This window comes from Micromonospora sp. NPDC005237 (assembly GCF_040607775.1).
GTDB lineage: Bacteria > Actinomycetota > Actinomycetes > Mycobacteriales > Micromonosporaceae > Micromonospora.
In genome coordinates this window covers 144,838-260,180 of the sequence record NZ_JBEXHJ010000008.1, presented here as the reverse complement: position 1 = coordinate 260,180, position 115,343 = coordinate 144,838, and the positions used below count along the sequence as shown (strand labels likewise).

The following is a 115,343-nucleotide window of genomic DNA, read 5'->3' as shown; positions in this document are numbered from 1 at the left end:
TCGCGGCCGCCGTGCGGCGCGGCTGGGCGGTCGACGGCGCCGACGGCTTCGTCTACACGATCGACTGGGACGACCGGCCGGTGGTCCGCTCCCGGATGCACTGGGTGCTGGCCGAGGCCATCGGCGCGGCGATCACCCTGCACCGCCGCACCGGGGACGCGGTCTACGCCGACTGGTACCGGGTCTTCTGGGCGTACGCGCGCCGCTACCTGATCGACGGCACCGGCTGGCGGCACGAGCTGGACGAGCGGAACCTGCCCGCCGACACGGTCTGGCACGGCCGGCCGGACGTCTACCACGCGTACCAGGCGGTGCTGCTGTCCCGCTCGGCCGGCGGGCTCGGTGGTCCCGGCCCGCTCGCCCCCGGCGCGGTGACCGCATGATCGTGGTGGCGGGCGAGGCCCTCATCGACCTGGTGGTCACCGCCGAGGGGCAGCGGGCGGTGCCAGGTGGGTCCCCGGCGAACGTGGCGGTCACCCTGGCGCGGCTCGACGAGCCGGTGCGGCTGCTGGCCCGGCTCGGCCCCGACGAGTACGGCCGGCAGATCGCCGAGCACCTGGCGGCCAACCGGGTGGACCTGCGGTGGGCGGTCCGCGCCGCCGAGCCCACCTCGGTGGCGGTGGCCACCCTGAACACCACCGGGCAGGCCAGCTACGAGTTCCGGCTCTACGGCGCGGCGGACTGGCAGTGGACCCCGCAGGAGCTGCCCGACCTGGCCGGATCGTCGGCGACGGCCCTGCACACCGGGTCGCTGGCGCTCGCGCTCGCGCCCGGCGCGCAGGTGCTGGAGGGCCTGCTCTCCCGCGAACGCGACCGTGACGGGTTGACCATCTCGATCGACCTCAACCTCCGCCCGAGCATCGTCACGGACCGGGCCGCGGAGCAGGAGAGGACACGCCGCCAGATCCGCCTCGCGCACCTGGTCAAGGCCAGCGACGAGGATCTGACCTGGCTCTACCCGGACCGCTCGGTAAGCGACGTGCTTGCCGAATGGCGCGAGGCCGGGGTGTCCTGTGCGGTGGTCACCCGGGGCGGCGAGGGCGCGTGGTTGCTCGCCCCGAACGGTTCACTGCACGAACAACCGGCGGTACGCACCACAGTGGTCGACACCGTCGGCGCCGGCGACTCGTTCACCGGTGGCCTGCTGGCCGCGCTGGCCGACATCGACGCGCTCGGTGACCGGCCGGCCGACCGGCTCGCCGCGGTGACCGAGTCGCAGTGGACGACGGTGCTAAGCCAGGCGGCCACGGTGGCCGCGCTGACCTGCGCCCGCCGAGGTGCCAGCCCTCCGACCCGAGCAGAAGTCGAAGCCCTCCTGACCACGGCAACCTGACCCGCTGCCCTGCCCGGGGCGATCATGGACTTGTGGTGGGCGTTTACCACCACTTCGCGGCATACGCGAGGCACCACAAGTCCATGATCGCCCCGGGGGTGGGTTGGTTAGGAGAGGCCTCGGTGTAGGAGGCGGGTGGGGAGGACCGTCGTCGACGGCGGGGAGTCGTCGCCGGCTATGCGTTCGAACAGGCGCTCCGTCGCCACGCGGGCCAGCTCCCGCGTGTCGTACCCGACGACCGTCAACGGCCGGGGCATCAGGTGGGCCAGCTCGAAGTCGTCGAAGCCGACCAACGCCGCGTCGCTGCCCCGGCGGTGCAGCTCGGCGAGGGCGCCGACGGTGAGCCGGTTGTTGCCGCAGAAGAACGCGGTGGGCGGGTCGGGGAGGTCGAGCAGCGCGGCGACCGCCCGGCCGGCGTCCTCGGGAGCGATCAGGCGGTCGCGGACCAGCGAGTCGTCCGGCTCGACTCCGGCCGCCGCCAGCGCGGCCCGCGCGCCGACCAGCCGCTCACGCATGGTGGGGACGCTCGGCGCGCCGAGCAGGAGACCCACCCGCCGGTGCCCCTCGTCGAGCAGTGCGCCGACCCCGGCCCGGCCGCCACCTCGGTTGTCCAGCAGCACGGCGTCCGCGACCAGTCCCTGCGGCGGCCGGTCCAGGAAGACCACCGGCATGCCCAGCTCGACCTCGCGGCGCAGGAACGAGTGGTCGGGACCGGCCGGCACCACCAGCAGCCCGTCGACCCGACGCTGGGTGAAGTCCTGGAGGACGGCGCGTTCCCGCTCCGGGTCCTCCTCCGAGGAAGCGGTGATCAACATGGTGCCGTGCGCGGCGGCGATCTCGGCGGCGACGCTCGCGATGGTGGCGTAGAACGGGTTGGCGATCTCCTCGATCAGCAGCCCGACGGTGGCGTTGAGCTGCCGCGAGCGCAGGTTGCGCGCGATGTCGTTGCGCCGGAAACCCAGCTCGGCGATGGCGGCCAGCACACGGCCGAGCAGCTCCTGCCCCACCGGCTCGTCGTTGACCACCCGGGAGACCGTCTTCAGGCTGACCCCGGCGTGCCGGGCGACATCGACCATGGTCGGGCGTCGGCGGGCGGCCGACCTGGTCGGAGTCTGGGTCACGGGGTGGTCCTCCACGGCGGGCGCGGGTCAGCGGTCGAGAGCGGCGAGCGCGTCGACCGCCTTTCGGGCGGCGATCAGCACCGGATCCCAGACCGGCGCGTACGGCGGAGCGTAGCCGAGGTCGAGCGCGGTCATGTCATCCACCGTCATGCCGTTCCACAGTGCCACGGCCAACGTGTCGATCCGTTTGGCCGCCTCGGACCAGCCGACGATCTGCGCGCCGAGCAGCCGGCCGCTGGGTCGCTCGGCGATCAGCTTGACGGTCATCATCCGCGCGCCGGGGTAGTAGCCGGCCCGGTTGGTCGACTCGGCGACCACCGAGACGAACTCGAAGCCGGCCGCCTCGGCCTCGGACTCGCGCAGGCCCGTGCGACCCACCTCCAGGTCGCAGACCTTGGTCACCGCCGTGCCGATCACGCCCGGGAAGGTCGCGTACCCGCCGCCGATGTTGATGCCGGCCGCCCGGCCCTGCTTGTTGGCGTGCGTGCCCAGCGGCACGTGCACCGGCATTCCGCTGACCCGGTGCAGCGTCTCGACGGCGTCGCCCGCGGCCCAGACCCCGGGCAGCCCCGGCACCCGCATCCGGCGGTCCACCCGGATGCCACCCGTCGGCCCGATCGGAAAGCCGGCAGCCGTGGCGAGCGCGGTGTTCGCGCGTACGCCCAGACCCAGGACGACCACGTCGGTCGGCATCGGCCCCTCGGCCGTGACCACCGCGGACACCCGGCCGTCCCGCTGCTCCAGGCCGGTCACCCGCAGGCTGGTGCGGATCGTGACGCCGAGGCCGCGCATGGCCTCGGCGACGAGTTCGGCCATGTCGCCGTCGACCGTCGCCATGGGCTGTTCGCTCGCCTCGATCAGGGTCACCGCGAGGCCCCGCTCGATCAGCGCCTCGGCCATCTCGACGCCGATGTACCCGCCACCGATCACCACGGCCCGGCGCGGCCGCGGCTCGGCGTCCAGCCAGGCGCGCAGGGCCGCACCGTCGTCGAGGGTCTGCATCCCGAACACGCCGCCCGCGTCGGTGTCCGCCCACGGTGGCTGCACCGGCACCGCGCCCGCGGCGTACACCAGGTCGTCGAAGCGCTCGCGGACCTCGCCGCCGCCCTCCAGGTCCCGGGCGACCACCTCGCGCCGTTCGAGGTCGATGGCCGTCACCTCGTGCCGCATCCGCACGTCCATGGCGAACTGCGTGCGGAACGTCTCGGGCGTCCGCGTGATCAGCTCCTCCGGGCCGGACACCACCCCGCTGATCCAGTACGGGATGCCGCACGACGAGTAGGAGGTGAAGTGACCGCGCTCGAAGACCACGATCTCCAGGTCGTCACGACCGCGGCGGCGTCGCGCCTGGGATGCCGCCGACATGCCGGCGGCATCCCCGCCGATGACGATCAGTCGTTGCGCCACGGGATCATCCTGTCACGGGCGTGTTCAGCCGCGGGTCTGTCGCGCCACGTCCTGCACCACGTCGACGAGCCGTCCGGTACGGGCGTACACGGCACGCTGCCGGGCCGCGCCGGTGCCGTGGCGGCGCAGCCCGCCCAACAGGTCGGACACCTCCGCCCAGTCGCCGTGCTGCTCCAACGCCGGCCGCACCCGCTCCACGAACCGGTCCAGCAGCTCCCAGGCCGGGCGCAGCTCGCCGGTGGTGACGTCGACGCCGTCGCCCTCCAGGCCGTCGTGGGCGGCCCTCCAGTGCGCGCCGACCAGCAGGTGGTGGTCCGTGCGCAGGGCCGGCCGGCCCGCCTCGACGTCGGCCATGGCGGTGGCCACGAGTGCCCGGACCAGCGCGGCGACCAGCACCGCATCGTCCACCGTCGGGCAGACGTCGCCGATCCGCAGCTCCACGGTCGGGTACTTCGCCGACAGCCGGGCGTACCAGTAGAGCATCCCCTCGTCGAGCATCACCCCGCTGGAGATCAACTGACGGATCAGCCGCTGGTAGTGCTCGTGCGACTCCAACCAGGGCGTCGGCGCCACCGACGGCCAGCGCTCCCACTCCACCGAGCGCCAGCTCGCGTAGCCGGTGTCCTCGCCGCCGGCGAACGGCGAGTTGGTGGTGATGGCGTGCAGCATCGGCAGCCACGGCCGGACGTGGTTGAGCACCTGCACGCCGGTCTCCGGATCGGGGACGCCCACGTGCACGTGCATGCCGTTGTTGCCGGGGCCGGGAACGAGCAGCCGGAAACGTTCGATCATCCGGTCGAAGCGGGGCTTGTCGACCACCGGCGGCACCGGGCCGTCCACCGGGCCGGTGCCGATGGCCAGCAGTCGTACGCCGGCCCGCTCGGCCGCGTCGGCGAGGGCCTTACGCAGTACGCCGAGGGAGTGCCGGATCGAGGACAGCTCAAGGCCGGGTGGACTGCCGATCTCGATCTGGCTGGTCTGGAACTCGCGCTCCACCTGACCGCGCAGTTCCGCCGGCACCTGCTCCAGCACCAGGTCCACTGCGGGCACCGCGGCTCCGGTGTGCGGGTCGACGAGCAGAAACTCCTCCTCGACACCCACGGTGAGCACATCGGTCCCCGCGGTCGTCCCGCCGGGTGCCTCCGCCAGCTGGCCCGTCATCGCGACACCACCGTCCGTTTCTGCCTCTCGCGGGTCCGTCCGCGTCGGTCGGCCGCTTGGTTACCCACAGTGGCAACGCCCGGAAACGTGGGACGGCGCGCTGCCCGCGCGTGTCGGCCACAACTGGCGCGTGGTGCCGCGCGGATCAGCCGGTCGGGGCGATCTCGATTCGGCCGGGCGGCGTGACAGCCGGTCCTATGCTGAGCCCGTGCCGGTGCCGCTGGGTTTCCTCTGGGTCGCGTGGATGTCCGCGTTCGCCCAGCTCACCATGCTGGCGGACCGCCCGGCCGACCTGCTGGCGGGGGCCGCCCTGACCGCCCTGGTCCTGTTCGCCGCGCTGCTCGCCGCGCACGTGCCCGCCCACGCGGGGGCAACGGGCGTCGCACGACGCTGGGCCGGGCTACGCGCCCGCGCCCGAGGTCGCCGGGTTCCCCGCCAGATCGACCCGGACGCCGCCGGACGACCTCGCCCCCGCGCACCCGGACGCCCCTTCGCCGCGTAGCGCCACACCGCCGCGCGGCCGATCCCACCGTCACCGGTCCTTCGCGCCGGCGGCCACCGCCGGGGGAGGACCCACCGGAATCGGACCGAGGGGTTTCCCATGCTCGCTTTCGCACCACTGCACGACGTTGTCGGCGCCGCCGGCACCGCGTTGTCCTGGCTCACCGATCTGCTCGAACCGTTGGCCGATGGCACGGCGACCGTCGTCGCCATCGTGCTGCTCACCATCGCCGTCCGGTTGCTCATCGCACCGCTGACCGTCGCGCAGGTCCGCGGGGAACGGCGCCGCGCGGCGCTCGCCCCCCGGGTGCGCGATCTCCAGCAGCGGTACGCCGACGACCCGGCGACCCTCCAGCGCGAGGTGTTCGCGCTGTACCGCTCGGCCGGCGCGAACCCGGTCGCCGGCTGCCTGCCGTTGCTGCTCCAGGCGCCGTTCCTGCTGGTGCTGTACCGGCTGTTCGCCACCGACGAGGGCGGCACGGGGCTGCTGGACGAACGGCTGGCCGGGGTGCCGTTGGGCCATCACGTGAGCGACGGGTTGGCCGGGGCGGCCGGGCCGCTCTTCGTCGTCCTGCTTGTCGCGCTGCTGGTGCTGGCCTGGTGGTCGTCGCGGCGGGCACGCCGGGCGTCGGCGGCGGTCGGCACGGTGGCCGGTACGCCCACCGAGGGGCCGGGCGCCGCCACGCTCGGCCGGCTGCTGCCCCTGCTGCCGTTCACGACCGTGCTGGTGGCGCTGGTGCTGCCGCTCGCGGCAGTGATCTACCTGGTGACGACGACCGCCTGGTCGGCGCTGGAGCAGGCGGTGCTGCGCCGTCCCCAGGCCGCCCCGTCGCCCGCCGACAACTCCCACCGCTGACGGCCGGGGAGGGCCCTGGTGACCGCCGGGGCCCTCCCGTTGCTCGGCACCCCTGGACAGAAACAGTTAACTGTCTTAATAATTAGCGGCAACGTTGACGTCCATGGATGCCCAGTCGGGCGCGGAGGGCCGCATGAAGCCTGCCAGATCCCTTGTCCTGTCCCTGGTCACCGCGCTCGCCGCGACGCTCGGCGCGGTCTGGGTCGCGCTGCCCGCGCTCGCGGCCGGCGCCACCGCCAGCTTCGTCAAGACCGCCGAGTGGGGCTCCGGCTGGGAGGGGAAGTACACCATCACCAACGGCGGAGGCTCGACCATCAATGGGTGGAGCCTCGCCTTCGACCTGCCGGCCGGCACCACCCTGGGCAGCTACTGGGACGCTCTGCTCACCTCCGCCGGGCAGCGGCACACCTTCACCAACCGGTCCTGGAACGGCACCATCGCCCCGGGCGCCTCGGTCTCCTTCGGCTTCCTGGCCAGCGGCTCCGGCTCGCCGAGCGGCTGCCAGCTGAACGGGGCGCCCTGCGGCGGCGGCACCCCACCGACCACGCCTCCGCCGACCACGGCGCCGCCGACCACCCCGCCGCCGACCACCGCACCCCCGACCACCGCACCCCCGACGACCCCACCGCCCACCGGCGGGCTGCCGAAGCACCTGCTCACCGGCTACTGGCACAACTTCGACAACCCCGCCGTCGAGCTGCGGCTGCGCGACGTCCCCATCGAGTACGACCTGGTCGCCGTCGCCTTCGCCGAGGCGACCACGACGCCCGGCGCGCTCACCTTCGGCATCGACCCCGGGCTCGCCGCCGCGCTGGGCGGGTACACCGACGCGGACTTCACCGCCGATGTGCGTACCCTGCACAGCCGCGGCCAACGGGTCATCCTCTCCGTCGGCGGCGAGGCCGGGCGGGTCACGGTCAACGACGCCGCCTCGGCCACCGTCTTCGCCGACACGGCCGCCGCGCTGATCGCCCGCTACGGCTTCGACGGGATCGACATCGACCTGGAGAACGGGCTCAACCCGACGTACATGGCGCAGGCGCTGCGCGCGCTGCGGGCCAAGGTCGGGTCGGGTCTGATCATCGCGATGGCGCCGCAGACCATCGACATGCAGAACCCGGCCGGCGGCTACTTCAAGCTGGCGCTCGACATCAAGGACATCCTCACAGTCGTCAACACCCAGTTCTACAACTCCGGGGCGATGCTCGGCTGCGACCAGAACGCCGCGTACGCCCAGGGCACTGTGAACTTCATCGTCGCGCTGGCCTGCATCCAACTGGAGGCCGGGTTGCGCCCCGACCAGGTCGGCCTCGGCCTGCCCGCCGGACCGGGCGCGGCCGGTGGCGGCATCGTCGCGCCCAGCGTGGTCAACGCCGCGCTGGACTGTCTGGCCCGGGGCACCAACTGCGGCAGCTTCCGGCCGCCGCGCACCTACCCCGGCATCCGAGGAGCGATGACCTGGTCGGTGAACTGGGACGTCAGCAACGGCAACGGTTTTGCCCGCACGGTGGCCCCGCACCTGGACACCCTGCCCTGAGCGGCGCCGACGCCCGTACCGGCGTCGGCGCACCACCTGCGCGGCCCGCACACCACCCGGCCGCGCAGGGCATCGGCACCACCCGCCCGCACGACCGAGCGCCGCTCGACGACGGGCGACATCCCCCACCACACCGGTCCCTGGAGGCCACCGTGAAACTCCGATCCCCCCGCGTGGCGACGTTCGCCGTCGCGCTGGCCGCCGCACTGGTGGCGGTCACCGTCGTGGCACCGCCGGCCGCGTCGGCCGCCACCGCCGCCTTCGCCCGCACCAGCAGCTGGAGCAGCGGGTACGAGGCGAAGTTCACCGTCACCAACAACACGTCCACGGCGATCACCTCCTGGGACGTGCAGTTCGACCTGCCGGCCGGCAGCACGGTCGGGTCGGCCTGGGACGCCCTGGTGACCAGCTCGGGTCAGCACGTGACCGCCCGCAACCAGTCCTGGAACGGCGCGTTGGCCGCCGGCGCGAGCACGTCGTTCGGCTTCATCGTCGCCGGCACCGGTGACCCCACCAACTGCACGGTCAACGGCGCGTCCTGCTCGGGCGGCCCCACCACCCCACCGGGAGCCCCCGGCACGCCCGGCGGCCTGCGGGTCACCGGCGCCACCGCCTCGGCGGTCTCGCTGGCCTGGAACGCGGTCGGTGGCACGGTGACCGGCTACCGGGTGTACGAGGGCTCGACGGTGCGCGCCACCGTCACCGGCACCTCGACGACCGTCTCCGGCCTGGCCGCCTGCTCGGCGCACAGCTACACGGTCGCCGCGTACAACTCGGCGGGGGAGTCGGCGCGGTCGGCGGCGGTCGCCGCGAGCACCACCGGCTGCACCGGTGGCGGCGGTTCGATGGCCGTCGCGCCCTACCTCTACCCGGGCTGGGGTGACCCGCCCGCCCCGGCGACCGTCATGTCGGCGACCGGCGTGAAGTGGTTCACCATCGCGTTCGTGCTCTCCGGTGGCGGCTGCACCCCGGCCTGGGACGGCAGCGGCCCGCTCACCGGCGGCGCGCACGCCAGCACCATCGCGGCCATCCGGGCGGCCGGCGGCGACGTGATCCCGTCCATCGGCGGCTGGAGCGGCAACAAGCTCGGCCCGAACTGCTCCTCGGCCAGCGCCCTGGCCGGCGCGTACCAGCAGGTGATCAACGCGTTCGGGCTCAAGGCGATCGACATCGACATCGAGAACAGCGACGAGTTCGAGAACGAGGTCGTACAGGACCGGATCCTCGGCGCGCTGAAGATCGTCAAACAGAACAACCCGGGCCTGAAGACGATCATCACGTTCGGCACGTCGACCACCGGCCCGTCGTACTACGGCACCCGCCTGATCAACCAGGCCGCCGCGCTGGGCGCCAACATCGACACCTTCACCATCATGCCGTTCGACTTCGGCGGCGGAGCCAACATGTACCAGAGCACTGTCAACGCGGCCGAGGGGCTGAAGAACACGCTGAAGACGGCCTTCGGCTGGTCCGACGCGACGGCGTACGCCCACATGGGCATCTCCGGGATGAACGGGCTCTCCGACCAGCAGGAGCTGACCTCGCCGGCCACCTGGACCCAGATCCGGGACTGGGCGAAGGCGCGCGGGCTGAGCCGGTTCACGTTCTGGTCGGTCAACCGGGACCGGCCGTGCCCGGGCGGGGGAGTCGTCTCCAACTGCTCCGGCATCGCGCAGAACACGTGGGAGTTCACGTCGATCAGCGCGCAGTTCAACTGAGCGCGACGCGGATCAGCGACCGGCGGTCACCGACCGCCGGTCGTCGCGCTCCCGGCGCCGGCGGACCTTACGGATCACCCAGCTGACCAGCATGACGGCGAAGACCGCGATGATCGCGTAATTGAACCAGTCGCTGTACCGCCCGACGTCCTGCCAGCGGCTGCCCAGCGCGTAGCCGGCGCCGACGATGAGCGCGTTCCACACCCCGCTGCCGATCGTGGTGAGCAGGACGAACTCACCGAGCGGCATCCGGTTGGCCCCGGCCGGGACGGAGACCAGGCTGCGGACCACCGGCACCACCCGGCCGATCAGCACCGCCCACCGGCCGTGCCGCTCGAACCAGCGGTCGGCCTTCTCCAGGTCGTCGCGGTCCACCAGCGGGATGCGGTCCAGCCAGCGCTTGAGCCGCTCCTCGCCCAGTGCCGCGCCGAGCCAGTAGAGCACCAGCGCGCCGACGAGCGAGCCGACCGTCGCGGCCAGCACCACGAGCACGACGTTGAACCGACCCTCGTGGGCCAGGAAACCGGCCATGGCCAGCACGATCTCGCTCGGGATCGGCGGGACGATGCTCTCCAACGCGACCAGCAGCGCCACGCCGACCGGGCCCGTCGCCTCGATCACCGAGGCCACCCACCCGGTCAGGCCGGTGAACTCGGACGGGTCACCAGTCTGGGCGTACGCCATTGGTCGTCCTTCCGATCCGGCTACCGGGGATCGGAAGGTCATACCCAGCGACCGGCGGCACACACCTGCGCGTGAGCCCTGCCACGCCGGCCGGGTCAGCCCTCCGGGTGCAGCGCGGTGTCGGCCGGGCCCTGCCGCCAACCGGTGAACACCACGGTGAGGCCGGCGCGCGTCGGCGCGCAGCAGAACGGGCCGGCCATCGCTTCGGCCGCCGGGTCCAACGGAGCGAGGCGGACCAGTCGCCAGGCCGCATCCGCGACCCGGGCCCGTACGGTCAGCGCGTCGCCGGCCCGGCTGACCCGTACGGTCACCTCCTGGCCGGTCCACCCCGGGACCGGGGACACCGACCAGTCGGAGAACTCCCGGGTCGCCACCGCGCCGAGCTGGGACTCGCCGTCGCTGACCTCGACGCCCGCCTTGACCCACGTCCCCTCGTCGACCCGGACCAGCACACCGGCCTGGTCGAACTGCGCCGAGAAGTCGAGGATGAAGCTCACCTCCATGGCGGCGCCGACCGGCAGCGGCGCCAGCAGGGCGGGGCCGTTGTCGTGGACAAAGCCGTAGCTGGTCCGCCGCCAGAAGTCCGTCTCCGCCCCGGCCTCGACGACCAGCTCGCCGGCCGGGCCCTCCTCGGCGCGGACCGGCGGGTGCAGCCAGGCGCCCCGGGCCCAGTCCAGCGGTTCGCTCGGCGGTACGAGGTCGATCTCCATGACCGGCACGGTAACCAACCGCGCTCGACCCCGCCGCCCGGGTTGGCCGACCGGGTTTGCCGTGGTGATCGACCGGAGATGTTCCTCCGGCATGGGTGACCGTTGGTATTCCGAAGCCGTCGTCTACTGCCTCGACATCGACACGTACGCCGACTCGGACGGCGACGGGGTCGGTGACATCCGTGGGCTGATCGGAAGGCTGGACTATCTGGCCCGGCTCGGCGTGACCTGCCTGTGGCTGCATCCGATCCACCCGTCGCCCAACCGCGACGACGGCTACGACGTCACCGACTTCTACAACGTGGACCCGCGCTTCGGCACCCTTGGTGACTTCGCCGAGCTGCTGCACCAGGCGCAGAACCGGGGCATCCGCGTGATCATCGACCTGGTGGTCAACCACACCTCCGACGAGCACCCGTGGTTCCAGTCCGCCCGCTCGTCGCCGGATTCGCCGTACCGCGACTGGTTCGTCTGGTCCGACACCGAGCCGGACGACCGGCACCAGGGCATGGTCTTCCCCGGTGAGCAGAAGGAGACCTGGAGCTACGACCGGACCGCCAAGGCGTGGTTCTACCACCGGTTCTACAAGTTCCAGCCGGACCTCAACTTCGCCAACCCGCAGGTCCGGGCCGAGGTCAAGAAGATCATGTCGTTCTGGCTCCAGCTCGGGGTCTCCGGCTTCCGGATGGACGCCGTGCCGTTCATCATCGAGCTGACCGAGCCGGGCAACCCGAACTCGCCGAAGGACTTCGAGTTCCTCACCGAGATGCGCCAGCATGTGCAGTGGCGGCGCGGCGACGCCGTCCTGCTGGCCGAGGCGAACGTCGAACCCGACCAACTGCCGACGTTCTTCGGCGACACCAGCGGCTCCGGCAACCGCATCCACATGCTCTTCGACTTCATGCTCAACGGCCGACTCATGCTCGCCCTGGCCCGGCAGGACCCGGAGTCGCTGATCGAGGCGTTGCGCGACACCCCGAAGCTGCCCGTCGGTGGGCAGTGGGCCACCTTCCTGCGCAACCACGACGAGATCGACCTGTCCCGGTTGACGACCGAACAGCGCAACCAGGTGTACGAGCAGTTCGGCCCGGACGAGAACATGCGCATCTACGACCGGGGCATCCGTCGCCGGCTCGCCCCGATGCTCGGCAACGACCGGCGGCGCATCGAGCTGGCGTACGCCCTGCAGTTCTCGATGCGCGGCACGCCGGTGCTGCGCTACGGCGAGGAGATCGGGATGGGCGAGGACCTGTCGCTGCCCGGTCGGGAGGCGATCCGTACCCCGATGCAGTGGTCGTACCAGCCGAACGCCGGCTTCTCCACCGCGGACCCGGAGAAGCTGGTCCGCCCGGTCATCGACAAGGGTGAGTTCGGCTACCAGAACGTCAACGTCACCGCCCAGCGCAGCGACTCGAAGTCGCTGCTCGCCTGGTTCGAGCGCATGATCCGTACGCTGCGGGAGGCCCCGGAGATCGGCTCCGGCTCGACCACCCACATCGACGTGGCGATGCCGGCCGGGGTGCTGGCGCACCGTGCGGACGGGCCGACCGGGACGATGGTCTTCGTGCACAACCTGGGCACCGATGACGTCGAGGTGGACCTGAGCAGCCTCGAACCGGAGGCCGACCTGCCGATCGACGTGCTCGCCGACCGTGGCTACGGCGAGTTGGGCAAGCTCGGCGCGGTGAAGGTCTCCGGGCACGGATACCGGTGGATTCGCCTATGCCGGGGTCGGGGGTTCTGACGTTAAGCTCCTCCGATCGACCCCACGTTACCGGGAGGTAATCATGTCGGAGGAGCCCCGCGTCGCCATCGTCACCGGAGCCGCGCGCGGTATCGGCGCGGCCACCGCCCGGCGGTTGGCCGCCGACGGGATGGCCGTCGCCGTGGTCGACATCGACGAGGCCGCCACCAAGGAGACGGTGGACGCCATCGTCGGCGCGGGCGGCCGTGCGCTCGGCGTGGGCGCCGACGTGTCCGACCGGGACCAGGTCGAGGCCGCCGTCGAGCGGGTCGCCGCCGAGTTGGGCGCGCCCACCGTGCTGGTCAACAACGCCGGTGTGCTTCGCGACAACCTGCTGTTCAAGATGACCAACGCCGACTGGGACACGGTCATGGGTGTGCACCTGCGCGGTGCGTTCCTGTTCAGCCAGGCCACCCAGAAGCACATGGTGGACCGCAAGTGGGGGCGGATCGTCAACATCTCCAGCACGTCCGCCCTGGGCAACCGGGGCCAGGCGAACTACGCCGCCGCCAAGGCGGGACTACAGGGCTTCACCAAGACGCTCGCCATCGAGCTGGGGCCGTTCGGGGTGACCGTCAACGCGGTCGCGCCGGGCTTCATCGTCACCGACATGACCGCGGCCACCGCCGCCCGGATGAAGGTCGACTTCGAGGACCTTCAGAAGCACGCCGCCGCCGAGATCCCGGTCCGCCGCCCGGGGCGCCCGGAGGACGTCGCGCACACCATCTCGTTCCTGACCAGTGAGGGGGCCGGCTTCGTCTCCGGCCAGGTCATCTACGTCGCCGGCGGCCCCCGGGCCTGACCCGCGCGCCCTCGTCACGCGGCCCGGCCGGTCAGGCCGGTCAGGCCGGGTCGCGGCGGGTGCGCCAGAGCCAGAACAGGCCGAGCACCGGCAGCACCAGCGGGATGTAGCCGTACCCGCTGCCGAACTGCGACCACACCGTCTCGTCGGGGAACAGGTCCTTGTCGACCACGCTGAGGATGCCGACGGCGACGACCCCGACCAACTCCGCCGAGCAGCAGGCCAGCGCCACCCGTCGGCCGGTGTGCCCGGCCCGGGCCAGACCCACCGCGGCCACGATGTAGATGAGCGCGGCCAGGGCGGAGAGCAGGTACGCCACCGGCGCCTCGTCGAACTTGGTGGCGATCTGCAGACCCGCCCGGCTGGTCGCCGCGATGGCGAAGAGCAGGTAGACCGCGATCAGCAACCGGCCTGGACCGGCGTTCGTGGCGCGTCGGGCCGGTCGTGTCTCAACCACCGAGGACCTCCCAGGTCTGCTGCAACCGGACCACCACGACCGGCGCGACCAGGCAGACCGCGCAGACGATCGCCGACCCCCAGCGGGTCGGTTCCATCCGGGCCAGCACCCAGGCCAGCGGCGGCAGGCAGACCAGCGTGGCCAGGTAGCCGTAGAACGCGCCGGGCTCGCCCGGCCGGTCCCCGCCACCGACCGCGACCAGGGCCAGCACCCCCAACGCGAGCAGCGCCACCTCCAGTACGGCCAGACCGGTGAACTGCACCCGGTCCGGTGGCCGGTGGCGTACCGCCGCGACCAGCGCCCATACGGCGACGAGCAGCGACAGCACGATCGACGCCGTCGCGAGGAGCCCGTCCACCGGCGAGTCGGCGGCCGCGCTCGTCATCGGCCCCACCTGGTCGTTGCCTCGGTCACCGGCACAGCCTACTAACCGTCGTAGTACCCGGGTCACGCTGCCTGGCCGCCGCGCCGGCAGCGAGTCGCCGACCGAGGTGCACGCGGCCCCTGTAGAGCTGCCCCACGAATGGGGCGCCGTCCGCGGTTGGCGGCCCGTGACCGACCGCTTTGGAGCGCGTCGTTCATTGGTCACAGGGGCGTTGGGCTGCTGTGGTTGGCGACCCGCCGCCGGTGAGCCGGGTGGGGCGACTAGCGTGGATCACGTCCGTGGCGTCGTCACGGTGCGGGGGAAACAGCGGAGGTACACGTGCTGCGGTTCGGCTTGTTCGGCACCGGTCACTGGGCGATCGAGACGCACGGTAAGGCGCTGCACGCACACCCGGACGCGGAACTGGTCGGCGTGTGGGGGCGTAACCCCGAGCGGGCGTCCGCGCTGGCCGAGCGGTACGGGGTGCCCGCCTACGCCGAGGTCGACGCGCTGATCGAACAGTGCGAAGCGATCGCTGTCGCGCTGCCGCCGGACATTCAGGCCGACATCGCGGTCCGTGCCGCCACCGCCGGCCGTCACCTGCTGCTGGACAAGCCACTGGCGCTCTCCGTCGAGGACGCCGACCGGGTGGTCGCCGCCGCCGAGGCGTCCGGGGTCGCCTCGGTCGTGTTCTTCACCCAGCGGTTCCAGCCCAACGTCACCGCGTTCCTCGCCGCGACCGCCGCCGCCGGAGGCTGGCAGCACGGCCGCACCACCGCCTTCGCGTCGATCTTCCAGGAGGGCAGCCCGTACGGCGGCTCCCTGTGGCGTCGCGAGCACGGCGCGCTCTGGGACATCGCCCCGCACGCGCTCTCCATCCTCCTGCCGGTGCTGGGGCGGGTGACCCAGGTGGCGGCGATGGACGGGCTGAGCGGGATGGTGCACCTGCTGCTCACCCACGAGGGCGGCGCCACCAGCAGCGCCTCGCTGTCCCTGGATGCCCCGCGTGAGGCGATGGCCCGGGAGTTCGTGTTCTACGGCGAGAACGGGATCGAGACCGTCCCGGTCGGCGAGAACGACGCTGCCACGGCGTTCGGTGTCGCGATCGACCAGCTCGTCGAGCAGGTGCGCACCGGCACCCGCGACCACCGCTGCGACGTCCGCTTCGGCCGCGAGGTCGTCGCGATCCTCGCCGCCGCCGAAACCGCCCGCGCCGAATCCCGCACCATCCCCCTCCAGTAACCCCACCCACCCCACCCAGCGCGCCCCCACCCACCCCACACCCTCGTGATCAAGAGGTTTGCGTCACGACACGCCGTGCCGCGTGACCCAAACCTCTTGATCACCGCGGCAAGCCGGCGGGGGGCCGGGCCGGGACAGGGCGGGGGCGGGGGGAAACGGGTGGGGGGTTGGGGTGGGGGTCGGTAGGGTGGTGGGCATGTTCACGCATGCCCTGATCGAGGGGGTCGGTACGTCGGCCGCCTGGGGTGCCCTGCTGGTGTCCCGTCCGCGCGTCCGGGCGTCCGGCCCTGACGGGCTGGGACGTGACCTGCCGCTGATCGGTCCACTTCGCGGTGCGCTGGGGCTGTCGCCCCGCCGCCGCTGATCCTTCGCCACGGCACGAGGCTGTCGCCTCGTCATCGCGTACCCGCGCATCGTCCAGGGCCGTCCGAGTCCCGATCCACTCGGACAGGTCCGGCAATTCCGGCTGCCTGTCCAGCCCGTCGCCGAGCGGCGACAGACAGGACGACGACCCGTGGCGCCTCGCCCGTTTCGATCAACCGAACGCGACCGGACCCGTCGCGTACTCAGCCAGAACTTTCTCGTCGACCGTGCGGCCGTCCAGCGGGTCATCCGCGCCGCCGACCCCGATCCGGCCGGGCTCCTGCTGGAGGTCGGCGCCGGCCGGGGGCAGCTCACCCGTCCGCTCGCGGCCCGGTGTGGGCGGCTGACGGCGTACGAGGTGGACCCGGCCGCCCGCCGCGCGTTGGCCGCCGTCTGCGCGGAGCTGTCCAACGTGGAGCACCGGCAGGCCGACTTCCTGGCCGCCGAGCCGCCACCGGAGCCGTTCGCGGTGGTCGGCAACATCCCGTGGTCGCTGACCTCCGCCGTGGTGCGGTGGTGCCTGGCCACGCCCCGGTTGCGGTCCGCGACCCTGCTCACCCAACTGGAGTACGCCCGCCGGCGCAGTGGCGACTACGGCCGGTGGACCCGGCTCACCGTCTCGACCTGGCCGGAGTTCGGGTGGCGGCTGGCGGGGCGGGTGCCGCGTACCGCGTTCCGGCCGGTGCCGGCGGTCGACGCCGGGATCCTGCGCATCGAACGGCGGCCGGAGCCGCTGCTGCCGGTGGCGGCTCTGCCGGCGTACCGAAGGCTCGTGGGGTGGGGTTTCGAGGGCGTCGGCGGCTCGCTCGCCGCGACCCTGCGCCGGCACCACCCGCCGGCCCGGGTCGCGGCCGCCCTGCGCGCGACGCGGATCGCGTCGGACACCCCCGTGGGGTACGTCTGGCCGGAGCAGTGGCTGGTGCTGTTCCGGCTGCTGCAGGCGCGGTGACCGGCCGGTCAGGCGAGGGTGATCAGCGCCTCGCTCAGCTCGGCCGGCGACTCGAACTGTTCGGCCGGCAACGCCTGCAACATCTGCAACAGGGCCGTGCTGGCCCCGTTCTCCTGCCCCCAACGGACGAGGTCCTCGCGGGAGACCGGGTAGTCGAGCCCGGCCAGGTACTCCTGCAACTGCACGCCGGTGACGGTCATGCCGGTCGGCTACCCGCTCGCCGCCCCCGTACACGCGCACGGCGTGTCGGTGGGGCGACGCGCCGACGGTTTGCCGGCGCGACCGCCGGGTAGCCGCTGCCATGCTGGTTCAGCGGCTCGGCGCGCCGAGCGACTTCGACCCATTGCTGGAGCGCGTCCGGGACGCCCGGGTGGTGATGATCGGCGAGTCCACCCACGGCAGCTACGACTACTACCGGCTGCGCGAGCAGCTCACCCGTCGGCTGATCGCGGAGTGCGGCTTCTCGTTCGTGGCCGTGGAGGGCGACTGGCCGGACTGCGACCGGGTGCACCGCTCGGTCACCGCCGCGCCGGGCGGGGCCCACGATCCACAGTTGGCGCTGGAGGGCTTCGAGCGGTGGCCGACCTGGATGTGGGCGAACGCCGAGGTGGCGCGCTTCTGCCGCTGGCTGCGAGCGTGGAACCTGGAGCGGCCGGAGGACGGGCGGGCGGGCTTCCACGGGCTCGACGTCTACAGCCTCTGGGAGTCGATGCAGGCGATCTTCGACTACCTGGGGGAGGAGGACCCGACCTCGTTGGAGGCGGCGCAGGACGCGTACCGGTGCTTCGAGCCGTACGGCAAGCGGGTCGAGGAGTACGGCGCGGCCAGCCGCTTCGTCTCCGCCCGCTGCGAGGAGGAGGTCGTCCGGCTGCTGGCGCGTACCCGGGAACAGGCCATGTCGGACGGCCCGGACCGCTTCTCGGCCTGGCAGAACGCGGAGGTGGTGGCCGGCGCGGAGCGTTACTACCGGGCGATGGTGGCCGGCGGCCCGGACTCGTGGAACATCCGTGACACCCACATGCAGGACACCCTGGACCGGCTGCTGCAACGCTACGGCCCGGACGCCCGCGGGATCGTCTGGGCGCACAACACGCACGTGGGCGACGCGCGGGCCACCGACATGGCCGCGGACGGCATGGTCAACATTGGTCAGTTGGCCCGCGAGCGGCACGGCGACGACGCGGTGGCGTTGGTCGGGTTCGGCACCTACCGGGGCACGGTGATCGCCGCTCCCCGGTGGGGTTCGCCCGCCGAGGCGATGGTGGTGCCGCCGGCGCGGGAGGGTTCGGTGGAGCGGCGGTTGCACGAGCTGATGCCGGAGCGGGCGGTGCTCGTCTTCGGCGGCGACGACCAGCCGGGCTGGGTCACCGAACCCGTGGATCACCGGGCGATCGGGGTGGTCTACGACCCGTCCTTCGAGTCCTGGGGCAACTACGTGCCGACCCGGCTGGGCGAACGCTACGACGCCTTCATCTGGTGCGACGAGACGACGGCCCTGCACCCGCTGGCGGTCCCCGCCGTGCCCGGTGAGATGGAGACGTACCCGGCCGGCGTGTGAGCAGTGCCGAAAGGTGCGGCGCCCGAGCGGGCGCCGCACCTTTCGTGGTCGGGACGGATCAGACCCGGGTGGGGGTCTGGGTCGTCAGGTGGGTACGGAGCCCCTCGCCCTCGATGTCGACGTTCGGCAGGGCGCGGGAGAGCCAGCGGGGCAGCCACCAGGCGCGGTCACCGAGCAGGGACATCACGGCCGGGACGATGGTCATGCGGACCACGAAGGCGTCGATGGCCACGCCGATGGCCAGCGCGAAGCCCATCGACTTGATCACCGGGTCGTCGAGGAAGACGAAGCCCCCGAACACCGAGATCATGATCAACGCGGCGGCGGTGACCACGCGGGCGCCGTGCCCCATGCCGCTGATCGTGGCCTGGCGGGCGGTCTCGCCGTGCACGAAGTCCTCGCGCATCCGGGACACCAGGAACACCTCGTAGTCCATCGCGAGCCCGAACAGGATGCCGATGAGCAGGATCGGCAGGAAGCTGATCAGCGGACCGGGCGTGTCCAGGCCCACCAGGTCGGCGAGGTGCCCCTGCTGGAACACCGCCACCGTGATGCCGAACGTGGCGGCGACGGTGAGCAGGAAGCCCAGCGCGGCCTTGACCGGCACCAGCAGCGAACGGAACACCAGCATCAGCAGCAGGACCGAGAGCCCGACCACCAGCAGCAGGTAGACCGGCAGCGCGTCGGAGAGCTTCTCGGAGACGTCGATGCCGATCGCGGTGACGCCGGTGAGCAGCACGTCCGCGTCGCGGATCCCGCTCACCGAGTCACGGATGTCGTGCACCACCGTCTCGGTGGCCTCGTCGGTCGGGCCGGTCTTCGGCACCACGCCGAGCAGCGCCGTCCGGCCGTCCGGGCTGAGTTGGGCGGGCGCCACCGCGAGGACGTTCTCGGTGCGCTGGAGCAGCGCGGTGACCTGCGGTACGGCGGCCGAGGTGGCCTGCGGCGAGTCACCGGCGACGACGACCGCCAGTCGACCGGTGAAGCCCGCGCCGAAGCCCTCGGTGATCAGGTCGTTCGACACCCGGGCCGGCGAGCCGACGGCCGCCGTCGAGGCGTCCGGCAGCGCCAGCCGCATGTCCGGCGTGGGCAGCGCGAGCAGCCCCAGGCCGAGCAGGCCGACCAGGATGACAGGTACGCGGAACCGGGTGACGAACCGCGCCCAGCGGAAGCCGAAGCGGGACCGGTCCTCGGTGGCCGCGTTCGTCTCGTTGGCCGCTCCGCTGGCGGTGGCGGCCGTCTCGTCGGTGGGGACGGCGCGCAGCCGGCGGGGGAGAACCCGGCGTCCGGCGAAGCCGAGCAGCGCCGGCTGGAGGGTGATGGCGACGAGCACGGCCACGGTGACGGTGCCGGCGGCGGCGAGACCCATCACGGTGAGGAACGGGATGTCCACCACGGCCAGTCCGGCGAGCGCGATGACGACGGTGGCGCCCGCGAAGACAACGGCGGAGCCGGCGGTGCCCACGGCCCGGCCGACGGCCTCGTCCGGGGGCAGACCGTCGAGCAGGTTCTGCCGGTGCCGGGAGGTGATGAACAGCGAGTAGTCGATGCCGACGGCGAGGCCGAGCATCAGCGCCAGGATCGGCGCCGTGCTGGTCAACTGGACGACGCCACTCAGCGCGAACAGCCCGGCCATGCCGGCGCCCACGCCGATCAGCGCGTTGAGCATGGTCATCCCGGCGGCCACCAGCGAGCCGAAGGTGATGATCAGGACGATCGCGGCAACCACGACGCCGAGCGCCTCGGTCGAGCCGATCTCCGGCTCCCCGCCCAGCACCTCGCCGCCCGGGGCGACCTGCCAACCCTGTGCCTTCGCCGCCGCGCCGACCTGCTCGTACGCGGCCTTCTGGTCGTCGGTCACCTCGTCCGCGCCGGTGGCGAACTGGACCTGGACCAGCGCGTACCGGCCGTCGGGCGAGACCGCGCCGACCTGGAGCGGGTTGACCGCGCCGACCACGCCGGGCAGCGTCCCGGCCTGCTGGACCAGCTCCTGCACCACGGCCTGGCCCTGTGGGGTGCCGAGTTGGCCGTCTCCGGGTGCCTTGACCGCGATGGTGCCGGTCGCGCCGCTGGCCGCCGGGAACTGCTCGGCGAGCAGGTCGAGAGCGCGCTGGCTCTCGGTGCCGGGCATGGTGAAGTTGCTCGCCGTCGGGCCGCGCAGGGTCGCCGCGGCCAGACCGGCGCCGACGAGTACGACGAGCCAGAGCGCGACGACGAGCCGTCGCCGGCGAAACGCGCCCCGGCCGAGCCGGTAGAGCAGGGTGGCCATCAGGAGTCCTTGTCCTCGGTCGTGGGTGGATGGGTCAGGGGTGCGTCGACGGGTTCGACGGCCCGCCGGACGAGGGCGAGCAGGGCGGCGCGCAGTTCGTCGTCGGGGATGTCGGCGAACTCGGCGCACGCCTCGGAGATGCCGGCCAGCAGCACCAGCGCGGCGATCCGGGCGCCCGGACGATCGGAGTGCCCGGCCAACGCGTCGCGCAGCCGGTCGGAGATCTCCTGGATGTGCGCGAACGCCGGCTGGCACAGCAGCTCGGGGAATTCACCGCGCAGCACCGCGATCTCCCGCCGGAACCGGACCGCGAGGTCGACGAAGCCCGCCGCGGCGACCTCCTGGGCGGCCGCGCCGGTCCGGCCGGTGAGCTGGTCGTCGAGGTCGCGCAGCACGCCGATCGCGGGTGCCATCAGCTCGGCGAGCAGGGCTTCCTTGTTGGCGAAGTGGTAGAGCACGGTGGCCTTGGAGCAGCCGACCTCGCGGGCGATGTCCTGCAACGAGGTGCCCCGGTAGCCGGTCACCGCGAACCGTCGCGCCGCCGCGGCGAGGATCTCGCCGTGCGTCTCGGACACCGCTCTGGCCATCACCGGTCCACCTCCGTGAACCAGCATGCCTGACCGATCGGTCAGACCCTGACCGATCGGTCAGAAGAACGTGGTGGCCTTCCCCACACCGGGGTCTGGTTTAGCCGGCGCGCTCGGCGTCGTACCTGGTCCGCGCCTCGGCGATGGCCCGGCGGTGCCGTTCGGCCCAACTGGTCAGCGCCACCAGCGACTCGTACAGCTCCAGCGCCATCGGCGTGGCCGTGTACTCCACCTTCGGCGGAACGGTCGGATAGACCGTGCGGTGCAGCAGGCCGTCGCGCTCCAGGTTGCGCAGGGTCAGGGTGAGCATCCGGCGGCTGATGCCCTCGATGTGCCGCTCCAGCTCGGTGAAGCGCACCGGGCCGTTCGACGCGGCCACCAGGATGCCGATGCTCCACTTGCCGCCGACCCGGTCCAGCACCTCGCGGACGGTGCACGCCCGAGCCTGCCCGGGGGTGAACGGCACGTTCCCGGCGGCGCAGGTGAACTCCGCCTCGACCTGCGCGGACACATCGCTGTTCCTCTGGGACATCACAGTGCCTCCTTCCGCTCCGGCTCATGGTCACAGACGATGACCTCGGTAACAAACCGTGCACCAAGGAGGCATCCGATGGACCGTACCGTCCCGGCCCGCTGGCCGGCCCTGCTCGTGCTCTGCGCCGGCAGCCTGATGATCATCCTGGACGGCAGTGTCGTGTCGGTGGCCCTGCCCTCCGTGCAACGCGACCTGGGCTTCACCGCCGCCGGACTGGCCTGGGTGGTCAACGCCTACCTGGTGGCGTTCGGCGGGCTGCTGCTGCTCGCCGGCCGCCTCGGCGACCTGCTCGGCCGGCGTCGGGTCTTCCTGGCCGGCGTCGTGCTGTTCACCCTGGCCTCGCTGGCCTGCGCGACGGCCACCGGACCGGCCCTGCTCGTCGGCGCGCGGTTCGGCCAGGGCGTCGGCGGCGCGCTCGCCATGGCGGTCAGCCTCGGGATGATCGTCCGGCTCTATCCCGAGTCGGTCGAGCGGGCCCGCGCCATCGCCGTCTTCAGCTTCACCGGGGCGGCCGGCGCCACGATCGGCACGGTCGCCGGCGGGGTGCTCACCGAGCTGGCCGGTTGGCGTTCGATCTTCCTGGTGAACCTGCCGATCGGGGCGGCGATCCTGCTCGCCGCCGTCCGCCAACTCCCCGCCGAACGGGGCATCGGCCTGCGGGCCGGCCTCGACGTGCCCGGCGCCCTGCTGGCCACCGCCGGCCTGATGGCCGCCGTGCTGGGCATCGTGGGGACCGGTGAGCACGGCTGGACCAGCCCGCGGACCCTCGGTGCGGCGGTGCTCGCGGCGCTGCTGCTCGGCGGCTTCGCCGTACGCCAACGGGTGGCGGCCACCCCGCTGCTGCCGGCGCGGGTGCTGCGCGTGCCGGGCCTGGTCGCGGCCAACGCGGTGCAGTTCCTCATGGTCGCCGCGTACTTCGGCTTCCAGTTCCTGCTCGCCGTCGAGCTGCAACTCGTGCTCGGGCTGGACGCGGCGGCCACCGGCTGGGCCTTCCTGCCCACCCCGGTGGTGATCGCGGTGGTGTCGCTCGGCCTGGCCGGTCGGCTGATCGGCCGGTGGGGCGCCCGGAGCGTGCTGCTGGTCGGGTTGAGCCTCGCGACCGTCGGCTTCCTGCTGCTCGCCCGGTTGCCCGCCGACGGCCGCTACCTCGCCGACGTACTCCCCGCGCTGGTGGTCTTCGGAGTGGCCGGCGGCCTGACCCTGCCGGCCGTCACCACGCTGGCCATGGTCGGCGCGACCGACGCCGACGCCGGGCTGGCGTCCGGGTTGGCCAACACCACCCAGCAGGTCGGCGGGGCGGTCGGCCTGGCCGCGCTGGCGACCCTTGCCGCGGCCCACAGCGACGGCCTACGGGCCGCCGGTCGGGCCGAGGAGGTGGCGCTGGCCGGTGGCTACCGGGTCGCGTACGCCGTGGCCGCCGCTCTGGTGCTCGCCGCGTTGCTGGTGGCGCTGGGCACGCTGCCCCGCCGCCCGGCCGGCCAGCGGCCCGACGTCGAAGCGCCGGTCGACGACGGCGGGCAGCGGAATCGTTCGGTGTCCAAGCGCCGCGTCCGGTTGACCGACGACGCCGGGGCCGGGAGGGTGATCGGGTGAGTGAGGCTGACGAGACCCGCGACGGCGTGGCCCTGACCAACCTGGACCAGCCGCTGTCCGACCGGGACGACGCGACCAAGCGCGACCTGGTCGACTACCTCGACGCGGTCCGGGAGCCGATCATCGGGCAGCTGCGGGACCGTCCGCTGTCGGTGATCCGGGTCCGCCCCGGCCAGCCGCCGTTCATGCAGAAGAACCTGCCCCGCTACACCCCGGAGTGGGTCCGCCGGGTGCCGGTCTGGGCCGAGGCGTCGCACCGGGAGATCTCGTACGCCCTCTGCGACGACCGGCGCACCCTGCTCTGGTTCGCCAACCAGCGGGCCGTCGAGTACCACCCGACGCTGGCCACGGCGGCCGACCTGCACCGACCGACGCACCTGGTGCTCGACCTGGACCCGCCCGAGGGCGACGGGTTCCGCGCGGCCGTGGCCGCTGCCCTGCTGGTCCGCCAGGCGCTCGCCGACGCCGGCCTCGCCGGGGCCGTCAAGACCAGCGGCGCCAAGGGCGTGCACGTCTTCGTCCCGGTGACGGGTGACCCCACCGCCGAGGAGTTGGCCGCCGCCACCCGGGCGCTCGCCGTCCGCGCCGAGCGGCTGGACCCGGCGCTCGCCACGACGGCGTACATCATTCAAGACCGGGGCGGGAAGGTCTTCGTGGACGCCACCCGAGCCGGCGGGGCGACGGTCGTGGCCGCGTACAGCCCGCGACTGCGGCCCGGGATGCCGGTCTCCTTCCCGGTCGACTGGTCCGACCTGACCGAGGTGACACCGGCGGACTTCACCATCCGGACGGTGCCGCCACTGGTCGCCGGGACCGACCCGTGGGTCGCGCTGATGCCGGCGCCGCAGTCGCTCCCCGCCGACCTCGTCGCGGAGGGCCGGACCATCCCGGTGGCCCGGGTGCAGGCCATGCACGAGGGCAAGCGCCGGGCCCGCGCCCGCCGCGAGACCGGCTGACGGTACGCGTGGTTTCCTTGATCGAGAACGATCATCGGAGGCGCGCGGTCCTCGACGGTCCCTGTCGTCGGGGGTCTGTGGCACGATTTTCCAGGTGACCAGCCGATCCGCCGAGAGCCAGCGCCTGAGCGATCTCGCGCGGCTGCGCCGCGTCCGCGACCGCATCGACCGGGAGTACGCGCAGCCGTTGGACGTCGAGGCGCTCGCCCGGGGCGTCCACATGTCGGCCGGGCACCTCAGTCGCGAGTTCCGGCTCGCCTACGGCGAATCTCCGTACAGCTATCTCATGACCCGGCGCGTGGAGCGCGCCATGGCGCTGCTGCGTCGCGGCGACCTCAGCGTCACCGATGTCTGTTTCGCGGTCGGCTGCTCGTCGCTCGGCACCTTCAGCACCCGCTTCACCGAGCTGGTCGGTGTGCCGCCCAGCACCTACCGGCGGGAGGCGGCGCTCGCGACGGCCGGGCTGCCGTCGTGCACGGCGAAGCAGGTGACCAGACCGGTCAGGAATCGAGAAGCGCAGGTCACGCCGCCACCCCTAGCGTGACTGCCACGGGTCGGGTCGGCGCGGCGAGCCGCGTCGGGCGTGACCCCGGGGCCCCGCCCGCCCGAGAAGATGGAGACATCATGAGCAAGGCCACGGACCCGCCCGCGGCGCACGTCGCCGACCGGCACGACCTAATCCGGGTGCAGGGCGCGCGCGTGAACAACCTCAAGGACGTCACGGTCGAGCTTCCGAAGCGTCGACTGACGGTGTTCACCGGGGTCTCCGGCTCCGGCAAGAGCTCGCTGGTGTTCGGCACCATCGCGGCCGAGTCGCAGCGGATGATCAACGAGACCTACAGCGCCTTCGTGCAGGGCTTCATGCCGACGCTGACCCGGCCCGAGGTCGACGTGCTGGACGGGCTGACCACCGCGATCATCGTCGACCAGGAGCGGATGGGCGCGAACGCCCGCTCCACGGTCGGCACCGCCACCGACGCCAACGCGATGCTGCGCATCCTCTTCAGCCGGCTCGGGCAGCCGCACATCGGCTCGCCGAACGCGTTCTCCTTCAACGTCCCCTCGGTCCGGGCGACCGGCGCGATCACGGTGGAGCGCGGCGCGGGCCGGACGAAGACCGAGAAGGCGACCTTCAACCGTCTCGGCGGCATGTGTCCGCGCTGCGAGGGCATGGGCGCGGTCACCGACTTCGACCTGTCGGCGCTGTACGACGACAGCAGGTCGCTCAACGAGGGCGCGATCACGATCCCCGGCTACAGCATGGAGGGCTGGTACGGCCGGATCTTCCGCGGCTGCGGCTACTTCGACCCGGACAAGCCGATCCGCAAATACACGAAGAAGGAGTTGCAGGACCTGCTCCACCGGGAGCCGACCAAGATCAAGGTCGACGGCATCAACCTGACGTACGTCGGCCTCATCCCGCAGATCCAGAAGTCGTTCCTCGCCAAGGACATCGACACGCTGCAACCGCACATCCGCGCCTTCGTCGACCGTGCGGTGACGTTCACGACCTGCCCCGACTGCGGCGGCACCCGGCTCAGCGCGGAGGCCCGGTCGTCGAAGATCGAGGGGAAGAACATCGCCGGCGTCTGCGCGATGCAGATCAGCGACCTGGCGGCCTGGGTCCGGGGCATCAGGGAGCCGTCGGTGGCGCCGCTGCTCACCGGGCTGCAACATCTCCTCGACTCGTTCGAGGAGATCGGGTTGGGCTACCTGTCGCTCGACCGGCCCTCGGGCACGCTCTCCGGTGGCGAGGCGCAGCGCACCAAGATGATCCGCCACCTCGGGTCGTCGCTCACCGACGTCACGTACGTCTTCGACGAGCCGACGATCGGGCTGCACCCGCACGACATCGCGCGGATGAACGGCCTGCTGCTGCGCCTGCGGGACAAGGGCAACACCGTCCTGGTGGTGGAGCACAAGCCGGAGGCGATCGCCATCGCCGACCACGTCGTCGATCTCGGGCCGGGCGCCGGCACCGCCGGAGGCGAGGTGGTGTTCGAGGGCACCGTCGACGGGCTGCGCGCCAGCGACACGCTGACCGGCCGGCACCTGGACGACCGGGCCCGCCTGAAGACATCCGTACGGACGCCGTCGGGTGTGCTGGAGGTGCGGGGCGCGAACACCCACAACCTGCGCGACGTCGACGTCGACATCCCGCTCGGCGTGCTCGTGGTGGTGACCGGTGTGGCCGGTTCGGGAAAGAGTTCGCTGATCCACGGCTCGGTGTCCGACCGCGACGGGGTGGTGTCGGTCGACCAGAGCGCGATCCGCGGCTCGCGCCGGAGCAACCCGGCGACGTACACGGGCCTGCTCGACCCGATCCGCAAGGCGTTCGCGAAGGCCAACGGTGTGAAGCCGGCCCTGTTCAGCGCCAACTCCGAGGGGGCCTGCCCCGGCTGCAACGGCGCCGGCGTCATCTACACCGACCTGGGGATGATGGCCGGTGTCGCCGCCACCTGCGAGGAGTGCGAGGGGAGGCGGTTCCAGGCGTCGGTCCTGGAGTACCGGTTCGGCGGCCGTGACATCAGCGAGGTGCTCGCCATGTCGGTGCGCGAGGCCGAGGCGTTCTTCTCCGCGGGTGAGGCGCGTACGCCCGCCGCGCACGCCATCCTCGACCGGCTCGTCGACGTCGGGCTCGGCTACCTCAGCCTCGGCCAGCCGCTGACCACCCTGTCCGGCGGCGAGCGGCAGCGGCTCAAGCTGGCCACCCGGATGGCCGAGAAGGGCGGCGTGTACGTCCTCGACGAGCCGACCACCGGCCTGCACCTCGCCGACGTCGAGCAACTGCTCGGCCTGCTGGACCGACTCGTCGACTCCGGCAAGTCGGTGATCGTCGTCGAGCATCACCAGGCGGTCATGGCGCACGCCGACTGGATCATCGACCTCGGCCCGGGCGCCGGCCACGACGGCGGCCGGATCGTCTTCGAGGGCACCCCGGCCGATCTCGCCGCCGCCCGCTCCACCCTCACCGGCGAGCACCTGGCGGCGTACGTCGGCACCTGATCATGTGCCGTCCGCCGTCGCCCGATTGTCTACCCGGCCGTCGGTTGGGCGGCGGCGGGCCGCCGTGGCGGCGAGAACCCCGCAGGCGCCGTTCTTGATCCACCGCGCGTCGCCGGTGGGGGTTCGACGCGAGCCGGCGCCGGGGCGTGGGGTCCGGGGCTCGGCCCCGGAGCAGAAATGACAAGCGCCCCAGGTCCGCGCTTCTCAGCGGACATGGAGCGCGAAAGCTTGTGCCCCCGGCAGGATTCGAACCTGCGCCCCCGCCTCCGGAGGGCGGTGCTCTATCCCCTGAGCTACGGGGGCTCAACGACTGGAGAAGACTAGCAAACCTCCTGGGCGTACGCCGAATCGGTATCGGGTGAGCCGGTCGTGTCGGTGACCGGCCCACCCGGTGCTCAGGCCGCGATCGCCCGCCCGCAACTGGGCAGCGGGTGCAGGACGATCCGTCGGGGCAGCCGGCGCGGCCACTCGTTGCGCGGCCAGGACCCGTCCACGATCAGGTGCACCGTGCGCTGCTCCTCGCCGCTGAGCCGCAGCACGAAGTCGCGGGGGAGCGGCGGGTCGACAGTCGGTGTGGTGATCATGAAGCGCACCCGGCCCCGGGACGACACGGCGGAGATCACGTCGGCCGCCGGCATCGTGCCCCGCAGCCGCACCCGGCCGATCCAGTAGACCTCGGCCAGGTGTTCCTGGGCCGTCCGGGTGATCGCCGGGTACTCGCTGCGTACCCAGCGCTCGACCGCGCTGACGCAGAGCCCGCAGGCCCGCTCGCGCGGTTCCCGCGGACCCAACCCCCAGGCCCGCAGGTACGCCCCGACCGCTCCCGCGTCCAGCGGGAGGTCGAACCGGCGCTGGATGAGCGTGGTGAGGCTCTGCCGCGTCCACAGCTCCTCGTCCAGGCCGAACTCGTCGGGGTGAACGCCCCGGAGTGTGTCGATCAGTTCGAGTTCCTGTTCGCGGCTGAGCGTTCCCGGCTCGCCCTGCCGCTGTCCGCGACGGACGGCTGCCACCGCCCCGTCACCGCCGATGGTGTGGCGTCGGCACCAACTGGTGACCGAGCGCCGTGCGTCTCTGAGTGCAACCCCCACGTCTTGGGCAACGAGCACGAATCACAACTGGTCACGATATGTGCGGAGAAAACTCTCTAAGCAACGTAATCGCCTGTCTGACGCAAAACGCCCACAAGGGGCGAGTGTGGGTCGACAGGGGTGCGGGAGCTGCGGGTACGGCCGGCGGGCGCGGCGCCGGTCGCCTTCGACTCGTCGCGTCCGACGCCAGGTCGCCGATGTGGCGGTGTCCGAACGCCTGGATACCGCCACCTCGCCGACCTGGTGTGGATCATGCGGGTCGAGAGGCGGGTGCCCGCCGTGCCCAGGACGGGGCGGTCCGGTGCCGGACATGACGCGGGCCCGCGTCCCGCCGATGAGTGGCGGGAACGCGGGCCCGGTGTGCCCGTGCGGAGGATCAGCCCTTGGCCTGCGCCTGGAGCTGCCGGAGGTTGTTCAGCTCGGACTGCTGGGTGGCCTTCATGGTCTGGGCCACGCGTACCACCTCGGCGTTGTCGGTCTCCGCGAGCGCCGCGTCGATCATGTGGATCCCGCCGAGGTGGTGGTTGTACATCAGGGCCAGGAACTGCCGGTCCACCTCGATGCCCTTGGCGTCGCGCAACGAGGCCATCTGCTGCGGGGTGGCCATGCCCGGCATCAGCCCGTCCTTGACCGCGGCCCCGTCGGACATCCACGACATCGGCGGCTGCGACCCGGTCGGGCTCAGCTGCCACTCGCGCAGCCAGGTCTGCATGGCGCCGATCTCGCCCTGCTGGCCGGTGGCGATGTCGACGGCGATCTGGCGGACCTCGGGCAGCGTCGCCGAGCGGTACGCGATCAGACTCATCTCCACGGCCTGGGCGTGGTGGGTGGTCATGTCCCGCGCGAAGCCCGCCTCGACCGAGGCGTCACCGGGCCGGGTGAGCCGGGGGGTGAGCAGACCTCCGGCGTACCCGAGCAGCAGCCCCACCACCAGCAGGGCAGCCAGCGCGAGCACTCCGTAGCGCCGCGCCGGGGCCCGGCCGTCCTCGTCCGGGACGGCCTCAACCTCGTCGTACTCGTTGTCGGTGGTGGCGGGGGCTGTCATCGACGTCCTTACTGGGTGGGCGGCTGCTGCTGAAGGTCACGCGGGGTGGTGCCGGTGGCGGTCACGCCCTGGTTGCACAGCGCCGTGGGGCCCTCGACGGAGGCGTTCACCCGTAGGTCCTTGATGAAGTCGTCGATCCGCTTGTCGTCGGCGTTGTCGACCTTGAGCTGGTAACCCCACGCCTGGAGCGAGATCGGCTTGTCCAGGCCCTCGTACGGGCTCATCAGCGTCTTCTCGACGCCGCGTACCTTGCCGGCGAGCTTGTCGACCTGGTCCTTCGGGAGGTCCGGCCGGTAGGTGATCCACACCGCGCCGTGCTCCAGGCTGTGCACCGCGTGCTCACTGGCGATCGGGGCGTCGTACACGTCGCCCATGCAGTTCTGCCAGGCGGCATTGTGCACGCCGCCCACGGGCGGCGAGTACTTGTAGGTCAGCGGGCCGGACTTGTGCGCCTCGTATTTCAGGCTGTCCGGGTCTGACTTGCGGTAGTTGACGATGCCGTCGATGGCGTTGGCCTTCTTGTCCCACGGCTTGGAGCCCTGGAACGACGCCCACGCGCCGTAGCCGATGATGCCGGCGGCCAGCACGCCCACGGCCACGAAGAGCGCGATCGGGCCCCAGGCCCGGCCCTGGCTCACCTTGACCGGGGTGACCGGCTTGCGGGGGCCCTTGCCGCCTGCCCGTGGCGTGCCAGCCGGCTTGCCGGTGCCGGCCTTGGCGCCGGACGCCGGCCGGCCCGCGGCCGGCTTCTTGCCGGTGCTGACCACGGTCGGGCGGCGCTCAGGGCCGCCCGGGGTGCTGATGCTCATCGTGCCTCGTCAGGTCGGTCGGTCAGGGGAGTGGCGGGCCGGATGACGCGCAGGGTTGCCGCCGAGTGCCCGAGTCTACCCCCGATAACATGGTTGGGTGACTCCTGCAGAACTCGCCTCGGTCGTCCTCACCGCCGCCCACGCCGTCTTCACCGACCGTGGTCTGGATCACGCCGCGCTGCCGGAGCGCACGGTGGTGGAGCGACCGCGCAACCCCGAGCACGGCGACTACGCCTCCACGCTCGCTCTGCAGTTGAGCAAGAAGGTGGGCGTCCCGCCGCGCGAGCTGGCCACCGCCCTGGCCGACGAGCTGGGCCGGGCGCCGGGGATCAAGTCGGTGGAGATCGCCGGGCCGGGCTTTCTGAACATCCGGCTGGACGCCGCCGCCGCCGGCCAGCTCGCCCGCCTGATCGTCGAGGCCGGAGCGGAGTACGGCCGCAGCGACCGGCTCGCCGGCGAGAAGATCAACCTGGAGTTCGTCTCGGCCAACCCGACCGGCCCGGTGCACATCGGCGGGGTCCGCTGGGCGGCCGTCGGCGACGCCCTGAGCCGGCTGCTGCGGGCCACCGGCGCCGAGGTGGGCACGGAGTACTACTTCAACGACGCCGGCTCCCAGATCGACCGGTTCGCCCGCTCGCTGCTCGCCGCCGCCAAGGGCGAGCCCGCGCCGGAGGACGGCTACGGCGGCGCGTACATCGCCGAGATCGCCGCCGAGGTGCAGGCCCGCCGGCCCGAGGTGCTCGGCCTGGACGACGCCGCCGCCCAGGAGGTCTTCCGGCTCGAGGGCGTCGCGCTGATGTTCGACGAGATTCGCTCCTCGCTGCGCGACTTCGGGGTGGAGTTCGACACCTACTTCAACGAGAAGGACCTGCACGACCGGGGCGAGCTGGATCTCGCGCTGGCCCGGCTGCGCGAGCAGGGCCGGGTCTACGAGTCCGAGGGCGCGACCTGGCTGCGCACCACCGACTTCGGTGACGACAAGGACCGGGTGCTGCGCAAGTCCAACGGCGAGTGGACGTACTTCGCCGCGGACTGCGCCTACTACCTGGACAAGCGGGAGCGCGGCTTCGAGCGGGTCGTGATCATGTTGGGCGCCGACCACCACGGCTACATCGGCCGGATGAAGGCGATGGCGGCGTGCTTCGGCGACGACCCGGAGCGCAACCTGGAGATCCTCATCGGCCAGCTGGTCAACCTGCTGCGCGACGGCGCCCCGATGCGGATGAGCAAGCGGGCCGGCACCGTGATCACCCTGGAGGATCTGGTCGACGCGATCGGCGTGGACGCCTCCCGGTACGCGCTGGCCCGCTACTCCAGCGACTCGCCCATCGACATCGACATCGAGCTGTGGACTCGGGCGAGCCGCGACAACCCGGTCTACTACGTGCAGTACGTCGCCGCCCGGACGGCGGGCGTGGCCCGCAACGCCGCCGAGGTGGGGCTGGTTCCGGGTGACGCCGACGCGTTCCGCCCCGAGCTGCTCGACCACGAGAAGGAGAACGAGCTACTCAAGGCGCTCGCCGAGTTCCCGGCGGTGGTGGCCACCGCGGCGGAGCTGCGCGAGCCGCACCGGGTGGCCCGCTACCTGGAGGAGAGCGTCGCGGCGTCCTTCCACCGGTTCTACGACAACTGCCGGGTGCTGCCGATGGGCGACGAGGAGGTCACCGACCTGCACCGCGCCCGGCTCTGGCTCAACAACGCCACCCGCACCGTGATCGCCAACGGCCTGCACCTGCTCGGCGTCTCCGCACCCGAGAGGATGTGACATGAGGGCTCATGAGGCTGGTGCGCTGCACGCGGACATCAGCAAGCAGGGGCCGGCCTGGCTGCGTACCCCGGCCGACGTCAACGCCCTCGTGCCGGCGCTGTGGCCGCGCAGCGTGACGCGCGGCGCGGACGGCGCGGTCGCCGTCGCGGGCCTGAGCGTCCGCGACATCGCGGCCGAGTTCGGCACCCCGGTGTACGTCCTCGACGAGGCCGACCTGCGCTCGCGCTGCCGCGACTTCCGGGCGGCCTTCCCGACCGAGGACGTCTTCTACGCGGGCAAGGCGTTCCTCTGCCGCGCGGTGGTCCGGATGATCGCCGAGGAGGGGCTGCACCTCGACGTCTGCACGGGCGGCGAGCTGGCCACCGCGCTCTCGGCGGGGATGCCGCCGGAGCGGATCGGCTTCCACGGCAACAACAAGTCGGCGGCCGAGCTGTCCCGGGCGCTGGACGCCGGGGTGGGGCGGATCATCGTCGACTCGTTCACCGAGATCGACCGGCTGACCGAACTGGCCCGCGAGCGTGGGGTGCGGCCCCGGGTGCTGGTCCGGGTCACGGTCGGCGTCGAGGCGCACACCCACGAGTTCATCGCCACCGCCCACGAGGACCAGAAGTTCGGCTTCTCGCTGGCCGGCGGCGCCGCCGCCAACGCCGCCTTCAAGATCCTCGACGAGGACGTGCTGGAGCTGCGCGGTCTGCACTCGCACATCGGCTCGCAGATCTTCGACGCCAGCGGCTTCGAGGTCTCGGCCCGCCGGGTGCTCGCCCTGCAGGCGCAGATCCGTGACGCGCGCGGGGTGGAGCTGCCCGAGCTGGACCTGGGCGGTGGGTTCGGCATCGCGTACACGACCCAGGACGACCCGGCCACCCCACAGGACCTGGCCAAGCGGCTGCGCAAGATCGTCGACTCGGAGTGCGCGGCGGAGAACCTGGCCGTGCCGCACCTGTCGATCGAGCCGGGACGGGCCATCGTCGGGCCGGCCGTGTTCACCCTCTACGAGGTCGGCACGGTCAAGGACCTCGACGGCATCCGCACGTACGTCAGCGTCGACGGCGGGATGAGCGACAACATCCGCACCGCGCTCTACGACGCGTCCTATTCGGCGACGCTGGCCTCCCGGGCGTCGAGCGCCCAGCCGTTGCTCGCCCGCGTGGTGGGAAAGCACTGTGAGTCCGGGGACATCGTGGTGAAGGATGAATTCCTGCCCGCCGACGTGCAGCCCGGAGATCTTGTCGCAGTGCCCGGCACCGGCGCCTACTGCCGGAGCATGGCCAGCAACTACAACCACGTACCCCGACCGCCGGTCGTGGCGGTGCGTGACGGCCAGGCGCGTCTGATCGTCCGGCGGGAGACCGAAGACGATCTGCTGGCATTGGATGTGGGATGACGTCACCTGTGCGCTTGGCACTGCTCGGCTGCGGCACGGTCGGCCAGGAGGTGGTCCGGCTGCTGCACGAGCAGTCGGCCGACCTGGCCGCCCGCATCGGCGCTCCACTGGAGATCGCCGGTATCGCCGTCCGCCGGCTCGGCCGCGACCGCGGTGACCTGCCGGTCGACGAGGCCCTGTTCACCACCGACGCGCTCGGCCTGATCAAACGGGACGACGTCGACGTGGTGATCGAGGTGGTCGGCGGCATCGAGCCGGCCCGGGGCTGGCTGGTCGAGGCGCTGCGTGCCGGCAAGAGCGTGGTCACCGCCAACAAGGCGCTGCTCGCCGAGGACGGGGTGGCCCTGCACGAGGCGGCGGCCGAGGGCGGTGGCGACCTCTACTACGAGGCGTCGGTCGCCGGCGCGATCCCGCTGCTGCGCCCGCTGCGCGAGTCGCTGCACGGTGATCGGATCAACCGGGTCACCGGCATCGTCAACGGCACCACCAACTTCATCCTCTCCGCGATGGACGCGACCGGCGCCGGGTTCGCGGAGGCCCTGGAGCAGGCCACCGCCCTGGGGTACGCGGAGGCCGACCCGACCGCCGACGTCGAGGGCTTCGACGCGGCGGCGAAGGCGGCCATCCTCGCCTCGCTGGCGTTCCACACCCGGGTCGGCGCTGCCGACGTGCACCGCGAGGGCATCACCGACGTGACCGCCGCGGACATGGCCAGCGCCCAGGCGATGGGCTGCACGATCAAGCTGCTCTGCATCGCGGCGCGGGGCGTCGACGCGGCCGGTCAGGAGACGGTCAGTGTCCGCGTCCACCCGGCGATGATTCCGCGCAGTCACCCGCTGGCCAGCGTCGGCGACGCGTTCAACGCGGTCTTCGTCGAGGCGGACGCGGCCGGGCAGCTGATGTTCTACGGCCGGGGCGCGGGTGGCGCGCCGACCGCCAGCGCCGTGCTCGGCGACGTGGTGGCGGTGTCCCGCAACCGGCTCGCCGGGGTGCGCGCGGCCAGCGAGAGCGCGTACGCGGCCCTGGCGGTGCGGCCGATGGGCGAGGCGCTGACCCGCTACCACGTGAGCCTGGACGTGGCCGACCGTCCCGGTGTGCTGGCCGCGGTGGCGGGCGTCTTCGCCCGGCACGACGTGTCGATCGCGACCGTACGACAGGGCTCGGCGGGCGGGGCGCCCGGCCGGGACGGCGACGCCGAGCTGGTCATCGTCACCCACGTGGCGCCGGACGCCGCGCTCGCCGCGACAGTGGCCGAGCTGCGCGGCCTGGACATCGTCCGGTCGGTGACGAGTGTGCTGCGGGTCGAGGGCGGCGCCTGAGTCGTTGAGCCACCGGGGCGGCTCGCCCGTCCCGCCAGGTGGGTAACCCGGGGTGTGCCATCGATGGCTGCGGCAGGGTGGTCCAGGGTGGCCTGATGCTCGGGTCGGTGCAGGGGTAGAGGCGAGGAGAGCGACATGTGGCGGGGTCTGATCGAGGCGTACCGGGATCGGCTGCCGGTCACCGCGGCCACGCCGGTCGTCACGTTGCACGAGGGGAACACCCCGCTGCTGCCGGCGCCCGTGCTCTCGGCCCGGCTCGGCTGCGACGTCTACCTGAAGGTGGAGGGCGCCAACCCGACCGGCTCCTTCAAGGACCGGGGGATGACCCTCGCGGTCTCCAAGGCGGTCGAGGCCGGCAACAAGGCGATCATCTGCGCCTCCACCGGCAACACCAGCGCCTCCGCCGCGGCGTACGCGGCACGGGCCGGGCTGACCTGCGCGGTGCTGGTGCCGCAGGGCAAGATCGCGCTGGGCAAGCTGGCCCAGGCGCTGGTGCACGGGGCGAAGCTGCTCCAGGTCAGCGGCAACTTCGACGACTGCCTCGCGCTCGCCGCCAAGCTGGCCCAGGATCACCCGGTCGCGCTTGTCAACTCGGTCAACATCGACCGGCTGCACGGCCAGAAGACCGCCGCCTTCGAGATCGTCGAGGCACTCGGCGACGCCCCCGACATCCATTGCCTGCCCGTCGGTAACGCCGGCAACATCTCCGCGTACTGGATGGGATATTCGGAGGAGCACGCCGCCGGCGCCACCACGCGGGCGCCGAAGATGTACGGCTTCCAGGCGTCCGGTGCGGCGCCGATCGTGACCGGCCAGGTGGTGCCGGAGCCGTCGACAATCGCCACCGCCATCCGGATCGGCAACCCGGCGAGCTGGACCAAGGCGCTCGACGCCCGGGACGCCTCCGGTGGCCTGATCGCGGCGGTGACCGACCGGGAGATCCTCTCCGCGTACCGGCTGCTCGCCCGCGAGGTGGGGGTCTTCGTCGAGCTGGGCAGCGCGGCCAGCGTGGCAGGCCTGCTCCAGCAGGGCGCGGCGGGCGCGGTTCCGGCCGGCTCGACGGTGGTCTGCACGGTGACCGGTCACGGCCTGAAGGATCCGGAGTGGGCGATCTCCACCGCGCCCGCCCCGGTGACCATCGGCAACGATCCGCTGGCCGCGGCCCGCGCCCTCGACCTGGCCTGAGAGCGGTACAACCCACCGGCGGTGGGCCGCCCCTGGGGGCGGCGGGGGTACAGGTGATCGAGTCCGGCACACTTTCACCTATCCCCGCCCGCATTCTCTTTCAGGAGTGAGCCAGGCCGATGTCGCTGCTCGCCAGATTCAGCCTCGCCAACCGAGGGCTGGTCGCCCTCATCGCGGTGGTGATTACGGCGTTCGGAGCGTTCGCCGTGCCGTCGCTGAAGCAGCAACTGCTGCCGTCGCTCGAGTTCCCGGCCGCGTTCATCGTGGCGCCCTACCCCGGTGCCGGTCCCGAGATCGTCGAGTCGCAGGTGACCGAGCCGATCGAGAACGCCCTGCAGGGCCTCCCCGGGCTGGACAAGGTCACCTCCACGTCCCGCGAGGGGTCGGCCACGATCCAGGTGCAGTACGAGTTCGGCACCGACCTGGACGACGTGGTCAACAAGATGCAGACCGCGCTGAGCCGGATCGACGCCCAGCTGCCGGAGAGCGTCGACCCGCAGGTCATCGCGGGGAGCACCGACGACCTGCCGGCGGTGGTGCTGGCCGCGGCCGGCGGCGCCGACGAGCGGGCGCTCGCCGAGAAGCTGCGCGCGACGGTGGTGCCGGAGCTGGAGGGCATCGAGGGAGTCCGCACGGTCGAGGTGACCGGGACCCGCGACGACGTCGTGGTGGTCACCCCGGATTTCGCGAAGCTGGCCGCGGCGAAGGTCCAGCCGACCGCGATCGGCGCCGCGTTGAAGACCAACGGCGTGTCGGTGCCCGCCGGTGCGGTGACCGACGGCGGCCTGGCCCTTCCGGTGCAGGTCGGGACGCCGGTCGCGACTTTGGACGACCTGCGCGGCATCATCATCGCGCCCGGCGCGGCCCCGGTCCGTCTCGGTGACGTGGCGACGGTGGAGCAGAAGCTCGCTCCGGCGACCGCGATCACCCGGACCAACGGCAAGGAGAGCCTCGGCGTCACCGTCACCGCGGCCCCGGACGGCAACGCGGTGGAGATCTCCCACGAGATCCGGGACCGGCTGGCCGGCCTGAAGGACGCCTCCGGCGCGGAGCTGACGGTGGTCTTCGACCAGGCGCCGTTCGTGGAGAAGTCGATCAAGTCGTTGACCACCGAGGGCCTGCTGGGCCTGCTGATGGCGGTCATCGTCATCCTGGTCTTCCTGCTGTCGGTGCGCTCGACAGTGGTCACCGCGGTCTCCATCCCGCTCTCCGTGCTGGTGGCGCTGCTCGCCCTGTGGATCGGCGACTACTCGCTCAACCTGCTCACCCTCGGCGCGTTGACCATCGCGGTCGGCCGGGTGGTGGACGACTCGATCGTGGTGTTGGAGAACATCAAACGACACCTGGAGTACGGCGAGGAGAAGCGCCAGGCGATCATCACCGGCGTCCGCGAGGTGGCCGGCGCGGTGACCGCGTCCACCCTCACGACGGTGGCGGTGTTCGCGCCGATCGCACTGGTCGGCGGGTTCGTCGGGCAGCTCTTCGCGCCGTTCGCGATCACGGTGACGGTGGCGCTGCTCGCCTCGCTGCTCGTCTCGCTGACGGTGATCCCGGTGCTGGCGTACTGGTTCCTCAAGCCGCGCGGCGGCACCGTCGACGACGAGGCGGTGCGCCGCGACGCCGAGGAGAAGGAGCTGCGCAACCCGTTGCAGCGGGCGTACCTGCCGGTGATCGGGTTCGCCACCCGCAAGCGGTCGACCCGCTGGATCACCGTCGGGCTGGGCCTGCTGGTGCTCTTCGGCACCTTCGGGTTGGCGCAGAAGCTGGAGACGAACTTCCTGGACGACTCCGGTCAGGACACGCTCAGCTTCCGGCAGGAGCTGCCGGCGGGCAGCGGCCTGGCCGCCACCGACGCGGCGGCGAAGCAGGTCGAGGCGGTCCTCGGGCGGGTCGGCGCGGTCGAGACCTACCAGGTGACCGCCGGTGGCAGCGACACCCCGTGGGCGGGCGGAGGGGGCAACAACGTCGCGAGCTGGTCGTTGGCGCTCGACGGCGACACCGACGCCAAGCAGGTACGTGAGGAGCTGCGCCGGGAGTTCGACAAGATCGGCACCAGCCTGGGTGAGGTCAGCTTCGGCGGTGGCCAGGACGCCTCGACCAGCCAGCTGGAGGTGGTCGTCCAGGCCAGTGACCCGGAGGTGCTGACCCGGGCCGCGGAGGCGGCCCGGACGGCGATGGCCGGTGTCCCGAACGTCGAGGACGTCACCACGAGCCTCGCCGAGCGGGTGCCGAGGGTCGACGTGACCGTCGACCGGGTCGCCGCCGGCCGGGTCGGCCTCACCGAGGCCGCCGTGGGTCAGCTCGTGTCGCAGGCGTTCCGTGGCGCTCCGCTGGGGCAGGTGGCGCTCGACGGCCGCCAGCAGAACGTGGTGCTGCGGCTGAGCGCCGCCGCCCCGGTGTCGCTGGAGGAGCTGCGGGCCCTTCCGGTCGGGCCGGTGAAGCTGGACGACATCGCGGACGTCACCCAGGCCGAGGGGCCGCAGCAGGTCACGCGGATCGACGGTGAGCGCAGCGTCTCGGTGACCGGCGCCGCGACCGGCTCGAACCTGGGTGCGACCACCAAGGAGCTGCAGAAGCGGCTCGACGGCATCGACGTGCCGGGGGCGAGCTTCACCATCGGTGGGGTCAGCGCCGATCAGGCGGATGCCTTCGGCGACCTGGGCCTGGCGGTGCTGGCCGCCATCGCGATCGTGTTCCTGATCATGGTGGCCACGTTCCGGAGCCTCACCCAGGCGTTGATCCTGCTGATCTCCATCCCGTTCGCGTCGACCGGCGCGATCGGTCTGCTGCTGGCCACCGGGACGCCGCTGGGAGTGCCGGCGCTGATCGGTGTGCTGATGCTCGTCGGCATCGTGGTGACCAACGCGATCGTGCTGCTCGATCTGATCAACCAGTACCGGGCGCAGGGCATGGGGATCCGGGAGGCGGTGGTCGAGGGTGGCCGGCGTCGGCTGCGCCCGATCCTGATGACCGCGGTCGCGACGATCTTCGCGTTGCTGCCGATGGCCCTCGGGTTGACCGGCGAGGGCGGCTTCATCTCGCAGCCCCTGGCGGTCGTGGTGATCGGTGGCCTGCTCAGCTCGACGCTGTTGACGCTGATCCTGGTGCCGACGCTCTACACGATGGTGGAGCGCACCAAGGAGTCGCTGCGGGAGCGTCGTCGTCGGCGGCGATCCGGTGACCCGGCGGTGACCGGGCCGACCGGGTCGGAGGGCGTCGAGCCGGACGGCCCGAACCAGGTGGCCGTGCCGACGGGCGCACCGGTGTCGACGCCGGCCGACGGCACGCAGCCGGCGGCGGCACGCCCCGCCCCATCGGGCGCGCTGGTGGACGGCACGGACCAGTTCGAGGTGCTGCGGCTGCCCCGCAGCCGCACCTCGCCGCTGCCCCCGTCCGAGCCGACCGAGTAGTCGGACGACAACCCGGAACGCCCCCGGCAGGCTCGCCTGCCGGGGGCGTTCGGCTGCGCCGCCGCGGACACTCCGATCGGCCGACGGGTGCTGCACTTTGCGTTACATCTTGCATACTCCAGGTAGACATGGCGAGGTGTCGGCGAGCGGGGCGGGTGGATGACCGAGAGCGCGCACGGGTGGTCCCGGCGCGATCTGCTGCGCCGGGGGGCTCTGGTGGTGACCGGGGCGGCCGCCGGGGCGGGCGCCACCGACGCCTGGCTCACCCATCGGCGGCTGCCGCTCGCCGGCGGCCCGGCCAGCGCCACGGTCGGCAACGGGCCGCAGAACGTCGGCTCCGGCGCGGTGCCGGTCATCTGGTCGGGGCCGACCACGCAGCGGCTGGTCGCGCTCACCTTCGACGACGGGCCGGCGCCACAGTGGACGCCCATGGTGCTGGACACCCTCGCCCAGCACCGGGTGCCCGCGACGTTCTTCCTGGTCGGCGCTCAGGCCAGGAAACACGCCGACCTCGTACGCGACAGGCTCGGCGAGCACGAGGTGGGCAACCACAGCTGGGCGCACCGGGACCTCGCCCGGCTGGACGCCGCCGCGGCGTACGACGACCTGCACCGCAGCCACGACGCGATCGCCGAGGTGACCGGCAGGCCGCCGAGGCTGGTCCGCCCGCCGTACGGCCACCTGGGTGGTGCGGTGCTGCACGCGGCATCCCGGTTGAACTACCGGTTGGTGCTCTGGTCGTTGCAGATGGTGGAGCGGGAGTTTCCCGACGACCCGGCCGGCCACGCCCGGCGGATCGTGGCCACCGTCCGGCCGGGGACCATCGTGCTCGGGCACGACGTCGGTGACCGGAGACGTCTGGTCGCGCTGCACGGCCTCCCCGACATGATCGCCGGGCTGCGGGCGCGTGGCTACACCTTCGTCACCGTCTCGGCGCTGCTGGGACCCGGTGTAGCCCCCGCACCGACCGGGTAGGGTCCCGCTCCGTGGCGTCCACCCTCGCGGTCCTTACCGGCAATCGGAGCTTTCGCAATCTCTTCCTCGCCGAGCTGGTGGTCTTCGGCGCTGACTGGTTCGTCATGGTGCCGCTGCTGGTGCTGCTGCCGCAGCTGACCGGCAGCGGGGTGTGGGGTGCCCTGGTGCTGGCGGTGGACACCGGCATCGTGGCGCTGCTGCTGCCGTACACCGGCACGATCGCCGACCGCTTCGACCGGCGGAAGATCATGATCACCGCGAACGTGGCCGCGCTGGCCGGCGTGCTGCTGCTCCTCGGCGTGCGCGACCGCGGTACGGCGTGGTTGGCGCTGGTGGCGATCGGTGCCGTCGCGGTCGCCAAGGCGTTCTACTCGCCGGCCGCCCAGGCCGCGCTCCCCAACGTGCTGGAGCCGCACGAGCTGGCCGCCGGTAACGCCGTGGCCGGCTCGGCCTGGGGCACCATGACTGTGGTGGGCGCCTCGCTGGGCGGTGTGCTCAGCTCGGCTGCCGGCCCGTACGCCTGCTTCTGGGTGGCGGCGGTCGGCCTGGCGCTGGCCGCGGGCCTCGCCACCCGGATCCGCCGGCCGTTGCAGGCGGCCCGCGACCCGGAGCTGCCGGCGCAGCGGACCTGGTCGGCGGTCCGCGAGGCGCTCGGCTACATCGGGCACCGGCCGCGGGTGCTGGCGCTGGTCACGGTCAAGTCGGCGGTCGGCCTGGGCAACGGCGTGCTGACCGTGTTTCCGCTGCTCGCCGGCGTCTACGGGGTCGGTTCGCTGGGCGCCGGCCTGCTCTTCGCGGTCCGCGGAGCCGGCGCCCTGGTCGGCCCGATCCTGATGCGGCGGGTGTTGACCAACCGGTCCTGGCTGCTGCCCGGGCTCGCGCTGTCCATGTCGCTCTACGGCCTGGCCTACCTGGGTACGTCGGTGGTGCGCTGGTTCCCGCTGGTGCTGCTGCTGGTCTTCGTGGCGCACTTCGCGGGCGGCAGCAACTGGGTGATGTCGAACTTCGCCCTTCAGGGCGAGGTGCCGGACCGGCTGCGCGGGCGTGTCTTCGCCACCGACATGATGCTCGCGACGCTGGCCATCTCGGTGAGCCAACTGGCGGTGGCCCTGGTGGTGGACGTGGTGGACGAACGGGTGGTGCTGGCCGGCTGCGGACTGGTCACCCTCGTGTACGCGGTCGGCTGGCGGATCGCCACCCGCCGGCTGTCGCTGACCGACCCGGTCGCCGAGCCGGTCGGCGACCCGGCCGGCTGAGACCCGCGGCCGGCCGCGTTGGAGATCGGCCCGGATACGACACCGGTATCCGAGCCAGTCTCCGCCTTGCCGGACCGCCGCCTGGACTCCGCCTCGGCTCGACCGAGGACTTTGACACACGCCCTAGCATGAGCGCGTGCCGACGAACTTCACCGCCGGGCCGGTCCGGGTCCGGGTCCCCGCGACCAGTGCCAACCTCGGTCCGGGCTTCGACGCGCTGGGGCTCGCCCTCGGGCTCTACGACGACCTGGCCGCCGAGGTCGCGGCCGCCGGGGTCCGGGTGACGGTCACCGGCCAGGGCGCCGGTGAGCTGCCGGACGACGATCGGCACCTGGTGGTGCGGGCCATGCGTGCCACCTTCGACGTTCTCGGCGCGCAGCCCGCCGGCCTGAGCGTCGAGTGCGTCAATCGGATCCCGCAGGCGCGCGGCCTGGGCTCGTCGTCGGCCGCCATCGTCGCCGGGGTGCTGCTGGCCCGTGCCCTGGTCGCCGACGGCGAGCACCGGCTGGACGAGCCCGGCGTGCTCCGGCTGGCCGCCGACATCGAGGGCCATCCGGACAACGTCGCTCCGTGTCTGCTCGGCGGTTTCACGGTGGCCTGGTCCGAGCCGGGCGGCGCTCGCGCGGTGTCCCTGCCGGTCGCGGCCGGCGTACGACCCACGGTTTTCGTGCCGGCCGAGCGCGGCCTGACCGCTACCGCGCGGGCGGCGCTGCCGGCCACCGTGCCCCACGCCGACGCCGCGTTGACCGCGGGGCGGGCGGCGCTGCTGGTGCACGCGCTCACCACCGACCCGGCGCTGTTGCTGCCGGCCACCGTCGACCGCCTCCACCAGGATTACCGGGCAGCCGGGATGCCGGGCACATCGGCCCTGGTCAGCGAGTTGCGAGCGGCGGGTGTGGCGGCTGTGGTCAGTGGGGCCGGGCCGAGCGTGCTGGCGCTCAGCGCGCCTCCGCCGAGCCTCGACGCGGGAACAGACTGGCAGATCTGGCAGTTACCGATAGACGTCAGCGGCGCCCGGGTCGCCCGGGGTAGACTTGGACACGCCGAGCGGGACCCTGTTGCCGCAGGTCGGAAGAGTTGATTACGCTCTAGACCTAGCACAGCCGCGAAGCACGCGATCTCCTGCGGGGCGGCGCACCCCCGAAGCTCTCGGCGGTCAGCCCGTCACCCCTGCCAAGGCCCACGCCGCACCGCAGTTTCCACAGGTCGCCGCAGACGGCGAGACCTGCTCACCGACGTTTGGTGGGTCGGGAAACCACCGGCTGCTGTGTCACAGACTCCCGCGACGCGTCCTTGCGAGGCGGGTGCACCGAGGCCGCCCGGCCACCTGAGCTCCGACTCCGGGCAGTCCCGGCCTTATCGAGGGAAGGAATCCATTGAGCGACACCACCGACGTGACGTCGGATGTTTCCAACGTCGCTGGCGATGCCACCGCTGCCGCTCCCGCCCGTCGTCGGCGCAGCGGCACCGGTCTGTCGGCGATGCTGCTGCCAGAGCTGCAGAGCCTGGCTGCGTCGCTCGGCATCTCCGGCACGGCTCGCATGCGCAAGGGTGAGCTGATCGCCGCGATCTCCGAGCGGCAGGGCGGCAACGCCGCCGGGACCCCTCGACCGCGAGCCGAGGTCGCGGCTGCGGCCGCTCCGGCCCGTGAGGAGGTGCGGGAGACCGTGGATCGCCCGGCGGCCGAGAGCCGCAGCACCGACCAGACGCCGGCCGAGCCGGCTGCCGCGACCGAGGGCCGTGGCCGTACCCGGCGCAGCCGGACCGCCCCGGCCGAGTCCCGTACCGCCGAGGCCGGCACCTCTGAGCCGCGCGCCGCGGAGGCGCGTTCCTCCGAGGTCCGTTCCTCTGAGGTCCGTTCCTCTGAGGCCCGCACCGACGAGGTGGAGGCCGGCGAGCGGTCCGACCGTGGCGAGAACCGCCGCGACCGTGCCGAGCGCAGCGACCGTGCCGAGCGCTCCGACCGCGGTGAGCGGGCCGAGCGCAACGATCGGGGCGAGCGCAACGATCGGGGCGAGCGTGCCGACCGTGGTGAGCGGGCCGAGCGCAACGACCGGGGTGACCGCAACGATCGCGGTGAGCGCAACGATCGCGGTGAGCGCAACGATCGCGGTGAGCGGGCCGAGCGCAACGATCGGGGCGAGCGTGCCGACCGTGGTGAGCGGGCCGAGCGCAACGACCGGGGCGAGCGCGCCGAGCGCGCCGAGCGGGGCGACCGCAACGACCGGGGCGAGCGCGCCGAGCGCACCGACCGTTCGGAGCGCGCCGACCGCAACGACCGCGGTCAGCGTGTCGAGCGGGACAACGACGACGACGACGGTGAGGGCGGCGGTCGGCGTGGCCGGCGCAGCCGCTTCCGGGACCGTCGGCGCGGCCGTGGCGAGCGGGCGGAGACCGGTGGTGACACCGGTGGCCGTGAGCCGCAGGTCGGCGAGGACGACGTGCTCGTCCCCGTGGCCGGCATCATCGACGTGCTCGACAACTACGCCTTCGTGCGGACGACCGGTTACCTGGCCGGCCCGAACGACGTGTACGTCTCGATGTCCCAGATCAAGAAGTACGGTCTGCGCCGCGGTGACGCGATCACCGGCGCGGTGCGTGCGGCCCGCGAGGTCGGCAACACCGGTGACCAGCGGCGGGACAAGTACAACCCGCTGATGCGGCTGGACACGATCAACGGGATGGAGCCGGACGAGGCGCGGCGGCGGCCGGAGTTCTACAAGCTCACGCCGCTCTACCCGCAGGAGCGCCTGCGGCTGGAGACCGAGCCGCACATCCTGACCACCCGGGTCATCGACCTGGTCATGCCGATCGGCAAGGGCCAGCGGGCGCTCATCCAGTCGCCGCCGAAGGCGGGTAAGACGATGGTGCTCCAGGCGATCGCGAACGCGATCACCCGGAACAACCCGGAGTGCCACCTCATGGTGGTGCTGGTCGACGAGCGGCCCGAAGAGGTCACCGACATGCAGCGGTCGATCAAGGGCGAGGTCATCGCGGCCACGTTCGACCGTCCGCCGCAGGACCACACGACGGTGGCGGAGCTGGCCATCGAGCGGGCCAAGCGCCTGGTCGAGCTGGGTCACGACGTCGTCGTGCTGCTCGACTCGGTGACCCGGCTCGGTCGGTCGTACAACCTGGCGGCGCCGGCCAGCGGCCGGATCATGTCGGGTGGTATCGACTCCACCGCGCTCTACCCGCCGAAGCGCTTCCTCGGCGCGGCCCGCAACATCGAGAACGGCGGGTCGCTGACCATCATCGCCACGGCGCTGGTGGAGACCGGGTCCATGGCGGACACGGTCATCTTCGAGGAGTTCAAGGGCACCGGCAACGCCGAGTTGAAGCTGGACCGGAAGATCGCCGACAAGCGCACCTTCCCGGCTATCGACATCAACCCGTCCGGCACCCGGAAGGAAGAGGTCCTGCTCGCGCCCGAGGAGCTGGCCATCATCCACAAGCTCCGCAAGGTGCTGCACTCGCTGGACTCGCAGGCGGCGATGGATCTCCTGCTGGACCGGCTCAAGCAGTCCCGCACCAACATCGAGTTCCTGATGCAGATCGCGAAGTCGACGCCGGGGGAGTAACCGTTCCCGGTTGACCGACGACGAAGGGGCACGGCCATCGCGGCCGTGCCCCTTCGTCGTGTCCGCCCATCGTCCTTTGCTCTGCTTCAACCGGCGCAACACTTCGGGGCGCTTTGTGTCGCGTCCGTTGAAGCAGAGCAAAGGGGAACGAGAGGGAGCGGCCGGCCCTGCTCGCACGCCACCAGAGGGGGTTCGGCGGGGAGCCAGGAGCCGGGGTTGGCGGAATTTTCCTTCGGTTCAGTCGACAGGTCTTGAAACTTCTATTCACTGCCGGGTTGACTGTCGTCCATGCGTACCCGCAGACGATCCGCCCGTCGCACCGGTGTCCTGCTGCTGACGCCGCTGCTCGCCCTGGCCGTGTCGCCGCCGGCCACCGCCGCGCCGCCGGCACCGTCGGTGGCCACCCGGCCCGTGGCGTCGCCGCCCGCGCTCCCGGCCACCGCCGCCGAGGACGCACCGGCCGCGTCGTCCCACCCGGCCGACTCGGTCAGCCTCGCCGCCGACCCGACCGCCGCGACCGCCCCGACCGCCGCCGCTGGCGGACTGGAGCCGGCCGGCGGCCTGGAGACCACGAAGGCCACCCGTCCGGTCGCGCCGGGCGTGCAGCTCACCTCCTTCGACAGGTACGACGCCGATGGCTGGCTGCGCGCCGACGCGCTTACCACCGACCTGGCCGGCGGGTCCACGGTCGACTACGTCAACTCCGGCGCGGTCAGCCGGGCCGAGCCGCTGCGCAAGGCGGTGGACGACTCGCGAGCGGTCGCCGCGGTCAACGGCGACTTCTTCGACATCAACAACTCCGGGGCCGCGCAGGGCGTCGGCATCCGCGACGGCGAGCTGATCCAGTCGGCGGTCGGCGGTCACCGCAACGCCGTGGCGGTCACCGCCACCGGGATCGGTCGCGTGGTCGAGGTGAACTTCGACGGCAGCGCCGCCCTGCCCACCGGGCCGGTGGCGCTGACCCAGTTCAACAACATGGTGCAGGCCGACGGCATCGGCGCGTTCACCGAGCTGTGGGGGACGTACTCCCGCCAGCGTGCCGTGGAGGGCGCGGCCCGGGTGGTCGAGGTGACCGTGACCGGCGGCCGGGTGGCCGCGGTGGCCGGCGTGGCCGGCACCGGTCCGGTCGTCGCCGGCAGCACGGTGCTGCTCGGCCGCGACGCCGGCGCGGACGCGCTGGGCGGGCTGCACGTCGGTGACCCGGTCCCGGTGACCTGGCGGCCGAAGTCGTCCGACGGGAGCGCCCTGCACGCGGCGGTCGGAGGTGGCAACGTCCTGGTCCGCGACGGCGTCGTGCAGAGCATCGCCGATGCGACCCTCGCCCCGCGTACGGCGGTCGGGTTCAGCGCCGACGGCCAGAAAATGATCATGCTGACCGTGGACGGCCGGCAGGTCGACAGCCGCGGCGTGACGCAGACCGAGATGGGCCGGATGATGGCCGAGCTGGGCGCCCGGGACGCGCTCAACCTCGACGGTGGCGGATCGTCGACGCTGCTGGCCCGGGAGCCGGGCGCGTCGGCCGTGCAGGTGGAGAACGGCCCCTCCGACGGCAGCGAACGGGCGGTGCCCAACGGCCTGGCCATCTACGCGCCGAAGGGCAGCGGCCGGCTCACCGGCTACTGGGTCGAGACGTCCAGCGATCCCACCGCCGCCCCGGGCGTCTCGCCGGTGCGCGGTGGCCGGCCCGACCGGGTCTTCCCCGGGCTGACCCGCACCCTCACCGCGGCCGGCTACGACGAGACGTACGGCCCGGCCGCGGGTGCGCCCACCTGGCGGGCCACCCCGGCGGCCCGGGGCCGCATCGACCGTGACGGGGTCTTCCACGCCGGCACGCCGGGAGCCAGCACGGTCACCGCCGCACGGGGTCGGGCGACCGGCTCGCTGGGCCTCACCGTCCTGGGCCCGCTGACCCGGCTCGGCACCACGGTGCCACGGATCGGGCTGACCGGCCAGGACGGCAACGCCCTGGTCGGGGTGGTCGGCTACGACGCCGAGGGCAACACCGCGCCGATCGAGCCGGCGGACCTCACCCTCGACTACGACCACGACCTGCTGCGGATCGCCCCGAGCCGGGACGGCAACCTCACCGTCACCGCGCTGCGCGACACCGGCTCCGCCCTGGTGACCGTCCGCGTCGGACGGACGAGCACCGTCCTGCCGGTCACGGTCGGGCTGACCGACGTGCCGGTCGCCGGCTTCGACGACGCGGCGTCCTGGCGGTTCAGCCAGGCCCGCGCCAGCGGCTCGGTCGCGCCGGCGCCAGGTCACACCGGCACCGGCCTGAAGATGTCGTACGACTTCAGCCAGTCCACCGGCACCCGGGCCGCGTACGCCGACCCGCCGGCCTGGATCGAGGTGCCCGGCCAGCCGCAGGCCTTCGGCATGTGGATCCACGGCAACGGCACCGGGGAGTGGCCGAGCCTGCACCTGCACGACGCGCAGGACACCCAGCACGTGCTGCGCGGCCCGCTGATCACCTGGACCGGCTGGCGGTACGTGGAGTTCGCGGTGCCGGCCGGGGTGCAGTACCCGGTACGGGTGCGCCGCTTCTACGTGGCCGAGACCAACGCCGCCGCGCAGTACACCAGCGAAGTGATCATCGATGACCTGGTGGCGAAGGTGCCGCCGACGGTCGACGTGCCGGCGGCGGCCCCGCGCACCGACCGGGTGGTGGTCCGCGACGGCACGGTGGACGGCGCGCCCTGGCGGTTCGCGGTGCTCTCCGACGCCCAGTTCGTCGCCGCCGACCCGGACAGCGACCTGGTCGCCCAGGCCCGGCGGACGCTGCGCGAGGTGAAGGCCGCCCGGCCGGACTTCCTGCTGATCAACGGTGACTTCGTGGACACGGCCTATCCGGCCGACTTCGCGCTGGCCCGGCGCATCCTCGACGAGGAGCTGGGCGACGCGCTGCCCTGGTACTACGTCCCCGGCAACCACGAGATCATGGGTGCCCCGATCAGCAACTTCGAGGCCGCGTTCGGCGCCACCTCGCGGGTGTTCGACCACGCCGGCACCCGGTTCGTCACGCTGAACTCGTCCACCGGGACGCTGCGTGGTGGCGGCTTCGACCAGGTGCGGATGCTGCGCGAGACGCTGGACGCGGCGGCCACCGACCCGCGCGTCGGCTCGGTCGTCGTCCTGCACCACCACCCGGCGCGTGACCCGAGCCCGGCGCAGGCCAGCCAGCTCGGCGACCGCAAGGAGGCGGCGCTGCTGGAGCAGTGGCTGGCCGACTTCCAGCACCGCACCGGCAAGGGCGCGCTGTTCGTGGGCGGGCACGTCGGCACCTTTCACGCCGACCGGGTCGACGGGGTGCCCTACGTGATCAACGGCAACTCGAGCAAGACGCCTTCGACCCCCGCCGACCAGGGCGGCTTCACCGGCTGGACGGAGTTCGGTGTGGACCCGGTCACCCCGGCCGAGGCCGACCGGGCCCGTCGCGACCCGCTCGCCGAGGGGCCCCGCTGGGTGGACGCGGAGTTCCACGCGCACACCGACCGGCTGACGCTCGCCGCACCGGCCCGCGTCGCGGTCGGCGCCCCGGCGGCGGTCACCGCCACGCTCACCCAGCCCGGCGGCCGTACGGTCCCGGTGGCCGCTCCCGTCAGCGCCGACTGGACCGCCTCGCCGAACCTGCACATCGGCTCGGCGGCCGGTGTGCGCCCGTGGCACACCGCCCGCTTCGACCCCGCCACCGGCACGTTGACCGCGTTGCGCCCCGGCGCACCCGTACGCCTCAGCGTCACCGTCAACACCATCCGCGCCGAAGCCACCATCTCGCTCATCCGGTGAGCGCCTAGCAGGGCCCTTCCCCGCCGAAGGGCCCTGCTCGCGCTCAGAAGTCGCCGTCGGCCACCTGGAAGACGGTGAGGCCGAGGGCTCGCCACATCTGCACCACCTGGACGCGGTCGTCGAAGACGCCGGCCACCCGGTAACGGTCCCGGATCTCCCGGTCGTAGATCTCCCGCTTGACGATCGAGTCCTTCCGGGAGTCGCCGACGGCCCGCAGGTGCAGGCCCAGGTAGGGGACCCGGACGTGCCGGGCCAGCCACGCCTCGGTGGCCGCGCGGGCGGAGGCGTCCCTCCCGGAGCAGAAGACCACCCCGTACCCGGCCGCGTGCATCGCCCGGACCGCCGCGATCACCGCCGTGTTCGGCTCGTCCTCGCCCACCCGGGTCATGTCGTACGGGCTGCGGGACACGGCCAGCGCGACGGTGCCGTCGATGTCCACCAGGACGATCTCGGGTGGCTCGGTCGACGGCGGGTGCACGACGGCGGGGCGCCCGGTGCGGGCCTGCGGCACCGGCAACGGCAGGGTCCGCCCCTCGAGGTACCGCTCGTGCAGCCGACGGATGGCCTCGGCCCCGACCTGTTCGGCAGCCGGGCGGGCGGCGTCCCGGCGCAGGCATTCGGCAAGCGGCACGTCGGTGAAGTCGTGCACCTCGAAATCCGCGCCGTGGCGGGCGGCCAGCTCGGCCCAGTCGCGCAGCGTCCGCGAGCGCAGGTTGGTGTCGTCCACGCAGACGTCCGCCCGGGCCCGCAGCAGCGCCTCGACCTGGGCCCGCTGTACGACGGTCACCTGGGCCTCGGCCCACTGGGTGAAGAGCCGCTCGCCGTGCAGCATCCGGCGCAGGTCGTCCCGGTTGACCCGGACGACGGACGGCTGAAGCGTGCGGGCGAACGTCGTCTTGCCCGAGGCGGGCAGTCCCCGGGTGGCGATCAGGCGGGTCATCGGCGGCGCACCTTCGGCTCGGCGTGCGTACCCCCGGCGGGGTACCCGGCGGTGGTCCGCCGGGTGGGCGAATGCCCTGTCGGGCGGTGGGAATGCGGACGGGGAGGCACGTGTTGACGATGCCGGACGAGGTGTGCGGCCCGCTTACCGGGTCGGCTCCGGCCCATGGCACACTGGTCAATCGGCCACCGGTTCCGGTTCACGCCCGAGCCCGTCGCGTACGGCGCGACGAGCGATGACGGCGACCCGGCGACCACCAACGAGAGGACCGAGGCGAGATGAAGGCAAACATCCACCCGGAGTACGTGACCACCGAGGTCAGCTGCTCCTGTGGCAACACGTTCACGACCCGCAGCACCGCCAAGGGCGGGGCGATCCACGTCGAGACCTGCAGCGCCTGCCACCCGTTCTACACCGGTAAGCAGCGCGTTCTCGACACCGCCGGCCGGGTCGCGAAGTTCCAGCAGAAGTACGCCAAGGTTCAGGCCAAGAAGGCCAAGTAACTCCCCGTTCGGCGCCCGCGTCCGGTTTTCCACCGGACGCGGGCGCCGTCCGCGTTTCGCCTGTTTCCACGCGCCGTCGGCTCTCGGGCCGGCCCGGTGTCGCACCGTCGAAGGAGCATCCGCAGCATGAGCAGCGAGCGTCTGGCCGGCCTCCTCGACGAGTACGCGGAGCTGGAGAAGCGGCTGGCCGACCCGGCCATCCACGCCGACCAGGCCACCGCGCGCCGGGTGGGCCGCCGGTACGCCGAGCTGGTGCCACTGCACAAGGCCGCCGGTGAGCTGGAGCAGGCGCGCGCCGACCTGGCCGCGGCCCGCGAGCTGGCCGCCGAGGATCCCTCGTTCGCGGCCGAGACCGAGGCGATCGCGGCGTCCCTGCCGGTGCTGGAGGAGCGCCTCGCCGAGCTGCTCATCCCGCGTGACCCGCACGACGCCAAGGACGTGATCGTCGAGATCAAGGCCGGTGAGGGCGGCGAGGAGTCGGCGCTGTTCGCCGGCGACCTGCTGCGGATGTACACCCGGTACGCCGAGCGGCACGGCTGGATCACCGAGGTGATCGACGCGCAGGACTCGGATCTCGGCGGCGTCAAGGACGTGTCGCTGTCGATCAAGACCAAGGGCGTGCCCGAGGGTGGGAACGGCGTCTGGTCGCGGCTCAAGTGGGAGGGCGGCGTGCACCGGGTGCAGCGCGTCCCGGTCACCGAGTCGCAGGGCCGGATCCACACCAGCGCGGCCGGGGTGCTGGTGCTCCCCGAGGCCGAGGACGTCGACGTCACCATCGACGCCAACGAGCTGCGCATCGACGTGTTCCGGTCGTCCGGGCCGGGCGGCCAGTCGGTGAACACCACCGACTCGGCGGTACGGATCACCCACCTGCCGACCGGCATCGTCGTCTCCTGCCAGAACGAGAAGTCCCAGTTGCAGAACCGGGAGCAGGCGATGCGGATCCTGCGGGCCCGGCTGCTCGCCGCCGCCCAGGAGCAGGCCGACGCCGCCGCCTCGGACGCCCGCAAGGCGCAGGTACGCACCGTGGACCGCTCGGAGCGGATCCGCACGTACAACTTTCCGCAGAACCGGATCACCGACCACCGGATCGGCTATACCGCGTACAACCTGGATCTGGCGCTCGCCGGCGACCTGGACGGGGTGCTGGACGCCCTGGCCGAGGCCGACCGCGCCGCCCGGCTGGCCGGCGACACCGAACTGACGCGCCGCTGACCGTACCGCCGGCCTGCGCGGCCGCGACCCCGGTCGATCATGGAGCTGTGGTGGGGAGATTGTCGCGTCGTGGGCCTTTTGTGGGGGACCACAAGTCCTTGATCGACCCCGTAAGGGGGGTCAGCTCGCGCGGGGGCGTGACTTCGCGCGCAGCATCTCCCGGTCGGCCTGCTCGAATGCGACGCTGAGCGCGTCGCGCAGCCCGCCGCCGGAGACCTCCGCGAAGCCGATGCTCACCCCGACCGGGGTGCCCGGCACCAGGGACTCCCAGTCCTCGTTGCGCACCGCCGCCTCGATCCGGCGGGCCACCTCGGCGGCCTCGGTCATGCCGGTCTCCGGGAGCACCACCACGAACTCGTCCCCGCCGTAGCGGGCCACGAAGTCACCCCGGCGCATCACCCGGTTGATCACCCCGGCGATGCGTTGCAGCACCAGGTCGCCGGAGTGGTGCCCGTGGCGGGTGTTGACCGCCTTGAAGCCGTCCAGGTCGCAGACGCCGATGACCACCCGCTCGCCCCGGGTGACGACAGCGGTGATGTACCGCTCCAGCCTGCGCCGGTTGGGCAGCCCGGTGAGCGGGTCGGTCAGCGCCTCGCCCTCGTACCGGGCCGCCTCCCGCCGCATCTCCTCGTGGTCGATCCGGGCGGCGATGCCGTCGATGTAGACGTCGCGCAGCCGGTCGTTGCGTTGCGCGGCGAGCCGGAACGCCAGCCGGTCCGCCCGGTGCGCCGCCGGGTGGTCGCCAGCGCGGGCCAGCGCGATGCTGCGCAGCCGGGCCGGCTCGGCCGCGCCGAGCGTCTCGGTGGACACCCGGATGGTGTCCAGCCGGGCGACCGCCTCGATGGGCCGACCATCCGCGACGGCCAGGCAGACCATGCCGAGCTGTCGCATGTCCCGCGCCCGGGCGCTGTCCCCGCCGTGGCTGAGCAGGTGGGACGGCTGGGTCTCGCCGGTCGGCTCCAGCGGGTCGCCGAGCGCTGCCTGACGTGCCGCCGAGTATCCGTACGCGGCGAGGCTGCTCGGGCGCAGTCGGCCGGCCCGCCCGCTGCGGACGAACCGGGCCAGATCGGCCGCGACGTCCCGCAGCACCCGCAGGCAGCCGTCGCTGTCCCCGTTGTGGTCCAGTGCCACCGCGTTGCGCAGCCGGATGCCCGGTGCGGCGAACGTCTCCTCCGGGATGCCGGCGGTCAACCCGAGCTGCCGCGCGCGTTCGATCGCGCCCAGGGCGTAGCCGTGGAAGCTGAGGTAGCTGTAGGCCATCGCGAGGTCGTGCCAGCCCCACGCGGTGTCCCGGTCCGGGTCCTCCACGGCGCCGAGCGCCCGGGCGGCCTTGACGAGGTGGGTGACGCAGCGGTCCAGCGCGCCCTGATGGTGCGCGGCGAGCGCGGCCAGCGCGTTGAGGTGCCCGTGCAGGTAGGGCTCGGCGAGATCCCGAACGGCCGCCGACGCCTCCTCGATGGCCCGGGTGAACTCCGCCGTCCGACCGAGATTGATCAGCGCGGAGAGGCGCTGCACCAGGGCGTCCGCACGGGCGGCCGGGTCGCTGGTGGTGCGGATCACCCGCTCCAGCAACGCGTACGACTCCGCCGAGCGACTTGCTTCTTGCAAAGCCCGCGCCTGCGTGAGGGTGTCAACCTGGTCATCGACCCGGTCGAGCCAGCCCACCCACAACCTCCTGCCGTGTGCGTCTTGCCGCACCCGTTCGTCGCGTCGTCCGTGACGCCTCATGATTGTCGCGTGACCACTCTGCCGCAACACCCCCCCGAAGGGACAGGACGTACCCGTCCGTCCGCCGCGGTCGCCCGCGCGGCGCGGGCGCTCGCCGCCGCCGGGGTGGGCCCGGCGCGCGTGGAGGCCGAGCTGCTGGCGGCGTACGTGCTGGGGGTGCCCCGGGGTCGGCTGGCGCTCGCCGACGACCTGGACGACGCCCAGCTGGCCCGGCTCGACGAGCTGGTCGGCCGCCGCGCCGGTCGGGAGCCGTTGCAGCACCTGACCGGGCGGGCCGGATTCCGGCATCTGGAGCTGGCGGTCGGTCCGGGCGTCTTCGTGCCCCGCCCGGAGACGGAGCTGCTGGCGGGCTGGGGTGTCGAGCAGGGCCGGGGCAGACCCGAGCCGCTGATCGTGGATCTGTGCAGCGGCACCGGCGCGATCGCCCTGGCGGTGGCGCAGGAGCTGCCCGGGGCGCGGGTGATCGCGGTCGAGCGGTCCGCGGCGGCGTTGGCGTGGCTGCGCCGCAACGCGGCCGAGCGGGCCGCCGCGGGTGACCGGCCGATCGAGGTGGTCGAGGCCGACGTGACGGCGCCGGACCTGCTGGCGCACCTGGTGGGTCGGGTGGACGTGCTGCTCTGCAACCCGCCGTACGTGCCGGTGGAGGTGGTGGTGCCGCCGGAGGTGGCCGCGCACGATCCGGCGGAGGCGGTCTTCGGCGGCATGGACGGTCTGGCGGTGATCCGACCGGTGATCACCCGGGCGGCGGCGCTGCTTCGCCCCGGCGGCGTCATCGGGGTCGAGCACGACGACACGCACGACGTGGCGGTCCCGGCGTTGTTCGCCTCCGACGGCCGGTTCGCGGCCGTCACGGAGCATCTGGACCTCGCCGGCCGCCCTCGCTACGCCACCGCGTCCCGACGGGCGGACGGCCAGCACACCGCGCCCGGGCCGGCGTGGCAGACTGACTCCTCGTGATGCTCTACGACTGTCGATCGCCCGCCGATCGGGACCGCGGCATCGCTGCGGCCATCGAGGCGGTCAAGAACGGCGAGCTGGTCGTCCTCCCGACGGACACCGTCTACGGGATCGGCGCGGACGCGTTCACGCCCTACGCGGTCAAGGCGCTGCTGGACGCGAAGGGCCGGGGCCGGCAGATGCCGCCGCCGGTGTTGATCGGTTCGCGCCACACCCTGGACGGGTTGGTCTTCTCGCTGCCCACGGCAGCACGGGACCTGGTGGAGGCGTTCTGGCCGGGTGCGCTGACCATCGTGGTCGAGCACTCGCCGAGCCTCCAGTGGGACCTGGGCGACAAGACGGGCACGGTGGCGGTGCGGATGCCGTTGCACCCGGTGGCCCTGGAGGTGCTGCGGGAGACCGGCCCGATGGCGGTCTCCTCGGCCAACAAGACCGGCCAGCCGGCGGCGGTGACCGCCGAGGAGGCACGTGACCAGCTCAGCTACTCGGTGCGCGCGTACCTGGAGGCCGGGCCCTGCCCGGATCCGGTGCCGAGCACGATCGTGGACCTGACCGGCGAGGTGCCGCAGTTGCTGCGGGCCGGCGCGATCCCGCTGGAGAAGCTGCGCGACGTCGTCCCGGATCTTCTCGACGTCCAGGGGGCCTGAGTGCCCCCGTTCACCGTCCTGCACGTCTGCATGGGCAACATCTGTCGTTCGCCGATGGCCGAGCGACTGCTCGCCCTCGCGGTGCGGGAGCGGTTGGCCCGGCGTGCGCAGGACCCGGCCGCCGCCGAGGAGCTGGTGCACAGCCACAGCGCCGGCACCGGCGGCTGGCACGCGGGCGAGGAGATGAACCCGCCGGCGGCGCGACAGGTCATCGACCGTGGCGGCGCCGTCGAGGGGTTCGCGGCGCGCAAGCTGCGCTCGGACCACATCGACGCCGCCGACCTGGTCCTGACGGCCACGGCCGACCAGCAGGAGTACGTGGGCGCGCTCCGTCCGGACGCGGCGGCCCGCACCTTCGTGCTGGGTGAGTTCGGCCGGCTGCTCGCCGCGGTGGACGCCGCCGCGTTGCCGGCGGCCGAAGCCACCCCGGAGGCGGTGTACGCCCGGGGCGTGGCCCTGGTGGCGGCGGCGCACGACAACCGGCTGGGCGCCTCGGCGCTGCCCACCGACGATCTCGACGATCCCTGGGGTCGCGGCGACCAGTGCTTCACCCGCGTCGCGGACGAGATCGAGGAGACGGTCCACCCGCTGGCCGCCGCGCTGCTGCCCTGAGCGACCTGCGAGTTTCCTCCGGATTTGGGGAAAAGCAGGGGCGAAAGGGGCGTTCCGGGTCATTCTGAACGGGTCCTAGCGTGACCGGCTCCTGCGGGGAGAGCTGATGATCCGGGCCCGACTCGACAAACTGCTGACCGTGGTGATCGCCGGCGTGCTGGCCGGACTGGTGCTGGCCGGAGCCGCCCTACCCGCGGCCCTGGTCTTCGGAATTGGCTTCAGCGCCCTGTCCACGCCCTACTCGGAGCTGCCCAGCACGCTGCGCACGCCGCCCACCGCCCAGCGCTCCAACCTCTACGCCAACGACGGCACCACCCTGATCACGTCCTTCTACCAGGAGGACCGGGTGGACGTTCCGCTGCGTGAGGTCGCCCCGGTGATGCGGCAGGCCATCGTGGCCGCCGAGGACGTCCGGTTCTACCAGCACAGCGGGGTGGACCTGCGCGGTGTGGTGCGCGCCTTCACGGTGAACAAGCGTGACGGCAGGACCCGGCAGGGCGCCTCCACCCTGACCATGCAGTACGTCCGCAACGTGCTCAGCAGCGACCCCCGGCTGACCGAGCGACAGCGCCAGGCGGCCACCGAGGTCACCACCGCCCGCAAGCTCCAGGAGATGCGGTACGCGCTGGCGCTGGAGCGGGAGCTGAGCAAGGAGGACATCCTCACCCGCTATCTCAACATCGCCTACTTCGGGGCCGGGGCGTACGGGATCGGGGCGGCCAGCAAGCGCTACTTCTCCCGCTCGCCGGCCGAGTTGACCCTGGCCCAGGCCGCGCTGCTGGCCGGGCTGGTCCGCTCGCCGGACAGCGACGACCCGATCAACGGGGACGCCGACAGCGCCCTGGGCCGACGGACGTACGTGCTCGAGCGGCTGGTCGAGACCGGTCAGGTGTCGGCCGACGCGGCGGCGGCGGCGCAGGCCGAGCCGTTGCAACTGCGACCCAGCGAGACGCCGAACGACTGCACGGGGGTGCCCGACGGGCACAACGACTGGGGCTTCTTCTGCGACTGGTTCACCCGCTGGTGGAGCAGCCAGTCGGCGTTCGGGTCGAGTGCCGACGAGCGGAAGCGCACGTTGCGCCGGGGCGGCTTCTCCATCGTCTCGTCACTGGACCCGGCGGTGCAGCGGGCCACCACCGAGCAGGTGCTGAAGGTCTACCGCTCGACCGAGGCGCGGGCGATGCCCACCGCCGTGGTGCAGCCCGGCACCGGCCGGGTGCTGGCGATGTCGGTGAACCGCACCTACAGCGTCGCGGCCAACCCGGCCGGGCAGAAGAACCGTCCGAACACGGTCAACCAGCTCGTCGCCGGCGGCGGGGCCATCGAGGGCTACCAGGGCGGCTCGACGTTCAAGCTCTTCGCCATGCTGGCCGCGCTGGAGTCCGGCCTGCCGCTGTCGACCGAGTTCACGGCGCCGACCCAACTGCTCACCCGGTTCCCGGTGACGGGGGCGGGAAGCTGCGACGGCCGCTGGTGCCCGTCGAACGCCAGTCCCTCGTCGATGAACGGCCCCCGCACCATGTGGACCGCGTTCGGCCGGTCGGTGAACACGTACTTCGCGTGGCTGACCGAGCGGGTCGGCGCCGACCGGGTGGTGGAGATGGCCGAGCGGCTGGGCATCGTGCTGCGGGCCGACTCCGACGAGCGGCTGGCCCGCTACGGCGCGAAGGACTGGGGCCCGTTCACCCTGGGCGTGGCCGCGACGACCCCGCTGGACCTGGCGACGGCGTACGCCACGGTGGCGGCCGAGGGGACCTGGTGCGCGCCGCTGCCGGTGGTCTCGATCAGCGACTCGGCCGGCCGGCCGGTGGACGCCGCCAAGCCGGACTGTCGACAGGTGCTCGACACCGACGTGGCGCGGGCGGCGGCGGACGCGGCCCGCTGCCCCGTGGGCGACCAGTCGATGTACGGGCGGTGCGACGGCGCCACCGCGCCCGACCTGCGTTCCCAGCTGGGCCGCCCGGTGGCCGGCAAGACCGGCAGCTCCGAGCGGTACGAGACGGAGACGGTGGTGGCCTTCACCCCGCAGTTGGCGGTCGCCTCGATGGCGGCCAACCCCGACGACCCGCGGGACGCGGTCGGTCAGGCGGTGCAGGCCCGGATGGCGACCGCGGTGGGGGAGGTGCTCGGCGCCGCCCTCCGCGACCAGCCGGTACGCGACTTCGTCCCGCCCAGCGAGCGCGCCGCGTTCCAGGTCACCGGGGCCCGCACCGGCAACTGACCCGTCCGAGGCGGGGTGGTCAGGAGGCCTGTTCGGCGTTGCGGGCGATGTTGCGGGCCATGCCGCCGAAGACCACCGCGTGGAACGGGGCCACCGACCCCCAGTAGGCGTGTCCGGCCAGCCCGCGGGGCAGGAAGACCGCGCGCTGCTGGTAGCGGCTGCGTCCGTTGTCGACCGGCAGCGCCCGCATCTCCAGCCAGGCGCGGCCGGGCAGTCGCATCTCCGCGCGCAGCCGCAGCAGCTCGCCCGGGACGATCTCCTCCACCCGCCAGAAGTCCAGCGCCTCGCCGACCTGGAGGCGGTGCGGGTCACGCCGGCCCCGCCGCAGCCCCACCCCGCCGACCAGCCGGTCCAGCCAGCCGCGTACCGACCAGGCGAGGGGGAACGAGTACCAGCCGTGCTCGCCGCCGACGCCCTCGATGACCCGCCAGAGCGCCGCCGGTGACGCGTCCACCGTGCGCTCCCGGACGTCGGTGTACGCGGTGCCACCGGACCAGTCCGGGTCGGTGGGCAGCGGCTCGGCCGGCGCGTCCGGACCGCTCGCGGTGGACCAGCGGGTCTCCACCTGGGCGTCGCGCACCTTGGCCAGCGCCAACGCCACCGCGTCGTCGAAGCCGGTGAGGCCGTCCGGTGGGTCGGGCACGTACCGGGCGATGTCGTGTTCGTGTGCCACGGCCTCGTGGATCAGGCTCTCCACCAGTGGGCGGGCGATCGTGTTCGGCACCGGGGTGATCAGCCCGACCCAGTGCGAGGACAGCGACGGGGTGAGCGGGCGGACCGGCACGATGATCCGCCGGCGCAGGCCGGCCACCCGGGCGTAGCGCTGCATCATGTCGCGGAAGGTGAGCACGTCCGGCCCGCCGATGTCGAAGCCGCGACTGACCTCGGGCGGCAGCGTGGTGCAGCCGGCCAGGTAGCGCAGCACGTCGCGGACCGCGATCGGCTGGATCCGGTTGCGGACCCACCGGGGGGTGACCATGGCGGGCAGCCGCTCGGTCAGGTAGCGCAGCATCTCGAACGACGCCGACCCGGACCCGATGATCACCGCGGCGCGGAGCACCGCCGTGGGCACCCCGCTGGCCAGCAGGATCCGACCCACCTCGGCCCGGGACCGCAGGTGCGGGGAGGGGACCTCGGCGTCGGCCGCCGGCTCCGGGCCGCCCAGATACACGATCCGGCGTACGCCGGCCGCGCGGGCGGCAGTCGCGAAGTTGGTCGCCGCCTCCCGGTCGGCGGCCTCGAAGTCCGCTCGGCCCAGCGAGTGCACCAGGAAGTACGCGACGTCGACGTCGGCGAACGCGGCGGGCAGCGTCTCCGGGCGGCTCAGGTCGCCCTCGACGATCTCGGCCGCCGCGGCCCAGGGCACGTCGCGCAGCCGCACCGCCTTGCGGGCGAGGCAGCGCACGGTGTGCCCGTCGGCGAGCAGCAGCGGTGTCAGCCGCCCGCCGATGTATCCGGTGGCTCCGGTGACGAGGCATCTCACGGCTTCCAGTCTGCGGCCCCCTAGACTCGTTCGCTGTGGAGACCGAGACGAGCACCTTCTGGGGGCCGGATTTCGCGCAGCTCAGGGCCACTGATCCGGAGATCGCCGGGGTGGTCCTCGGCGAGCTGGACCGGTTGCGCGGTGGCCTGCAGCTCATCGCCAGCGAGAACCTGACCTCGCCGGCGGTGCTGGCCGCGCTCGGCTCGACGCTGACCAACAAGTACGCCGAGGGCTACCCGGGCCGGCGCTACTACGGCGGCTGCGCCGAGGTGGACCGGGCCGAGGAGATCGGCATCGCCCGCGCCAAGGAGCTGTTCGGGGCCGAGCACGCCAACCTCCAGCCGCACTCGGGGGCGAGCGCCAACCTGGCCGCTTACGCCGCGCTGGTGCAGCCGGGGGACACGGTGCTGGCGATGGACCTGCCGCACGGCGGGCACCTCACCCACGGCAGCCGGGTGAACTTCTCCGGCAAGTGGTTCCACCCGGTCGGTTACCCGGTTCGCCCGGACACCGAGCTGATCGACTACGACGAGGTACGCGACCTGGCCCGGGCGCACCGGCCCAAGCTGATCATCTGTGGCGCGACCGCGTACTCCCGGCTGATCGACTTCGCCCGGTTCCGGGAGATCGCCGACGAGGTCGGCGCGTACCTGATGGTGGACGCCGCGCACTTCATCGGCCTGGTCGCCGGCCGGGCCATTCCGTCCCCGGTGCCGTACGCCGACGTCGTCTGCGCGACCACCCACAAGGTGCTCCGGGGCCCGCGCGGCGGCATGATCCTCTGCCGCGAGTCGCTGGCCCAGCGGATCGACAAGGCGGTCTTCCCGTTCACCCAGGGCGGCCCGCTCATGCACGCGGTGGCGGCCAAGGCGGTCGCGCTGCGCGAGGCCGCCCAGCCCGAGTTCCAGACGTACGCCCGCCAGGTGGTCAGCAACGCCCAGGCCCTCGCGGCCGGGCTGGCCGACGAGGGGATGCGCCCGGTGTCCGGCGGCACCGACACCCACCTGGCCCTGATCGACCTGCGGGAGCTGGGGGTGACCGGCGCGGAGGCCGAGGCCCGGTGCGACGCCGCCGCGATCACGCTCAACAAGAACGCCATCCCGTACGACCCGCAGCCGCCGCTGGTGGCCTCCGGCATCCGGGTGGGCACGCCGAGCGTCACCACCCAGGGGATGCGCGAGGGTGAGCTGCGGCAGGTGGCCGCCCTGATCGCCCGCGCGGTGCGCACGGACCCGGGCGCACCGGGTGGCGCCGACGCGCTGACCCGGCTCGGCGCCGAGGTGGCCGAGCTGGCCGCGGCCTTCCCGGCGTACCCCCGTGGCTGAGCCCGGGGTGCTCGAGCCCGCCGCCGACCGGCGGTGGCGGTTGCGGCACCTGCCGGTGCTGCTGGGCGCGTCGCTGGCGCTGGCCGTGGTCGCGGCTGTCGTCGGTGCGGTGACCGGCGGCGCGACGGCGGCGTTCGGCGCGGCGGTCGGGGTGGGCGTCACGGTGCTCAGCTACACGCTGACCACGGTGGTGCTGGCCCGGGCCGACCAGGTCAACCCGCAGCTGCTGCTGCCGCTCGGCGTGGGTCTGTACGTGCTGAAGTTCACCCTGTTGGGTGTCGTGCTGGTGGCGGTGGCCGCAACCGGCTGGCCCGGGTTGATTCCTCTTTGCCTCGGCATCGTCGCCGGGGTGGCAGTGTGGACAGCGGTGCACCTCTGGTGGCTGACCAGGGTGTACGCCCGCCGGCCACGGGACTGACCCGGCGATCGGCCGGCCCGCCGTCCCAACCAGCGGACGCGCCGCAATGTGTCGGCCTCCGGTCATTTTCCGACGGGCGGAAGGGGAGTAGCGTGCCCACAGACGACGGCGCCCACGAGATGCCCACACAACGATGGTTGTGCGGGGGGTGAGGCACAGCCTCGTCTTCCCGGCTGATATCGTTCGCCCCGTCATGGCTGATGACCAAACCCCCCGCCCCGCCGGTGAACCGGACGACTATCCGTCCGGCGCCGGTCAGGGTTGGACCGCGCTCAGCTACCTCGTCGGAGGCATGCTCGTGTGGGGTTTCATCGGCTGGCTGGTCGACCAGTGGCTCGACACCGGTGGCGTCGCCACCGGGATCGGCTTCGTGCTCGGCATGGCCGGGGGAGTCATCCTGGTCATCCGCCGACTCGGCACGCCTACTTAGGAAGGGACGCGGTGTTCGGACAGGCGAACGTCCTGGCAGCGGGCCAGGCGGAATTCCCACCCAGTGTGGAGGACTTCTACCTGCCCAGCATCCTGCCCTGGGGTGCACACGACTCGTACTGGGTCACCAAGTTCACCTTGATGATCTGGATCGCGGTCGGTGTGCTGATCATCTTCTTCCTGGCTACCTACCGGAACCCGAAGCTGGTCCCGACCAAGAAGCAGTGGTTCGCCGAGTCGATCTACGGCTTCGTGCGCAACAACATCTCGGTCGACATGATCGGTCACCAGGGTGTGCGGTTCGCTCCGTACTTCACCACGCTGTTCTGCTTCGTGCTGGTGACGAACGCGTTCGCGATCATCCCGTTGTTCCAGATCTCACCGAACTCGCACATCGCCTTCCCGGCGATCCTCGCGGTGATCAGCTACGTGCTGTTCAACTACATCGGCATCCGGCACCACGGGTTCGGCAAATACTTCAAGCACGCCCTGATCCCGCCGGCACCCTGGTACATCCTGCCGCTGCTGATTCCGATCGAGGCGTTCTCGACCTTCATCATCCGGCCGTTCTCGCTGGCCGTCCGTCTCTTCGCGAACATGTTCGCCGGCCACATGCTCCTGCTGGTCTTCACGCTCGGCGGCTTCGCGATGCTCAACGCCAACGCCTGGCTGGCACCGGTCTCGGTGGTCTCCTGGGTGATGACCGTGGCGCTGACCCTGCTCGAGGCACTGGTCATCGTCCTGCAGGCCTACGTCTTCACGGTGCTGAGCGCCAGCTACATCCAGGGCGCGCTCGCCGAAGCGCACTGATCCACGCACCAACCGTTGTCGTCCCGCGTGAGAGTCACGCGTGATAACCAGGAGGAACCACTAATGGACGTTCTCGCCGCGGTAAATGGCAGCACCGCCGCCATCGGCTACGGTCTCGCGGCCATCGGCCCGGGCATCGGCGTCGGCCTGGTCTTCGCCGCCTACATCCAGTCGACCGCCCGGCAGCCGGAGTCGTCCCGGATGACCCTGCCGTACGTCTGGATCGGCTTCGCCGTCATCGAGGCGCTCGCGCTGTTCGGCATCGCCTTCGGCTTCATCTGGGCCAAGTAGTACCCGCCCCTCGACCGGGAGGTCACCATGTTCAACCTTGCCGCTGAGGGTGGTGAGTCCAGCCACAACCCGATCATTCCGATCGGGCAGGAGATCGTGGTCGGCACGATCGCCTTCGCCGTGCTCTGCTTCGTGCTGATGAAGTTCGTCTTCCCGCGGATGGAGCAGACGTTCCAGGCTCGGGTCGACGCGATCGAGGGCGGCATCAAGCGCGCCGAGGCCGCCCAGGCCGAGGCGAACCAGCTGCTCGAGCAGTACCGGGCCCAGCTCGCTGAGGCCCGCACCGACGCCGCGAAGATCCGTGACGACGCGCGGGCCGACGCCGAGGGGATCCGGCAGGACATCCTCGCCAAGGCGCGGGAAGAGTCCGATCGGGTCATCCAGGCGGGCAAGGACGCACTCGCCGCCGAGCGGGCCACCATCGTGCGCGAGCTGCGCGCGGAGGTCGGCACCATCGCGGTGGACCTGGCCAGCAAGATCGTCGGTGAGTCGCTGGCCGACGAGGCGCGACGTAAGGGCACCGTCGACCGGTTCCTGAGCGGCCTCGAGAGCACGGGGGCCCGCTGATGCAGGCCGCCAGCCGGGAGTCGTACAAGGTCGCGGCCGAGCGCCTCGACGCGTACGTCCGCGGCGCGGAGCCGTCGGCGGTGGCCTCCACCGCCGACGCCATCCTCTCCGTGGCGACCCTGCTGCGGCGTGAGCCGCGGCTGCGCCGCGCGCTGTCCGAGCCGGCTCGTTCCGGCACGGACCGCGGCGCTCTGCTCGGCGACATGCTGGGTGGGCGGATCGGCGCGGACGCGCTCGACCTGCTCGTGGTGCTGGTGTCCGGCCGCTGGTCGGCACCGTCGGAGCTGCTCGACGGCGCCGAGCGCCTGGGGGTGGAGGCGCTGCTGGCCAGCGCCGACTCCGCCGGCGAGCTGGGCGAGGTCGAGGACGAGCTGTTCCGCTTCGGTCAGGTCGTGACGGGTCAGTCGGCGCTGAGCAACGCGTTGGCCGACCCGGCCGCCCCGGTCGAGCGGCGGGCCACCCTGGCCCGTGAGCTGCTCGCCGACAAGGCCCACCCGGTCACCGTCCGCCTCGTCGAGGTGGCGCTGAGCGGGTTCGGCGGACGCTCCTTCATCGGGGCGCTCACCCGGCTGGTGGAGCTCGCCGCCGAGCGGCGGGACCGGCAGGTGGCCTACGTGACCGTCGCCGCCCCCTTGAGTGACTCCGACGAGCGCCGACTGGGTGCGAGCCTCGCCGCGATATACGGTCGAGAGGTCTCCGTCAAGCAGACGGTGGACCCCCACGTCCTGGGTGGCGTGAGCGTGCGGGTCGGCTCCGACCTGTACGACGGCACGATCCTGCGCCGCCTCAACGAGACCCGCAACGCGCTCGCGAAGCGCTGATCGGCTTCGCCGCCCAGCGGCTGAGCGGCTCCGCCGCCCAGCGTTGGGGTGGCTTCGCCGCTCAGCGCCCGGATTGACAGACGCCATTCGGACCGGTTGGTACTAGGTATCCCGGGCCCCTGAATTTTAAGGAAGCAGAGGATGGCCGAGCTGACCATCTCGACGGAGGAGATCCGCGGCGCCCTGGAGCGCTACGTCTCTTCCTACTCGTCCGACGTCTCCCGCGAGGAGGTCGGCACCGTCGCCGACACCGGTGACGGTATCGCCCACGTCGAGGGCCTGCCCTCGACCATGACCAACGAGCTCCTGGAGTTCGAGGACGGCACGCTCGGCGTGGCGTTGAACCTCGACGTCCGGGAAATCGGTGTCGTCGTTCTCGGTGACTCCGCCAAGTTGGAGGAGGGGCAGCGCGTCAAGCGCACCGAGCGGGTTCTCTCCGTTCCGGTCGGCGACGCCTTCCTCGGCCGTGTGGTCGACGCGCTCGGCCAGCCCATCGACGGGCTCGGTGACATCGCCAACGAGGGCTTCCGCGAGCTGGAGCTGCAGGCTCCGAACGTGATGGCCCGCCAGTCGGTGTTCGAGCCGCTGCAGACCGGCATCAAGGCCATCGACGCGATGACCCCGATCGGTCGGGGTCAGCGTCAGCTGATCATCGGTGACCGCAAGACCGGCAAGACCACGGTCGCCCTGGACGCCATCCTCAACCAGCGGGACAACTGGCGCACCGGCGACCCGAAGAAGCAGGTCCGCTGCATCTACGTCGCCATCGGCCAGAAGGCCTCCACGATCGCCTCGATCAAGGGGCAGCTGGAGGAGGCGGGCGCGATGGAGTACACGACCATCGTCGCCTCGCCGGCCTCCGACCCGGCCGGCTTCAAGTACCTGGCCCCGTACACCGGCTCGTCCATCGGGCAGCACTGGATGTACGGCGGCAAGCACGTCCTGATCGTCTTCGACGACCTGAGCAAGCAGGCCGAGGCGTACCGGGCCGTGTCGCTGCTGCTGCGTCGCCCGCCGGGCCGTGAGGCGTACCCGGGTGACGTCTTCTACCTGCACTCCCGCCTGCTGGAGCGCTGCGCGAAGCTCTCCGACGAGCTGGGTGGCGGCTCGATGACCGGCCTGCCGATCATCGAGACGAAGGCCAACGACATCTCGGCCTTCATCCCGACCAACGTCATCTCGATCACCGACGGCCAGATCTTCCTGGAGACCGACCTGTTCAACCAGGGCGTCCGTCCGGCGATCAACGTCGGCACCTCGGTCTCCCGGGTCGGTGGCGCCGCGCAGGTGAAGCCGATGCGCAAGGTCGCCGGTTCGCTGCGGCTCAACCTGGCCCAGTACCGCGAGCTGGAGGCGTTCGCCGCCTTCGCCTCCGACCTGGACCGGGCCTCCCGGGCCCAGCTCGACCGTGGTGTCCGGCTGGTCGAGCTGCTCAAGCAGCCGAACTACTCGCCGTACCCGGTGCAGGACGAGGTCGTCTCGGTCTGGGCCGGCGTCGAGGGCAAGCTGGACGACATCCCGGTGGGTGAGATCCGGCGCTTCGAGGCCGAGTTCCTCCAGTACCTGCGGCACAAGCACGAGGGCGTGCTGGCCGGTATCGCCGACAACCAGTGGGGCGACGACATCGTCAGCTCGCTGGACGCGGCGATCACCGAGTTCAAGCAGGTCTTCCTCGGCAAGGAGGACGAGCGCAAGGTCAACGACGCGCCGGCCGCGCCGCTGGAGGGTGACGAGAACCGCGAGACGGTCACCCGCTTCCGCGACGGCACGACCGACCGCCCGGCCGAGAGCTGATCCGATGGCGGCCCAGGTACGCGTTCTTCGTCAACGGATCCGCTCGGCGAAGTCGATGAAGAAGATCACCAAGGCGATGGAGCTCGTGGCGACGAGCCGGATCGCCAAGGCCCAGGCCCGGGTGCAGGCGTCCCTGCCGTACGCCCAGGCCATCACCAGTGTGCTCACGGCGCTGGCGTCCAACGCGCGGATCGACCACCCGCTGCTCACCCCGCGCGAGCGGGTGCGGCGGGCGGGCGTCCTGCTGGTCACCAGTGACCGTGGCCTGGCCGGCGGTTACAGCTCCAACGCGATCAGGATGGCCGAGTCGCTGATCGCACGGTTGAAGGCGGACGGCAAGGAGCCGGTGCTCTACGTCATCGGGCGTAAGGGTGTCGGGTTCTACCGGTTCCGCGACCGGCCGATCGAGGCGAACTGGACGGGGTTCAGCGAGCAGCCGTCGTTCGAGGACGCCCGTACCGTGGGTGAGACGCTGATCAAGGCGTTCACCGCCGGTGCGGACGACGTCGACGGCGGTTCCGGAGCGGACGGGGTGCTCGGCGTCGACGAGCTGCACATCGTCTACACCGAGTTCCACTCGCTGATGACGCAGACCCCGGTCACCAAGGTGATCGGTCCGATGCAGGTGGAGGACCGGCCGCGCTCCGAGGGGCTGCTGCCGGCGTACGAGTTCGAGCCGGAGGCGGAGGCGCTGCTCGACGCGCTCCTGCCGAGGTACATCAACACGCGGATCTACGCGGCGTTGATCGAGTCGGCGGCGAGTGAGTCGGCGTCGCGTCGGCGGGCGATGAAGAGCGCCACCGACAACGCCGAAGACATGATCGACAAGTACACGCGTGAGATGAACTCGGCCCGCCAGGCCGGGATCACCCAGGAGATCAGCGAGATCGTCGGCGGCGCGAACGCGCTGGCCGCGTCGGGAAGTGAAGTGTGATGACTGCCCCAGTAGAGACCAAGACGGCCACGGGTCGCGTGGTCCGGGTCATCGGCCCGGTCGTCGACGCCGAGTTCCCGCGCGACGCCATGCCGGCCCTGTTCAACGCGCTCAACGTCAACGTGAACCTGTCCGGCGGTGAGAAGACGCTGACCCTGGAGGTCGCCCAGCACCTGGGTGACAACCTGGTCCGCGCGATCTCGATGCAGCCGACCGACGGCCTGGTCCGCGGCGCGGAGGTGACCGACCGCGGCGAGCCGATCACCGTTCCGGTGGGCGACGCCGTCAAGGGCCACGTCTTCAACGCGATCGGCGAGTGCCTCAACCTCACCGAGGGTGAGACGATCCAGGCCGACGACCGGTGGGGCATCCACCGCAAGGCCCCGGCCTTCGCCGACCTGGAGCCGAAGACCGAGATGCTGGAGACCGGCATCAAGGTCATCGACCTGCTCGCCCCGTACGTCAAGGGCGGCAAGATCGGCCTGTTCGGCGGCGCGGGTGTGGGCAAGACGGTGCTCATCCAGGAGATGATCACCCGTGTCGCCCGTAACTTCGGTGGTACCTCGGTGTTCGCCGGCGTGGGTGAGCGCACCCGTGAGGGCAACGACCTCATCGCCGAGATGACCGAGTCCGGCGTCATCGACAAGACCGCGCTGGTCTACGGCCAGATGGACGAGCCGCCGGGCACCCGGCTGCGGGTGGCGCTCTCCGCGCTGACCATGGCGGAGTACTTCCGGGACGTGAAGAAGCAGGAGGTGCTGCTCTTCATCGACAACATCTTCCGCTTCACGCAGGCCGGTTCCGAGGTCTCCACGCTGCTCGGCCGCATGCCGAGCGCCGTGGGTTACCAGCCGACCCTGGCCGACGAGATGGGCGAGCTCCAGGAGCGGATCACCTCCGTCCGGGGCCAGGCCATCACCTCCATGCAGGCGATCTACGTGCCGGCGGACGACTACACCGACCCCGCTCCGGCCACCACGTTCGCCCACCTGGACGCGACCACCAACCTGGAGCGGTCGATCTCCGACAAGGGCATCTACCCGGCCGTGGACCCGCTGGCGTCCTCGTCCCGGATCCTCGCCCCGGAGTTCGTCGGCCAGGAGCACTTCCAGGTCGCCACCGAGGTGAAGCGGATCCTGCAGCGCTACCGCGACCTGCAGGACATCATCGCCATCCTCGGTATCGAGGAGCTCTCCGAGGAAGACAAGATCACCGTGCAGCGCGCGCGGCGGATCGAGCGCTTCCTCTCGCAGAACACCTACGCGGCGGAGCAGTTCACCGGCGTGCCGGGCTCGACGGTCCCGATCAAGGAGACCATCGAGGCGTTCCGCAAGATCAGCGAGGGTGAGTACGACCACTTCCCCGAGCAGGCGTTCTTCATGTGCGGCGGTCTCGAGGACCTGGAGCGCAAGGCTGAGGAGCTGATGAAGGGCTGACAGCCCGCTCATCCGTACCGCAAAAGACTGCCCCGGCAATGTCGGGGCAGTCTTTTGTTCATCTTGACGCCTTACCATCGTCGCGGTCCGTTACTCGTGGTCGTCGCTCCGGCGGCGCGCGAGATACGGTCGGTCCGCGCGTTCACCTGAACGAGCGCTGACTTCTGCAACCTTTCGACGACGTGCGCCCGTCTCCTCTTCGTGGGCGTAACGAACGGAGATGCGCGTGGGTAAGGCCGGCAAGAGTGGCCGCAAGTCGTCCATCTGGCGGGGCGTGCCGCGCTGGGCCAAGGTGTGCACCGTGTTCGGCCTGGTGCTGACCATGCTCAGCGGCGGGGTGCTGGTGGGCACCGAGGTGTTGATGGCCCGCTACGAGGGCGCCGTCGGCAAGGCCGACCTCTTCGGTGACCAGGCGGCCGGCGCCAAGGAGAAGAAGAGCGAGATCAAGGGTCCGCTCAACCTCCTGCTGGTCGGCATCGACCCGCGTACGCCGACGGCGGCGCCGCTGGCCGACTCGATCATGGTGCTGCACGTGCCCGCGTCGATGGACCGGGCCTACCTCTTCTCGCTGCCGCGTGACCTCTACGTCGACATCCCGGCGTTCAAGAAGGCCAACTTCTCCGGCGAGACGACGAAGATCAACGCAGCGATGTCGTTCGGCAGCCGGGTGCCCGACGGCAACCCCGACGCGGCGCGCGGCTTCGAGTTGCTGGCCACCACCGTGCAGAACGTGACCGGCATCAAGCGGTTCGACGCCGGGGCGATCATCAACTTCACCGGCTTCCAGAAGATCGTCGACGCGATGGGCGGCGTCGACATGTACGTCGAGCGGGACGTGAAGTCCGAGCACAAGCAGCCGGACGGCAAGCCCCGGCCCGGCAACACGCGCGGCGAGGGCTACGTCGGCCCGCAGGCGATCTACAAGAAGGGCAACCACCACCTCAGCGGGTGGCAGGCCCTGGACTACGTCCGGCAGCGCTACCCGAAGAACGGTGTGCCGGACGCCGACTACGGCCGGCAGCGCCACCAGCAGCAGTTCGTCAAGGCGATGGTCGGCCAGGCGTTCAGCGCGGACGTGGTCGCCAACCCGATCAAGCTCGACAAGGTGCTTCGCGCCGCCGGTCAGTCGCTGATCTTCAACGGTCGGGGCAACAGCGTGGTCGACTTCGGGCTGGCCCTGAAGAACATCCGCCCGAACACCATCCAGATGATCAAGCTCCCCGGCGGTCCGGTCTTCGAGGGCAAGACCTACAAGGGTGAGCAGTTCCAGGCGGGCGTCCCGGACTTCTTCACCGCCCTGCACAATGAACAACTGGACCCGTTCCTGCTCGAGCACCCCGAATTCCAGAACAAGACGAAGTAGGCGTGGCGCAGCTCTCCCCACCCGCGTTGGGGGTGGCTCGTCGTCACGACTAGACTTTCGGCAATCCGTCGCCGCAGCAAGGAGACAGCGTGGCACAGCAGCTTCACGTCGAGCTCGTCGCCGTCGAGGAGAAGGTCTGGTCCGGTGAGGCCGAGATGGTCGTCGCCCGGACCACCGAGGGTGAGCTCGGTGTCCTGCCGGGGCACGCGCCGCTGCTCGGCCAGCTCGCCGAGCCCGGCCAGGTCCGCATCAAGCTGGCCGGCGGTCAGCAGGTCTCCTACGACGTGGCCGGTGGCTTCCTCTCGGTGAGCGCCGAGGGCGTCACCGTGCTGGCCGAGAGCGCGACCCCGGTTTCCGCGCAGAGCCGCTGAGTCACCCCGCGGATGGAGATCGTCGAAGGCATCGGGATCGGCGTCGCCGTCATCCTCGTCGCGCTTCTCGTGCTCTTCGTCCGGCGGGCCGTCGTGACCTGCAGCGGTGGCATCATCCGGCTCAGCGTCCGGGTCACCACCGTGCTCGACGGGCGTGGCTGGTCACCCGGCTTCGGTCGGTTCGCCGGTGACGAGCTGCGCTGGTATCGAATGTTCAGCTTCGCGCTCCGTCCCAAGCGGGTCCTCTCCCGCAAGGATCTCGCGGTCGAGCGCCGCCGATTGCCCGAAGGGCAGGAACGGCTCTCCATGCCAGCCGACTGGGTGATCCTCCGCTGTACGAGTCACCACGCACCGGTGGAGATCGCCATGGCGCGGTCGACCGTGACCGGTTTCCTCTCCTGGCTCGAGGCCGCCCCTCCGGGGGCGGTCTCGCCGCGTATGGCCTCCCAGGACTGGCCGGCTGCCTGAGGCTCGTCCGTGGTCGCCCTTGGGGTTTCCGGGGGAGCCCGCCCGGCTCCGGGCGGTCAGGCTTGATCCCTGCGCCGGGCGGGCTCCCCCGGAAACCCTTCGTCGGGCACTGTCCGTCGTTCTGGCGCGGGCTTCTGTCAGCTGCCGTTACCGATGGAGACGCGTCCTGCCTCGCGGGTTGATCGGCTCGACTTTCCTGATGTCGGGGTGTCCTGGTGGCCGGGACACCCCGACTTCAAGGAAGCGGAGTTGATCAAGGCGCTGGTCGGGCGGCCGGGCTGAGGAGTCGGCTCGGCGAGGCGTGGTGGCGATCAGATTGGGAAGTCACACCTCGACGTCGCGCGCAGCGCCCGACCTCAGCGCTTGCCGCCGGGCACCCATAGCACATCTCCCGCCGGATTTGCCGTTCTTGACAGGATAAAGAGCAGATCGGAGAGCCGGTTGAGATACTTTGCCGGGAGCGGGCTGGTCCGGTCCGGATCGTGGCTGACCAGCGCCCACGCCGCCCGCTCGGCACGCCGGGCGATGGTCCGCGCCACGTGCAGCAGCGCCGCGCCCGCGGTGCCGCCGGGGAGGATGAAGGAGTCGAGCTTGCTCAGGCGTGCGTTGTACTCGTCGCACCAGCCCTCCAGGCGCTCGACGTACTCCTCGGTCACCCGCAGCGGCGGGTACTTCGGCTCCGGCTCGACCGGGGTGGACAGGTCGGCGCCGACGTCGAACAGGTCGTTCTGCACCGACGCCAGCACGCCCCGCAGTTCCTCGTCGAGCTGGCCGAGAGCGAGCGCGACACCGATCGCCGCGTTGCACTCGTCGACATCCGCGTACGCGGCGATGCGTGGATCGGTCTTCGGGACCTGCTCGTTGTTACTCAGCCTGGTCATGCCGGCGTCGCCGGCCTTGGTGTAGATGCGCGTGAGGTGGACGGCCATGACGCACAGCCTACGGATACCGGACCTGACGATCCCCGCACGGCCGGACGCGACAGCCGGCTGGCCCGCGGTGGTGGGTCCCGGCGACGCCGGCGATCCGGCGGTCAACGACGTCGACGTCATCCGGGTCTGCGGTGCCGCCCGGCTGGCGGGCACCGTGCACGTCGTCGGCGCCAAGAACTCGGCGCTGAAGTTGATGGCCGCCGCGCTGCTCGCCCCCGGCCGCAGTGTGATCACCAATGTTCCCCGGATCACCGACATCGCGATCATGGGGGAGGTGCTGCGGCGGCTGGGCTGCGACGTCCGGTTCGACGCGGACGACCCCGTTGACCCCATGGTGGCCCGCGGCGGGGTCGCCCGGTCCCGCTCGGTGACCATCGACGTACCCGCGCAGCCCGGCGCGGAGGCCGACTACGACCTGGTCCGACGGCTGCGCGCGTCGATCTGCGTGCTGGGCCCCCTGCTGGCCCGTCGGGGGTACGTGCGGGTGGCCCACCCCGGCGGCGACGCGATCGGCTCGCGCGGCCTGGACATGCACATCTCCGGGCTGACCCGGATGGGCGCGGAGATCTCCGGCGAGCACGGCTTCGTGGTCGCCGAGGCCCCGCACGGGCTGCGCGGCGCGGACATCGTGCTGGACTTCCCCAGCGTGGGCGCGACCGAGAACCTGGTGATGGCGGCGGTCCTGGCCCAGGGCACCACGACGATCGACAACGCGGCCCGGGAGCCGGAGATCGTCGACATCTGCACGATGCTCAATCAGATGGGCGCGCGGATCTCCGGCGCCGGCACATCCACCCTGCGGATCACCGGCGTGGCCGGCCTGCGTCCGGTGCGGCACGCCACAGTGGGGGACCGGATCGTCGCCGGCACCTGGGCCTTCGGCGCCGCGATGACGCGCGGCGACGTGACGGTGACCGGGCTGGACCCGGCCTACCTGGAGGTCGCGCTGGACAAGGTCGTCGCGGCCGGCGGCCTGGTCGAGACGCACGGTGACGGCTTCCGGGTACGCATGGACGACCGGCCCCGCGCGGTGGACGTGGTGACGCTGCCGTACCCCGGCTTCGCCACCGACCTGCTGCCCATGGCGATCGGGCTGGCCGCGGTCAGCGACGGCGCCTCCCTGATCACGGAGAACATCTTCGACGGCCGGTTCATGTTCGCCAACGAGATGATGCGGCTCGGCGCGGACATCAAGACCGACGGGCACCACGCGGTGGTCCGGGGGCGGGAGCGGCTGTCCGGAGCGCCGGTACGGGCCACCGACATCCGCGCCGGCGCCGGGCTGATCATCGCCGGCCTCTGCGCGGACGGGCCCACGGAGGTCTCCCACGTGCACCACGTCGACCGGGGGTACCCGGATTTCGTGGCCGACCTGCGCGCGCTCGGTGTGGCGGTGGAGCGGGGCACCGCGCCGGACGAGCCGTCGCTGGAGATCTGACGCCCTGGCCGGCGTCCCACCGGGTCGGCACCCGCGAACGCTGTGGGTCGCGCGGTGTCAGGTGGCCTGCAGCGAGGCACGCACGTGCCGTCGTGCGTCGTGGATACGTGACTTCAGGGTGCCGACCGGAATGGCGAGATGGTCGGCGATCTGGTCGTAGGTCAACTGGCACAGGTCACGCAGCACCAGCGGGGCGACCAGTTCGGGTCGGTGCGCCTCCAGTCGTTCCAGCGCGTCCAGCAGGTCGAGTCGGGAACCCGCGATCACGCTTGTGGTGCGCGGGTCGGCGGCGTCGAGCGGGAGCTGTGGCGTGGACTGCTCGTCGGCCCGGCGCTTGAGGCTGCGGTACGTCTGCCGGGCGCAGTTGGCCGTGACGATGTGCAGCCAGGTGGAGAACTTCGACCGGCCCGCGAAGCTGTCGATCTTGCGGGCGACCTGCAGGAGGGCATCCTGGCACGCCTCTTCGGCATCCTGCCGGCAGGGAAGGAGGCGCAGGCACTGCCGCATGACCTGCGGGCCGATCCTGACCAGCAACATGTCCAGTGCGGCGGCGTCGCCCCTTGCGGCACGACCGGCGAGATCCTCGATAGCAAGATCGTCTGACAAGCTCAGGCCCCGTTCCTCAGCGTCTTGTCGGCCATAATACGGGCGTGTCAGTACCCGGCAAGATCGGTCGATACCGCGTTGTACGGCGTATCGGTTCCGGAGCGTTCGCCACCGTGTGGCTCGGCGCCGACGATGCTCTGGACGCTTCCGTAGCGATCAAGGTGCTGGCGGACAACTGGTCGTACCACGCTGATCTGCGGGAGCGGTTCGAGCAGGAAGCGCGGATCATGCGGCGGACGGATTCCAGTCTGCTCGTGCGTGTGCTCGACGTCGGTGAGCTGCCGGACGGACGGCCGTACCTGGTGATGCCGTACGCGGCTGGTGGCACCCTCGCCGATCGGCTCGTCTCGGGGCCGCTGCCGGTACGGGAGGCCCTGCTCATCGCGGCCGACATCGCCAGCGCCGTCACGGTGCTGCACGAGGCCGGCGTGCTGCACCGGGATCTCAAGCCGTCCAATGTGTTGTTCCAGCCGGCTGCGGACCGGGATCGGGTGCTCGTCGCCGACCTCGGTCTGGCCAAGGCGCTCGCCAACGCGTCCGGCTTCACCATCGCGGCTGGCACACCCGGCTACATGCCACCCGAGCAGGCCACCGCCGGTGGTGGTCTGGACATCCGCGCCGACGTGTACGCGATCGGCGCGACGACCTACCACATGGTGACCGGCCGCCCGCCCGAGCCGGCACGGTCGACCGGTAGCCGTTCGGGCCGGGCCGGGCGCACCCTGCTCCGGCCATCCGAGCTTCGGCCCGGAATTCCCTCCGAAGTGGACGACCTGGTGCGCCGCGCGCTGCATCCCGACCCGCGGCAACGCTGGGCGTCCGCTGCCGTGATGCGCGAGGAGCTGCACCGGGTCATCGCGTCGTTGGAGCGGGACGCGGGCCGTGGCCGGTTCGTGCGGCAGGTGGGGCGGGTCGTCGGCGTCGGGGTCGCACTGACCGCGCTGCTGGCGATGACTGGTTCCAGTTCCACGCTGCCGGCACGGTCCGGGTGGGTTCGCGTGGACGACGCCTCCGGTGCCCTTTCGGTGGCGGTGCCGGCGAGCTGGGCCGGCCAGGTGAAGGACGCCGGCTGGGACCCTTCGGTACTGCGCCTTCCCGCTGGCCAGGCGCCGGGTCTCGTGGTCGCCCCGAACCTCGCCGTCTGGCCGGACCCGGCGAGTGGGATGGCCGGTGTGTTCGTCGGCGCGAGCAGGGGGCTGCTCGCCGGCGACCCGGAACCGGCGTTACCCGGCCACCCCTCCTGCGTCCGGCAGCCCGACCGGACCGTGAACGTGGGGGGTGACAGGGCGTTGGTACGACGGTGGACATCGTGTGGCGCTTCGGTGTCGTTCAGCGAGGTGGTGTTGGCCGTGCCGCAGCGCGGCTGTGGCGTCTACCTGCAGATCAAGCAGGTCGGTGACGAGGACCTGACCGACGAGATCCTGGCCGGCCTGCGGTTGTCCAGCGCGCTGGCGCCGCAGGCCGGCCGTTTCGGGTCCGTCTACTCGTAGCAGTTCTGGTTCGCGTACTGGAGGGTCAGCTGGGTGACTTTGCCGTTCCTCGTCCCGATGCGGTAGACGGCCTTGCTGTTGCCGGGGGTCTTCGCGACGCCGCGACCGTTCGTCGCGTCTCCGTCGGCTGCCTTCCACGTCGGGTAGATCCGCAGCATCTCGGCGCTCGACATGCCGATGCGCGCTCCCTCGGGCGTCCTGATTCCCTCGTACGCGTCGATGGTGGCGATTCCCAGGGTCGGCGAGAGGAGGACGACCCCGTCCTCGCTCGGGGCGGCCCGCAGGTGCGCCGGCGCGCAGTCGCCCCCGTTGTTCCCGAAGGCCCGCAGCTGTCCCGTCCCGGTGGCCTGCTGACGGGTCATGCCGAGCTTCAGCGAGCCGATGCCGTCCGGGCCCAGGACGAGCGACGCCGCGCGGGTCGGGTCGCTTGGCGGTCGGGCGGACGACGGGGACGACGGGGGCGGGCTGGACGGGGTGGACGGGGTGGGCGTGCCGGTGGTGGCCGCGCTGGTCGTCGGCTCAGGCGAGCCTGCGGGCGCAGCGTTGCCGCCCTGGTGTGCGGGTGACGAGCACGCCGCTGCGAGCAGGAGGCAGGTGAGGGTTCCGACCATGGACGTTGCGCGCATCATGAGCTCCTGTGTGATTCCACTTGTTGGTTGTCGTAAGGTTCGATGCACCCAGGCGGGATTTTGTTCGCTGTCGGGAGTCGTGCATCCGTCACACGAGCGCGGAATGGGATAGCCCACGGCGACTGGAGCCCTTAGTCATCGTTCAGGCTCGCAGACTAGGGTGCAGGCAGGCACTCAATCGCAGCGAGGGAGAAGCAGATGGCGGGTCGACTCGCGGTCGTCGGGGCCGGGCTGATGGGCTCCGGCATCGCCCAGGTGGCGGCGCAGGCGGGCTGGCAGGTGACGCTGCGCGACCTGGACGACGCGGCCACCACCCGGGGGCTCGGCGGCATCCGGAAGTCGCTGGAGAAGTTCGCCGAGAAGGGCAAGATCGAGGCGTCCGACGTCGAGGCGACGCTGGCGCGGATCACCCCGACCACCGACCTGGAGGCGGCGGCGGACGCGGACATCGTGGTCGAGGCGGTCTTCGAGCGGCTGGAAATCAAGCACGAGGTGTTCCGTGCGCTGGACAAGATCTGCAAGTCCGACGCGGTGCTCGCCACCAACACGTCGGCCATTCCGGTCACCCAGATCGCCGCGGTCACCGAGCGGCCCGAGGCCGTCGTCGGCACCCACTTCTTCTCACCGGTGCCGATGATGCAGCTCTGTGAGCTGGTGCGCGGCTACAAGACCAGCGACGACACGCTGGCCACCGTGCGGGCCTTCGCCGAGGAGATCGGCAAGACGGTCGTGGTGGTCAACCGGGACATCGCCGGCTTCGTCACCACGCGGCTGATCTCCGCCCTGGTGGTGGAGGCGGTCAAGCTGGTCGAGTCCGGCGTGGTGTCGGCGGAGGATCTGGACACCGCCTGCCGGTTGGGCTTCGGACACGCCATGGGCCCGCTGGCCACCACCGACCTGACCGGCGTGGACGTGCTGCTGCACGCCTCGAAGAACATCTACACCGACACGGCGGACGAGAAGTTCTTCCCGCCGGAGCTGCTCCAGCGCATGGTCACCGCCGGCGACCTGGGCCGCAAGACCGGCAAGGGTTTCTACACGTACTGAGTCGCGACGACCGGGGCGGCTGCCCGCCCCGGTCGACCGCTCAGCCGTCGCGCTTGGTGGTCCAGCGGAAGGTGGTCAGGCAGAGCACCAGGCCGATCACGCACCACAGGGCGAGCACCAGCGCCACCCGGCCCAGCTCGAACGACCCACCCGGCTCCTGGGCGCCGAAGCTCTCGGGCAGGAAGACCGCGCGCAGCCCCTGGCACATCCACTTGAGCGGGAACAGCGCCGCCACCTGCTGCATCCAGGTGGGCAGGTCGGTGAAGACGAAGAACACCCCGGAGATGAACTGGAGCACCAGGGCGACCGGGGTGACCACCGCCGAGCCGCTGCGGGCCGTGCGGGCCAGCGACGAGATGGCGATGCCACACAGGGTGCACGCGGTCACCCCGAGCATCGCGACCCAGCCGAAGGTGAACCACTTCGCGGCGGTGCCGGGCAGGTCGAGGTCGAACAGCGCCACCGCGAAGGCCAGCAGCAGGGCCGTCTCGGCGATGCCGATCGCCACCACCATGATCACTTTGCCGGCGAACCAGACCCACTTCGGCATCGGTGTGCCCCGGTAGCGCTTGAGCACCCCCCGGTCCCGCTCGATCGGGATCCAGATGCCGAGGTTCTGGAAGCTCACCGTCATCAGGCCGGTCGCGATCATGCCGGTGATGAAGTACTGGGTGAACTTGACCCCGCCACCGATCGTCCCGTGGAAGATCGACGCGAAGATCAGGATCATGATGATGGGGAAGCCCATCGTGAAGACCACGGACTCCCGACTGCGCAGGAACTGGGTGATCTCCAGCCGGCCCTGCCGCAGGGCCAGCGCGCCCGCGCCCAGCCGGCGGCCTGAGCGCGCGGCAGGCGGGGTAGCCGTTCTCGTCGTGGTCGTCATCGCGCGTGTCCGATCATCGTGAGGTAGACGTCCTCCAGGGTCGGCCGGGTCACCGTGAGGCCGGGGACCTCGCCGCCGTAGCGCGCGGCCAGGTCGGCGACCAGGGCCGTCGGCGTCGCGCTCTGCGCGCTCTCCAGCGTCCCTTCCGGGGTACGCCAGGAGACCGTGGCCAGAGCCTCCTGCCGGTTGCCCAGCCGGTTCGGGGCGGCCACCTCGACCAGCCGGCCGCCAGCGATCACACCGACCCGGTCGGCGAGCGCCTCCGCCTCGTCCAGATAGTGGGTGGTGAGCACGATCGTGGTGCCGGCCGCGGCGAGGTCGCGGATCAGCTCCCAGAACTCGCGGCGGGCCTCCGGGTCGAAACCGGTGGTCGGCTCGTCGAGGAAGAGCAGTTCAGGGCGGCCGATGATGCCCAGCGCCACATCCAGGCGGCGCTTCTGCCCGCCGGAGAGGGTGTGCGTACGAGCCTTCGCCTTGCCGGCCAGCCCGACCCGCTCGATGACCTTGTCCGGGTCGTCCGCGTCCGGATAGAAGCCGGAGAAGTGCCGGACCACCTCGGCCACGGTCAGCTCGTCGAACTCGCCGGTGCCCTGCAGCACGATGCCGACGCGGGAGCGCCAGCCGGCGTCGGGATGGGCCGGGTCCGCGCCGAGCACGGCCACCTCGCCGGCATCGCGGCGCCGGTAGCCCTCCAGGATCTCGACGGTGGTGGTCTTGCCGGCGCCGTTCGGGCCGAGCAACGCGAACACCTCACCGCGGTGGACGTCGAGATCCACGCCCGCCACCGCCACGTTGTCGCCGTACGCCTTGCGCAGCCCTCGGACGGAGATGGCCAGCTCGTCATCCATGCTGTCCAGTGTGCGTCCTGACCGCCACACCCTGCTGCCCGGGGTGTGGCGGTCAGCGCCACCGCGAGCGCTTCGGACCCGGTCGTCCGCGACATGGACCTGTGTGGTTTTCCACAACCCGTTTTACTGAACGGTAACTTAGACTCCGGCCATGGATGAGACCCCATCTGCGAGCCGGTTGCCCGAGCGGGACCGCCCGTGGGTGATGCGCACGTACGCCGGCCACTCCTCGGCCGCCGCCACCAACGCGCTCTTCCGCCGCAACCTCGCCAAGGGGCAGACCGGCCTGTCGGTCGCCTTCGACCTGCCCACCCAGACGGGGTACGACCCGGACCACGAACTCGCCGCCGGTGAGGTCGGCCGGGTCGGCGTGCCGGTGGCCCACCTCGGGGACATGCGGGCGCTCTTCGACGGCATCCCGCTCGCCGAGATGAACACCTCGATGACCATCAACGCCCCGGCGATGTGGCTGCTGGCCCTCTACGGCACCGTCGGCCTCGAACAGGACGCGGAGCTGGCCCGCTGCGCCGGCACCACCCAGAACGACATCATCAAGGAGTACCTGTCCCGGGGGACGTACATCTTCCCGCCGGCGGCCTCCCTGCGGCTCACCGCCGACGTGGTGGCGTACACGCTGCGGGAGATGCCCCGGTGGAACCCGGTCAACATCTGCTCGTACCACCTCCAGGAAGCCGGCGCCACGCCCGTACAGGAGGTTGGTTTCGCCCTGGCCACCGCCGTCGCCGTCCTCGACGCGGTCCGCGACTCCGGCCAGGTGCCCGCCGAGCGGATGGGTGACGTGGTGCAGCGCGTCTCGTTCTTCGTCAACGCCGGGGTGCGCTTCGTCGAGGAGATCGCCAAGATGCGCGTGTTTGGCGTGCTCTGGGACGAGATCACCCGGGACCGGTACGGGGTGACCGAGGCCCGGCAGCGACGGTTCCGCTACGGGGTGCAGGTCAACTCGCTCGGCCTCACCGAGGCGCAGCCGGAGAACAACATCCAGCGCATCGTGCTGGAGATGCTCGGCGTGACGATGTCCCGCGACGCCCGCGCCCGCGCCGTGCAACTGCCCGCCTGGAACGAGGCGCTCGGCCTACCCCGCCCCTGGGACCAGCAGTGGTCGCTGCGGATGCAGCAGGTCCTGGCGTACGAGTCGGACCTGCTCGAATATCCCGACCTCTTCGCCGGGTCGCACGTGATGACCGCACTCGTCGACGAGATCGTCACCGGAGCGCGCGTCGAGCTGGACAAGGTGCTGGAGCTGGGCGGCGTGGTCGCCGCCGTGGAGACCGGCTACCTCAAGAGCGCGCTGGTCGCCTCGCTGGCCGAACGCCGCCGCCGGATGGAGTCCGGCGCCGACGTCGTGGTCGGCGTCAACCGGTACGCCGAGACCGAGCCCTCTCCGCTGACCGCGGCCGGCGCCGAGGCCGTCGAACAGGTCGACCCCGCGGTCGAGGCGGCCGCCGTCGCCTCCGTACGCGAATGGCGTGCCGGTCGGGACGACGACGCCGTCGACGCGGCGCTGGCCCGGCTCCGCGCGGACGCCGCGACCACCGCCAACCTCATGCCGGCCACCCTTGAGTGCGTGCGCGTCGGGGTGACCACCGGGGAGTGGGCCGGCGCGCTACGCCAGGTCTTCGGCGAGTACCGGGCGCCCACCGGCCTGGCCGGCGCCACCGGCAGCGGCGGCGACCCGGGCCTCGCGGCGGTGCGGGAGCGCGTCACCGCCACCGCCCGCGAGTTGGGCAGCGGCCGGCTGCGGCTGCTGGTCGGCAAACCCGGCCTGGACGGGCACTCCAACGGCGCGGAGCAGATCGCGGTACGCGCCCGCGACGCCGGCTTCGAGGTCGTCTACCAGGGCATCCGGCTGACCGCCGGGCAGATCGTGGCCGCCGCCGTCGAGGAGGACGTCGACCTGGTCGGGCTCTCCGTGCTGTCCGGCTCGCACCTGGCCGCCGTACCCGCCGTCCTCGACGGGCTGCGCGCCGCCGGCCGGGCGGACCTGCCGGTGGTGGTGGGCGGCATCATCCCCGCCGGCGACGCCGACACCCTGCGGGCCGCCGGGGTGGCCCGGGTCTTCACCCCGAAGGACTTCGCCCTCACCGGCATCATCGACGACCTCGTGACGGTCATCCGGCAGGCCAACGACCTGCCCTGAGCCCGCTTCGCGGGTCAGCGACCGGCGTACGTCATGCAGTCGGCCATGTCGTTGTCCGGGCCGACCTTGATCGACGACGCGTGGCACTCCAACTGCTCGTTGTGCCGACAGTCGGAACGCTGGCAGGCGCCCACCTGGGCGGTGAGGCCGTCCACCCCGCCCCGCACGGGCGACTCGACGAAGGTGTGGCAGTGCGCGTGGTCCATGCTGCCGATGGTGATTGCGAAGGCGTGGCAGTCACCGCCCTGGTTGTACGCACACGCCGCGACCACACACTCCTGGACTCGGGGCATCTCCATCGCTGTGGTCATGCTGACCTCCTCTAGGCTTCTTGTCGCGATTCTAGGCATTTGTCGGTTGCAGAGGCCCGATATGTCCGCCTGACGATCAGCGCTGGCCCCGGCGCTCGGGCCGGATACCCGTCTCGGCGTGATCAACACGAGGGTCGGCGATGTCGGGGTATCGACCCGTCCCGGACACCCCGACATCGGCGATCCCGAGTCGATCACCGCCCGGACGCACCCCGTCGACCGTGTCCATCGCGTCGACCGGGCGAGATGTCCGTTTCCGGGCGGCGTCGGGGTGTGACCGGTCGCATCCGTGAGGCGGAATCGTGGCGGGCCGGGGGTCGTTACATACCCTGACGATCGCAGGACCACGGCCAGCCGCCCCGCCCGCTCAACCGGCGGGGGAATGGCCGGCCGGGCCGGGTCGTTGCAGACCCCCGAACGACCGTGGGCTCGCCCCCGGGTCCGCTATTCGGCCCCGGCGAGGGCCCGGGAATGACCCCGGCCCGACGGTCGTTACACACCGTCCCGGCGCCACGAGCCCCCCGCTCGTAGGCCGCCGCCCCCGGCGCCACGAGCGATCAGCCCGTAGGCCGCCGCCCCCAGACTTTTCCCCGCTTGATAGTGCAGCGCCCGACGAGGTGCTCACACCCGCGCCACCGCTTCCCCCGAACGGTGCGCAGGTGTTCCTACCCCCGAAGGAGCTACCCCCATGAACACGATCTTCCGTAAGAGCATGCTGTCCGTTGCTGGTCTCGCGTTCGCCGGTGGTGTCTTCGCCGGCCCGATCGCCGCCCACGCCAACCCCGCCACCGACGCCAAGCCCGTCGCGGCCGCCGTGCAGACGGCAGTGTCGAAGCCGCAGGGCGACCAGTCGCACATCAGCCTCAACGACGAGCAGACCGCCAACGCCAAGGCGATCATCGCCGCCACGAAGAAGGCCGGCCTGCCCGAACGGGCCGCGGTCATCTCGATCGCGACGAGCCTGCAGGAATCGAAGCTGGACAACCTCGGCCACCTCGGCGACGCCAACGACCACGACTCGCTGGGCCTGTTCCAGCAGCGCCCCTCCAGTGGTTGGGGCACCCCGGAGCAGATCACCAACCCCGAGTACTCCACCACCGCGTTCCTCAAGGGCCTGCGTCAGGTTGACGGCTGGCAGGACATGCCCCTGACCCAGGCCGCGCAGACCGTACAGGTCTCCGCCTACCCGGACGCCTACGCCCAGTGGGAGCAGCAGGCCACCGACCTGGTCGCCCAGCACTGGAACAGCTGACCGCACGAACCAATGGCCGGCACCCCGAACCCGGGGTGCCGGCCATTGTCATGCCCGCGAGATCCTGGACAGTTTCCGTCAACTGCTGACGGAAACTGTCCAGGATCTGAAGGCGCGAGCGGGCGAGCGAAGCGAAGCCGGTGCGCCCCGCGAGGAAGGCCCCCAGGTCAGACGCGGAAGCCGGCGGCGCGGGCCGCCTCGCGTTCCCGACGGCGTTCGGAGCGTCGACGGAAGAACCAGTAGATGAACACGACCAGGCCGACCAGGAAGGCGAGCACCAGCACCGGCAGGATGATCGCGACCAGGGAGACGACCACGCTTGTCGCGTCCTCGGCGGTGCTGGCGACCGGGGCGCCGAACCCGGCGGTGGTCGCGTTGATGACTGGCCGCGCGGCGGACTTGAGCAGGTGTACGCCGAAGGCGAGCAGGACGCCGGTGGCCACCGGCACCCACTGGTGGGAGGTGAAGAAACTCCCCGGGTCGCTGACGGTCACGGTCTCCGAGGACGACCCGGCGCCGAAGGCGAGGCCGCCGGCGGTGGGCCGGACGACGGTCTGCACCACGTCGTTGATGTGGTCGACCACCGGCACCTTGTCCGCCACCACCTCGACGGCGAGCAGGACGGCCAGGATGACGATGACCCAGCCGTTGCCGAGCCACGTCCAACCGCTGGGCAGGTCGATCAGGTTGGTGTAACGACCGAGTAGACCGAGGATGAGCAGGGGTATGTAGGCGTTCAGCCCCGCCGAGGCGGCGAGGCCGGTGCCGGTGAGGACTTCGAACACGGTCTCAGCATCGCACCGACGCGCCAGTGCCGCTCGGTGGCGGCCGTCGGGTGCTCGGCTACCCTCGTCGGGTGCGGTTGGTCATTGCGAAGTGCTCGGTGGACTACGTCGGACGGCTCTCGGCTCACCTGCCGCCGGCCACCCGGCTGTTGATGGTGAAGGCGGACGGGTCGGTGTCCATCCATGCCGACGATCGTGCGTACAAGCCGCTGAACTGGATGAGCCCGCCGTGTCGGCTGGAGGAGGCCCCCGGCGTGTGGCGGGTGGTCAACAAGGCCGGCGAGGAGCTGCGGATCACCCTGGAGGAGGTCTTCCAGGACACCTCGTACGAGCTGGGTGTGGATCCCGGCCTGCGCAAGGACGGGGTCGAGGCGCACCTGCAGGAGTTGCTGGCGGCCAACCCGGGTGTGCTGGGCGAGGGGTACACGTTGGTGCGCCGCGAGTACATGACGGCGATCGGGCCGGTGGATCTGCTGTGCCGGGACGCCAACTCCGGCGCCGTCGCCGTCGAGATCAAGCGGCGTGGCGAGATCGACGGGGTGGAGCAGTTGACCCGCTATCTCGAACTGATGAACCGCGACCCGCTGCTCAGCCCGGTCACCGGGGTCTTCGCCGCCCAGGAGATCAAGCCGCAGGCCCGGGTGCTCGCCGCCGATCGTGGCATCCGGTGCGTGGTCGTCAACTACGACCGGCTGCGCGGCATCGAGAAGGACGAGCTGACCCTCTTCTGACCGCTCACGCCTCGGTTCGGACGGCGATCAGCGACTTCGGCAGGCCGGCCAACCGCTCGATGAGCATTCGCGAGTCGGGGAAGTAGTGGCGCATCTGCGAGCGGTCCAGCAGTTCGGTCCAGAGCACCTGGTGAATGGCGGCTTCGTGGCTGCGGGTCGGTTTGTGTCCGAGAGGCCAGCGGCGGGCGAGCGCGGTGCGCAGCCGGATCGGCAGAAACTGCATTCCGGGCGCGATCCAGTGCGGCTCGATGGGGAAGTAGCGGTAGGGCGTCTGCACCCAGTGGCGATCGGCCAGTGACCGGGCGGCGGCGGCGAACCGCAGCCGGCGTTCGTGCCCGCCGACGTGCTCCAGCACTGAGTTGGAGAAGACCAGGTCGTAGGCGCCGTTGGCGACGTGGGGTGGCAGGTCGCAGGCGTCGGCCTGTTCGACGTGGGCCCATTCCGGCACCGTGGCGGGCGGCTGTTCCAGGTTGACCACTGTGACCCGGGCCGGTCGGACGGTGGCGCGGTGCCAGGTGCCGAGCCGGCCGCCGAGGTCGACGACATGCATGTCGCCGATCTCGGGAAAGGTGCGCGCCAGCCAGTCCGAACGACGACGCCGCTGCCGTGCGCTCCACGACTGGTCACTGTCGACAAGGCGGTGGCGCAATCGATTGTGGCCCATTTAACGCAATGTACCGCCGCGACCACGCCACATAAACATGTGGATACGCTGATCAACGCCCAGATCGGTTATCCGACACTCATTTGCCGTACATCATCTTGATGGCCTTGATGAGGCGTGCCACGTCGGTCGGGGTGCGTTCGAAGGTCATCGACGGCAGCAGCGATCGTGCCCGGCGGCGGGTGATGGCCTTGGCGCGGCCGAATTCGCGCAGGCCGTCCTCGCCGTGGATCCGCCCGAAGCCGGAGTCGCCGACCCCACCGAACGGCAGCGTGGACATCCCGGCGAAGGTCAGGGTGGAGTTGATCGAAGCCATCCCCGAGCGCAGGCGCCGCGCGATGGACACCGCACGCTGCCGGCCGAAGACCGAACCCCCCAGGCCGTACGACAGGGCGTTGGCGCGGGCGACGGCCTCGTCGGCGTCGCGGACCCGGCTGATGGTCAGCGTCGGGCCGAAGGTCTCCTCGCGGACGGCGGCCGACTCCTCCGGGACGTCCACCAGCACGGTCGGATGCACGTACGGAGGTTGCACCGCATCCGGGCCGCCGAGCACGGCGCGACCGCCGGAGCTGACCGCGGCGTCGATGTGCCGGCGGATCACCTCGATCTGGCCGGGCATGGTGATGGGGCCGATGTCGGCGCCCTCCGGGCCCACGGTCAGCCGGCCGGCGCGGGCGACGACCTTGTCGACGAAGGCGTCGAAGACCGGGTCGACGGCGTAGACCCGCTCGATGCCGATGCAGGTCTGGCCGGCGTTGGTCATGGCGCCCCAGACGCACGCCTCGGCGGCGGCGTCCAGGTTGGCGTCGCTGTCGACGATCATGGCGTCCTTGCCACCGCCCTCGATCAGCACCGGAGTCAGCGTCTCGGCGCAGGCGGCCATCACCTTCCGGGCGGTCGCGGTGGAGCCGGTGAAGGCCACCTTGTCGACCCCGGAGCGGCACAGCGCCGCGCCCACGTCACCGAGGCCGTGCACGGCGGTGAACACCGGCTGCTCGGGCACCACCTCGGCGAAGGTGTCCACCAGCCACTGGCCGACGGCGGGCGTGTACTCGCTGGGCTTGAACACCACGGCGTTGCCGGCGGCCAGGGCGTACGCGGCGGAGCCGATCGGGGTGAAGACCGGATAGTTCCACGGGCCGATCACAGCGACCACGCCGTGCGGCTGGTATTCCAGGTGCCCGGAGAACTCGGCGAGGATGAGCCGCGACCGCACCCGGCGCGGACCGAGCACCCGACCGGCGTTGCGCGCCGCCCAGTCGACGTGCTCGATCGCGGTGACGATCTCGACGATGGCGTCGGGGACCGGCTTGCCGCCCTCGACGTGCACCAGGTCGGCGAGCTGCTCGATCCGCTGGGCGAGCAGCGCGCGCCAGCGCAGCAGCCGTTGCCGGCGGCCGGTGAAGCCCAGGCCGGCCCACCACTCGCCGGCGGCGCGGGCCCGGTCGACGGCCTGCCGCACGTCGGCAGCGGTGGCGACGGGCAGGCGGCCCGCCTCGGCGCCGGTGGCCGGACTGGTGGAGACCAGCTGGTCCGCCTCGATGAGAGGGGTGCCGGGGACATGCACAGCCGTCATGGCGGAAGTCTAGACCCGAACATTACTCATCGGTAGGGCACGATTTCGGGTCGGCCGGACGGGAGTTGCCTCGGCCCGCCCGCTCGTTGATCAGTGCAGGTCAGGCGCTGGGTGCCGGAGGCCGGCCGCCCGAATCGTCGAACGGCGGGTGGCCGGGAGGTGACGAGGAGCTGACCGGCTGGTCGGTATTGGCGATTACCGTCTGATGGCAGGCTGACGCGCGGAGTAACGGTGTGGGGTGGAGGGCTGACTGTCCATGGAGGAACATCCGGAACTGCTGCCGCTGTTGACGGTCGCTGGTGGGCCGATGCGCGGCGCGAGCTTTCGCCTTCGGGTCGAGCCGCAGGTGATCGGTCGGGCACCGACCGGTCACGTGGTCATCAACGACCCGCACCTCAGCCGTCGGCACGCCGAGGTGTGGCTGGCCCCGGAGGGCGCCTCGCTGCGTGACCTGGGCTCGACCAACGGCACCTGGCTCAACGACCGCCGGATCACCGAGGTGGAACGCCTCTCCGACGGCGACGTGATCCGGCTCGGTCGGACCGAGCTGCGCCTGTTCGACCCGGGGGTCGCCCACACGGATCCGGTCGGGCTCAGCTTCGGCCCGGCCCGGCGGGACATCCGCCCGACGCTGCCCCTGCCGTTGGCCACCCCGCCCACCGGCCGCCGCTGACCGGCGGCGAAGGCCCCTGCCGGGGTGTGGGCGGTGGTCCGCCACACCGGGCGGCGCCGCCGGGTGGCTGTCCAGCACCTGGACCGGCGGACAACGGCGTGGCAGCATGCCGCGGATGGAGAGCGAGCAGCGGGTCGTGACGGCGAACGGCACGACCCAGGCGGTACGGGTGGCCGGCCCGCCGGACGGCACTCCGGTGCTGCTGATCCACGGCAACTGCTCGTCCTCGCTGTTCTGGGAACCGTTGCTCCGGCGGCTGCCGCCGACGCTGCGGGTCGTGGCCCCTGACCTACGGGGGTACGGCGACTCCGCGACCGCTCCGGTGAACGCCACGCGGGGCCTGCGGGACTTCGCCGACGACATCGCCGCCCTGCTGGACGACCCGACGCTCTTCGCCAGCGCCAGCGCCAGCGGCAGTGGCCTGCCCGTGGTGGTCGGGCACTCCCTGGGCGGGGGAGTGGCGATGAGGTTGCTGGTCGACCATCCGCACCGGGTGGGCGCGCTGCTGCTGGCCGCGCCGGTGTCGCCGTACGGCTTCGGTGGCACGCGCGACCTGACCGGCACGCCGACCACCCCCGACTTCGCCGGTACCGGCGCCGGCACGGCCAACCCCGACTTCGTCGCGCGGCTCGCCGCGGGTGATCGCGACGCCGACGCGCCGGCCAGCCCGCGCGCGGTGCTGCGGGCCACCTACGTGGCCGATCCCGCCTCGCTGGGCGTCGACGAGGAGCTGCTGCTGGACAGCGTGCTGTCCACGGCGACCGGCGACGACAACTACCCCGGTACGGCGGTGCCCTCGGCGAACTGGCCGGGCACCGCGCCGGGGGAGCGCGGCGTGCTCAACGCGCTCGCACCGACCTGGTTCCGGATCGCCGACGAGCTGGTGGCCGTCGCACCCAAGCCGCCGGTCACCTGGGTACGCGGGGACGCCGACGTGATCGTGTCGGACACGTCGCTGTTCGACCTGGCGTACCTGGGTTCGCTGGGTGTCGTGCCCGGCTGGCCGGGCGAGGAGTCCTGCCCGCCGCAGCCGATGGTCGGCCAGACCCGTGCGGTGCTGGAGCGGTACGCGGCGGCCGGCGGCGCGTACCGCGAGGTGGTGTTGCCCGGCTGCGGGCACAGTCCGCACCTGGAACGCCCGGCGGAGTTCGTCGCGGAGCTGCTCGCGCTGACCGGCGTGCCGGCCGTCTAGCGGCCCCTCGCGCCGTGGGTGAAATATGCCACGGCGTCTCGACAACCGAGCGTCACGTGGCAGACTCGCGCGCATAACCTTAGCGGCCGTTCAGTGGCCGTGCGGAGTGTCTGGGGAGGCCGATCGTGGCGCGCGAGTTCAGCACCGTGGGTGTGGTGGGGCTGGGCACCATGGGTGCCGGCATCGTCGAGGTCTTCGCCCGCAACGGCATCGACGTGCTCGCGGTCGAGATCTCCGAGTCGGCGCTGGAGCGCGGCCGGGCCACCCTCACCGGCTCCACCGATCGCGCCGTGGCCAAGGGCAAGCTCGCCGAGGCGGACCGGGACGCGCTGCACGAGCGGGTGCGCTTCGCGGTGGGGCTGGACGCCCTGCACTCCGTGGACCTGGTGATCGAGGCGGTGCCCGAGCACCTGGACCTCAAGCAGCGGATCTTCGCGGAGCTGGACCGGGTCTGCCGGCCGGACACCATTCTCGCCACCAACACCTCGTCGTTGAGCGTCACCGAGATCTCGGTCGCCACCACCCGGCCCAACCAGGTGATCGGCATCCACTTCTTCAACCCGGCGCCGGTGATGAAGCTGGTCGAGGTGGTCCGCACCGTCGTCACGTCGCCCGAGGTGGTCGCCGACGTCGAGGCGTTGTGCGCCCGGCTGGGCAAGGTCGACGTCACCATCAACGACCGGGCCGGCTTCATCGCCAACGCGCTGCTCTTCGGCTACCTCAACCACGCGGTCGGCATGTTCGAGTCGCACTACGCGACCCGGGAGGACATCGACGCGGCGATGAAGCTCGGCTGCGGCCTGCCGATGGGCCCGCTGGCGCTGATGGACCTGATCGGCCTGGACACCGCGTACGAGATCCTGGACACGATGTACCGCCGCGGCGGGCGGGACCGCCGGCACGCCCCCGTGCCGCTGCTCAAGCAGATGGTGACGGCGGGGCTGCTCGGCCGGAAGTCCGGTCGGGGTTTCTACACCTACCAGCGGCCGGGCTCCCCGGTCGTCGTACCGGACGAGGCGACGCCGCCGGCCACGGAGGCCGCGCTCGCCGACGGCGCGCGCGCCATCGCGAAGGTCGGTGTCGTCGGATCCGGGACGATGGCCACCGGGATCATCGAGGTGTTCGCGAAGGCCGGCTACGAGGTCGTCTCGGTGACCCGGGGCGCGGAGAAGTCCGCGGCGGTCTGCGAGGCGGTGAAGACCTCGCTGAACAAGGGCGTGGTGCGCGGCAAGCTCGCCGAGTCCGACCGGGACGCCGCGCTCGGCCGGATCAGCTGGTCGGCCACGCTCGACCACCTCGCCGACGTCGACCTGGTGGTCGAGGCGGTCGTCGAGGAGTTGAGCGTGAAGAAGGCGCTCTTCGCCAGCCTCGACGAGATCTGCAAGCCGGGCGTGGTGCTGGCCACCACCACCTCGTCCCTGCCGGTGATCGACGTGGCGATGGCCACCCAGCGGCCGGCCGACGTGGTGGGCCTGCACTTCTTCAACCCGGCGCCGGTCATGCCGCTGGTCGAGGTGGTCCGGACCATCCGTACCTCCCCGGAGGCCACCGCCACCGCGCGGGCGGTCTGCGCCGCGCTGGGCAAGACCGGTGTGGTCTGCGGCGACCGGTCCGGGTTCATCGTCAACGCGCTGCTCTTCCCGTACCTGAACGACGCGGTGAAGATGCTGGAGGCCAGCTACTCCACCGCCGACGACATCGACCACGCCATGAAGCTGGGCTGCGGCTACCCGATGGGCCCGTTCGAGCTGCTCGACGTGGTGGGGCTGGACGTCTCGCTGGCCATCCAGCGGGAGCTGTACCTGGAGCTGCGCGAGCCGGGCTTCGCGCCCGCGCCGCTGCTGGAGCACCTGGTCACGGCCGGCTACCTGGGCCGCAAGACCCGCCGCGGCTTCCGCGACCACTCGCACCGCTGACCGGGTCAACGCCGGAGGGACCCGGCCGCGTCTACCGGATGTGACCTTCGAGGAGTACGTCTCCAGCCGCGGCCCAGCCCTCGTGCGGCTGGCGCGGTTGCTCACCGGTGACGAGCACCGGGCCGAGGACCTCACCCAGGAGGTGCTGTCCCGGGCGTACGTGCACTGGCGCAAGATCGCCCGAGCCGACCGGCCCGACGTGTACGTGCGCCGCATGCTCGTCAACGCCAACAACTCCTGGTGGCGTCGCCGGTCCAGCCGTGAATTGTCCACCAGCGTCTCGTTCGGCAACGTCCAGGTCGACGTGGCCGGGCCGGGGCCCCAGACCTTCGACGGCACGATCCACCCGACGAGCGATGGCGCGAGTGGCGTGGTCACGTCGTGGCGTCCCGCGCCGGGTCTGTACGCCCGTGCCGTCATCCTGGGAGGGGACCGCGCCGGGCTGGAGCAGGCGGTCCGGGCGCTGCGCTGGAACGAGGCCCGGTCGTGCGCCGTGCCGCTGCGGCTCGGCAGCCTGCCCGACCGCGCACCGATCACCTCCTGCTCGGTCGACGTCAGCTCATACCCGAGACTGGTCACCTCGGACTTCACCCTTGCGCGGGCGGCGACCCAGGTCATGTTCGTGAACTACCGCTACGCGAGCGGGGCCGGCACCCGTACCGAGGGGAACCGGACCATCGCTGGCCGGCCCGCGAATCTCTCCGCCGACGGGACGACACTGGATCTTTTCGGCATCCGCAAGACGGTGGTGAGCGTGAACTTCGGCTGGCAGTGGGACGGCCCGCCGCCGACCGGCGTCGAGCCGGGCGCGACGAGCGGTTTCACCGAGGCGGACGCGACGACCGTGCTGGCGGGAGCGCGGGTCGTCGAGGACCCGACGCGGCCACAGAGTTGGAAGTGATCGCAGCCGTCGGACGGACCGGCCCGGGGGCTGGTCCGTCCGACGGACCGTACGCTTGGTGACTGTGAGCCCTCGTCGCAATCGCCCTCGCCGGGACGAGAACGCCAACCTGGACGCCGACCGCGTCCGGCAGGGTGTCGCCTCGGTGCAGCAGTGGACCGACGGCGCCTGGCAGGTACGCGGCATCGGGGCGGGCGCGTCGGTCAAGACGTACCGCTGCCCCGGTTGTGACCAGGAGATCCGACCCGGGGTGGCGCACCTCGTGGCCTGGCCCGCCGACGGCCTGGGTGACCTGACCGACCGCCGGCACTGGCACAGCGGGTGCTGGCGTGCCCGGGAGCGGCGCGGCCCGGCGGTGCAGCGCGGCCGGGGCACGCCGCGCTACTGAGCGAGCGACCTGGATCACCCTGATCGTGCCTGGGCGGGCGGCGGCGGTGAGTTCGCGACAGACTTGAGCGGTGAGCACAGCGATCCGCGCGTCGTCGATCCTGCCCGGCCGCCGGGAGGACATCGAGCTGCACACCGCCGACGGTCTGCGGCTGGTCGGCGAACTGGCCCTGCCGGCCGACCGGCCCCCGGTGGCCACCCTCGTCTGCCTGCACCCGCTGCCCACCCACGGCGGAATGATGGACAGCCACGTGTTCCGCAAGGCGGCGTGGCGGCTGCCCGCGCTGGCCGACGTGGCCGTGCTGCGGTTCAACACCCGGGGCACGAGCAGTGTGCGCGGCACCAGCGAGGGGGCCTTCGACGGCGCGGTGGGTGAGCGCTACGACGTGGCCGCCGCCATCGAGTACGCGGAGTTCGCCGAACTGCCCAACATCTGGCTGGTCGGCTGGTCGTTCGGCACCGACCTGGCCCTGAAGTACGGGTGCGACCCGGCGGTGGCCGGAGCGATCCTGCTCTCCCCGCCGCTGCGGTTCTCGGCCCCGGACGATCTGGCGACCTGGGCCGACTCGGGTCGGCCGCTGGTGGCGCTGGTGCCGGAGTTCGACGACTACCTGCGCCCGGCCGAGGCGCGGGAGCGGTTCGCGGCGGTGCCGCAGGCCGAGGTGGTCGGGGTGCCCGGCGCGAAGCACCTCTGGGTCGGCGACGCGGAGACCGTGCTCGACGAGATCGTCAAGCGGGTCAACCCGGCGGCCGAGGTGCCGCTGCCGACGACCTGGGACGGGCCGATGGAGACCGGCGACGTCAGCGCGTACGCCGACCGAACGGTGGCCGCCTTCGCGGACACGCCCGTCCCCGGGCCGGCCGACTGACAGTCAACTCCGCTCCTGGCGGGGGAGCACCACCTCGCGCAGGATCAGTTGCAGCGCGGCCACCGTGGGGATGGCGATCAGCGCGCCCACCACGCCAAGCAGCGCCACCCCGAGCAGCGCGGCCAGCAGGGCGGCGACCTCGTTGACCTCCACCGAACGGCGCATCACCTTCGGGTAGATGAGGTAGTTCTCGATCTGCTGGTAGATCAGGAAGAAGACCGCGCAGGCGATGCCGGTGGGCAGGTCGGCGGCGAAGCCGACCAGGCTCACGATCACCGCGCCCAGGGTCGCGCCGATCTGCGGGATCAGGTCGGTCACCGCGACGACCACGGCCAGCGCGAACGGGTACGGCAGCCCGACGATCAGCGCGAAGACGAAGGTGGTCGCGCCGGCCAGCACGGCGATGCTCAGCGCGCCGACCATGTAGGCGCCGACCTTCGCCAGGATCTCGTCGCCGATCAGCTGCACCCGCTCCCGCCGCGACCGGGGCACCACCGAGTAGCCCAGCGAGCGCAGCCGGTTGAAGTAGGCCAGGAAGTAGATGGTCAGCACCAGCACGGTCAACGTCCGGAACACCGTGCCGAAGATCAGTTGGGCGCCGCCGAGCACCCCGCCGAGCGCCCGGCCGATGGTGGCCGCGTTGGCCGCGCCCTGCACCCGCTCCACCACGTCGTACCGCTCCACCAGGTCATTGACCGTCGGATTGCGGCGCAGCTCGTCGAGCAGGCTCGGGATCTGGTCGATGAACTGCCCGGACTGCGTCACGATCGGCGGGACCAGCGCCACCACGCCCCCGCAGAGCAGCAGCACCACGGTCAACGCCACCACCGTCACCGCCAGGCCGTGGGGCACACCCCAGGTGCGTAGCCGCACCACCGCCGGGTTGAGGCCCACCGCGAGAAAGAGCGCGATCACCACCAGCACGAGGATGCCGCCGGCATTGCGAATCCCCAGATAGAGGGTGTACGCCAGCAGCACGCCCAGCGCGCCCGTGAAGCCGACCAGGAAGCTGCTGCGTCGCAGTGGACGCCCCGGCGTGCCGAACTTCCCGGACGGCACGGCAGGCGGCTCCTCCGGGTCGATCCCCGGTGCCGGCACCGGCACGGGAGGCGGCGTCTCGACCGGCGGCGTTCCGGGTGGTTGCGTCTCGGCCGCCAGGCGGTCCCGGGTCGCGTCCAGACCTTCGGCGGACGGGCTCGCGTCGGGGCTCTCGGCGGGCGGGCTCGCGTCGGGGCTCTCGGCCGGCGGGAGGTCCGGGGTCGCGGCCGGGCTCTCGGCGGACGGGCTCTCGGCCGGCGGGTGATCCGGGCTCAGGTCCGGACCCTCGGCCGACGGATCGTGCTGCGGCACCAGGGACCTCCCGGTCAGGCGGTGAGACGACGGGCGACGGCGACGAGAGCGGTGGTGTCATGGTCGCTGTCGTCCTCGACACCGTCAATGGTGCTCCACACGTGCCGCCGGCCGCTCAGCGACCCACCCTCCCGTCGGTACGCAGCGGTGATCCACTCGAGATCGCTGATATCGGGGTGTCCGAGGCAGCGGGACAGCCCGATATCAGCGACGTCGTGTCGATCATGATCCTGCGCGGCGACGGGAGGGCGTGCCGCCGCGCTGAGGCGTACCGTCAGTCCTTCTCGATCGTGACCTTGCTGGGCTTGGCGCTGCGCTCGTCGGTGGTCGGCTTGCTGGGGCGCTTGCCGTTCTCACCGGTGCTGGTGATCTTCGTCGGCTTGGCGCCCCGGCCACCCTCGCCCGGAACGGCCGCCACGGTCGGTTCGCCGTCCACCCCGGCGCTGGCCGCGCCGCCGTCGACAGTGGTCACCGGCTCGGCCACCGGGCGGGCCGTGGACTGCTCGGACTCGCCGGCCGCGGCGGCGTTCGCCGGCTGCCGGGCGTCGTCGGGCTCGGTCGTGAGGCCGCTCGCCGTGCCGGCCGCGACAGGCGCACCAGCGTCGTCGGGCTCGGTCGTGAGGCCGAGCGCCGTGCCGGCGCCGACAGGCGCACCAGCGTCGTCGGGCGTGGTAGCGCCGTCGTCACCGATACCGGACCCGGTCGCGGCCTCGCCGCCTGCCGGCGCGGTCACGGCCGTCGGGTCGGGGCGGTCGTCCGTGGCCGGTGCGGTCGGGCCGTCGATCGGGCCGGTGGTGCTGCGCAACCGCACCTCGGCCATCTGCCGCTCGAGCTCGTCGGACTCCTGCCGCGCCTTCCAGGTCTCCTGCCGCAGGTCGGCGAGCTGCTGCTGGGCCTGCGCGATCTCCAACATCACGTGGGCGAGCTGCTGCCGGCCGGCGGCCGCCTCCTGCTGCGTCGCCGCCAGGTGCTGCTGCGTGGTCGCCAGGTGCTGCTGGGTCGTGGCCGCGTACTCCTCGAACTGGCGGCGCGAGGCCGCGACGTGCTCGTCGGCCTTGCGGCGCTTGTCACCCGCCTCGGTCGCGGCGCGGCTCAACAGCTCGGCCGACTCCGTCTCGGCGCGCTGGCGCAGGGCCGACGCGTCCCGCTCGGCCGCCTGACGGATCGCATCGGCGCCCTGCTCGATCTCGTTCTTGCGGGCGGTGTACTCGGCCTCCAGCTCGTTCTTGCGGGCTGTGAACTCGGATTCCAGCTCGGCGCTTCGCGCAGCCCAACCCGACTCCAGCTCCTGCTGGCGGTTGGCGAACGTGGACTCCAGCTCCTGCTTGCGGGACTCGTGCTGCTTGTCCAGCTCGTCGCGTCGCTTGGCGAACTCCTGCTCGGCGGTGGACCGTCGCTGGGCCAGCTCGCGGTCGGCCGCCTCGCGCCGCGAGTTGACCTCCTGCTCCACGCCGGCTCGCCAGGCGCCCAGCTCCTGCTGGGTCTGCGCCCGGGACTGCTGCACGTACGCCTCGGTCTCGCTGCGCATCCGCTGCACGTACGCCTCGGTCTCGGACCGACTGCGCTTGGCCGACTCGGACGCCTGCGTGGTCAGCCGCTCGGCCTCCTGCTGTGCCTTGGCGCGGGTGGCCCGGCCGGCCATCGACGCGTCGTCGATGATCTGCTTGGCCTCCTGCTGGGCCTTGGCGTGGGTCGCCCGGCCCGCCTCGGTCGCCGTGTCGGTGAGCCGCTTGGCCTCCTGCTGGGCCTTGGCGTGCACCTCCTTGGCCGCCTCGCGCAGCTCGCCGGCCTCCTGCCGGGCGGTGGTCAGCGCCTCGCGGGCCGCCTCGCGCAGCTTGGTGGCCTCCTGCTGTGCCCGGGTGTGGATCTCCTTGGCGGTGTCCCGCAGGTGGGTGGCCTCCTGCTGGGCCTTGGCCAGCTCGTCCTGTGCGGTCTTGCGCAGCTTCGCCGACTCGTCCTTGGCCGACCGCAGGGTCGCGTCCGCCTCCGCGCGGCGGGAGGCGCTGTGCCGCTCCTCCTCCTGGCGCCGGGCGGCGAGAGCGATCTCGAAGTCCTTCAACGCCCGCGCGGCCTGCTCGCGGGCCTCCTCGATGATGTGCTCGGCGGTGGCGCGACGGGCGTCGATCTCCTCGTTGGCCGCCGACAGAATCTGCTCGGCCTGCTCCTCGGCGAGGGTGAGGATCGACTCGACGCGGGGACCCAGGTGCCGGAAGGAGGCCCGGTCCACCACGTTCATCTGCTTGCGGACCTGGGTCAGATCCCGTTGCAGCACCTCGACCTGGCCGGCGAGCTTGTGGATCTGTGTATAGGCCTGTTCCCGTTCGGCGGCGAGGGTCGCGATCTCGTGCTCGGCACGCGCGACGTACCGGTCAACCTGTTTCTTCTCGTACCCCCGCAGAGCGGACTCGAAGCTGGGCTCCGTGGTCACGTCCCCGCCGAGAGCGAACAGTTCCTCGCCGTGCGACATGCCCCCATCCTCACACGCATCGCCCCCTGCTGGGGCGATACGGACGCCCCTTGTGGGACCTACTTCACTCCGTGGCGAGGGCGCCACACCAAGGGTTGGGAAACGCACACGGCGCGAGGTCACACCGGTCACCCGGTGTCACCTCGCGCCGTCGATGCCCCGACCTGACGCCTCGCGTCAGCCGGCGGTCTCCGCGGTCACCCGCTCCTGCCCGCCGTCGGTCTTCTTCGCCTCCGGCTTGGCCGCCGGGGCAGCCGCCGCCGGCATGCCGGGCACGATGCCGGCGAGCCCGGAGAGCATCTGACCGAGCTGCGAGGTGACCGCGTCCTTCTGCCGGGTGAGGTCCTCGACCTCGCGGCGGGCGGCCTGCGTGGTCAGCTCGGCCTCGGTGCGCGCCTCGGTGAGCAGGCGCTGCGACTCGGCCTTGGCCTCGTTGAGCGTCTTCTCGGAGTGCGCCTTGGCCTTGTCGATCGTCTCGGCCGCGTTGCGCTCCGACTCGACCCGGCGGGCCTCGGCGCGCTGCTCGATCTCCTTGGCGCGCTCCTGCGCGGCCCGGGCGCGCTGCTCGGCCTCGCTGACCATCTTCTGGGTCTGCGCGACCTGGGCGGCGTGCCGCTCGGACTCCTCGCGCTCGGCCTTCTCGCGCCGCTCGGCCAGCTGCAGCTCCAGAGCCTGCAGGTCCTTGTCGCGCTTGTCCCGTGCGTCGGTGAGCAGCTTGGTCGCCTCGGCGCGCTTCTCCTCGGCCTCGCGGGCGGCCTTCGAGCGGTGCTGGGTGATCTCCCGTTCGGCGGTGGCCCGGAGGGTGGCCACCTCCCGCTCGACGGTCGACTTCAGCTCGGCCACCTCGTGCGCCGTCACCGTACGCAGCTGCTTGGTCTCGCGGTCGGCGTCGGCGCGCAGCGTGTCGGCCTCGCGGCGGGCCTGCACCCGGACCTCGGCGGCCTCGCGCTCGGCGGCGGTGCGCAGGTTGCCGGCCTCGCGCTCGGCGCTGGCCTTCATCGCGGCGGCCTCGGCGCGGGCCTTGTCCGTGATCTCCCGGGCCTCGAGGCGGGCGGCGGAGAGGATGCCCTCGGACTCGCGCTTGGCCTCGTTGCGGTGGTCGTTGGCCTGCTCCTCGGCGAGCCGGAGGATCTGCTCGACGCGGGTGCCGAGCCCGGAGAGGGTGGGCCGGCTGTTCTCTTCGAGCTGCTTGTTCGTGTCGGTGAGCTTCTGCTCCAGCGCACTCATGCGCTGCTCGGCCTGGCGGAGGCGACGCTGGGCGTCGTTCATCCGCTGCTCAGCCTCGGCACGGGCCTGCTCGGACTGGGTCAGCGCGGCGGTCATCCGGCCGATGAAGTCATCGACCTGGTGAGTGTTGTATCCGCGCAGGCCAACGGTGAAATCTGGCTGCGAGTTCGCGTTATCGAAGAACGCGAGAGGGGAGGACTGCTGCTGGGGCATTGGGACATACTGGCAGACGCCCCAGGGTGCTTCGCAAGAGCGGTGCGGAGCTTTCGTGTCCTCATTACATGGTCAACTGACCTGGCCGCCGAGGCCGGACCAATCGGCGATCTTGGCAGGTCCCGGGCGGGACGGGCGCCACGCAGCGTGACACGAAAAAGGGCCACGGGTGCGCCCCGTGGCCCTTTGTTCGATCCGGATGGGTTCCCGCTAATGGGGGTGGAAGAACAATGGCCGATCACCGCATTGGCCACCGGCTGCTCATCCGTCCGGCCGGTGGCCCGCTCAGTGCCCCCGGAACCGGTTGATCGCTTCCTCGTGCCGGGCCCGCAACTCCCCGTCACGGACGCCCAACCCGTCGGCGGGCGCGAGGCAGCGCACCCCGACCTTGCCCTGGTGCGCGTTGCGGTGCACCTCGTACGCGGCCTGACCGGTCTGCTCCAACGGGTAGGTACGCGACACCGTCGGGTGCACCTTGCCGAGCGCGACCAGGCGGTTGGCCTGCCACGCCTCGTGGTAGTTGGCGAAGTGGCTGCCCACGATCCGCTTCAGGTGCATCCACAGGTAGCGGTTGTCGTACTGGTGCTGGAACCCGCTGGTGGACGCGCAGGTGACGATGGTGCCGCCACGGCGGGCCACGTAGACGCTCGCGCCGAACGTCTCCCGTCCCGGGTGCTCGAAGACGATGTCCGGGTCCTCGCCCCCGGTCAGCTCGCGGATCCGCTCGCCGAAGCGCCGCCACTCGTCCTGGTCCTGGGTCTGCTCGTCCTTCCAGAACCGGAAGCCCTCGGCTGCCCGGTCGATGACCAGCTCCGCGCCCATCCGGCGGCACAGCTCGGCCTTCTCCGGCGAGGAGACCACGCAGACCGGGATCGCGCCCCCGTTGAGGGCCATCTGGGTGGCGTACCCGCCGAGGCCGCCGGAGGCGCCCCAGATCAGCACCACGTCACCCTGCTTCATGTTGGCGCCGTGGTGTGAGACGAGCTGCCGGTACGCGGTGGAGTTGACCAGCCCGGGGCTGGCCGCCTCCTCCCAGCTCAGGTGCCGCGGCTTGGGCATCAGCTGGTTGGCCTTGACCACGGCCAGCTCGGCCAGGCCGCCGAAGTTGGTCTCGAAGCCCCAGATCCGCTGCTGCGGGTCGAGCATTGTGTCGTCGTGGCCGGCGGCGTCCTCCAGCTCGACGGAGAGGCAGTGCGCGACGACCTCGTCGCCGGCCGCCCACCGGGTCACCCCCGGGCCGGTACGCAGCACCACGCCGGCCGCGTCCGAGCCGACCACGTGGTACGGCAGGTCGTGCCGGCGGGTCAGCTCGGAGACCCGGCCGTAGCGCTGGAGGAACTTGAAGGTGGACACCGGCTCGAAGATGCTGGTCCACACCGTGTTGTAGTTGATCGCGCTGGCCATCACCGCGATCAGCGCCTCGCCCGGCGCCAGCTCCGGCGTCGGCACCTCCTGCACGTGCAGCGCCTTGCGCGGGTCCTTGTCCCGGGTGGCCATGCCGTCGAACATCCGGGCCTCCTCGGCGCGGACGACCACGCCTCGGTAACTCTCCGGCACGGGCAGTCCGGCGACGCCCGCCAGCTCGCGGTCCGGATCGTTCGATTCCTCCGCCGCCATGATCGCTTCGAGGATGTCCTGCACGGTGACCTCCGGTTCGTCCCCGCACCCGCACGGGCCGGGTGCTGCCATCGTCGGGGCCGATGGACACGACCACCATGTCGGCATTCGACACATCCGGCCCCGGTCGCGCTCCTGTGGGCCGGGACGTTACTGAACGGTAGCTAGGGCGGGAAGTCCTCTGTGAAAAACTGCATCCACCAATGCGTGAAGGTGCCCGGCCGCCCCGCCAACCACGCACAGACGTGCGCGCCCACCCCCCAGCCCCACCCACGACCCACTCCCTGACCCACCCCCTGCCCCATCCCCGGTGATCAAGAGGTTTGCGTCATCTGCGGACCGCGGATTGACGCAAACCTCTTGATCACCGGGGATGGGCGGGGGTCAGTGGGCCGGGGGTGGGCGGGTCGGTGGGCCGGGGTGGGCGGGTCGGTGGGTGGGGGTCAGTGGGTGGGGGCGGGTTCCACCAGTTCGATCAGGACGCCGCCGGCGTCCTTGGGGTGCACGAAGTTGATCCGGCTGTCGGCGGTGCCGCGGCGCGGGGCGTCGTAGAGCAGTCGTACGCCCCGCTCGCGCAGCGCCGCGCAGGCCACGTCGATGTCCGCCACGGTGTACGCGACCTGCTGCACGCCCGGCCCGTTGCGGTCGAGGAACTTCGCGATCGTCGACTCCGGGGTGAGCGGGGCCAGCAGTTGCACGCAGCCGCCCTCGGCGGTCGGCCCGACGGTCAGCATCGCTTCCCGTACGCCCTGCTCGGCGTTGGTCTCGGTGTGTACGCAGCGCATCCCGAAGGTCCGCTGGTAGAAGTCGATCGCGGCATCCAGGTCGGCGACGGCGATGCCGACGTGGTCAATCTTGCGAAGCCCGATGTCTGTGACGTAGTCCGCACCGGGCTCGACGGGGGAGTTCTCAGCCATGGCGCTAGTCTGGCCGAACAATCGTTAAGGCGTACAGCTCGGCACCCCCTCGGAGGCAGGCATGGCTTCGGTGATCGTCAGCGGCGCGCGGACCCCGATGGGGCGGCTGCTGGGCAACCTCAAGGACCTCCCGGCCACCAAGCTCGGCGGGATCGCCATCAAGGCGGCCCTGGAGCGGGCCGGCGTCAGCCCGGACCAGGTCCAGTACGTGATCATGGGCCAGGTGCTCCAGGCGGGCGCCGGGCAGATCCCGGCCCGGCAGGCGGCGGTCGAGGCCGGCGTGCCGATGTCGGTGCCGGCGCTGACCATCAACAAGGTCTGCCTCTCCGGCCTGGACGCGATCGCCCTGGCCGACCAGCTCATCCGGGCCGGCGAGTTCGACATCGTGGTGGCCGGCGGCATGGAGTCGATGACCAACGCCCCGCACCTGCTGATGGGCCAGCGCACCGGCTACAAGTACGGCGACGTGGTGGTCAAGGACCACATGGCGCACGACGGGCTCAGCGACGCCTGGGACTGCTGCTCCATGGGCGAGTCGACCGAGCGGCTCGGCACGAAGCACGGCATCTCCCGCGAGGAGCAGGACGCCTTCGCCGCGGCCAGCCACCAGCGGGCCGCCGCCGCGCAGAAGAACGGCCACTTCGCCGAGGAGATCACCCCGGTGCTGATCCCGCAGCGCAAGGGTGACCCGGTGGTGATCAGCGACGACGAGGGCATCCGCCCGGACACCACCGTCGAGTCGCTGGCCAAGCTGCGTCCCGCCTTCGCCAAGGACGGAACGATCACCGCCGGCAGTTCCTCGCCGATCTCCGACGGCGCCGCCGCCGTGGTCGTCATGAGCAAGGCCAAGGCCAACGAGCTGGGCCTGACCTGGCTGGCCGAGATCGGCGCGCACGGCAACGTCGCCGGCCCGGACAACTCCCTGCACTCACAGCCGTCCAACGCGATCAACCACGCCCTGAAGAAGGGCGGCCTGAGCGTCGAGGACCTGGACCTCATCGAGATCAACGAGGCGTTCGCGCAGGTCGGCATCCAGTCCACCCGCGACCTCGGCATCAGCCCCGACAAGGTCAACGTGAACGGCGGCGCGATCGCGCTGGGCCACCCGATCGGCATGTCCGGTGCGCGTCTCGTCCTCACCCTCGCCCTGGAGCTGAAGCGGCGCGGCGGCGGCACCGGCGCGGCCGCTCTCTGCGGCGGCGGCGGCCAGGGCGACGCGCTGATCATCCACGTGCCGGGAAGCGCAGCGGCTGCACAGTGAGCGATGCGATCGAGGGCGTCCCGGCGGCGGCCACCACGTCCGTGCGCCGCAGCCGGGACGTGCCGCTGCTGGTCGAGCGGGCCCGCACCGGTGACCCCCGTGCGGTGGCCCGCCTGATCACCCTGGTGGAGAACGGCGACACCCTGCTGCCGGCGATCGCCGCCGCGTTGGCGCCGTACGCCGGGCAGGCCCAGGTCGTCGGGCTCACCGGCTCGCCGGGGGTGGGCAAGTCCACCACCACCAACGAGCTGGTCCGCGCGCTGCGGGCACGTGGGCACCGGGTCGGCGTGCTGGCGGTCGACCCGTCCAGCCCGTTCACCGGCGGGGCGATCCTCGGCGACCGGGTGCGTATGCAGGACCACGCCACCGATCCGGGCGTCTACATCCGGTCGATGTCCAGCCGCGGGCACCTCGGCGGGCTGGCCGCGGCGACACCGCAGGCGGTCCGCGTGCTGGAGGGCGCCGGCTGTGACGTGGTGCTGGTGGAGACCGTCGGCGTCGGGCAGGCCGAGGTGGAGGTCGCCTCGCTGGCCGACACCACGCTCGTGCTGCTCGCCCCCGGCATGGGTGACGCGATCCAGGCGGTCAAGGCCGGCATCCTGGAGATCGCCGACGTGTTCGTGGTCAACAAGGCCGACCGGGACGGCGTCGACGCCACCGTCCGCGACATCCAGGGCATGATCGCCCTCGGTGAGCGCGGCCCGGGGCAGTGGCGGCCCCAGGTGGTCCGGGCGGTCGCGGCCCGGGGCGAGGGCATCGACGACATCGCCGCCGCCATCGACAAGCACCGGGGCTGGCTGGTCGAGCACGGCGAGCTGCGCCGCCGCCAGGAGGCGCGGGCCGCCGCCGAGATCGAGGCCATCGCGCTCGGCGCCCTCCGCGCCAGGATCGGCTCACTGCGCGACGGTACGGAGCTGAGCACGCTCGCCGCCACGGTGGCCGAGGGTGGCCTCGACCCGTACGCGGCGGCGGACGCCCTACTCGCCCAGCTCGCCCGGTGACCGTCCACGCCGGACAGCCCCGCGCTGCCCGACCCTTGTAGGCTCGCACCGCCCCACGGCGGTGGGGTCGGCGTGAGGAGCAGGGGGAGTGGGGATGGATCACGAGGCGACCCAGGAGCTGAGCGCGACGACGGCGCCGGCCGGCGGCACGACGCAGGTCGCCGACGAGGTGATCGAGAAGATCGCCGTCGCGGCGGCTCGCGCGGTGCCCGGGGTTGCCGAGCTGGGCGGCGACGTCGCCCGGTTCTTCAACTCCGTCCTTGACCGGGTCGGGCTGGACCAGGTGGGCGACGCCCGGCGGGGCTGCTCGGCACACGTGACCGGCGACGCCGCCGTGGTCAACCTGGTGCTGGTGATCGAGGCCGGTCAGCCGGTGCCGGAGATCACCGGGCAGGTGCGGGCCCGGGTCACCGAGGCCGTCGAGGCGTACGGGCTGCGGGTCGACGAGGTCAACATCCGGGTGGACGACGTGGCGATGGGCGCTTCCGCCGCTCCCACGCTCTGACCTGGTTACTCGTCGGTACGAGCTTACTTAGCGATCGTTCAGGCCAGGGCTCTACACTCGACGTGCAGTCGAGGAACCGAGGAGGAGCCCTGCGCATGGACGCCGACGAGATCGACGCCGGACGGGCACGCTGGCAGGCCCGGTACGACTCCGCGCGCAAGCGGGACGCCGACTTCACCACGCTCTCCGGGATGCCGGTGGAGCCGGTCTACGGGCCGCCGGAGGGCAGCGCGTACCCGGGCTTCGAGCGGATCGGCTGGCCGGGCGAGTACCCGTACACCCGGGGTCTTCATCCGACCGGCTACCGCGGGCGGACCTGGACGATCCGGCAGTTCGCCGGCTTCGGCAACGCCCAGCAGACCAACGAGCGGTACAAGATGATCCTCGGCGCCGGCGGTGGCGGCCTGTCGGTCGCGTTCGACATGCCGACGCTGATGGGCCGAGACTCGGACGACCCGCAGGCGCTCGGCGAGGTCGGCCACTGCGGCGTCGCCATCGACACCGCCACCGACATGCAGGCGCTCTTCGACGGCATCGACCTGGCCGACGTCACCACCTCGATGACCATCTCCGGCCCGGCCGTGCCGGTGTTCTGCATGTACCTGGTGGCCGCCGAGCGGCAGGGCGCCGACCTGTCCAAGCTGGACGGCACGCTGCAGACCGACATCTTCAAGGAGTACATCGCGCAGAAGGAGTGGCTCTTCGACCCCGAGCCGCACCTGCGCCTGATCGGCGACCTGATGGAGTACTGCGCGGCGGAGATCCCGCGCTACAAGCCGCTGTCGGTCTCCGGCTACCACATCCGCGAGGCCGGCTCGACCGCCGCGCAGGAGCTGGCGTACACCCTGGCCGACGGTTTCGGCTACGTGGAGCTGGGCCTCTCGCGTGGCCTGGACGTGAACGTCTTCGCGCCGGGGCTGAGCTTCTTCTTCGACTCGCACCTCGACTTCTTCGAGGAGATCGCCAAGTTCCGCGCCGCCCGCCGGATCTGGGCCCGCTGGCTGCGTGACGTCTACGGCGCGACCAGCGAGAAGGCCCTCTGGCTGCGGTTCCACACACAGACCGCCGGGGTGTCGCTGACCGCTCAGCAGCCGGTCAACAACGTCGTACGCACCGCCGTCGAGGCGCTCGCGGCGGTGCTCGGCGGAACGAACTCGCTGCACACCAACGCGCTGGACGAGACCCTGGCGCTGCCCACCGACGAGTCCGCCGAGATCGCCCTGCGTACCCAGCAGGTGCTGATGGAGGAGACCGGGGTGGTCAACGTGGCCGACCCGCTCGGCGGCTCCTGGTACGTCGAGGCGCTGACCGACAAGATCGAGGCCGAGGCGGAGGAGATCTTCGCCCGGATCCGGCAGCTCGGCGGCGACGGGCCGCACCAGATCGGCCCGATGACCTCCGGCATCCTGCGCGGTATCGAGGACGGCTGGTTCACCGGGCACATCGCCGAGTCGGCCTTCGTCTACCAGCAGGCCCTGGAGAAGGGCGACAAGAAGATCGTCGGCGTCAACTGCCACACCGGCACGGTCGCCAAGGAGCTGGAGATCCTGCGCATCTCGCACGAGGTGGAGCTGGAGCAGCGCCGGGTGCTCGCCGAGCGCAAGGCCGGACGGGACGACGCCGCGGTCAAGGCCGCGGTCGCCCGGATGGTCGAGGCCAGCCGCACCGACGAGAACATGGTCCCCGCCATGCTCGACGCGGTCCGCGCCGAGGCGACCCTGGGCGAGATCTGCGACGCCCTCCGGGCCGAGTGGGGCACCTACCGCGAACCCGCCCGTTTCTGACCCATACCACCACCCCCGTCGATCGCGCGGTCGCTGCCGGACGGACGCCCCGTCTCGGCGGCGGAACTGCCCGATCGCCGGGGGTGGAATGGGGCGTGAGAGTCGCAACGTCGCAGTTGTGGGTGAGCCGGGATTCCGGGCTCGCGTGCGAGACTAGGTAACCATGAGCGACCCACGGATCACCTCGTCGATCTTCACCCGCGGCGCGGTCGACCTCAGCACGCTGCGCGGCCCCGCACCAGCCAGTACCCGCCCCGGCACACCCCCGCAGGGCGGCCCGTCCGCCGGCGTGCCCGGCGCGCAGACCGCCGGCGGCAACGCCGCCATCGTCGACGTCACCGAGGCGACCATCCAGGCCGATGTGCTCGAACGGTCGATGGCCATGCCCGTCATCGTCTTCTTCGGTGCGGCCGGCTTCCCGGAGAGCGACGAGTTCGCCCCGGTGCTGGAGCGGCTGGCCGCCGAGAGCGGTGGCACCTGGGTGCTCGCCCGGGTCGACGTGCAGGAAAACCCGCGGATCGCCCAGATGTTCCGGGTCCAGGGCATCCCCATGGTCTACGCGGTCGTCGGCGGCCAGCCGATCGACGCCTTCTCCGGTGTGGTGCCCGAGGCCCAGCTCCGCCAGTGGATCCAGGCGGTGCTCAAGGCCGGTGGCGTGGCCGTCGCCGAACCGGAGGACCCGCGCCTCGACGAGGCGGACGACGCGCTCATGAGCGGCGACCTGGACGCCGCCGAGCAGGCGTACCGCAAGATCCTCGCCGACGCCCCGGCGGACGCCGCGGCCACGGCGGGCCTGGCCCAGGTCGGCGTGGCCCGCCGGGTGGCCGGCGCCGACCCGGCCACCGCGCTCGCCGCCGCCGAGAGCGCCCCCGACGACGTCTCGGCCCAACTGCTGGCCGCCGACATCGAGGTGCTCAGCGGCCTGGCCGAGCAGGCGTACGCCCGGCTCGTCGGCCTGGTCCGACGGACCGCCGGTGAGGACCGTGAGACGGTCCGCCAGCACCTGGTGTCGCTGTTCTCCATCGCCGGCCCGGACGACCCGGCGGTCGCCTCGGCCCGACGGGCCCTGGCCAGCGCCCTGTTCTGAGTTCGCCGCACGGATCGTGAGTTCGTAGTACGCCAGCGCGGGCCGGCGTTTCGCCGGCCCGCCCGACCACCGAGGACGGGAGCTCATGATGCGCCGGATCGCCGTCCTCGACGCGCCGACAAATCTCGGCCTGCGACCGCCGACGTCCACCTCCGTGCCGGGCTGCGCCAAGGCGCCCGGCGCGTTGCGCGACCACGACCTGCTGGCCCGGCTGCGGGCCCGCGACGCCGGCTGCGTCACCCCACCCCGGTACGACCCCGGCGACTGGCGGCCCGGTGACGGCGTGTGCCACGCCCGGGAGATCGCCGACTACTCCCTCGCCCTCGCCGAGCGGGTCGGCTCGATCATCGACCGGGGCGAGTTCCCGGTGGTGCTGGGCGGTGACTGTTCCGTGCTGCTCGGCTCCGCGCTGGCCATGCACCGCCTCGGTGAGGCGGTCGGCGGGCGGATCGGGTTGGTCTTCGTCGACGGGCACTCCGACTTCCGGCACCCCGGCAACGCCTCCTACGTCGGCGCGGCCGCCGGGGAGGACCTGGCCCTCGTCACCGGGCGCGGGCAGGCCGACCTGGCCGCGCTGGAGGGCCGTCGACCCTACTTCCGCGACATCGACGTGGTGGTGCTCGGCATCCGGGCGCAGGACGAGTACCGCCTCGACCTCCAGGCCGCGGGCATCACCACCCGACCGGTGCCGGCGCTGCGCGCCGAGGGCGCCGCCCGGACGGCCCAGTGGGCGCACGAGCAGCTCGCCGACTGCGCGGGCTACTGGGTGCACATCGACGTCGACGTGCTCGACCCGGCGGTGATGCCGGCCGTGGACGCCCCCGACCCGGGTGGCATCGCCTTCGCCGAGCTGGAGATCCTGCTCGCCGGCCTGGTCGACACCCCACACTGCCTCGGCGTCGAGCTGACCGTCTTCGACCCCGACTACGACCCGGACGGCTCGTACGCCGCCGAGATCGTCAACACCGTGGTCGCCGGCCTGGCCCCGGTCACCGCCCCGGAGGCGGTGCCACCCCGACTGCTGTCGCCCCGGCCCACGCCCTCCCCGCGGCGTGGCAACGGCCGGGCCGCGACCGCCAGCGAGCGGCTCGCCGGGCGTGATGGGCTCGATCGTGCCGCGCGCCTCGCCGGGCGCGACGGCCCCGATCGGGTCGACGAGCGCGGCGGCGACGACCTTTCCGATGGCGACGCCTCCGGCAGCCAGCCCCCGGGCGTCGGGTCTGCCGGCGTCGGTCCCTCCGGCGTCCGTTCGTCGATCGGCGCGGTGGCTGACGGTGCGGTGGCTGACGGCGTCGCGCCGGCGGTGGCGCCACCCGGCGCGGGCGGGCGGGCCCCAGCCGAGCCATCCGGCCTCGCGGCCCAGATCGCGGCCACGGTCGAGCGCGAACCGGTCGGTCCGCCCGCGTCGGCCGGCCCGGGTCTGCTCCGACGACCCTCCCCGCCGACGGAGACCCCGCCGGAGAGGCACGAAGCCGACTCCGCCTGATCCGGTCCCGGCCCACCTCGCCGCGATCCACCCCGGAATCAGCGAAACCGGGGTGTCCGGATGGCCTGGACACCCCGGTTTCCGCGGAACCGGGTGGATCACCGCTGGGCGTGGGTGGCGACCAGCGGCGTGCGGCGGGTCAGGTGGCGGGCAGGGCCCGGAGGAAGCGCTCGGCGATCGGGACGGCTGAGGCGGTGCTGGCCCCGCCCTTCTCCACGAACACGGCGAACGCGACGTCACCCCGCCAGCCGACGAACCAGGCGTGCGTGTGGGCCGGGTTGTCGTCGTACTCGGCGGTGCCGGTCTTGCCGTACACCTCGCCGCCCGGAACGTCCTTGAGCGCGCTCCCGGTGCCGGCGGTGACCACCTCGCGCATCATCGTGCGCAGCGCCGCGACGGACTCGGGCTTCAGCTGCTCGCCGGGCGGGGCCGGCTTGGCCGGCGCCGGGTCGACCAGCAGCTTCGGCTGCTCGAAGCGGCCCCGGGCGACGGCCGCGGTGGCGCCGGCCATGGCCAGGGGGCTGACCAGCGTGGTGCCCTGGCCGAACGACGCGGCGGCCTGCTCGGCCAGGCTGCCGCCGGTCGACACCTTGCCGGTGAAGGCGTCCGTGCCGAGATCCCACTGCCCCTCCAGGCCCAGCGAGCGGCCGGCGGCGGCCAGCCCGTCACCGCCGAGCTTCGGGGCCAACGAGGCGAAAGCCGTGTTGCAGGACTTGGCGAAGTCGGTGCGGAACGGCACCGAGCCCAACTCGAAGTTGTCCGAGTTCTTGAAGGAGCGGCCATCGACGGTGAAGGTCTTCTTGCACTCCACCGGCCCGTCCAGGGTGACCGCGCCCCGGTCCAGCAGACCCAGCGCACTGACCATCTTGAACGTGGAGCCCGGCGGCACCTGGGCGGTGAAGGCCAGGTTCTCGCCGGCCGGCCCGGGACCGTTGGCGGCGGCGAGCACCGCGCCGTCCTTGATGCGTACCGCCACCAGGGCGGCTCGGCGCAGCTCCGCGCGCAGGGCTGCGTCGGCCGCGTTCTGGGTGGCCACGTCCAGGGTGGTCTTCAGCGCCTGACCGGGCTGCGGCTCCCGGTGGAACAGCTCGGTGCCGGTGGCTGCCAGCTTGCCGTCCTCGGCGGGCCGCTCGACCACGACCGTCAGACCGGGGGCGCCGCGCAGCCGCTCGTCGTAGCGGCCCTGCAACCCGCCGTGCCCGACCAGGTCGCCGGCGACGTACCGGTCCGGGTGGGCGGCGAGGTCGTCGGCCTGCGCCGGGTCGACCGAGCCGAGCAGCGCGCGGGCGAACTCCCGGGTCGGCGCCAGGTCGAGCTTGTCGGAGACGAACTTGGTGCCGGGCAGGTCGTAGATCCGCGGCTTGATCTGCCGGTACGCGTCCTCGCGTAGGGTCACCACCTCGACGAGCGCGCCCGGGTCGGCCTCGGCCACCCGCTTCGGCAGGTCGGCCAGGTCGACGGCGGGGACCAGGGCCGGGCGGATCGCCTTGAAGGCCGCGTCGAGATCCTTGACCAGCTTCTTGATGTCGGTGACCTGGTTCGGCTGCACACCCACCCGCACCACCTGGCGGGGCGCCACGATCGGCTTGCCGGCCGCGTCCAGCAGGCCCGCCCGGGGGCCGGTGTCGCGGCGCAGCCCCAGCCGGTCGCCCTTGGTGAGCTGCTCGTGGATCACCCGCGGCTCCCACATCACCTGCCACTGGTCGTCGTCGCCCTGGACGAGCCGCAGCTCCCGGTCGTACGTCCAGTGGGTCTGGCCCGGCAGGGGCCAGTCGACCCGGATCGTCGTGGTCGCGATGTTCTTGGTGATCTTCGGCTCGCCCTGCCGGGTCAGGGTGGGCGGGGTGGCCGCCAACTCGCCGGACAGCTCCTTGATCTCCTTGGTCACCTCGGCCGCCGGCATTTTGGCACCGGTCGTGTCGACCATCGCGACCGCCTGCAGGTCGCCACTGCGCCAGCCGGCGAGGAAGGCGTCGGCGCTGTGCTCCGGCCCGTCGTCGCCGGAGCACGCCGCCAGGACGCCAGCGGTGAGCAGGGTCGCAGTGAGCGCGGCGACCCGTCGGGCGCGGTTCGGCCGGTGGGGCCGGGGGTAGGACAAGGTCATGAAGCGGTCCTTCCGGTCTCGGGCTGCCCTGCACGGTAGTACGCGAAGGGTGTCCCCAACGTCCCGTGTAGCGCTCGACGTGCGGAAAGACGGGCCGGGCCGGTGTGATGAACATCGCGGGGCGGGGTATCCCGCAACCGGCCAACCTCGGACCCGCAACGGGTGAAAGGACAAAGTCCGGATCCGGACGTCCGGCCAGTGGTCCGCCGACCAAGGCGCGAAACGGCAGGCCTACGCTGGGCGGCAGAGTGACCCACAACGCGGTGGGTCGAGGGGAGTGGCACCGATGGACCGGCGTCCGGCGATCAAACCGGAACCCGACCTCCGGCAGGATGACTCCGGCCGGGACGACGACAGCTTCGATTCGGCGACCGACGGGGACGGCTACGGCCGGCTCGACACGGGCGTCACGGGGCTGACCGGGTCGAGCATCGACACCATCTACGATCTGGGCCTGCCGACCGAGGCGTTGGCCGACGACGTGGAGGATGCCGAGCTCGACGAACCGGTCCCCAACGCGGAGCGCCTGGTGGCCCAGGCTGTCGCGCTCGCCGGGGACGACCACGACGCGGCGACCCTGGTCGGTCGCTTCTGGCGGTTCGCCCCGGACGAGGAGTTGGTCGGCTTCACGGCGGAGGAGATGCTCGACGCGGCCCGGGCGCACCGGGACCTGGCCCAGCAGCGGGTGCCCGGCGAGTTGAAGCTGCGGATCCACGAGCCGCACGCCGACCAGCACCACACCGTTGTCGAGATCGTCACCGACGACATGCCGTTCCTGGTCGACTCGGTGACCGCGCTGCTCAACTCGTACCACCTGGACGTGCATCTGCTGGTGCACCCGCTGGTGGTGGTCCGGCGCGAGCCGCTGGGCCGGCTCACCGAGGTCTCGGCGGACGTGGAGCCGGACGACGCGATCGCCGGCGACATCATCGAGAGCTGGATGCGGATCGAGATCGACCCGGTCCGGGACGCCGCCGAACGCGACCGGCTGCGCCGTGAGCTGCAACGGGTGCTCACCGACGTGCGGGAGGCCGTGGAGGACTGGCCGAAGATGCGTCAGCGTGCGCTCGCGCTCGCCGACGAGCTGGCCTCGGCCCGCACCTCGGACAACCGTCCGCCGGTGCCGGAGAAGGACATCACCGACTCGGTGGAGCTGCTGCGCTGGCTGGCGCACGACCACTTCACGTTCCTCGGCTACCGCGAGTACCGCCTGGTGGACGCCCCGGACGGGAACCCCGCCGACCAGGTGGACGGCAAGGCGCTGGAGGCGGTGCTCGGCACCGGCCTGGGCATCCTGCGCTCGGACTCCCCGGAGGCCCGGTCGCTGTCGTCGATGACGCACGAGGCACACGAGAAGGTGCTGGAGAAGCGCCTGCTCATCATCACCAAGGCCAACTCGCGGGCCACCGTGCACCGCTCGGCGTACCTGGACTACATCGGGTTCAAGATCTTCAACTCCGAGGGCGAGGTCATCGGGGAGCGGCGCTTTTTGGGCCTGTTCTCCACCGCGGCGTACCGGACCAGCGTCCGGGAGCTGCCGGTGGTGCGTCGTAAGGTCGCGGAGGTGCTCGACCGCTCCGGCCTGAGCCGGCGCAGCCACTCCGGCAAGGATCTGCTGCAGATCCTGGAGACCTACCCGCGCGACGAGCTGTTCCAGATCAAGACCGACGACCTGTACCACGCGGTGATCGGCGTGCTGCGGATGGCGGGCCGCCGGCAGCTGCGGGTGTTCCTGCGCCGCGACGCGTACGGGCGGTTCATCTCCTGCCTGATCTACCTTCCCCGGGACCGGTTCACCACCCAGAACCGGCTGCGCATGCAGGACATCCTGCTGCGTGAGCTGAACGGCGTCGGGGTGGATTACACGACCCGGGTCACCGAGTCGATGCTGGCTCGGGTGCACTTCATCGTCCGTACCGACCCGACCCGGCCGCCCGGCGACATCGACGCCGACCTGCTGGCCGAGGAGCTGGCCGACGCCACCCGGCTCTGGGACGACGACTACCGGCTGGTGCTCGAGCGCAAGCTCGGCGACGAGCAGGCCAAGCACCTGTTCACCCGGTACGCCGACGCGTTCCCGGAGGGCTACAAGGACGGGCACACGCCGTACGAGGCGATGAAGGACCTGGCGAAGCTGGAGCTGCTGGAGGAGCCCGGTCAGCTGGAGATGCACCTGTTCCGCAAGCAGCTGGCCCCTCGGCCCGGCACCCGGATGCCGGGGGCCGACCTGGCCGAGACGATGGACGTCCGGTTCAAGGTCTACCGGTACGGCGAGCCGATGATGCTCTCCGCCGTGCTCCCGGTGCTGCACTCGCTCGGCGTCCGCGTGGTCGACGAGCACCCGTACGAGGTGGACCGGATCGACGGTCGGGTCTACCTGTACGACTTCGGCCTCAGGCTGCCCGAGGGGCACCACGAGCTGTCCGAGGTACGCCCACACGTGGAGAACGCGTTCGCGGCGGCGTGGCGCGGCGAGGCCGAGGTGGACCGGTTCAACGAGCTGGTGCTGCGCGCCGGGCTGACCTGGCGCCAGGTGGTGGTGCTGCGGGCGTACGCGAAGTACCTGCGGCAGGCCGGCACGGTCTTCTCGCAGGACTACATGGAGCAGACCTTCATCGCGTACCCGAAGCTCGCCACCCTGTTGGTGGAGCTGTTCGAGACGCGCTTCGCGCCGGGCGAGCTGACCGCCGAGCAGCGGCAGCAGCGCAGCGGCGAGTTGGTGGAGACGATCCGAGGCGCGCTGGACGACGTGGCGAGCCTCGACCAGGACCGGATCCTGCGCTCGTACCTCACGCTGATCGAGGCGACGCTGCGGACCAGCTTCTACCAGAAGCCGGTCGGCGGACGGCCGAAGGCGTACGTGGCGTTCAAGCTCGACCCGCAGGCCATCCCGGACCTGCCGGCGCCCCGGCCGAAGTTCGAGATCTTCGTCTACTCGCCCCGGTTCGAGGGCGTGCACCTGCGGTTCGGGCCGGTGGCCCGGGGCGGGTTGCGCTGGTCCGACCGTCGCGAGGACTTCCGCACCGAGGTGCTGGGCCTGGTCAAGGCGCAGATGGTGAAGAACACCGTGATCGTGCCGGTGGGTGCCAAGGGCGGCTTCGTGCTGAAGCAGAAGCCGGGCGACCGGGACGAGGCGGTCGCCTGCTACCAGGAGTTCGTCGGCGCGATGCTGGACGTCACCGACAACATCGTCAGCGGGCAGATCGTGCCGCCCGAGGACGTGGTCCGGCACGACGGCGACGACCCGTACCTCGTGGTGGCGGCGGACAAGGGGACGGCGACGTTCTCCGACATCGCCAACGAGATCTCCCTGGCGCACAACTTCTGGCTGGGCGACGCGTTCGCCTCCGGCGGTTCCGCCGGCTACGACCACAAGAAGATGGGCATCACCGCCCGGGGGGCGTGGGAGTCGGTCAAGCGGCACTTCCGCGAGCTGGGCCTGGACACCCAGACCCAGGACTTCACAGTCGTCGGCGTCGGCGACATGTCCGGGGACGTCTTCGGCAACGGGATGCTGCTCTCCGAGCACATCCGGCTGGTGGCCGCGTTCGACCACCGGCACATCTTCCTCGACCCCGATCCGGACGCGGCCACCTCGTACGCGGAGCGTCGTCGACTGTTCGACCTGCCCCGCTCGTCGTGGGAGGACTACAACCCCGAGCTGATCTCGGCCGGGGGCGGCATCGTCCCGCGTACCGCGAAGTCGATTCCGATCACGCCGCAGGTCCGGGCGGCGATCGGCCTCGACGACGACGTCACCCAGCTCTCGCCGCAGGAGCTGATGAAGGCGATCGTCACCGCTCCGGTGGACCTGTTCTGGAACGGCGGCATCGGCACGTACGTCAAGGCGTCCACCCAGACCAACGCGGAGGTGGGCGACAAGTCCAACGACGCGATCCGGGTGGACGGGCGCAGCCTGCGCTGCCGGGTGGCGGGCGAGGGCGGCAACCTGGGCTGGACCCAGCTCGGCCGGATCGAGTACGCGTTGACCGGTGGCCGCATCTACACCGACTTCATCGACAACGCGGCCGGCGTGGACACCTCCGACCACGAGGTGAACATCAAGATCCTGCTGAACACGGCGGTGGCCGACGGGGAGTTGACCACGGCCGAGCGGGACGAGCTGCTGGCCGGGATGACCGACGAGGTCGCGGAACTGGTGCTGCGGGACAACTACGACCAGGCTCGGGCGATCAACAACGCCCAGGCCCAGGCCGCCTCGCTGCTCCCGGTGCACCGCCGGATGATCAACGAGCTGGAGCGCTCCGGCGCGTTGGACCGCTCGTTGGAGGCGCTGCCGCCGGACGAGGAGCTGGCGGTGCGCAGCGAGTCCGGGCTGACCGCGCCGGAGTTCGCGGTGCTGCTCGCGTACGTGAAGATCGTCCTGGAACGGGAGATCCTCACCGAAGGGTTGGCGGACGAGGAGTGGACGACCGAGGTCCTGGTCAACTACTTCCCGACGCCGATGCGCGAACGGTTCGCCGACCGGATGGGCCGGCACCGGCTGCGTCGGGACATCGTCACCACAGTGCTGGTCAACGAGGCGATCAACCGGGGCGGCATCTCGTTCGTCTTCCGGGTCGTCGAGGAGACGGCGGCCAGCGCCGCCGACGTGATCCGGGCGTACGTGGTGGTCCGCGAGGTGTTCGGGTTGCGTGAGCTGTGGGACGCGGTGGAGGCGCTGGACAACAAGGTCTCCCCGGAGCTGCAGACGAGCGTCTACCTCGACACCCGTCGGCTGCTCGACCGCGCGGTGCGCTGGCTGGTCACCAACCGGCGCTCGCCGATCGACGTGCCGACCGAGATCGCCCGGCTGCGCGACGGGGTGGCCCGGCTGCTGCCCGGGCTCGAGGAACTGTTCTACGGCGGCGAGCGGCAGGCCATCGAGGCGCACATCGACTCGATGACCGAGCGTGGGCTGCCCCGCGAGCTGGCCGAGCGGGCGACCCGGCTGATGTACAGCTTCGGCCTGCTCGACGTCGTGGAGACCGCGACCCGCAGCGGACGGGACGTCAGCGAGGTGGCGTCGGTCTACTTCGTGCTCTCCGACCTGTTCCGGGTGGACTCGCTGCTGTCGAAGATCTCCCTGCTGCCACGCGAGGACCGCTGGCAGACCCTCGCGCGGATGGCGCTGCGCTACGACCTGTACGCCGCGCTGGCCGCGCTCACGGCGGAGGTGCTCGACTCCACCCCGGAGGATCAGCCGCCGCACGAGCGGGTGCAGCAGTGGGAGCAGTCGAACGCCACGTCGATCCACCGGGCCCGCCGGGCGATGGGGGAGTTCGACGAGTCGCGGGCGGATCTCGCAGCCCTGTCCGTGCTGCTGCGCCAGATCCGCACCCTGGTGCGGACCTCCGCCGCGGCCTGATTCGGTACGCCGGACGCGGTCCGGCCGATCGGGTGACCCCGACCGGCCGGGCCGCGTCCGTGTACGTCCTGCCTCACGCCGCCAGGGTGGCGAAGACGACCACGTTGTCCTGGTAGCTCTTGGCCGCCTCGTCGAACTGGCCGCCGCAGGTGACCACCCGCAGGCCGGGCCGGTCGTTCGGCCCGTACACCAGCTCGGTGGGGAAGGACGTCTTCGGGTACGCCTTCACCGAGTCGACCCGGAACGTCGCCGGCTGGCCGTCCGCCCGCTGCACCGTGATCGTGTCGCCGGGCACGAGAGAGCCGAGGTCGAAGAACACGGCCGGGCCGAGCTTCGCCGAGTCCACGTGCCCGACGATGACCGCGTTGCCGGTCTCACCGGGGCTCGGGCCCGGTTCGTACCAGCCAGCCTGGTCGGCCTGCTCCAACGGGGGGACCTGCACGGTGCCGTCCGGGTTGGTGCCGAGCGACATGATCGTCGCGTTGACGCCGATGCGGGGGATCTCGATGGTGCTCGGGGCAGCCCGGTTCAGCCCGACGGGAACGTCGCCCTGCGCGGCGTGCTCCCCATCGTCCGGCGCCGTGGCGTCGTTCCCGGTGACCGTCGGCCCGGGGACCTCGGGGCCGGCCTGGGCGAGCGGCTGCGGAGGGCGGGGAGCGGGCCCGGTCCGCAACGAGGCGCCGATCATGCCGGCGCCAATCATGGCCAGGGTGACGACGACGGCCGCGCCGGCGGCGCGCCACGGTCTCCCGTGACGGCCGCCGGCCCGTGTCGCCGTCACGTCAGACGAGGGAACCATCGGTCCGCCGACGACGCATCAGCACGATCCCGCCCAGCGCGGCAGCGCCGAGCAGGCTCGCGCCACCGGTGGCCAGACCACGGTCGGTGCCGGTGCTGACGCCGCCGTCACCGCCGTCGACCCCACCGTGGGGCAGCACGACCAGTTCGCCCTCGCCGCACGAGCCCTTGAGCTCGTAGCGACCCGGCCGGGCGTCCTTGTCGACCTTGGCCTCGCCGTAGTACACGAACTCGCGCTCGTGCTCCCAGCCGTCCTCGCCCTTGCCGTGGTCGCGGCCCTTGTCGGAGCCGTACTCGTCGTCGGAGCCGTACTCGTGGCCCTTGGACTCCCAGCCCTTGTCCGAGCCGTACTCCTCGTCGGAGCCGTACTCGCGGCCCTTGTCGGAGCCGTACTCGTCGTCGGAGCCGTACTCGTGGCCCTTGGACTCCCAGCCCTTGTCCGAGCCGTACTCCTCGTCGGAGCCGTACT

95 protein-coding genes, 1 tRNA gene and 3 pseudogenes (1 of these 99 running past the window's edge) are annotated in these 115,343 nt (G+C 71.9%); 64 read left to right on the top strand and 35 right to left on the bottom strand.

Annotated elements, in window-relative coordinates; translation table 11 throughout:
- Both ABZT87_RS23095 and ABZT87_RS23090 read left to right on the top strand, forming a co-directional pair.
- Positions 1–383: the 3' portion of an AGE family epimerase/isomerase gene (locus tag ABZT87_RS23095; protein WP_355138006.1), read on the top strand. Its footprint begins 883 nt before the window's first position; only the last 383 of its 1,266 coding nucleotides appear in the window; the start codon falls outside the window, past its left edge; the stop codon is at positions 381–383.
- On the top strand, positions 380–1,333 hold the full coding sequence (locus tag ABZT87_RS23090; RefSeq protein ID WP_355138004.1) for a carbohydrate kinase: 954 nt from the start codon (positions 380–382) through the stop codon (positions 1,331–1,333). Before ABZT87_RS23095 ends, ABZT87_RS23090 begins: the two co-directional genes overlap by 4 nt.
- 107 nt (positions 1,334–1,440) lie before the next feature.
- Here the strand turns inward: ABZT87_RS23090 and ABZT87_RS23085 are convergent, their stop codons facing one another.
- From ABZT87_RS23085 to ABZT87_RS23075, 3 genes are all read right to left on the bottom strand, one after another.
- A complete protein-coding gene (locus tag ABZT87_RS23085) occupies positions 1,441–2,409 on the bottom strand; it encodes a LacI family DNA-binding transcriptional regulator (RefSeq protein WP_354860480.1) in 969 nt (322 codons plus the stop codon).
- Between the two features lie 72 nt (positions 2,410–2,481).
- Positions 2,482–3,861 (bottom strand): FAD-dependent oxidoreductase, encoded by a 1,380-nt coding sequence (locus tag ABZT87_RS23080; RefSeq protein ID WP_355138002.1) that lies wholly within the window; start codon positions 3,859–3,861, stop codon positions 2,482–2,484.
- A gap of 24 nt (positions 3,862–3,885) precedes the next feature.
- On the bottom strand, positions 3,886–5,022 hold the full coding sequence (locus ABZT87_RS23075; protein WP_355063594.1) for a glutamate--cysteine ligase: 1,137 nt from the start codon (positions 5,020–5,022) through the stop codon (positions 3,886–3,888).
- 208 nt (positions 5,023–5,230) lie between these two features.
- Here ABZT87_RS23075 and ABZT87_RS23070 point away from each other — a divergent pair, with 208 nt between their 5' ends.
- The 4 genes from ABZT87_RS23070 to ABZT87_RS23055 all read left to right on the top strand — a co-directional run bounded on the left by ABZT87_RS23070 (position 5,231) and on the right by ABZT87_RS23055 (position 9,634).
- Complete coding sequence (locus tag ABZT87_RS23070) at positions 5,231–5,524, top strand: DUF6412 domain-containing protein (protein WP_354860455.1); 294 nt, start codon at positions 5,231–5,233, stop codon at positions 5,522–5,524.
- 99 nt (positions 5,525–5,623) lie between these two features.
- Positions 5,624–6,379, top strand: a complete 756-nt coding sequence (gene yidC / locus ABZT87_RS23065; RefSeq protein ID WP_355138000.1) for a membrane protein insertase YidC — start codon at positions 5,624–5,626, stop codon at positions 6,377–6,379.
- A gap of 133 nt (positions 6,380–6,512) precedes the next feature.
- Positions 6,513–7,916 (top strand): cellulose binding domain-containing protein, encoded by a 1,404-nt coding sequence (locus ABZT87_RS23060; protein ID WP_354860452.1) that lies wholly within the window; start codon positions 6,513–6,515, stop codon positions 7,914–7,916.
- A gap of 152 nt (positions 7,917–8,068) precedes the next feature.
- On the top strand, positions 8,069–9,634 hold the full coding sequence (locus tag ABZT87_RS23055) for a cellulose binding domain-containing protein (RefSeq protein WP_355137998.1): 1,566 nt from the start codon (positions 8,069–8,071) through the stop codon (positions 9,632–9,634).
- A gap of 12 nt (positions 9,635–9,646) precedes the next feature.
- On the opposite strand, the gene ABZT87_RS23050 is transcribed toward ABZT87_RS23055, so the two are convergent.
- Together ABZT87_RS23050 and ABZT87_RS23045 are read right to left on the bottom strand one after the other, a co-directional pair.
- A complete protein-coding gene (locus ABZT87_RS23050) occupies positions 9,647–10,318 on the bottom strand; it encodes a DedA family protein (protein WP_354860450.1) in 672 nt (223 codons plus the stop codon).
- A gap of 95 nt (positions 10,319–10,413) precedes the next feature.
- Complete coding sequence (locus ABZT87_RS23045; protein WP_354860448.1) at positions 10,414–11,028, bottom strand: DUF1349 domain-containing protein; 615 nt, start codon at positions 11,026–11,028, stop codon at positions 10,414–10,416.
- 91 nt (positions 11,029–11,119) lie between these two features.
- Between ABZT87_RS23045 and ABZT87_RS23040 the strand changes: the two genes are divergently transcribed.
- Entirely contained in the window at positions 11,120–12,772 is a 1,653-nt protein-coding gene (locus ABZT87_RS23040) for an alpha-amylase family protein (RefSeq protein WP_355063588.1), read from the top strand.
- A 43-nt stretch (positions 12,773–12,815) separates the two neighbouring features.
- Entirely contained in the window at positions 12,816–13,574 is a 759-nt protein-coding gene (gene fabG, locus ABZT87_RS23035) for a 3-oxoacyl-ACP reductase FabG (protein ID WP_355137996.1), read from the top strand.
- A 40-nt stretch (positions 13,575–13,614) separates the two neighbouring features.
- Here fabG and ABZT87_RS23030 read toward each other — a convergent pair whose 3' ends face one another.
- Positions 13,615–14,031, bottom strand: a complete 417-nt coding sequence (locus ABZT87_RS23030; RefSeq protein ID WP_355137994.1) for a hypothetical protein — start codon at positions 14,029–14,031, stop codon at positions 13,615–13,617.
- A complete protein-coding gene (locus ABZT87_RS23025; protein WP_355137992.1) occupies positions 14,024–14,416 on the bottom strand; it encodes a hypothetical protein in 393 nt (130 codons plus the stop codon). Before ABZT87_RS23025 ends, ABZT87_RS23030 begins: the two co-directional genes overlap by 8 nt.
- Positions 14,417–14,734: 318 nt before the next feature.
- Between ABZT87_RS23025 and ABZT87_RS23020 the strand changes: the two genes are divergently transcribed.
- From ABZT87_RS23020 to erm, 3 genes are all read left to right on the top strand, one after another.
- Positions 14,735–15,637, top strand: coding sequence for a Gfo/Idh/MocA family oxidoreductase (locus ABZT87_RS23020; protein ID WP_355137990.1), 903 nt, complete (start codon positions 14,735–14,737; stop codon positions 15,635–15,637).
- 196 nt (positions 15,638–15,833) lie between these two features.
- Complete coding sequence (locus ABZT87_RS23015) at positions 15,834–16,001, top strand: hypothetical protein (RefSeq protein WP_355137988.1); 168 nt, start codon at positions 15,834–15,836, stop codon at positions 15,999–16,001.
- A 150-nt stretch (positions 16,002–16,151) separates the two neighbouring features.
- The gene (erm, locus tag ABZT87_RS23010; protein ID WP_355137986.1) at positions 16,152–16,949 is read left to right on the top strand and encodes an ErmE/ErmH/ErmO/ErmR family 23S rRNA (adenine(2058)-N(6))-methyltransferase; all 798 of its coding nucleotides are present in this window, start codon (positions 16,152–16,154) and stop codon (positions 16,947–16,949) included.
- Between the two features lie 8 nt (positions 16,950–16,957).
- Here the strand turns inward: erm and ABZT87_RS23005 are convergent, their stop codons facing one another.
- Positions 16,958–17,149: a DUF2795 domain-containing protein gene (locus tag ABZT87_RS23005; protein WP_354860441.1), complete on the bottom strand. Its 192-nt coding sequence runs from the start codon at positions 17,147–17,149 to the stop codon at positions 16,958–16,960.
- A gap of 101 nt (positions 17,150–17,250) precedes the next feature.
- Between ABZT87_RS23005 and ABZT87_RS23000 the strand changes: the two genes are divergently transcribed.
- Entirely contained in the window at positions 17,251–18,507 is a 1,257-nt protein-coding gene (locus ABZT87_RS23000; protein WP_354860477.1) for an erythromycin esterase family protein, read from the top strand.
- A gap of 58 nt (positions 18,508–18,565) precedes the next feature.
- Here the strand turns inward: ABZT87_RS23000 and ABZT87_RS22995 are convergent, their stop codons facing one another.
- The 3 genes from ABZT87_RS22995 to ABZT87_RS22985 all read right to left on the bottom strand — a co-directional run bounded on the left by ABZT87_RS22995 (position 18,566) and on the right by ABZT87_RS22985 (position 21,898).
- Entirely contained in the window at positions 18,566–20,776 is a 2,211-nt protein-coding gene (locus ABZT87_RS22995) for an MMPL family transporter (protein WP_355063582.1), read from the bottom strand.
- Entirely contained in the window at positions 20,776–21,363 is a 588-nt protein-coding gene (locus tag ABZT87_RS22990; protein ID WP_354859238.1) for a helix-turn-helix domain-containing protein, read from the bottom strand. The genes ABZT87_RS22995 and ABZT87_RS22990 overlap by 1 nt, the downstream gene beginning before the upstream one ends.
- Before the next feature lie 100 nt (positions 21,364–21,463).
- Positions 21,464–21,898, bottom strand: a complete 435-nt coding sequence (locus ABZT87_RS22985; protein ID WP_354859241.1) for a helix-turn-helix domain-containing protein — start codon at positions 21,896–21,898, stop codon at positions 21,464–21,466.
- Between the two features lie 75 nt (positions 21,899–21,973).
- On the opposite strand from ABZT87_RS22985, the gene ABZT87_RS22980 reads away from it, so the two are divergent.
- From ABZT87_RS22980 to ABZT87_RS22965, 4 genes are all read left to right on the top strand, one after another.
- The gene (locus tag ABZT87_RS22980) at positions 21,974–23,491 is read left to right on the top strand and encodes an MFS transporter (RefSeq protein WP_355137984.1); all 1,518 of its coding nucleotides are present in this window, start codon (positions 21,974–21,976) and stop codon (positions 23,489–23,491) included.
- Positions 23,488–24,447, top strand: a complete 960-nt coding sequence (locus ABZT87_RS22975; protein ID WP_355137982.1) for an ATP-dependent DNA ligase — start codon at positions 23,488–23,490, stop codon at positions 24,445–24,447. The genes ABZT87_RS22980 and ABZT87_RS22975 overlap by 4 nt, the downstream gene beginning before the upstream one ends.
- 94 nt (positions 24,448–24,541) lie before the next feature.
- A complete protein-coding gene (locus tag ABZT87_RS22970; RefSeq protein ID WP_234585913.1) occupies positions 24,542–24,991 on the top strand; it encodes a helix-turn-helix transcriptional regulator in 450 nt (149 codons plus the stop codon).
- An 80-nt stretch (positions 24,992–25,071) separates the two neighbouring features.
- Positions 25,072–27,453, top strand: a complete 2,382-nt coding sequence (locus tag ABZT87_RS22965) for an excinuclease ABC subunit UvrA (RefSeq protein WP_355137980.1) — start codon at positions 25,072–25,074, stop codon at positions 27,451–27,453.
- Positions 27,454–27,684: 231 nt separating this feature from the next.
- Here the strand turns inward: ABZT87_RS22965 and ABZT87_RS22960 are convergent.
- From ABZT87_RS22960 to ABZT87_RS22945, 4 genes are all read right to left on the bottom strand, one after another.
- A tRNA-Arg gene (locus ABZT87_RS22960) sits at positions 27,685–27,756 on the bottom strand.
- 92 nt (positions 27,757–27,848) lie between these two features.
- A complete protein-coding gene (locus tag ABZT87_RS22955) occupies positions 27,849–28,541 on the bottom strand; it encodes a winged helix-turn-helix domain-containing protein (RefSeq protein WP_266245768.1) in 693 nt (230 codons plus the stop codon).
- 376 nt (positions 28,542–28,917) lie between these two features.
- Positions 28,918–29,586, bottom strand: a complete 669-nt coding sequence (locus ABZT87_RS22950) for a DUF305 domain-containing protein (RefSeq protein WP_355137978.1) — start codon at positions 29,584–29,586, stop codon at positions 28,918–28,920.
- 8 nt (positions 29,587–29,594) lie between these two features.
- The gene (locus tag ABZT87_RS22945; protein WP_355137976.1) at positions 29,595–30,395 is read right to left on the bottom strand and encodes a DUF3105 domain-containing protein; all 801 of its coding nucleotides are present in this window, start codon (positions 30,393–30,395) and stop codon (positions 29,595–29,597) included.
- Between the two features lie 97 nt (positions 30,396–30,492).
- On the opposite strand from ABZT87_RS22945, the gene argS reads away from it, so the two are divergent.
- The 10 genes from argS to ABZT87_RS22895 all read left to right on the top strand — a co-directional run bounded on the left by argS (position 30,493) and on the right by ABZT87_RS22895 (position 49,065).
- Complete coding sequence (gene argS, locus ABZT87_RS22940) at positions 30,493–32,160, top strand: arginine--tRNA ligase (RefSeq protein ID WP_355137974.1); 1,668 nt, start codon at positions 30,493–30,495, stop codon at positions 32,158–32,160.
- A 1-nt stretch (position 32,161) separates the two neighbouring features.
- Complete coding sequence (lysA, locus tag ABZT87_RS22935) at positions 32,162–33,547, top strand: diaminopimelate decarboxylase (protein WP_355137972.1); 1,386 nt, start codon at positions 32,162–32,164, stop codon at positions 33,545–33,547.
- Positions 33,548–33,555: 8 nt separating this feature from the next.
- Positions 33,556–34,866 carry a homoserine dehydrogenase gene (locus ABZT87_RS22930; RefSeq protein WP_355063788.1) on the top strand — a complete coding sequence of 437 codons (1,311 nt, stop codon included), beginning with the start codon at positions 33,556–33,558 and terminating at the stop codon, positions 34,864–34,866.
- Between the two features lie 135 nt (positions 34,867–35,001).
- Complete coding sequence (gene thrC, locus ABZT87_RS22925; protein ID WP_355137970.1) at positions 35,002–36,051, top strand: threonine synthase; 1,050 nt, start codon at positions 35,002–35,004, stop codon at positions 36,049–36,051.
- Between the two features lie 119 nt (positions 36,052–36,170).
- Entirely contained in the window at positions 36,171–39,461 is a 3,291-nt protein-coding gene (locus ABZT87_RS22920) for an efflux RND transporter permease subunit (protein ID WP_355137968.1), read from the top strand.
- Between the two features lie 159 nt (positions 39,462–39,620).
- Positions 39,621–40,436, top strand: coding sequence for a polysaccharide deacetylase family protein (locus ABZT87_RS22915; protein WP_354859301.1), 816 nt, complete (start codon positions 39,621–39,623; stop codon positions 40,434–40,436).
- Between the two features lie 11 nt (positions 40,437–40,447).
- On the top strand, positions 40,448–41,692 hold the full coding sequence (locus ABZT87_RS22910; RefSeq protein ID WP_355137966.1) for an MFS transporter: 1,245 nt from the start codon (positions 40,448–40,450) through the stop codon (positions 41,690–41,692).
- Between the two features lie 136 nt (positions 41,693–41,828).
- On the top strand, positions 41,829–42,773 hold the full coding sequence (gene thrB / locus ABZT87_RS22905) for a homoserine kinase (protein WP_355137964.1): 945 nt from the start codon (positions 41,829–41,831) through the stop codon (positions 42,771–42,773).
- Positions 42,774–43,068: 295 nt separating this feature from the next.
- On the top strand, positions 43,069–45,273 hold the full coding sequence (gene rho / locus ABZT87_RS22900) for a transcription termination factor Rho (RefSeq protein ID WP_355137962.1): 2,205 nt from the start codon (positions 43,069–43,071) through the stop codon (positions 45,271–45,273).
- A gap of 288 nt (positions 45,274–45,561) precedes the next feature.
- Positions 45,562–49,065: a phosphodiester glycosidase family protein gene (locus ABZT87_RS22895; protein WP_355137960.1), complete on the top strand. Its 3,504-nt coding sequence runs from the start codon at positions 45,562–45,564 to the stop codon at positions 49,063–49,065.
- 43 nt (positions 49,066–49,108) lie between these two features.
- Here ABZT87_RS22895 and ABZT87_RS22890 read toward each other — a convergent pair whose 3' ends face one another.
- Positions 49,109–50,005: an AAA family ATPase gene (locus ABZT87_RS22890; protein WP_355063562.1), complete on the bottom strand. Its 897-nt coding sequence runs from the start codon at positions 50,003–50,005 to the stop codon at positions 49,109–49,111.
- Positions 50,006–50,283: 278 nt separating this feature from the next.
- On the opposite strand from ABZT87_RS22890, the gene rpmE reads away from it, so the two are divergent.
- Entirely contained in the window at positions 50,284–50,508 is a 225-nt protein-coding gene (rpmE, locus tag ABZT87_RS22885) for a 50S ribosomal protein L31 (RefSeq protein ID WP_007464546.1), read from the top strand.
- 126 nt (positions 50,509–50,634) lie between these two features.
- Positions 50,635–51,723, top strand: coding sequence for a peptide chain release factor 1 (gene prfA / locus ABZT87_RS22880; RefSeq protein ID WP_354861485.1), 1,089 nt, complete (start codon positions 50,635–50,637; stop codon positions 51,721–51,723).
- Positions 51,724–51,843: 120 nt separating this feature from the next.
- Here the strand turns inward: prfA and ABZT87_RS22875 are convergent, their stop codons facing one another.
- On the bottom strand, positions 51,844–53,388 hold the full coding sequence (locus ABZT87_RS22875; protein ID WP_355137958.1) for a GGDEF domain-containing protein: 1,545 nt from the start codon (positions 53,386–53,388) through the stop codon (positions 51,844–51,846).
- 72 nt (positions 53,389–53,460) lie between these two features.
- Here ABZT87_RS22875 and prmC point away from each other — a divergent pair, with 72 nt between their 5' ends.
- From prmC to ABZT87_RS22855, 4 genes are all read left to right on the top strand, one after another.
- A complete protein-coding gene (prmC, locus tag ABZT87_RS22870) occupies positions 53,461–54,408 on the top strand; it encodes a peptide chain release factor N(5)-glutamine methyltransferase (protein ID WP_355137956.1) in 948 nt (315 codons plus the stop codon).
- The gene (locus ABZT87_RS22865; protein ID WP_234588740.1) at positions 54,408–55,055 is read left to right on the top strand and encodes an L-threonylcarbamoyladenylate synthase; all 648 of its coding nucleotides are present in this window, start codon (positions 54,408–54,410) and stop codon (positions 55,053–55,055) included. Before prmC ends, ABZT87_RS22865 begins: the two co-directional genes overlap by 1 nt.
- On the top strand, positions 55,056–55,667 hold the full coding sequence (locus ABZT87_RS22860; RefSeq protein WP_355137954.1) for a phosphotyrosine protein phosphatase: 612 nt from the start codon (positions 55,056–55,058) through the stop codon (positions 55,665–55,667).
- Positions 55,668–55,773: 106 nt separating this feature from the next.
- Positions 55,774–57,888 (top strand): transglycosylase domain-containing protein, encoded by a 2,115-nt coding sequence (locus ABZT87_RS22855; protein ID WP_355137952.1) that lies wholly within the window; start codon positions 55,774–55,776, stop codon positions 57,886–57,888.
- Between the two features lie 19 nt (positions 57,889–57,907).
- Here the strand turns inward: ABZT87_RS22855 and ABZT87_RS22850 are convergent, their stop codons facing one another.
- Entirely contained in the window at positions 57,908–59,371 is a 1,464-nt protein-coding gene (locus ABZT87_RS22850; protein ID WP_354861493.1) for an SDR family oxidoreductase, read from the bottom strand.
- Between the two features lie 35 nt (positions 59,372–59,406).
- Between ABZT87_RS22850 and glyA the strand changes: the two genes are divergently transcribed.
- The 13 genes from glyA (at position 59,407) to ABZT87_RS22785 (ending at position 70,398) form a co-directional block, all read left to right on the top strand.
- Entirely contained in the window at positions 59,407–60,696 is a 1,290-nt protein-coding gene (gene glyA, locus ABZT87_RS22845; protein WP_355137950.1) for a serine hydroxymethyltransferase, read from the top strand.
- A complete protein-coding gene (locus ABZT87_RS22840) occupies positions 60,689–61,114 on the top strand; it encodes a hypothetical protein (protein WP_354861496.1) in 426 nt (141 codons plus the stop codon). The genes glyA and ABZT87_RS22840 overlap by 8 nt, the downstream gene beginning before the upstream one ends.
- A 193-nt stretch (positions 61,115–61,307) precedes the next feature.
- Entirely contained in the window at positions 61,308–61,544 is a 237-nt protein-coding gene (locus tag ABZT87_RS22835) for an AtpZ/AtpI family protein (protein ID WP_266245732.1), read from the top strand.
- 11 nt (positions 61,545–61,555) lie between these two features.
- The gene (atpB, locus tag ABZT87_RS22830; RefSeq protein WP_355137948.1) at positions 61,556–62,353 is read left to right on the top strand and encodes a F0F1 ATP synthase subunit A; all 798 of its coding nucleotides are present in this window, start codon (positions 61,556–61,558) and stop codon (positions 62,351–62,353) included.
- Between the two features lie 63 nt (positions 62,354–62,416).
- Positions 62,417–62,644 (top strand): ATP synthase F0 subunit C, encoded by a 228-nt coding sequence (locus ABZT87_RS22825; protein WP_007464523.1) that lies wholly within the window; start codon positions 62,417–62,419, stop codon positions 62,642–62,644.
- Between the two features lie 27 nt (positions 62,645–62,671).
- Positions 62,672–63,211 carry a F0F1 ATP synthase subunit B gene (locus tag ABZT87_RS22820; RefSeq protein WP_354861498.1) on the top strand — a complete coding sequence of 180 codons (540 nt, stop codon included), beginning with the start codon at positions 62,672–62,674 and terminating at the stop codon, positions 63,209–63,211.
- Positions 63,211–64,032: a F0F1 ATP synthase subunit delta gene (locus ABZT87_RS22815; RefSeq protein ID WP_355137946.1), complete on the top strand. Its 822-nt coding sequence runs from the start codon at positions 63,211–63,213 to the stop codon at positions 64,030–64,032. Before ABZT87_RS22820 ends, ABZT87_RS22815 begins: the two co-directional genes overlap by 1 nt.
- Positions 64,033–64,173: 141 nt before the next feature.
- Positions 64,174–65,826, top strand: a complete 1,653-nt coding sequence (atpA, locus tag ABZT87_RS22810) for a F0F1 ATP synthase subunit alpha (RefSeq protein WP_354862470.1) — start codon at positions 64,174–64,176, stop codon at positions 65,824–65,826.
- 4 nt (positions 65,827–65,830) lie between these two features.
- Positions 65,831–66,760 carry a F0F1 ATP synthase subunit gamma gene (locus ABZT87_RS22805; protein WP_354862468.1) on the top strand — a complete coding sequence of 310 codons (930 nt, stop codon included), beginning with the start codon at positions 65,831–65,833 and terminating at the stop codon, positions 66,758–66,760.
- A complete protein-coding gene (gene atpD, locus ABZT87_RS22800; protein WP_354862466.1) occupies positions 66,760–68,196 on the top strand; it encodes a F0F1 ATP synthase subunit beta in 1,437 nt (478 codons plus the stop codon). The genes ABZT87_RS22805 and atpD overlap by 1 nt, the downstream gene beginning before the upstream one ends.
- Positions 68,197–68,416: 220 nt before the next feature.
- Positions 68,417–69,559, top strand: coding sequence for an LCP family protein (locus ABZT87_RS22795; RefSeq protein WP_354862464.1), 1,143 nt, complete (start codon positions 68,417–68,419; stop codon positions 69,557–69,559).
- Between the two features lie 89 nt (positions 69,560–69,648).
- Complete coding sequence (locus ABZT87_RS22790) at positions 69,649–69,930, top strand: F0F1 ATP synthase subunit epsilon (RefSeq protein WP_354862462.1); 282 nt, start codon at positions 69,649–69,651, stop codon at positions 69,928–69,930.
- A gap of 12 nt (positions 69,931–69,942) precedes the next feature.
- A complete protein-coding gene (locus ABZT87_RS22785) occupies positions 69,943–70,398 on the top strand; it encodes a DUF2550 domain-containing protein (protein WP_354862460.1) in 456 nt (151 codons plus the stop codon).
- A 356-nt stretch (positions 70,399–70,754) separates the two neighbouring features.
- Here ABZT87_RS22785 and ABZT87_RS22780 read toward each other — a convergent pair whose 3' ends face one another.
- The gene (locus tag ABZT87_RS22780; RefSeq protein WP_354862458.1) at positions 70,755–71,327 is read right to left on the bottom strand and encodes a cob(I)yrinic acid a,c-diamide adenosyltransferase; all 573 of its coding nucleotides are present in this window, start codon (positions 71,325–71,327) and stop codon (positions 70,755–70,757) included.
- Between ABZT87_RS22780 and murA the strand changes: the two genes are divergently transcribed.
- Positions 71,326–72,768 (top strand): UDP-N-acetylglucosamine 1-carboxyvinyltransferase, encoded by a 1,443-nt coding sequence (murA, locus tag ABZT87_RS22775; protein WP_355137944.1) that lies wholly within the window; start codon positions 71,326–71,328, stop codon positions 72,766–72,768. The genes ABZT87_RS22780 and murA overlap by 2 nt on opposite strands.
- Positions 72,769–72,825: 57 nt before the next feature.
- Here the strand turns inward: murA and ABZT87_RS22770 are convergent, their stop codons facing one another.
- Positions 72,826–73,374 carry an RNA polymerase sigma factor gene (locus tag ABZT87_RS22770; protein ID WP_354862456.1) on the bottom strand — a complete coding sequence of 183 codons (549 nt, stop codon included), beginning with the start codon at positions 73,372–73,374 and terminating at the stop codon, positions 72,826–72,828.
- Positions 73,375–73,418: 44 nt separating this feature from the next.
- Here ABZT87_RS22770 and ABZT87_RS22765 point away from each other — a divergent pair, with 44 nt between their 5' ends.
- Positions 73,419–74,864, top strand: coding sequence for a serine/threonine-protein kinase (locus ABZT87_RS22765; RefSeq protein WP_355137942.1), 1,446 nt, complete (start codon positions 73,419–73,421; stop codon positions 74,862–74,864).
- Here ABZT87_RS22765 and ABZT87_RS22760 read toward each other — a convergent pair.
- Positions 74,855–75,490, bottom strand: a complete 636-nt coding sequence (locus tag ABZT87_RS22760; RefSeq protein ID WP_355063545.1) for a hypothetical protein — start codon at positions 75,488–75,490, stop codon at positions 74,855–74,857. The genes ABZT87_RS22765 and ABZT87_RS22760 overlap by 10 nt on opposite strands.
- A gap of 201 nt (positions 75,491–75,691) precedes the next feature.
- Between ABZT87_RS22760 and ABZT87_RS22755 the strand changes: the two genes are divergently transcribed.
- Positions 75,692–76,540 (top strand): 3-hydroxyacyl-CoA dehydrogenase family protein, encoded by an 849-nt coding sequence (locus ABZT87_RS22755; RefSeq protein WP_354863111.1) that lies wholly within the window; start codon positions 75,692–75,694, stop codon positions 76,538–76,540.
- A 40-nt stretch (positions 76,541–76,580) separates the two neighbouring features.
- On the opposite strand, the gene ABZT87_RS22750 is transcribed toward ABZT87_RS22755, so the two are convergent.
- Positions 76,581–77,426 carry an ABC transporter permease gene (locus ABZT87_RS22750; protein ID WP_355137940.1) on the bottom strand — a complete coding sequence of 282 codons (846 nt, stop codon included), beginning with the start codon at positions 77,424–77,426 and terminating at the stop codon, positions 76,581–76,583.
- Positions 77,423–78,274 (bottom strand): ABC transporter ATP-binding protein, encoded by an 852-nt coding sequence (locus ABZT87_RS22745; RefSeq protein WP_355137938.1) that lies wholly within the window; start codon positions 78,272–78,274, stop codon positions 77,423–77,425. Before ABZT87_RS22745 ends, ABZT87_RS22750 begins: the two co-directional genes overlap by 4 nt.
- 151 nt (positions 78,275–78,425) lie before the next feature.
- On the opposite strand from ABZT87_RS22745, the gene ABZT87_RS22740 reads away from it, so the two are divergent.
- Entirely contained in the window at positions 78,426–80,432 is a 2,007-nt protein-coding gene (locus ABZT87_RS22740) for a protein meaA (RefSeq protein WP_355063539.1), read from the top strand.
- 14 nt (positions 80,433–80,446) lie between these two features.
- Here ABZT87_RS22740 and ABZT87_RS22735 read toward each other — a convergent pair whose 3' ends face one another.
- Entirely contained in the window at positions 80,447–80,743 is a 297-nt protein-coding gene (locus ABZT87_RS22735) for a DUF1540 domain-containing protein (protein ID WP_355063537.1), read from the bottom strand.
- A 688-nt stretch (positions 80,744–81,431) separates the two neighbouring features.
- Between ABZT87_RS22735 and ABZT87_RS22730 the strand changes: the two genes are divergently transcribed.
- Positions 81,432–81,995, top strand: coding sequence for a hypothetical protein (locus ABZT87_RS22730; protein ID WP_355137936.1), 564 nt, complete (start codon positions 81,432–81,434; stop codon positions 81,993–81,995).
- Positions 81,996–82,162: 167 nt separating this feature from the next.
- Here the strand turns inward: ABZT87_RS22730 and ABZT87_RS22725 are convergent, their stop codons facing one another.
- Positions 82,163–82,780 carry a DUF4126 domain-containing protein gene (locus tag ABZT87_RS22725; protein WP_354856934.1) on the bottom strand — a complete coding sequence of 206 codons (618 nt, stop codon included), beginning with the start codon at positions 82,778–82,780 and terminating at the stop codon, positions 82,163–82,165.
- Between the two features lie 71 nt (positions 82,781–82,851).
- Between ABZT87_RS22725 and nucS the strand changes: the two genes are divergently transcribed.
- Positions 82,852–83,511, top strand: coding sequence for an endonuclease NucS (gene nucS, locus ABZT87_RS22720; RefSeq protein ID WP_039908963.1), 660 nt, complete (start codon positions 82,852–82,854; stop codon positions 83,509–83,511).
- Positions 83,512–83,515: 4 nt separating this feature from the next.
- Here the strand turns inward: nucS and ABZT87_RS22715 are convergent, their stop codons facing one another.
- Positions 83,516–84,175, bottom strand: a complete 660-nt coding sequence (locus ABZT87_RS22715; RefSeq protein ID WP_355137934.1) for a class I SAM-dependent methyltransferase — start codon at positions 84,173–84,175, stop codon at positions 83,516–83,518.
- 79 nt (positions 84,176–84,254) lie between these two features.
- The gene (locus ABZT87_RS22710; protein WP_355137932.1) at positions 84,255–85,751 is read right to left on the bottom strand and encodes an aldehyde dehydrogenase family protein; all 1,497 of its coding nucleotides are present in this window, start codon (positions 85,749–85,751) and stop codon (positions 84,255–84,257) included.
- A 256-nt stretch (positions 85,752–86,007) separates the two neighbouring features.
- On the opposite strand from ABZT87_RS22710, the gene ABZT87_RS22705 reads away from it, so the two are divergent.
- The 6 genes and pseudogenes from ABZT87_RS22705 (at position 86,008) to ABZT87_RS22680 (ending at position 91,689) form a co-directional block, all read left to right on the top strand.
- The gene (locus ABZT87_RS22705) at positions 86,008–86,424 is read left to right on the top strand and encodes an FHA domain-containing protein (protein ID WP_354856940.1); all 417 of its coding nucleotides are present in this window, start codon (positions 86,008–86,010) and stop codon (positions 86,422–86,424) included.
- A gap of 106 nt (positions 86,425–86,530) precedes the next feature.
- Positions 86,531–87,616, top strand: a complete 1,086-nt coding sequence (locus ABZT87_RS22700; protein ID WP_355137930.1) for an alpha/beta hydrolase — start codon at positions 86,531–86,533, stop codon at positions 87,614–87,616.
- Between the two features lie 125 nt (positions 87,617–87,741).
- A complete protein-coding gene (locus ABZT87_RS22695) occupies positions 87,742–89,532 on the top strand; it encodes a 3-hydroxybutyryl-CoA dehydrogenase (protein WP_355066044.1) in 1,791 nt (596 codons plus the stop codon).
- A gap of 40 nt (positions 89,533–89,572) precedes the next feature.
- Positions 89,573–89,803, top strand: a pseudogene (locus ABZT87_RS22690) (sigma factor); the annotation flags it as partial.
- Positions 89,804–90,497: 694 nt separating this feature from the next.
- A complete protein-coding gene (locus ABZT87_RS22685; RefSeq protein WP_231640156.1) occupies positions 90,498–90,821 on the top strand; it encodes a hypothetical protein in 324 nt (107 codons plus the stop codon).
- A 70-nt stretch (positions 90,822–90,891) separates the two neighbouring features.
- The gene (locus ABZT87_RS22680; protein WP_354856948.1) at positions 90,892–91,689 is read left to right on the top strand and encodes an alpha/beta hydrolase; all 798 of its coding nucleotides are present in this window, start codon (positions 90,892–90,894) and stop codon (positions 91,687–91,689) included.
- 3 nt (positions 91,690–91,692) lie between these two features.
- Here the strand turns inward: ABZT87_RS22680 and ABZT87_RS22675 are convergent, their stop codons facing one another.
- From ABZT87_RS22675 to mce, 5 genes are all read right to left on the bottom strand, one after another.
- Positions 91,693–92,787, bottom strand: a complete 1,095-nt coding sequence (locus ABZT87_RS22675; RefSeq protein WP_354857011.1) for an AI-2E family transporter — start codon at positions 92,785–92,787, stop codon at positions 91,693–91,695.
- Positions 92,788–93,313: 526 nt separating this feature from the next.
- On the bottom strand, positions 93,314–95,506 hold the full coding sequence (locus tag ABZT87_RS22670) for a hypothetical protein (protein WP_355137928.1): 2,193 nt from the start codon (positions 95,504–95,506) through the stop codon (positions 93,314–93,316).
- A 177-nt stretch (positions 95,507–95,683) separates the two neighbouring features.
- Entirely contained in the window at positions 95,684–96,946 is a 1,263-nt protein-coding gene (locus ABZT87_RS22665; protein WP_354856954.1) for a cell division protein DivIVA, read from the bottom strand.
- 285 nt (positions 96,947–97,231) lie between these two features.
- Positions 97,232–98,587, bottom strand: a complete 1,356-nt coding sequence (gene ccrA, locus ABZT87_RS22660) for a crotonyl-CoA carboxylase/reductase (protein ID WP_354856955.1) — start codon at positions 98,585–98,587, stop codon at positions 97,232–97,234.
- 419 nt (positions 98,588–99,006) lie between these two features.
- On the bottom strand, positions 99,007–99,480 hold the full coding sequence (gene mce / locus ABZT87_RS22655; protein WP_354856957.1) for a methylmalonyl-CoA epimerase: 474 nt from the start codon (positions 99,478–99,480) through the stop codon (positions 99,007–99,009).
- A gap of 61 nt (positions 99,481–99,541) precedes the next feature.
- On the opposite strand from mce, the gene ABZT87_RS22650 reads away from it, so the two are divergent.
- From ABZT87_RS22650 to ABZT87_RS22625, 6 genes and pseudogenes are all read left to right on the top strand, one after another.
- The gene (locus ABZT87_RS22650) at positions 99,542–100,741 is read left to right on the top strand and encodes an acetyl-CoA C-acetyltransferase (RefSeq protein ID WP_355137926.1); all 1,200 of its coding nucleotides are present in this window, start codon (positions 99,542–99,544) and stop codon (positions 100,739–100,741) included.
- On the top strand, positions 100,738–101,742 hold the full coding sequence (gene meaB, locus ABZT87_RS22645; RefSeq protein ID WP_355137924.1) for a methylmalonyl Co-A mutase-associated GTPase MeaB: 1,005 nt from the start codon (positions 100,738–100,740) through the stop codon (positions 101,740–101,742). The genes ABZT87_RS22650 and meaB overlap by 4 nt, the downstream gene beginning before the upstream one ends.
- A gap of 94 nt (positions 101,743–101,836) precedes the next feature.
- Positions 101,837–102,247, top strand: a complete 411-nt coding sequence (locus ABZT87_RS22640) for an Asp23/Gls24 family envelope stress response protein (RefSeq protein ID WP_355066050.1) — start codon at positions 101,837–101,839, stop codon at positions 102,245–102,247.
- Between the two features lie 95 nt (positions 102,248–102,342).
- Positions 102,343–104,031, top strand: coding sequence for a methylmalonyl-CoA mutase family protein (locus ABZT87_RS22635; protein ID WP_354856964.1), 1,689 nt, complete (start codon positions 102,343–102,345; stop codon positions 104,029–104,031).
- 163 nt (positions 104,032–104,194) lie between these two features.
- Positions 104,195–105,118 carry a tetratricopeptide repeat protein gene (locus ABZT87_RS22630; protein WP_355137922.1) on the top strand — a complete coding sequence of 308 codons (924 nt, stop codon included), beginning with the start codon at positions 104,195–104,197 and terminating at the stop codon, positions 105,116–105,118.
- An 85-nt stretch (positions 105,119–105,203) separates the two neighbouring features.
- Positions 105,204–106,172: pseudogene (locus tag ABZT87_RS22625) on the top strand (arginase family protein); the annotation flags it as partial.
- Positions 106,173–106,743: 571 nt separating this feature from the next.
- Here ABZT87_RS22625 and ABZT87_RS22620 read toward each other — a convergent pair.
- Complete coding sequence (locus ABZT87_RS22620) at positions 106,744–108,708, bottom strand: penicillin-binding transpeptidase domain-containing protein (RefSeq protein WP_355137920.1); 1,965 nt, start codon at positions 108,706–108,708, stop codon at positions 106,744–106,746.
- Between the two features lie 286 nt (positions 108,709–108,994).
- Here ABZT87_RS22620 and ABZT87_RS22615 point away from each other — a divergent pair, with 286 nt between their 5' ends.
- Positions 108,995–114,076 (top strand): NAD-glutamate dehydrogenase, encoded by a 5,082-nt coding sequence (locus ABZT87_RS22615; RefSeq protein WP_355137918.1) that lies wholly within the window; start codon positions 108,995–108,997, stop codon positions 114,074–114,076.
- A gap of 73 nt (positions 114,077–114,149) precedes the next feature.
- Here the strand turns inward: ABZT87_RS22615 and ABZT87_RS22610 are convergent, their stop codons facing one another.
- Together ABZT87_RS22610 and ABZT87_RS22605 are read right to left on the bottom strand one after the other, a co-directional pair.
- On the bottom strand, positions 114,150–114,857 hold the full coding sequence (locus tag ABZT87_RS22610) for a class F sortase (protein WP_355137916.1): 708 nt from the start codon (positions 114,855–114,857) through the stop codon (positions 114,150–114,152).
- Position 114,858: 1 nt separating this feature from the next.
- A pseudogene (locus tag ABZT87_RS22605) lies at positions 114,859–115,343 on the bottom strand (hypothetical protein); the annotation flags it as partial.

Bases quoted from the DNA above. Each gene is read 5' to 3' on its own strand.
- ABZT87_RS23090 (WP_355138004.1), top strand. From the start codon at position 380: ATGATCGTGGTGGCGGGCGAGGCCCTCATCGACCTGGTGGTCACCGCC.
- ABZT87_RS23085 (WP_354860480.1), bottom strand. From the start codon at position 2,409: ATGGTCGATGTCGCCCGGCACGCCGGGGTCAGCCTGAAGACGGTCTCC.
- ABZT87_RS23075 (WP_355063594.1), bottom strand. From the start codon at position 5,022: ATGACGGGCCAGCTGGCGGAGGCACCCGGCGGGACGACCGCGGGGACC.
- yidC (WP_355138000.1), top strand. From the start codon at position 5,624: ATGCTCGCTTTCGCACCACTGCACGACGTTGTCGGCGCCGCCGGCACC.
- ABZT87_RS23060 (WP_354860452.1), top strand. From the start codon at position 6,513: ATGAAGCCTGCCAGATCCCTTGTCCTGTCCCTGGTCACCGCGCTCGCC.
- ABZT87_RS23050 (WP_354860450.1), bottom strand. From the start codon at position 10,318: ATGGCGTACGCCCAGACTGGTGACCCGTCCGAGTTCACCGGCCTGACC.
- ABZT87_RS23045 (WP_354860448.1), bottom strand. From the start codon at position 11,028: ATGGAGATCGACCTCGTACCGCCGAGCGAACCGCTGGACTGGGCCCGG.
- ABZT87_RS23040 (WP_355063588.1), top strand. From the start codon at position 11,120: ATGGGTGACCGTTGGTATTCCGAAGCCGTCGTCTACTGCCTCGACATC.
- fabG (WP_355137996.1), top strand. From the start codon at position 12,816: ATGTCGGAGGAGCCCCGCGTCGCCATCGTCACCGGAGCCGCGCGCGGT.
- ABZT87_RS23025 (WP_355137992.1), bottom strand. From the start codon at position 14,416: ATGACGAGCGCGGCCGCCGACTCGCCGGTGGACGGGCTCCTCGCGACG.
- ABZT87_RS23015 (WP_355137988.1), top strand. From the start codon at position 15,834: ATGTTCACGCATGCCCTGATCGAGGGGGTCGGTACGTCGGCCGCCTGG.
- ABZT87_RS23005 (WP_354860441.1), bottom strand. From the start codon at position 17,149: ATGACCGTCACCGGCGTGCAGTTGCAGGAGTACCTGGCCGGGCTCGAC.
- ABZT87_RS23000 (WP_354860477.1), top strand. From the start codon at position 17,251: ATGCTGGTTCAGCGGCTCGGCGCGCCGAGCGACTTCGACCCATTGCTG.
- ABZT87_RS22995 (WP_355063582.1), bottom strand. From the start codon at position 20,776: ATGGCCACCCTGCTCTACCGGCTCGGCCGGGGCGCGTTTCGCCGGCGA.
- ABZT87_RS22990 (WP_354859238.1), bottom strand. From the start codon at position 21,363: ATGGCCAGAGCGGTGTCCGAGACGCACGGCGAGATCCTCGCCGCGGCG.
- ABZT87_RS22980 (WP_355137984.1), top strand. From the start codon at position 21,974: ATGGACCGTACCGTCCCGGCCCGCTGGCCGGCCCTGCTCGTGCTCTGC.
- ABZT87_RS22965 (WP_355137980.1), top strand. From the start codon at position 25,072: ATGAGCAAGGCCACGGACCCGCCCGCGGCGCACGTCGCCGACCGGCAC.
- ABZT87_RS22950 (WP_355137978.1), bottom strand. From the start codon at position 29,586: ATGACAGCCCCCGCCACCACCGACAACGAGTACGACGAGGTTGAGGCC.
- ABZT87_RS22945 (WP_355137976.1), bottom strand. From the start codon at position 30,395: ATGAGCATCAGCACCCCGGGCGGCCCTGAGCGCCGCCCGACCGTGGTC.
- lysA (WP_355137972.1), top strand. From the start codon at position 32,162: ATGAGGGCTCATGAGGCTGGTGCGCTGCACGCGGACATCAGCAAGCAG.
- thrC (WP_355137970.1), top strand. From the start codon at position 35,002: ATGTGGCGGGGTCTGATCGAGGCGTACCGGGATCGGCTGCCGGTCACC.
- ABZT87_RS22920 (WP_355137968.1), top strand. From the start codon at position 36,171: ATGTCGCTGCTCGCCAGATTCAGCCTCGCCAACCGAGGGCTGGTCGCC.
- ABZT87_RS22915 (WP_354859301.1), top strand. From the start codon at position 39,621: ATGACCGAGAGCGCGCACGGGTGGTCCCGGCGCGATCTGCTGCGCCGG.
- ABZT87_RS22895 (WP_355137960.1), top strand. From the start codon at position 45,562: ATGCGTACCCGCAGACGATCCGCCCGTCGCACCGGTGTCCTGCTGCTG.
- ABZT87_RS22890 (WP_355063562.1), bottom strand. From the start codon at position 50,005: ATGACCCGCCTGATCGCCACCCGGGGACTGCCCGCCTCGGGCAAGACG.
- rpmE (WP_007464546.1), top strand. From the start codon at position 50,284: ATGAAGGCAAACATCCACCCGGAGTACGTGACCACCGAGGTCAGCTGC.
- prfA (WP_354861485.1), top strand. From the start codon at position 50,635: ATGAGCAGCGAGCGTCTGGCCGGCCTCCTCGACGAGTACGCGGAGCTG.
- ABZT87_RS22865 (WP_234588740.1), top strand. From the start codon at position 54,408: ATGCTCTACGACTGTCGATCGCCCGCCGATCGGGACCGCGGCATCGCT.
- ABZT87_RS22855 (WP_355137952.1), top strand. From the start codon at position 55,774: ATGATCCGGGCCCGACTCGACAAACTGCTGACCGTGGTGATCGCCGGC.
- ABZT87_RS22835 (WP_266245732.1), top strand. From the start codon at position 61,308: ATGGCTGATGACCAAACCCCCCGCCCCGCCGGTGAACCGGACGACTAT.
- ABZT87_RS22825 (WP_007464523.1), top strand. From the start codon at position 62,417: ATGGACGTTCTCGCCGCGGTAAATGGCAGCACCGCCGCCATCGGCTAC.
- ABZT87_RS22820 (WP_354861498.1), top strand. From the start codon at position 62,672: ATGTTCAACCTTGCCGCTGAGGGTGGTGAGTCCAGCCACAACCCGATC.
- ABZT87_RS22815 (WP_355137946.1), top strand. From the start codon at position 63,211: ATGCAGGCCGCCAGCCGGGAGTCGTACAAGGTCGCGGCCGAGCGCCTC.
- atpA (WP_354862470.1), top strand. From the start codon at position 64,174: ATGGCCGAGCTGACCATCTCGACGGAGGAGATCCGCGGCGCCCTGGAG.
- ABZT87_RS22805 (WP_354862468.1), top strand. From the start codon at position 65,831: ATGGCGGCCCAGGTACGCGTTCTTCGTCAACGGATCCGCTCGGCGAAG.
- atpD (WP_354862466.1), top strand. From the start codon at position 66,760: ATGACTGCCCCAGTAGAGACCAAGACGGCCACGGGTCGCGTGGTCCGG.
- ABZT87_RS22795 (WP_354862464.1), top strand. From the start codon at position 68,417: ATGCGCGTGGGTAAGGCCGGCAAGAGTGGCCGCAAGTCGTCCATCTGG.
- ABZT87_RS22785 (WP_354862460.1), top strand. From the start codon at position 69,943: ATGGAGATCGTCGAAGGCATCGGGATCGGCGTCGCCGTCATCCTCGTC.
- murA (WP_355137944.1), top strand. From the start codon at position 71,326: ATGACGCACAGCCTACGGATACCGGACCTGACGATCCCCGCACGGCCG.
- ABZT87_RS22780 (WP_354862458.1), bottom strand. From the start codon at position 71,327: ATGGCCGTCCACCTCACGCGCATCTACACCAAGGCCGGCGACGCCGGC.
- ABZT87_RS22760 (WP_355063545.1), bottom strand. From the start codon at position 75,490: ATGCGCGCAACGTCCATGGTCGGAACCCTCACCTGCCTCCTGCTCGCA.
- ABZT87_RS22755 (WP_354863111.1), top strand. From the start codon at position 75,692: ATGGCGGGTCGACTCGCGGTCGTCGGGGCCGGGCTGATGGGCTCCGGC.
- ABZT87_RS22750 (WP_355137940.1), bottom strand. From the start codon at position 77,426: ATGACGACCACGACGAGAACGGCTACCCCGCCTGCCGCGCGCTCAGGC.
- ABZT87_RS22745 (WP_355137938.1), bottom strand. From the start codon at position 78,274: ATGGATGACGAGCTGGCCATCTCCGTCCGAGGGCTGCGCAAGGCGTAC.
- ABZT87_RS22740 (WP_355063539.1), top strand. From the start codon at position 78,426: ATGGATGAGACCCCATCTGCGAGCCGGTTGCCCGAGCGGGACCGCCCG.
- ABZT87_RS22735 (WP_355063537.1), bottom strand. From the start codon at position 80,743: ATGACCACAGCGATGGAGATGCCCCGAGTCCAGGAGTGTGTGGTCGCG.
- ABZT87_RS22730 (WP_355137936.1), top strand. From the start codon at position 81,432: ATGAACACGATCTTCCGTAAGAGCATGCTGTCCGTTGCTGGTCTCGCG.
- ABZT87_RS22715 (WP_355137934.1), bottom strand. From the start codon at position 84,175: ATGGGCCACAATCGATTGCGCCACCGCCTTGTCGACAGTGACCAGTCG.
- ABZT87_RS22710 (WP_355137932.1), bottom strand. From the start codon at position 85,751: ATGACGGCTGTGCATGTCCCCGGCACCCCTCTCATCGAGGCGGACCAG.
- ABZT87_RS22705 (WP_354856940.1), top strand. From the start codon at position 86,008: ATGGAGGAACATCCGGAACTGCTGCCGCTGTTGACGGTCGCTGGTGGG.
- ABZT87_RS22700 (WP_355137930.1), top strand. From the start codon at position 86,531: ATGCCGCGGATGGAGAGCGAGCAGCGGGTCGTGACGGCGAACGGCACG.
- ABZT87_RS22670 (WP_355137928.1), bottom strand. From the start codon at position 95,506: ATGTCGCACGGCGAGGAACTGTTCGCTCTCGGCGGGGACGTGACCACG.
- ABZT87_RS22665 (WP_354856954.1), bottom strand. From the start codon at position 96,946: ATGCCCCAGCAGCAGTCCTCCCCTCTCGCGTTCTTCGATAACGCGAAC.
- mce (WP_354856957.1), bottom strand. From the start codon at position 99,480: ATGGCTGAGAACTCCCCCGTCGAGCCCGGTGCGGACTACGTCACAGAC.
- ABZT87_RS22650 (WP_355137926.1), top strand. From the start codon at position 99,542: ATGGCTTCGGTGATCGTCAGCGGCGCGCGGACCCCGATGGGGCGGCTG.
- ABZT87_RS22640 (WP_355066050.1), top strand. From the start codon at position 101,837: ATGGATCACGAGGCGACCCAGGAGCTGAGCGCGACGACGGCGCCGGCC.
- ABZT87_RS22635 (WP_354856964.1), top strand. From the start codon at position 102,343: ATGGACGCCGACGAGATCGACGCCGGACGGGCACGCTGGCAGGCCCGG.
- ABZT87_RS22630 (WP_355137922.1), top strand. From the start codon at position 104,195: ATGAGCGACCCACGGATCACCTCGTCGATCTTCACCCGCGGCGCGGTC.
- ABZT87_RS22620 (WP_355137920.1), bottom strand. From the start codon at position 108,708: ATGACCTTGTCCTACCCCCGGCCCCACCGGCCGAACCGCGCCCGACGG.
- ABZT87_RS22615 (WP_355137918.1), top strand. From the start codon at position 108,995: ATGGACCGGCGTCCGGCGATCAAACCGGAACCCGACCTCCGGCAGGAT.